Source organism: Paenibacillus sp. T2-29, assembly GCF_052921365.1.
Window position 1 is genome coordinate 288,358 of sequence record NZ_JBREVE010000003.1, and the last position, 115,343, is coordinate 403,700.

Below are 115,343 nucleotides of genomic sequence, written 5' to 3' on the forward strand. Positions count from 1 at the left end.
CTTGTTCTACTTATCCGACATACTGGAAAGTCGCTACAACCTCCATGGCGTCTGGAAGGGCTTTGTGCTGGCTATCCCGCTTATTTCCCTCTGTCTGTGCTCTTATTTAGGTGGCAAAGTTATTGGCAAGCACAAAAAACGTATGAAATGGATCGGTTTCGGAGGTTTGGCCATATTGACGATTAGCTTTGCCATTCTCGGATTTTTTCAACATATTTATGCGGTGATTGGCCTGTTTACGCTAGGCGGCGGCGGTATTGGGCTCGCACTCCCTTGTTTGGATGCACTGATTACCAAGGGAATTGAAAAAGAGGAGCGCGGAACCATCACTTCCTTGTACAGCAGTATGCGCTTTGTCGGAGTATCTTTAGGTCCGCCGGTTGTATCTTTGCTGATAGGCCGCAGTGGACATGGTCTGCTTTTTGGCGTCATGGCCGCAGTGGGTGGAATTGCGGCTCTGCTGATGTTATTTGCGGTCAAGCCAGAACAGGATGAACCAGCAGGGGACAAATCCAGTGATAGCAGCAATAAGAGTGAGGGAATGACATACATTTCTCGAGAAAAGCCTCCTTCTTCTAAGCTTAAACACAAAACCCCTGCGAAATATAAATAAATTGCAAATGAAAAAGCACCCGTTTTCCATGGAATTAAGCCATGGTAACGGGTGCTTTTGATATTTGAGCGAGTATAGATGGATACACTCATTCTAAAGAATAGTCTTATCCCTCTAGAGGGACATTTCTTTTAGGCTTGCGGCTTGCGATGATCTGAATGACATAAATCAGCAAGAACAACACAACAAACAGCGACGAAAGACGATACATCCATGCATAATCACTGGCTTTGGCGATAACGCCAAGTATAAGCGCTCCGGCTGCGACCCCGAAATCGAGGGAATTGAGAAACATACCGTTTGCCATGCCTCTCTGTTTAGGTGACACAACCTGAATCATCCAGGTTTGCAACGTTGGCTGCATAACACCAAACCCGATACCGTAGCAAAGAGCAGACAGATACATAAAGGCGTCACTGTGTGCGTAGGAAAGCAGGATCAGACCGCCAATGAGAAACAGGGAACCGGGGATGAGCAGCGCCTTTGCCCCTTTTTTATCATATATACGACCCGAGAAGGGGCGCACGATCAGTACAGATACCGCATTAAACAGGAAAAAGTAAGCCGGGTGCGCAAGATTAGCTTCATCTCCATAAAGCGCCATAAAACCGAGCAACCCGCCATATGTGATAGACATCAACATGTTCAATAAGGCGGGGATCCACAATTTACGGTTAAATGCTGGTTTGCGCCCTTCTTCCAAAGGAACCATAGGTGGTTCGACGTGCCCCTTAGGCAGTGTGCGAATGAGCCAGTAAGCTAGAGGGAAAATGACAACAATGACAGCAGATGTCGAATAGGCAAGCAGGTTAAAACTGCCGTATTGCAGCATCGAAATACCGATAGTTGGCCCAATAGACATCGCTAAACTAGTGGACAGACTAAAAAATCCCATTCCTTCACCGAGGCGTTTGGGAGGGATGACGTCAGTGACCATTGTTGGAAAGGCGGTGCTGCTCATACCAAAGCCGATCCCAAACAGCATACGCATGAGCAGGAGCACCGCAATTGTCGGTGAAACACTGTATCCCAGCGTTCCTGCTAATGCAAACAGCAGTCCAACGAAGATCAGGGCGCTGCGATGTCCTTTTTCCAGCATACGGGCAGAAAAAAGCCTTGCGACAATTGCACTTAATGCGAACAAAGTCGTAACAAGACTGACCTGCACGGAGGTGGCGTGGAACGCATTTTTCACATAGGAAGGAATGGAAGATACAATCATCTGTAGTTCGAGAAACAAAAATAAATTGGAAACCGTAAGAACGATAAATTCCTTGGTCCAAAGAGGTTGCTTGCCTTGTTGCATATTAATCGTTCTCTCCTTGTTTTTCTGATTCAGTCATGTTGGTATGAATTTGTAAAAGAATGTGGCGGAATTGCTTTAGATCGGCAGAGGAAATTCCTTTTACAAAATCGTGGTTGGCATCCCGTTCGACAGGGAGGGTCTCCTCCACAAGCTGACGACCAGCTTCAGTCAAATGAAGCAGATAGGCCCGGCGGTCCTGCGGGCTATTCACACGCCTTACCCAGCCCTTCTTGTCCAACAAATCAATAATACGGGTCGTAGTGGGCTGATCCTTTACGGCCTTAGCTGCAATTTCTTTCTGATTTAAACCCTCGGCTTGATAGATTTGGTATAGAACCGACCATTGCTCTGGGGAAATATCATAAGGTTTAAGACGATGCAAGAGCTGTTGACTCATTTTGCGATGAGTAATCCCAAGCAACATCCCAATAGAACAATCGGGAGGCAAATTGTTCATAGGGCACTCCTTTCTATTTTTCCGTACAGGGATACTTTGAAATTAATTAGTTGTTATAACAATTATATGGACAACAAGTTGTTTTGTCAAAAGAAGTGCAAAAAACAGCCCGTAAAAACGGGCTGTTGGGGTATTAGTAAAATATAGTTTACCATGACTGGCGAATTAAGCTTTAGGTACAGTTTCCCAATCCTTAAGGAAGCGTTCGATACCGCTGTCTGTCAGCGGATGTTTCCACAGGGAAGGAAGCAAGGAACCTGGAATGGTGGCGATATGTGCACCAGACAGAGCAGCATCTTCTACATGCTTAATGTTACGGATGGAAGCCGCGATGATTTCGGATTTCAGACCATGAATGTCCAAAATTTGTCTCAGATCACGAATCAGCTTCATGCCGTCAACGGCGATATCATCCAGACGTCCTACGAACGGGCTGATAAAAGTAGCGCCAGCTTTGGCTGCCATCAAACCTTGAGCTGCGGAGAAAATCAGTGTTACATTCGTTTTGATTCCGTTCTTGGTCAGCTCGTTACAAGCGTACAAGCCGTCTTCGGTCATAGGAAGCTTGATTACCACGTTAGGTGCCCACTTTGCGATGTCATAAGCTTCTGCGAGCATATCTTCAGCCTTGAGGCCAATGACCTCAGCACTTACGGGACCTTCAACGATACTGCAAATCTCCTGAATGACTTCCTTGAACACTCGACCTTCCTTAGCGATCAGGGAAGGGTTCGTTGTTACACCATCAACCAGACCCAAACGTTCAATACGTTTGATTTCTTCAATGTTACCAGTATCCAAGAAAAATTTCATTTGATTTTCCTCCTCAGGTTTATATAGTACATAATACATATCATATGGCGCACATTAGCACATTTAAATGTAGCATATTGCACACGTTAAACTTATAATTAGTATGTATTACATTCTTAATTGTGACACATTTTAAATTTGAAAACAAGCGGTCTATGATTAAAATTTGATGAATTGTCGAAACATGCTGAAATTTACTGATCTGTGCTCATTTATAATGTATACTACCCCATTCCATAAGGAGGTAATCATTATTCAACTGTCAGAAAGACAGCGGGAAATTGTAGATATTGTCCAGCGCCTGGCGCCTGTTACAGGGGATAAAATCGCTGAAGAGCTGGGACTATCGCGGCCGACTTTGCGTTCTGACCTTGCTTTGCTCGTTATGCTCGGGCTAGTAGATGCCAAACCAAAGGTGGGCTACTTGCCAGGGCGTTATCCAAAATATGATAGCCATATCGGCAGTATGCTCAAAAAGCTGACTGTGGCAGATATACTCAGTGATCCGATTTTGATATCAGGTGATGCTACCGCCTATGATGCGGTATTGATGCTGTTTCAGCAAAATACAGGCACGCTGATGGTTACAGGGGAGGAGCAGGAGCTCATTGGTATTGTTACCCGCAAAGATTTGCTGAAGGTCATGCTGGGACATACTGATCTTCACACTGTCCCGGTGACCATGGCTATGACTCGCCGGGCCCAAATGACGACGCTTGCTCCAGGAGATTCTTTATTGGAAGCAATATCGAGATTGATTCGGCATCAGATTAATTGTCTTCCTGTTTTGGACGAGCCATGTACCTCCTCGGCTCCAATTCAGGGGTTGGTAGGGCGGGTTACGAAAACGGATATTATGAACGCCATTTTGAATTTGACGGAAGAAAAGACGTAAAACATGAATAAGGGGGCCTTATATGTACTGGTTGGCCATGCTGACGATGCTGATTGACCATGTCGGACTTGTGTTTTTTCCGACAGATTCGGCTTGGAGAATTGCCGGCAGGCTTGCTTTTCCAATCTATGCGTACGCCCTCTATATGGGTTATACCCGTACTCAAAATATGCGGAGCTACATGCTTCGCCTGCTCGGACTAGCCTTGATCTCCCAGGTACCCTATATGCTGGCATTTGATGTGCATAGACCCAATGTGATCTGGACGCTGCTGGCGTCGTTGCTCGCGCTGTCTGCTGCATCTCGCATGAAGTATTGGGTGGCTGTAACGGGTCTGTACGTCCTCATAGCTCTGTTCATGGAGCTCAGCCAGATGGATTACGGAGCTTATGGTCTGCTGCTTGTTCTCATTTATCGATACACCTGTTCATATATGATGATTGCTGCCCATTTTGTTTTGAATGTTGTGTATGATATGGTACACCATGCGAATATTCAGCACTTTAGTCTGCTGTCCAGCATTCTGATTGTATGTTTTGCCACTGGGGAGAGCGGATTTTATCGTCGGGTACCGCGTTGGTTGTGGCGCAGCTTTTATCCGGCACATCTAGCTGTGATTGCGCTAATTCGCATCTGGCCCTAAACTCGAAATCATACAACAAAAGAACCTTTACAATCCTGACATAAAATGATTGTAAAGGTTCTTTTTATTCTTAAATAAACTATGGTGTTCAAGATGCCTCATTCGGACCTTGGGCAAAAGGAAGTGGGCGAAGGGGAGCCCCTTCTTTCATATATTGTACCAATACTTCGGGAATATTGTGTATTCCACCTGCATTGACGCGATAGCCATTCGTTTGTCCTGGCGAGTTAATTCCTCGTTTCACCGTGAACGTAACGTCAATTCCCAAGGAGCGGCAAATTTCCAATGTCTCCTTGGTATACCCACCATAAGGGAAGGCCAGTACATTCTGATCATTGTGTAGATGTTTGAATAGCTTTTTGTTAGCCATGTCCAAATCGCTATAAATCCGCTGTTTGAACTCATCCTCAGTTTCCATTCGCCCCAGCTTTTTCGAATACACCGGACCCATCAGAAGCGGTTTTTGTTTGGTGCGCGTGGTGTTGGAGTATCCGTACGAATGCTCGTCATTGGTATGACTGTAAAAATCAATGCCCTCTGCATGCATCTGATAAATTTGATCCCATGTCAGCTTGGGTATACCGATATGTTTAGGATTGCTGATTGTGGATGTAATGAGAAAATTGGTGGCCGGAACATGATATTTCTTCAACACGGGAAAAGTGTCCGTATAAAAGGATTCATATCCGTCGTCAAATGTCATAAGGACCGCATTATCGGGAACTTTGCCTTTATGTAAAATAAAATCTGTATACTCTTTCATGGTGATCCAATGAAAGCCATTTGCTTTCATTTCGTCCAACTGTTTCGTTAAATTACTAAGCTTGAGAGCACCGGGATCAGGTGGAGTCTTGGTCACTTCATGATACATCAGGACAATGACTTTGTTTTGGTAATATACCCTATCTGGTGTAGGCGTCAGTGAAAATAAATGGCGTACCAGTCGATCTGCATTAGCAGTGCGTGTACGATGAGTTCCTTTGACTACAGGCGTGTGATAAATAGTACGTGCTTCATACACCAAAATCCCTAGAATAGCTACCAAGCTTATGATTAGCAATGTTCTTTTTAAAAAAGTGTGTTTCATTGAATGACATCCCCCGCATGCAAAAAATTCTGAAAGTATAGAGGTTTATACTAAATATGAAACTAGCAAAATCTAGTCTATCATACCGAAAACACGCGGGGGAAATATCACAACTTTGTTACCTCTGTGTTGCTTGTGCAGATACCGAAGATGAGGCCGGGAAGTAACCGATCTCGACAGCATGCCCGATCATATTGCGAATAAACTCCAGGTCGGTTACCGGACAATGGACGCCAGCTTGTTCCAGCAGAGCTGTGGTTACAGAGCAGCCGTAACGGTAGGCCGAATCCTTGGCGCCATCACCTTCGAGTTGCCCCATAGCAAGGTGAAGTGCATCTTCCTGAATGCCAGAAGACGGATTCAGCAGCCAAGCGCTGTAATCGTCAAAAGGCAGGGTTTCTACCGCGTAACCGAGCTGGTTTACCATAGCGATCAGTTCATCATATGGCAGTGGGTTCGGATTACAGATGTGGAAAATGCGGTTCGCACTTTTTTGCTTGACGGACAGTTCTACAATAGCACGGCTGGCGTAATCAATCGGTGTAAAGTCTGTATGCCAATCGGCTTGTGGAGCTTTGCCCAGCAGCAGCATCGCTTTCATCATACGATAATAAGCATTGCTGTCGATATTACGCTGGAAGCGTCCGTTGGCCGAATGGGCGGTCAAATTACCGGCACGGTAGATCGAGACAGGCGTACCTGCTTGAGCTGCTTGGAATAATAGCTTTTCTGCCGCAAGTTTACTGTTCGTGTATAGGTTGTCCACGTGCAGTTCATCTGGGAAGGCAGAGAGTTCTAATGTCGATTCCCATTTTCCTTCGTTTGCAAGATCCTCTGGTATTCCCATAGTGGAAACGTGATGGAAGGAGACTCCTGGTTTAGCTTGGGCGATTTTAAGCAGTTCCAATGTTCCGGTCACATTCGTGCGATCGAAGGTTGCCGAATCACCAAAATGGCGAACGTCAGCGGCGCTGTGAATGATACCGTCGATGTGGTGCTCTAGCATATGGCGGTCGACAGAAGAGAGACCAAGATCAGCCTGCTCTAGATCCCCATAGACAGCCTTCACCCGTCCTTCCATCAAGCTGGAGATATCTTGACCAAAATATCCTGTCAATACGGATTGAATACGCTCAAAGCCAGATGGACCGTCCTGAGAAGGGCGTACCATTGCGTATACTTTGGCTTCTGTCCGGTGGAGCAGATCATACAGAATGTGTGAACCCAGATATCCCGTGGCTCCGGTCAACAAAATCACGCGCAAGTCGCGGATTTCAGCTAAATCTGAAGTGCCAGGCAACTCAATAGGATGTTCATTCAAATCTGTTTTTTCCTGAGAAATCGCGAGTGACTTGCGCTGAGGCGCTTGTTCTGTACCTAATTGCTCTACATATTCAGCAAGCTCACGAACAGTTTTGTAGCGGAAGAAGTCACCAATACGCAGCGAGCCATAACGCGGCTTCAGAATAGCCAGCACATGAATGACACGAAGCGAATCGCCTCCGATCAGGAAGAAATCGTCGGTCGCGCCAATGTTATTTTTACCAAGCACTTGTGTCCAAGCTTCGGCAATCAGTGTTTCAGTTCCTTCGCGGAGAGGTTCCCCGCTGGACGTAACATCAGACACTTCAGGAAGTGGCCGCAGGGCCAACTTTTTACGATCGATCTTGCCAGTTGGTGAAATAGGCATGGCTTCCAGATGAACAACATGGGTCGGTACAAAATAGGAAGGCAGCTTGCCTCCAATATAAGACTGAATAACGTCCTGTGGAATGGTCTGTCCGTCCGAAGTGGTGAAATAGCCAACTAACATATTCTGATCTGTGTGATCCTTGACAGCAACGACAGCTACGTCCTGAACACCTGGATGTTTGGAGAAATGGTCTTCAATTTCTCCTATTTCAATCCGGTTCCCCCGAATTTTGAGCTGCGAATCCTTCCGGCTTACGTATTCAATCGTACCGTCTGGCAGTAGCTTGGCGATATCCCCCGAACGGTACATTTTCTCACCCGGGACAAATGGATTGTCCACGAACGATTGGGCTGTACGCTCCGGCTGGTGGAGATAGCCATGGGCCAACGCAGGCGTAGCAATGCATACTTCGCCCGGAATATTGACAGGACAGAGCTTATTATCGTCGTTAACGATGTACACTTTGTAATTGTAAATCGGCTTGCCGATCGGGATATTAACGACATGCTCAGGTACGGCACCACGAACCCGATGGGTCGTCGTCGCTACGGTGCATTCGGTAGGTCCGTATACGTTTACGATGTCGGTATCTGTACCGAATTTGCTTTGGAAGGCCCGAACTTGTGAGCCATACAGCGCTTCGCCTGCTACAGTAACAATTCGAACATTTGCGAGTTTACGATAACCTTCGTCTGACAGGTACGTAGATAGCTGATTAAAGAATACGGTTGGCAAAATAGTAATAATCGTTGTGCCCGTACGTTCGATGGCTTCAGCGAATTCTTCAACAGATACGCGCTCTTCGGAAGACAGCAAGTACAATTTTGCACCGTAAAACAAGGCTCCAATCGTATCCCACACAGAAGCATCGAAGCTATAGGTGGCGAATTGGGTCAATACATCCTGAGGCGTAATGTCACAATCGCGTTGTACGACAGCTCCCAGGTTAACGACACCGCGGTGAGCGATCAGGGCACCTTTTGGTTTGCCTGTAGAACCGGAGGTATAGATGACATAAGCTAGATCATCTGGACTTACATCAACGTTTGGATTGCTTGCTGCATAACCTGCCAGTGGTCCGTCAATAGCTAATATTTCTTTTACGGTTTCAATTGACCCGCATAGTTCAGCCGCTTGTTGGGTGAGTGCGGAAGTTGTTAAAACAAATGGGGAACGCGTGTCCTCGACAATGTAGCTACTCCGTTCAGCGGGGTGAGCGGGATCAACAGGAACGTAGACCCCTCCGGCTTTCAGTATGCCGAGCAGGGAAATAACGGTCTCCAAGCTTCGTTCCATGAAGATGGTCACGAATTCACCTTTGGTGAGACCTTTGGATAACAAAACACGTGCAACTTGGTTAGCACGCTCGTTCAATTCACGGTACGTATACTCACCAGTATGGGAAGCAATAGCTGGACGATTAGGGTATTGGGAAGCCGCTTCTTCAAACATTCCGTGAATCGTCTGATGCTCAGGATATTTTACGACTGTATTATTTAAAGCTTCGTGAGCAGCTCGATCTGCGTCCGATAATATGTCAATGGAATTCACAAGTGCATGGCTGTTGTTGAGTGCACCACGCAGAAGGGTTACAAAGTATTCAGCGTAGCGGACCACCGTTGTTTCCAGCAAGAGTGATTGATCATATCGAATCTGTATTTGATAAGTGCCATTGCTCTCACTGACAGCCCAGTCCATAATACGGGATTCTACACCGCTGTCTGTAGGTAGTGTTGTTGAAAATGAAGTATCGGCTTGCGGTTCTGCCAGGAAGGCATGAGGCTCACGGAGCATCTCCTGAAATAAGCTTGCCAGTTCATGAAAAGTCGTTTCCTTTTCAACTGTCAACGATGCTGTAAGCAGACCGGATTGAGGCATAAAAGTAGAGAAAGAAACTTCTTCCTCTGCGGATAGACGATATAACCATGCAGTATACGCTGATAAGAGCACCGCCTGTTTGTCTTCCGCAACTTTTTGTTGATTCAGTTGGTCCGAGATGGATGTTCCTAACTCTACTTGATAAGTAGAGGATGTATACTTGCGCTGTATACGTGCAAAATCCAAGGGAACTAGGAATGGGGATGGAGCTGTCTGTGTGCTGTTTTGTAGTAATGAAGCCATTACGCTAACCTCCTGAATGTTTGGTGTTTCACTATAAGTTGTAAATTTAGTAAATGCCTCCGATCCCTTCAAATGGATGAACAGGAGGGAGGCATTACCGAACGACTTACTTATGAAATATACATTGAAATCGATGAATGGATATTATGATTTGGTACGGTTTGTGTCTGCAATTTTGAAATAAGATGTAATTTCTTGAAGCTCTTCAGACATGGAAGTCAGCTTATGGGATGACTCGATGATAGAATCCAAAGAAGCTTTTTGTTCCTCTACCGTTTGCATAATGTGAACACTGTTATTGGCTGTTTTGGTTACGGTGGAGGAAAGATCGTCTGCTGTCGCGGTCATTTCCTGTGTCCCCGCAGATATTTGCTCCGTAGCACTGGATACTTCTTGGATTTGCCATGCTAGATTTTTAGTTGCTTGAAGAATATCATTGAACAATTCGCCTGCTTGTCCAGCAACGACAATACCGTTTTGAACTTCAACGTTCCCTTGCTCCATCGAATTCACAGCTTGTCCGATTTCACTTTGAATTTCTTCAATCAGAGACGTAATTTGTTTAGTTGCTTCCGCAGATTGTTCTGCCAGCTTGCGTACTTCATTGGCCACAACGGCAAAGCCTTTACCTTCTTCACCGACACGCGCAGCTTCTATAGAAGCGTTCAGGGCGAGCAGGTTCGTTTGGCTAGAAATACCTGAAATGGTGCTAATGATATTGCCAATTTCCTGTGAACGGCTGTCCAGCAACTTGATGATACGGGAAGTATTCGTTACTGAATCGGTAATCAAATGCATTTGGGATGATACCTTATCTACAATCTCGTTACCTTCATTGGAACGCTTCTCTACCGAATTGGCTTCTTCGGCCACATTGGAAGAACTAGTAGCAATATTTTGGATAACTGATGCCATTTCAGCCATAGCTCGTGCACTATCGCCTGTCGCTTTTTCCTGTGAACGGATATTATCCGTAATTTCATTGATATTTTGGTTGATGATGTTGGAATTGATTCCGTTTTGCTCGCAGATTGCGAGTAATTCTTTCGCAGATTCATTGACTTCATCAGTAGTCTGCTTCACTTTGGTCATTATGCTGTTAATATGGCTTACCATATCGTTAAAGTTCTGATTCACGAGTCCCAAATCATCCTGGCCAGTATGAATTTGAACATCCAGGTTTCCTCTGCTTACTTCACTGATACCGTACATCAGTTGCTTAATCGGAGACAGTGTGCGTTTTACTACCCAATATTGAAGCGCCAGGCAGATCAGTAGGAATATCACCAAAATGGTAGCGCCGCTAATGAGCAGCTTAGTCAATCCAGCCGGTACAGCCCCAGCATCAGCATCGACCGCAAAATAAGCAAAGATTTTGCCACTAGGATCTTTAATCGGCGTCATCAAAGTCGTCCAAGTACCAAAAGAGTCATCGTAGAAACTGGTGAATGTAGGTTTGCCGGAGTCCAGCATGCTAGTTACCCCTACAGCCACAACATTGGGTTGCTCGTACATAGCGCCGACACCCATCTTTTCTTTTTCAAATGATTCTCTCAGATCTTTTGGCATGGCAATAATGGATGTCTGATTACCATTTTCCAGCTCTGTTCCGAAAATATAGGCGTGAGAGATATTCGGGTTCGTCGCCATGATGTTATCAAGATAGGTACGGAGCTTGGTTTGAATGGGTCCATCATAATTTTTTTCTTGAACTGCTTGGGATACTTCATCGGAATTAATGCCTTGTGCCCACTTCAATGTGATTTTTTCCACTTGCCCATGCAACTGGTCAATCAAAATCGTACGTTGGATCAAATAGCTAGATACAATAAGGACTAGCCCGATCAGTACGATATTGAAGAAGGATAATAATAAGTTTTTGGTGAAGAATGATAAGCTACTCCACTTTTTCAAAATGTTCCACTCCCTGGTAGTATTTTTGTATATGGTGTTGAACCGCTTATCGAATGAGATAATCAAGTCCCCCTTACAAACACAATAAATAGAGATAATTGACCCTTGATTTTTTTATAATAGGTCTTAAGTCTTTTTAGGACAAGTGAGATATCCCTATATATATGTCGTACGAAAAGCTCTTGAAATGAATACCTAACACAATAAAAAATTAATTTTTAATAGGTAAACGTTGTGTGTATTTCAGTATTTTCCAATTTATACTCACGCTTGAAATTCAAGTTCATTTCAGTCCATAAGCAACTATTCAACAGAAACCATCATACTTTATAATAGAGTCAAATGCACTTATCAATTTGGGACATTTTTCATATTTGAAGCCGCAAATGCTTGATTTATCGCGGTTTACGTGAATTGTTTGCAAATGAGTCCATGTATCTATGCATAGAGAAGAGGGAAGAGAAGAGTGTCCAAGCTTACGATTTTAAAGGTTGAGAGCAATCACGCGGATCTGCATCATTTGATTCATAGGCTGGATGAAGACTTGCTGGAAAGGTATCCTGCTGATCAAATTTACTTGGTCGATTTTTCCAATCCAAAAGTTAAAAGTATGTTTTTCGCTGTTGTGTATGTGGATGAAAAACCGGTTGCTTGCGGAGGGCTTAGGCCTATAGATGCGGAAGAGATGGAACTTAAGAGATTTTATGTCGATTCCTCTTATCGCAGACAAGGAATTGCGGTCAGCCTATTATCTTTTCTGGAAGAGGAAGCCAGAAAGCGGGGAGTTGTAAGGATTAAACTAGAGACCGGAGCGGCTCAACCTGAGGCAATTGCCTTCTATACCAAGCAAGGGTACGAACCTATTGAACGATTTGGGGAGTATGAATACGATGAAAATAGTCTTTGTTATGGTAAAAAGCTGTCTCTGTCTTTATAAAGCGTTCTCATATAAAATAGATGTTGATCAACACTAGCCTATATAGCGGGAGAGATGATAATGAATTTGAAGCAAAAAGCGGCCGAAAAAGCAGTTGAGGCGATTCAGGATGGCATGAAAGTAGGACTTGGTACAGGCTCGACAGCCTATTGGGCTATTCAAAAAATCGGAGAGCGTGTGGCACAAGGTTTACATATACAGGCTGTAGCTACATCCCAAGCCTCGGAGGATCAGGCTAGGGAGCTGGGAATTCCCATCATTCCGTTTGATCAAATTGGAAGGCTTGACGTTACCATTGATGGTGCAGATGAGGTGAATGAGCAACTGGTATTGGTGAAAGGTGGAGGCGGTGCTCTGCTGAGAGAGAAAATTGTGGAAAGCAATACCGACCGATTAATCATTATTGTGGATGAGTCCAAGGATGTGAAGGTACTGGGAGCATTCCCTTTGCCGGTCGAGGTAGTACCTTTTGCCAGTGAATGGACGTTGGAGGCTCTGCGGCAGACGGGTTGTAAAGCGGAATGGCGTATGAAAGACGGCGAGCGCTTCCTTACGGATAACGGTAATTATATTGCCGATTGTCGCTATGGTACGATCGAGAACCCGCAGGAGCTGGAATTTCGCTTAAATCAAATTCCGGGTGTAGTCGATAATGGACTGTTCATTAACATGGCGGACCAAGTCATTATCGCACGAGCTAATGGACAAATTGACGTACGGAATAAATAATGTCTGGTAACCGTCTGTTTTATAATTTGGCATTCGTGTTATTGATATTATATACAGGGCTTCTATTATATTGGATGTTTCTCGGTTTTGGTCGTACATTACGGCCAGGACCTCCGTATTCATATAATATTGTTCCATTGGATACGATTGGGCGATACTGGCGGGCGATGCATTCGTCCCCTTTTCGGGTATGGGGTGTTAATTTGCTTGGGAATATTGCTGTGTTCATTCCCTTCGGTGTTCTTTTGCCGATCATTTGGGTGTCTATGCGCAAGGTAGGCAGGCTGCTGTTAGTGATGGTGGCCGCATTGGTCATACTCGAAGTAAACCAAATGCTGCTGGGAGCAGGTACGATGGATGTGGATGACATCATACTGAATGTACTTGGAGTATTATGCGGACGTGTTGCCTACGTATTTTTACGCAAGAAATTAAGAATTGAATCATAATCGCCCTGCTCTCGATATCAGTGTTTAATGACTGGTCGAGGGCAGGCTTTTTTACATAATGAACGGCAATTTTCGCATAATAGATGGTAATTCCTACAATAACAGAGCGTAAGAGCGGGAAGGGAAGCGCTTAAACTTGACAAAAGTACGCAATTAAGATATCTTGGAATAAAGATATGAGTAACGGAGGCTGTTAATATGTCTGTAAAACCAGATGATCAGGACTTAGCGCTTAATTTGTTCGTTGTTCTGGCACGTGCCTATAATTCGGTCACATCTCGCACGAATCGGGACATTCATAGTCATGGATTAAATACAACTGAATTTGGTGTGCTTGACCTGCTGTATTATCGCGGACCGCAGCCTTTGCAGAAAATTGGAGAAAAGGTACTGATCTCCAGTGGGAATATTACGTATGTGGTGGATAAACTTCAGAAAAAAAACCTGCTTACTCGCCGTGCGTCACAAGATGATCGGCGTGTAATTTATGCAGAATTGACTGACGATGGACGTCATTTTTTTGAGCAAATATTTCCACAGCATCATCGTGTTATTATGGAGACTGTGGATGGCTTATCCGTGGAAGAGAAGGAGCAGGCTATTCATCTGCTAAAAAAGCTTGGACTAACAGCTGAGGGACAGAAGAGTAACGGATCATAAGTGTTGCATATTCTGGTTAATTCAGCTTTGAGATAAAATACCGACTTTTCGGTATTTTATTTTTTTGTCTAATTTTGGAGCAGTAGGTACGCAAATCAGGTATAATTGTCTAATAGTCTCGATCTGAGGTCATCCCTAGAACCTGTTTCATATACAAATACCTTGTCGGGGAAGGAGCTGTACATGAGTATACAGCAATATACCGCAGGTGAGTCGCTATTAATGCAAGCAGGAGGCTTGGCTGAACTAGTTACCCATAAACAATACGAATTACAGCCGGATCTTTTGGAGCGCTTTGGGGACAACGGTAAAATAAAGACAAAACAGGACTCCATATATAGTTTGAACTATTTAGCAGAAAGTGTAATCGTGAACAGTCCTATTTTATTTACGTATTATGTTTCCTGGTTAAAGAGACTTCTAGAAGGTTTCGGCATAACCCAAGAAGATTTGATCATCAATTTTCAATTAATTCGGGAGACGTTGGTAGAGCACTTTCATCACACGGATAAAACGACGGTGCTGATGCATCTGGAATTGGGGATACAGCAAATTGGGAAGAAGGAGGAGTACGCCTCTTTTATTACAGATGATAATCCCTATGCTGCAGATGTGGCTCAATATTTGGAATATTTACTTTTAGGTAATCGCAGACAGGCTTTGGATTGGATCGTTCATTTGCTTGATGAAGGTACGTCTATTCAACATACTTATAAATATATTTTTCAAATTTCGCAATATGAAATAGGTCGACTGTGGCATGAAGGCAAAATTACGGTTGGCCAAGAACATTTTTGTACTGCTGCGACTCAGTTTATTATTTCCAGCCTGTATCCCAGATGGATAGGTACTGGAAATAAGGGACGCAGCCTTGTAGCAGCATGCGTAGGCAGCGAGCAGCATGAAATAGGTCTGCGTATGCTGGCTGATATATTCGAGATGGATGGTTGGGATACGTACTATTTAGGTGCTAATGTACCTGATCGGAGCCTGCTTCAGGCCATTGTGAGTTACAACGCAGATGTGGTAGCTATCTCAGCTACCATGGCTTACCATGTCCATCTGGTGAAAAAGTTGATTACTGTTATCCGTCAAAATACAACTACTAGTCATGTGAAAATTATGGTCGGTGGCTTGCCCTTTAATCTTGATTCACACTTATGGCAGGAAGTTGGGGCGGATGGATATGCACCAGGTGCGGAGGAAGCGCTGGAGGTAGCAGAGGGCATACTTTCGCTCAAGAGATAATGTTAGTGTTGGCAACCCGTAAGTCATTTTGTAAAGGGGGCCTTTTAATATGAAGGAACCGACAGCAGAAATGGCTGTCCTGCGGAGAACGGTCGAACAATTAACGGATGAGGTTCTGAAAAGCAAAGCTGAGGAAGAAAAGCTGCTGAATGAATTTTCAGCAATGAACAACGAGCTGGTCAATCTGCAACGTCAGCTTGCCAAAAGCAATGCGGAATTAAAGCGGACAAAGGAAGAAGCGATACGGGCTAATGACCTGAAGAGCACTTTTCTCGCCGTGGTTAGTCATGAATTTAGAACGCCAATGAACGGAATTCTGGGGATGATCGAAATGTTAGCTTCATCCAAACTGTCTCCAGATCAGCGGCAGGCCATCGGTGTGATACGTGAGTCGGCCTCTCTGCTGCTAAACATGATTAATAATCTGCTCGATATATCCAAAGTAGAAGCAGGACAGATGGAATTGGAGATCGGAAATGTCAGAGTTCAAGCGATTATGAGCCATGTTGCCCAGTTGTTGGAGCCGCAAATTTATCAGATGGGCAATCAGTTGAGTATAGAGACTGATCCTGGCGTAGCAGAGCATCTCGAAGGAGATTCGGCAAGGATCATGCAGATCTTGCTTAATCTGTTGAACAATGCGAATAAATTTACAAGCGAAGGGAACCTTGTTGTTCGGACAAAATTGGTTGAGGAAACAAAAGATTCCCAACGTGTTCGTTTTGAAGTACAGGATTCGGGCATCGGGATTTCACCGGAGGATCAGGACAAGCTATTTCAGCCTTATGTGCAAGCCGGTGAGGGTAGCGCATCCCAATATGGAGGAACGGGACTGGGACTGTGGATATGCAGCTCGTTTGTGAAACTTATGCAGGGAGAGATTGGGGTCGTCAGCGAAGAAGGCCAAGGCTCCACATTTTGGTTTGAAATTCCCTTCAGGAAGGCATCAGGACAGGTAGATAAAATAGAGAAACATGAAAATGGTGAATTGACGGCACGTAGCGAATTGCTTCGTGAGCATAGTCTTTCTCAAGCTATTTTGGTGGCTGAGGATAATCGGGTGAATCGTCAAGTGGTACAATTACAGCTTAACCACCTGGGATTCCAGCATATTGACTTTGCCGAGGATGGGAAAGCCGCAGTAAGAGCGGCCTCCGAACGATCCTACGCCTGCATTCTAATGGATCACCATATGCCTCTGCTAAATGGTCACGATGCGGCGAAAGCGATCCGCCAGTGGGAAGTAGAAAACCAACAGCCGCCCGTAACGATCATTTCTTTGACCGGAAATGTGTCCGAGGAAGACCAGGCTCGTGGGCGGGAGGTTGGAGTGAACGATTACTTGACGAAACCGGTGACGATTGAAAATCTCTCAGAAAAGCTCGTCAAATGGCTACCCGTTCCGGAATCCGAGCCTATTTTGGATGAGGATGTTATTCGGGAAATTATGTTGCTGGATGAGGATGGTAGCACGGGATTACTCGAGTCATTGGTTGAAATGTATACTAGTGATACACCTGCCAAAATCAACAAGTTAAAAGAATTGGTTGCTGCGGGCGAAGCCACAAAAGTAGTAGAGGCTGCTCATGAGTTGAAATCAGGCAGCGTGAGTCTAGGGGTCGGGCGTTTGTCCAAGTTGCTGTCTGATATTGAACAGCTTGCACGGGAGAACCGACTTGAGAATACGCAAGTGAAGTTGTCTGCGCTCCAGTCTGTCTATCAGGCAACGTGCTTAGAGCTGGAACGTTATATTCACCAGTCTAGACTGATTCCCCCTTGTTAGACTTGTACCTAGAAGGAGGACCTAAGATATATATATGAAAGAACAGCTGCGTTCCATTCACCCGCTGGCCTGGACAATTATAGCGGGTACGATTTTTGGTCGGATGGCGACCTCGATGAGCATCCCATTTTTGTCTATTTATCTGACCACCCGTCTGGGGGTCTCCCCCTTTCATACGGGGGTGATCGTATCGGTCAGCTCGCTGGTCGGCATTTTTGCCAGCTTTTACGGTGGATATATTTCAGATCGGATCGGACGGCGTAAGGTGATGCTGGTATCCATCGCGAGCTGGGCGCTTGTATTCGTCGCTTTTGCGTTGGCAGAAGCGGCTTGGGCTTTTTTTGTCATTAATGCTCTGAACGGACTATGCAGATCCTTGTTCGAGCCAACTTCGCGGGCGCTATTATCAGATGTAACCCCCAAGGAGAAAAGATTGCTCGTCTATAACATGAGATATGCGGCGATTAATGTTGGTGTGGTGGCAGGACCGCTGCTTGGTTTGATGTTGGGATCGGCATCTACAGGTTCGCCGTTTATGGTAGCCGCTGGTGTGTATGCTCTGTACGGTGTGCTGCTGTTGATCCAATTTACTCGGTATGCAGCAGATCTACATGTAGGCACAACCGCAGGAGAGGCTCCGCTGCGGATGGGCGAGGCGTTCCGAACAGCCAGCAGAGATCCCGTATTTATGCCGATTTTGTTGGGAACCGTATTCTGCGTAATGGGCTATGCTCATTCCAATTCGACAATGCCTCAATTTTTATCGTTGTCCTTCGAGGAAGGTACCCGGTGGTTTACATACATGCTAACGGTCAACGCGGTTTGCGTATTGGCTTTTCAGTATCCACTGGTACGACTGGCAAGCCGCTTTTCTCCAGTGAATTCTTTAATAGCAGGGAATATATGTATTGCGGTCAGCGTGCTGCTGTGCGGTATGCTAAACTCAGGCTGGATGTTTATACTGGATATGGTGCTGTTTACAGTAGGCGAAGTATTATTGTTCACGATGCTGGACGTACTGATTGATCAAATTGCTGATGTCCAATATAAAGGGACCTACTTCGGTACGATCGGCTTTAATAATTTGGGTAGTGTACTGGCTCCTTTATTTGGTGGCTGGTTGCTGGATATCTATGGTCAAACAGCACCGCTTGCCGTGTTTGTTCCGGTTGCACTGTCGGTTGTGATCGGTATTCCGTTCCTGCTGGTCGCACGCCGCCGTTTGGCGCAGCGTACAGCCCGGTTCGCGGCTAAAGGTGGAGAGTCTGTGCAGCAACTATCATCATAAAAAAGGGAGCTGAGTACAGGATGAAGTCGGAAGAAGATGTGCTACGAATTATACAATATATGAATGATCCACAGGTCTTGGAAGACTTGCGCTATGTGCGAGAGCTGAAGCTTCCGCAAGGCTGTATAGCCGCGGGCTATGTACGAAACCGGGTTTGGGACAAGCTTCATGGCTATACAACGGCTACACCTCTAAACGATATCGATGTTATTTATTTTGACCCCAAAAATACGCTAGAGGAACGAGATGAGTTTCTGGAGCAGTCCTTGAATCGTAAACAGGCAGGACGCAACTGGTCTGTCAAAAATCAAGCTCGGATGCATATTCGCAACGGGGAGGCTCCGTATTCCTCGATAGAGGATGCGATGAGCCGCTGGCCAGAGACGGCAACAGCTGTAGCCATTCGATTGAATGCCAAGGATCAAATGGAGGTTATTTGTCCGCATGGGTTGGAAGATCTGCTGGATATGCGGGTACGCCAAAGCCCCCTGTTCCGTCACACTACGGCTTTTCGCCAGCGTGTATTTGAAAAACAGTGGCTAGATAATTGGCCGTTGCTTATTGTGGAAAACTAAAGTATAACCTCATTTCAGATTATAAGGAGAGACGACTAACGATGTTTAAAAATATAAAACCAGATTCAGATCGTGAGGAGGTGCTGGAGCTTCTTACCTATGCTGTGCTTGATCATCCTGAACGCGGAGAGGCGGCTTTGCGTGCTTATCAAGCCTCGGATGAATGGAAGTTGTTCGGTGTGGAAGATGAAGGACTTATTGTAGGTGTTGTCGGTTTTGAGGAGCGGGAGGATGGAACGATCGTGCTCCATCATCTGGCTGTATTACCTGAAAATCGTCATAGAGGCTACGGCAGAGGGATGTTGCTTACGCTTATTAAGGAGCGTAGCCCGAAGCGACTTACGGTGGACACAGATGCGGAGGGGGCAGATTTCTTCCGCAACGTGGGTTTTGCCGTATATGGATCGGAGGATTTGCCAGATGGTGGGCAATTCCATTGTATATATGAAATAGACGAAGAATAAGCGAATCTCCGTGTCCCACTTCCTTTTTTCTACATAATATATGTTATGTCGGAGGGAGGTGGGTTTCATTGGCGTATCACTACACAGCGATTGGAGATTCTTTAACGACAGGTGCAGGGACGTTGCTGAGTGGCGGCTTTGTACCTGTCTATCGGCGAATGGCGGAAAGACATCTCCGTACGCCAGTCAGTTACGAGAATCTGGGAATCAACGGATTGACATCGCAGGAGCTGCTGTCCATGGTCCGCAACAATCCGCTTTTTCGGTCGGCAATCAGCCGGGCTGAACTCATAACGGTGACGATCGGCGGGAATGATCTGCGTCCATATATCAGTACACTTGCTGGAAGCCCAGGCGCGTCGGGTTCTTCCATTTCGCAAGCGCTGAATCATACCAAAGAACATGTACGCCAAATTGTACATGCCCTGTATCAAATAAAGTCCGGTCAGCGTGAGCCATTTATCATCCGAATGGTGGGGTTATATAATCCTTTTCCAGGAGTAAGGGAGGCGGGAGTATATGTGCGCCAATACAACTCGTTTCTCTATACATTGGGCGGGCCGAATTATCGGGTAGCGAACATTTATCCCATATTCGAAGGCAATGAACGGGCACTGCTTTCGCTGGACCGGATACATCCGAACAGCCGTGGTTATCGCGTGATTGCGGAAGAGCTGAATCGACTTGGTTATGCGCCGTTACGATGACCGTGAGAGGATGCTTTGGATCGGAAAAAGTATAATAAAGAAAGAGGTTCATCATGGCAGATTAACTGTTCATCTTGAACCTCTTTTTTGCGTTTTAGCGTGTGATTTAGCTGATTATTTTACGGAATAGACTGCGTGCAGCCCACTTGCGCTCACTTCGTTTGCGGTATTTGGGCAGAGAACGATAGACAGCAATAGACTGGTTAAATGCAGTGATGGCTTCATCCTTGCGTCCCAGCATACGGTACATCAGGCCTGTCAGATAATAGCCCTCGCTGGAAGAAGACTGAATCTCCTGAAAATGCTGTAGATAGTGTAGTGACTTATTTACGTCTCTTTCCTTGAAAGCTGCGGCTAAATGTAAATAGGGTTCACCGTATTGCACCCGCGGGTTAATGTCCAGTGCCTTGAGTAAATGCTGTTCTCCATCCTCCAGGTGGGTTATGTGTACCTCAGCCGTACCCCGCGCGTTCCAATAATCTGCTGAATCTTCATATCGGGATTGAATTTCCAATAGTAGCTCCAAAGCCTGCGAGTATTTCTTGCTTTCGATCCAAATCCGTGCCAAATCAAACTTGGCAGCCACATCGTTGGTGTTTAACACAATTTGCTGACGCAATCGTGCTGCATTGCGTCTTCTTTTCCACGGTTTGCTGATGCTGGGCAATACACCGACAAAGCTGCGATCCAATATATAGATCACAATTAGGAGTACGAGCAATGCCAAAAATGGATTACCGAGCAAACTCCATAGTAGAGAGAAAATTAAAAATTTCCCAATCATTCTGCTCCAATCCTCCTGTATATGTAACTATCCATACTTTCCACATTATAGCATAGGTTACTTTAAGGGGCATTAGCATGATGAGATTTCGAAGGATGATAGCTTTCAGAATTGGTGGGGAACTTGTACATGCTTTTGATATATCGATGGGGAAAAAGAGGAGCATGAGAAGTCTCAGCATTCCCGCCAAAAGGTTGAACAGTCGGCCTTATCCAAAATATTAAACTCGATTATTTTCTCAAGTAATGAGAAATCAACTGGACTATCCCACTGGATACGTACCAACTGCTTGGTGTGATTATAGCCAGCCTGTACAATTAACTCAGAAAAATGATTAATCCCTGCCTTTTCAGGGGCAACGGCTAAATGATGTTTGGCTACGCTAAAGCCAATAATAAATGTGCCGTGATCCGTAAACATAGGCTGATTCCACGCAATTTTTGGCAATAAATTTGGGAAATTCTTGGTTACCCAAGCCAAAACCTCTTCCGTTCGGACCCGATGTTGTGGGTTATCAATATGCGCTAAATATTCTGCAAAAACTTCCATGTTGTTCCCTCCTAAAATAAAAATTATGTCCTGTAATATTCCTCAGCAAGAATAGAGTACAAATATGAATCATGAAACTCGCCTTTGTAGTACCAATGTTCTCGCATTATACCTTCACGTTGCATAACCCTTACCTTGATAATCTGGGTTTAAAATATAACCCATTTCTGCATTAGTATCTTTGACATGAATACCAACACCGCCGATCAGAATTCCAGTGTCTTTCAGACATACGGCTAGTTCGTAGTCTTGTCGTGGCTTTTCCAGCTGTGAGACTAGAACTTGTTCTATATACGCCTTTGTATCTTCTTCTGTATTGGGTCCCCATGCTGTGTGCCTAGTAACTTGAGGCAATGACGTGTAGGTATGTATACTTCCCCAATCGGATCTGCAAATATCACGAATGATGAGCCGATCTGTCTCAAATTGCATAACGATTCCTCCTGTCTATAATTAGCGTACATATTCGTGTTTTCTGAAAAATCTATTAAACCTATTTAAGCAGATCTGATGGGAAAGATTCAAGATTTTGAAAGAAAACGTTAAAGAAGAGTATCGAATTACGTGTTGAACAATGGGAACGAATGAATCCTTTTGCCGCCTGAACGCAAACCGCAAGGGAGGCGTCCGGCAAAAGGCAATCAGAAGATAATGAATGTGGTAATGGAGCAGCCTACGGTTATGGGGTATCTGCTTGTCCTAAAACACCCTGCGAGCTGTTACGAAACGTTTCTTCCATTTACCGTCAAACGTGTCAAAATGAACGCTGCGTTCTTTGGAGAAAGTATGCAGCAATTTGTTGTTCCCTGCATAGATCGCCACATGGCCGATCTCCAGCCCCCGCGCACTGAAGAACAGCAGGTCACCTTTGCGCAGCTCGTTCAGCCCGATCTCTTGGCCTTCTTTGGCCTGATCGTAAGAGACACGGGGGAGGTCGACAGAGAGCGTATGCCGGAACACTTCCCCGACAAAAGAGGAACAATCAAAGGTCGATGTCTGTCCGGTTGCAGCGCCGAATTCATAAGGGGCACCAAGGAATTTCTGCCCGTAGGCGATCAGTTCATCTCCCTGCCGTTCTGCTAGGGAAGTGCTGGTATAGTCACTGTATTTTGGTTTTGCCGATATGTACCCGGTCAGGTTGTTTTTAGTGCGTACTTCCAGCCAGAGGGCATTGAACTCGCGGATGACATGAACCTTTTCACCGGTTGGAATAAGCCGCAGGGAAGGGGAAGTTTCTGATGAATCCGGTTTGCTACGCAGGTTGACTCCGGAAAGAACCGTTGTGAAAAAATCATCAGCGGAGGCAATCCGAATCGTACGGGTTAGGTCGTCCCACTTCACTGTGCTCCCAAGTGCTTCACTCACAAAACGCAGTGGAATCATTGTGTTGCCCTCAACAATCTGTCCGGGAACGTTCAGGGATAGCGTTTTACCGTTGAGGGTGGAAGTGACTTCTCCAATGCGATAGGTCAGCGTCGTGTCGTTTTTGGTTGCTGTTACGGTTTTGCTGGATCCGTTCCAGGAAAGCACAGCTCCTTGCGCTTCAAACAACTGCCGCATGGGAACGAGCGTTGTCCCGTTTAGCAGTAGCGGTTGAGCAGTAAGCTCAAGCGGGCGGTCATCCACATAAACGGTTGTTACTGGAGTTAGCGGTGCCGGCTTGGCGTAAGATGGGGTTGCTTGAAGCAGTGGTACTGCCAGCAGAGCCAGCCATACTTTCTTGTTGATTCTCATGCTGTCATCACCTCGTTGTTAATGTGTTCCTCTAAGTTGTACGATACTGCCTCCGATTAGTTGTGTACCAATTATTGGACTGATTCAAAAAACAAAATAAACAAAAATAAACCAAAGCAATATCTTTGTTTTTATATTGACATCAAAATCAAATAAAGATAGAATTACAATTGTGAAATGTTTCACTTTAGAGTAGTTCTGTATTCAGCGAGGGATCAAAAGTGAATCCTTAGGAGGCAGATTTTTATGAGCGCACATGTATTTTTTGTACCATCTATCAATCTGATGGGAAAAGGCTGTTTGCATGAAGTTGGACCCTATATAAAAGAACTACATTTAAACAAAGCACTGGTTGTGACGGATAAGTTTCTGATGAAGAGTGGAATTGCCGGCAAGGTCACATCCTTGCTGGATGATATAGGCTTGGACTATGCGGTATATGATGAGGTCAAGCCCAACCCGACCTGTAAAAATGTACATGATGGCGTCCAATTTCTACAAGAAAACGGCTGTGACTTTTTAATTTCCATTGGCGGAGGATCCCCACAGGATACGGCCAAGGGAATCGGCATTATTGCTACCAATGGGGGACATATAACTGAGTATGAGGGCGTTCATCAATCCAAGCATAAATCGCTGCCGATTGTTGCTATTAATACAACGGCAGGAACATCCGCAGAAATTACAATCAATTATGTCATTACGGACGAAGAGCGCAAAGTCAAAATGGTTATGGTTGACAAGAATAGCGTAGCTACGATTTCAGTCAACGATCCTGAACTGATGGTAGACAAACCCGCCGCATTAACGGCAGCTACCGGACTAGATGCTTTGACCCATGCCATTGAAGCTTTGGTTACTCGGGGTTCATACCCTGTTACAAATGCGACCGCGTTGGCAGCAGTAGAACTTATTTTTAACAATTTGGCCCGCACGGTGAGCGATGGTCATGATATAGAAGCACGTGAACAAATGGTTTTCGCTATTTTCTTGGGAGGACTTGCATTTAATAATGCCGGATTGGGTTATGTCCATGCTATGGCCCATCAGCTAGGCGGGGTATACGATTTGCCTCATGGGGTTTGCAATGCCATGCTGCTGCCGATTGTGGAAGAGGAGAATGCCAAGCATGTACCAGAGAAGTTTCGTGCCATTGCTAAGGTGATCGGATTTGAAGATAAGGGAAAAACGGATAAAGAATGCGCAGACTATGTAATTCAAAGAATCAAGGACCTGTCGAAGGAAGTAGGGATTCCTGCCAAACTTTCTGAACTAGGTGTAAACGAGGTGGATTTAGATTTGCTTGCCGAAAACTCCATGAAGGATGCTTGCGCTCCGGGCAATCCGTTCATACCTAGCAAAGAACAAGTTATCGAAATGTTTAAGAAAATTCTATAAATCATACTGCTATTATTTTGTTATATACTTTAAGGGCTGTCCCAGGAACTGATCAAGAATACCGGGAACGGCCCTTCTAAAGACAACCCTATAGAACGTAGCGCGGTTAATGGTGGCCTTCCTTTTGGCCTAAGTCATTACAGATTCCCATTTGTCCACTTTTTTACTTAAGAACTCCTGAAGCTCCCCCTCGTTGTTGCTTAGCTTATAAAATAAAGAAAGGGCGACCAGAATCACGTCTGCACATTCCTCTTTGACATCGGAAATATTCAATTGCTTATATTCGCTTCCGTTTGCATTCATATAAGACAGCATGGCTTGAGAGGTTTCTCCTACTTCTTCGGATAGTTTAAGAACCATCTGCTCTAATGTCTTCTTTTCTTGGGTACTCAAGTATTGGATTTTCTTCAATATTTGTTCCATTTAACAAGCTCCTAACTATTTTTAACTTTATTATAACAGACTAAAATCTAGTTCTTTGAAGCATTTCATACGTTAAAATCAGATCAGACTGACTAAATACTTGATATATATAGATGTCTATGTAATAATACTTGTATGTTAAAAAATAATGCAGCTGCACTTGTAGGAACTATTAGGGACTCGATCAATAAATTAATTGTATCTGAGCTCGAATCCTATGGAGTTGAAGGAATCGTACCTACCCATGGTGGAATACTGATGTTCCTGTATCAAACGGATGGACTTTCGATTAAGGAATTGACGCAAAAAATTGCTCGTCAGCAGCCCACAGTCACTGTTTTAATCGACAAGCTAGTAAAATTGGGGTATGTGGAAAGGAAAAAAGAAAGGGAGGATAGCCGAGTTACTCTGATCTATCTTACAGAAAAGGGAAAAGAGCTGGAACCTATATTTGAGGCGATCTCTAATAAATTAAAAGAAACTATTTATGGTGGTCTCAAAGACGAGGAAAAAAAACAACTGGAATATCTGTTGGAGCATATAAAAAACAGGTTTTAAATTTTTTTGAGTAAATGTATAGATATCTATGCAAATGCCAAAATAACAATAAAATATCTGGAGGTCATGAAAATGAAACATCTTATCATCTATGCTCACTCTAACGCTGAAAGCTTTAACCACGCGATACTGGAAACGGTTGTAACTACCTTGAAGGAAAAAGGTGACGAAGTCGTTGTACGCGATCTGTACGCTCTTGATTTTCAACCGGTATTAAAACCTGAGGATACGGCTGCGATGAGAGCTGGACAAACGCCGGCTGATATCAAAGTAGAGCAGGAATATATCTCGCAGTCTGATACGATTACGTTTATTTCACCCATTTGGTGGACAGGTCTTCCTGCGATCCTGAAAGGTTATGTTGATCGTGTATTTGCCTACGGCTTTGCATATACGGCTGGTGCAGAAGGGATTAATAAGCTGCTTACAGGTAAAAAAGGGTTTATCGTGAATACACATGGTACGCCCAACGCGATCTACGATGAAATTGGTATGACCGCAGGATTGAAGCTCACATCAGATACGGGTATTTTTGATTTTGTTGGAATTGAATCGGTCGGTCACTTGCTGCTTGGAAGTATCGGCTACCTTGATGAAGATGGTTACAAAGGATTGTTGAAACAAGTACAAGACACGGTTAAAACGGTGCTGTAAAGTTAGTTCATATTCGTTCAGAAGCGTAGGACATTCTTTAAACGATAAGGTCAACCAGCATTTACGGGTTGGCCTTATCTTACAAATGCTAATACTTTTCCAATATAGTCCAGACAACGATCTGTTCCTGCTTGTTATTATGGGGATATACAAAACTAGACTTCGTACGATTTATTTTGTCATAATATACTATGGCGTTTAGGCTTTGGGCAGAGTCGTAGCTTTGATCCACGAAATGGTTGCCCAATTTATTTTTCACATCCTCAAGTTTCTGAAGTTTGTGGCCACTGATGCTGGAAAATTCGCTCTCGGACAAGGTTTGCAGTTTCATAATCTCTCCACTAGAACTATAGACAATCAAGAAATTTTCAAAATACCTGTGATCGGCATCTTTTGTGTGTTTATCGTTAAAATCGGGGTTCTTTTTATAAGCAGTCAAATCAATCTCCGTAATATTCTTGCTTAGTGGAATATTGTTTATTGACAATTCCGATAGATCCGTTGATTTTACCGACATCTCCGTCCTTAGATCTTTTGTGAAATATGCCATTAAAGCGATCAGGATAACAATACATATAATGAAGCTTTTTTTGGGGATTAGCTTAAGCATAGTTTGAAGACTCCTTCACTATCACAGAGATTAGCATGGTTTATTTTATCGCAAATACTGGAATATACTATTTATTGTATCGAGTCAATGAATGAGATTAAAGTATTTTTTGTTCTCGGCCTGAGAGATCTCTGGAGGTGAAGGGGGAGGATAATAATTCACAAATATTTCATTGTTATTATTGTTGGCAATTCTTTATAGTACATAGTATCCATATTTAGTTTAACGTCAAGATAATGGAATTAATTTCCCCTTACTCCGAGATCATCTGCATGTATCCAGAACAAGAATTACGGCAGCGCTTACGGGAATAAGGAAAAAGGCGATGTGGCAATAGAAATAGAAATGCCTGATGTGGTTAATTGAGCTTTCTTTGAATATGATGAATGCGGATTCTAGTGAAAAATAACATAATGTGAGGGTGTACTGGGTGAGATATAAAATCATAGCAGATAGTTGCTGCGACTTAACGACAGAGCTTAAAGAAAAGATGCAAGTAACTACGATTCCATTAAACATGACATTGGGTGAAAAATGCTTCATAGATGATGATACATTGGACTTGCCTCAGTTTATGGAAGAAATGAAAGCCTGTACAACCAAGATTGGTTCCGCTTCACCGTCACCTATGCTATATAAGGAAGCCTTTCAAGGCGCGCATACTTCTTTTGCCATTACATTATCCAGCAACCTGTCCAGCTCGTATTCCAGTGCATTGGTCGCAAAGGATATGGCGGAAGAAGAAGGGGCAGATGTTCATGTATTCGATTCGAAAAGCGCATCGGCTGGACAACTCTTGTTAGCTCTAAAATTACGCAAGCTGATTGACGAAGGATATCATAAAAGCGAGATTATCTCTTCTTTGGAGAGCTTTATCAGCAAGATGAAAACCTATTTTGTGTTAGAGAATTTGGATAATTTGGTCAAGAACGGACGAATGAATAAAATTACTGGAAAGATACTTTCATTCTTGCATATCAGGCCTATTTTAGGTTCAGACGGTGACGGAAACATCGCATTATTTACTCAAGCCCGTGGTCAGAATCAAATCATTGAAAAGTTGGCAGATACCATTGAAAAAAGTGGTCGGAGTACCGAAGGAGAAAGCATCGTTATTACTCATTGCAATAATCCCGGACTGGCACAAAAGTTAATGAATACCTTGAAGAACCGCTATCAATTTAAAGATATTCATATTGTGCCCACCAGGGGAATTAGTTCAATGTATGCCAATGACAAAGGGATCATTATCGCCTTTTAAAAAGTATTCAGGGTTTATCCTCATGTGATGGATAAACCCTTTTTTAGTATACTGGGGCTTTGCAGGAGCTTAAGCCTATCCCAATTTTCTAATGAGGACAGAGGCATTTATGCTGGCTTGGGTTCCTCCTGCCTGTGTTTGCAGGGTAACAGCAGCAGTAGAGCTATGGTTACGCAGAGTAAGGACATCACCGCATGCCAAAGCAAGGATGGCTTGCCCGGTGTTCTGCTGTGTCCCGGCTCCTGAGCCGTACACGGTTCCCTCAGCCGGTGCGCCATTAATAAAAATGGCGAATTGGTTGGGCTCTACTCCCGACACCGAAAAGCGGACTTCATACTTCCCTGCATCGGCTACAGCAATTTGTGTAGTCCCTGGAAGGTGAGCAATCCCAGGTGTAAGTATGCCGTTCGTATCGAAAATAACCTCCCCTTCAATCGAAACGAGTTGGGGCCTCACATTATAAATGTAACCGAACTGCGCTAAATCACCTGTGAATCTGGAATCCCCTTCAGCATCATGATTAATATTCACACGTACAACTTGCTTTTTGACAATGATGTCTTTACCAAACGATTTCCGTTTTGAGCGGCCTCTTTTTTTGGGGGGCATTTCCTCAAACTTTTTTTCTAGCTTATCAAACCAGGCACGGACAAAAACGTCTTTTTTACGGCCTTTTTTTCGGTTCAATTCAGGACGACCCAATACAAACACCTCCATATGGTTTGTTGTATAGTACTCCATTCATCTAGAGGAGGCATGGATATCTGTCCTGTGTTTCATAGGAAACAATCTATTTTGACTAAAAACAGGCTTCTGTACAAGGTACATTCGTCTAGTATGTAAAAAGTACCTCCAAATGTATCCTTGGTTGTCATCTAAGGATACATTTGGGGTGCCAGTAGTAGGCTAATATCATGATGAAGCGGTTTGAAGCCGCTTTTTGCGTACATATAGGGCGTACAGGATACCGTCAAGCAGGCAAAGGATACAAGCAAATCCCGCCAGTAACCAAGCTGAAGCAACTGCCCCTCCACGATCCATACTGTTTCCAAGCCATAAGGGCAGCAGGGCCCCTCCGACTCCGCCTGCACCGATAAGCAGGCTCGTGGTTGATTCTTCTGTACCTGGCATCATTTTGCTGGCAAAAACAAGAGCGATGGAAAAGATGCCGGACATGCCGAGTCCCAGCAGTACGATAAGGACAAAGGCACCAGCAGTGCCTTGGATCAACGGGAACACACACAGCAGCAGGGTCGCTGCCAGTGAGCTCAGAGCGACAAAGACACCGTAGCCGTATCGATCGGCAATGTAGCCTGTAAATAACCGTCCGAAGGCCATTGCCAACCAAAAGCAGGTGACACTAAGTGCTGCTTCGGCTTGTGTGAGACCGAGTCGCTCGATAAACATGGAGGGCAGGAAATTGGCCAGGCTCATCTCAGTTCCTACGTAGATAAAGAAAAAAACGATAAATAATGCAAGTAGCTTCCAATTGCCTATAGGGCTGCTATTAGAAGCCTTTACGGTAGGTGACTCCAGTGAATTAGTGGAACGCTTATGGTTGTCACCTCGGTGTTCCTGTTCGTCCAATAGAGCGTCCAGTGTGCCGAAGGACCCACGCAGCCAAGCTATAGTGGCTACGGCTGCAAACAAGGAGATGATGGGAAATGCCAGTCGCCACCAACCTAGAGCAATGAATTGGCTAGCGATAGCGGGCATAGCCAAGGCGCCGATCCCGAAAAAGACTTCCAGACGGCTCATAGCCGCGCCCGTTCCTTGAGTAATACCTCCAATAACAATAGTACCAATGAGTGCTTCTACCATCCCAAAGCCAAATCCGGCTACTGCCCCGACGGCATATAGCCAGCCCCAGGGCGGCAGAAGTGAATACAGCACTTCAGCCGCACACAGCAGGAGTAGGGCAAATACCAGACTTCGGCGTTTGCCGAACGTCCGGGCAAGCCACGGTGACAGTAGAACTCCAGCCAGAAAGCCGGAAAATTGAGCGAAAATCAGGCTTCCGCCATCCGTATAGGTTCTACCGTAATGCTCTAGCAACACAGGCAGTAGGGAGCCTACAACCACATGTGCTAGACCAATTAAAAAATAAGACAAGCTGCCGATCCATAGCAGTCGTTTCATGATTAACTCCTTTAGTACTAAATTACCTTATGCAGTAAAGTGAATGGTGTAAGTCAGATTGGATTGATTAGGATAGCTCCAGCACTTGAAAGCCATAGCCTTCAATAGAAATATCTCCTTCCAGGAATTTTCCGCTGATCAGCTCTTTTCCTTTTTGGTCATCCAGATGATATTGCTGTGTCTGGGCATTATGGTTGAGAACAAATAGATACGACTTTCCATCTTTGGACCGCATAGTGGCTTCTATGCCCGCAGGAGCACGCAGCAGGGATGAAATCCCTTTTTGCTCACAAATGTAGCCCAGCAGACCATCAAGGAAAGGTTCCTCAGGGTCAGTAGCGACATACCACGCTTCACCTTGACCAAAGCGATTGCGTGTCAGTACTGGCATGCCCTGATAGAAATCATCGCCGTATTCCGCCAGCACCTCGGCTCCTTCGCTATGCAGCAAGTCGCAGAGCAACCCACACTTATATTCACCTTCTAATACGCCCACTTTTTCTTTCAATATAATGCGGTTGTGTGATTCAGGCAGAAGCGCATCAATTTCCTCCACCCAGATCCCGAGTAAATTACGCAGTTTACCAGGATATCCTCCGGTTGTGACCAGATCATTTTCATTTACAATGCCACTGAAAAAGGTCGTTAAGAAGGTGCCGCCACGCTCTGTGAATTGTTCCAGCTTCTCGGCAGTACCCGGCTTGACCATGTAGAGTACAGGCGCGATAATGAGATCATATTTTTGGAAATCTGTATCCACAGAAATCAGGTCTACCTGTACGTTACGCCGGAAGAGGGTAGCATAATACTTATGCACCTGATCCAAGTATTTCAAGGCGACAGAAGGGCCGCTTGACTTTTCCAAAGCCCACCAATTGTCCCAATCAAACAAAATAGCTACTTTGGCATGAACAGTCGCGTCAAGCAGCGTGTTGCCTAAAGCGCCGAGCTCATTGCCAAGCTGTGCCACCTCGCGAAATACACGTGTGTTCTCATGCCCGGCATGCTCAATTACGGCCCCGTGGAATTTCTCGCAAGCACCGATCGAGCGGCGAAGCTGGAAAAACATGACCGTATCCGCGCCATGTGCTACAGCCTGATAACTCCATAAACGCATAACGCCAGGCCGTTTAAGTGAATTATACGCCTGCCAATTCTGTTGGCTCGGTGTTTGCTCCATCAGCATAAAGGGCTGCCCATCCTTCAAGCCGCGCATCAGGTCGTGCGCCATCGCCGTATAGCTTATCGGGGTATTAGCCCCGGGATAGCTGTCCCAAGATACTATATCCATGTGCTTAGCCCACTTAAAATAATCCAGTTGCTTAAAAAAGCCCATCAGATTGGTTGTTACCACGGCATCGGGAATATGTTTTTTAATCGCGTTATATTCCAGCAGGTAGCAATCCAGCATACTGTCTGAATTGAAGCGCGCATAATCAAGGGATATGCCCTGAAATGTGGAGTGATTTTCTCCCCAATGCTCACTCAGATTATTTGGAGGTACAATTTCATCCCAATCATAGAAGGTGTGACCCCAGAAGGAAGTATTCCACACCCGGTTTAGCTCTTCTAGTGATCCGTATTTTTGTTTGAGCCATACCCGGAACGCTGCGGCACAATTGTCACAATAGCAATCCCCGCCATACTCATTGGATACGTGCCACACGAGGATTGCGGGATGGTCTTTGTATCGCTCTGCAAGTCGGTCAGCCATCTGCTCTGCGTATTTTCGATAGGTTGGACTGTTCGGACAAGAGTTATGTCGTCCTCCGAATTTTCGCTTACGCCCGTCAGCATCGACCCGAAGAATGTCGGGATAACGGGTAGCCATCCAAGCAGGATGCGCTGCCGTACTAGTAGCTAGACAAACGAAGATATCGCTTTCATAAAGATTATCAATCAACTGATCCAGCCACTCAAAATGATATGTGATTTCGTCAGACTGAATTTTAGCCCATGAGAAAACGTTGAGTGTGGCGATATCAATTCCTGCCTGTCTGAACATCCGTAAATCCTCCTGATGCGTGGCCTCATCCCATTGCTCAGGATTGTAATCCCCACCGTAAAATACTTTAGGAAGTTTGCTGCTTATCATGCCAATCACCTCTGTATATAAGAATAATCCTATCTTATAATACAAATAAATGCTTTTAAATATAATAAAATGAACATGTATATAACAATATGGATCTACATGAGAAATAGATACCGCATACGCCGGAGGTGCTTATTATGATTTTGACTCCCCATCATTTGCGATTTTTCCTGACTACTCGTGAGCACTCTTTACCCCTTTTTATTGAAAGTATCGGATTTAATAGCAGACAGGAGGATGTTTCCCGTCCAGAGGGCTATCCTTGCTTTCACTGGATTCAGACGGTGTCAGGTGAGGGGATGTTTACATATAAAGGGGGAACCTTCCGTTTGGGTGAGCAGTCCGGGGTTCTGCTACTGCCTGGTGAAGCCCATGCATACAGACGGGCGACCAAGGTATGGCGAACGTTATACATCACATTTGACGGACCCATCGCCGCGGCTGTATTGACTGCACTCGGATTCAAGCATACGCGAGGGTACCATTGGGACCCGGATAGCGAGCTGCACAGCTTTGGGGAAAACATGCTACACTCCATGGTTAGTGAACGTGATTTGTCTGGATTAGATGCTTCGGCCAATATGTACCGTTTTCTGACTCTGCTGCGTAAACATGGACAACATAGCTCGATGCCTTCCTTATCTCATAATGTGGAACGTTTAACCCCTGTACTGACCTTTATGGAGCAAAATTATGCCAGCCCAGATGTGGGTTTAAGGGATATGGCTGTTATGGTGAATGTCAGCGCTCGTCATTTAAATACATTGTTTAAGCAAGCGTTCGGTGTGACTTCGTATGCTTATCTGATTGTAATTCGGTTGCGGAAGGCTAAGGAAATGATGACAGAGTATCCGCAATTAACGGTAAAGCAGATTTCGGAGCGCGTAGGCTTCCGAGATGTCAGTCATTTTGTGGCAACTTTCCGCCGGGCGGAAGGAATTACGCCGGAAAGGTTCAAAATACTGTATAAATAAGGGTATTTTATCGAAATACTCTTTCTTACTCGGGAATGCTCTTTTTAGGGAGCATTCCTTATTGTTTTTTTCTGGATGAGGGAGTATAAAATAATAGTTCATTTGTTTCATCAATCTGATGTGCAGGTGACATAATAAATATACGATTCATAGTTCTTTTGCAAAACCCTCATCCAAAGAAGGAGTCAACGAAATGCTAAGTAAAGTCAAAAGGTTATTAATCGGTCGTCCGCGAAAATCGACGGCCCTTGAAGATGAGAAACTGAATAAGCTCAAGGCACTGGCCATTCTGTCCTCAGATGCATTGTCCTCTGTAGCTTACGGAACGGAGCAGATTCTGCTGGTTTTAATTACAGCGGGCTTCGCTGCCCTATGGTATTCCATCCCTATATCCATTGCGGTATTGGGTTTGCTTATCATTCTGATCCTGTCGTATAGACAGACCATTTTTTCCTATCCTGGTGGTGGGGGAGCCTACATTGTTGCACAGGACAATTTAGGAAAGAGTCCGAGTCTGATTGCAGGCGGCTCTCTGCTGGTCGATTATATTCTAACGGTAGCTGTTAGCTCATCGGCAGGTACAGATGCCATTACATCGGCGTTCCCATCGTTACATGATCATCGAATCGCAATTGCTTTAGTGATGATTATCTTTTTGACTATTATGAACTTGCGCGGGGTGACGGAATCTGCCTCGGTGCTGGCTATACCGATTTACTTATTTGTTGTTGCCATTTTTGTTCTGATTATTAGTGGTATCATTCACTATCTGGCAGGAGGAGCCCATGCGGCGGCGCCGCAATTTGGAGCTACGGTATCTAACGTCAGTCTGTTTCTCTTACTAAAAGCATTTAGCTCGGGCTGTTCGGCGCTAACCGGTGTAGAAGCTGTCTCAAATGCCATTCCGAACTTCCGCAAGCCTGCTGCCAAAAATGCGGCAACTACATTGATGATGATGGGCTTGATTCTCGGCTGTATGTTTATCGGAATTAGTTTGCTGGCTTATTGGTACGGTGTTCGTCCTAATCCGCAAGAAACAGTGATTTCGCAAATTGCGAATGCTACTTTTGGGCGCGGTGTGATGTATTACATCATTCAAGGCGTGACGGCGCTTATCTTGTTTTTGGCGGCCAACACAGCTTATTCGGCCTTTCCGTTGCTGGCTTTTATGCTCGCGAAAGACAAATACATGCCGCATATGTTCATGGTTCGTGGAGATCGACTCGGCTATTCTAACGGCATCCTGTTTCTGAGTATCTTCTCGGCATTGCTGGTCATCGTTTTTGGTGGCAACACAGAAAACCTCATCCCGCTTTATGCCGTAGGGGTATTTATTCCGTTTACCCTGTCACAGCTTGGTATGATGATTCGGTGGATTCGGCTCAAACCAGCTGGCTGGGTCGTCAAATTGGCTATTAATACGGTTGGGATGCTAACCACGCTGTCAATTACGCTTATCTTTATCTTTACTAAGTTTAGCCAGGTATGGGTAGTCTTTATCTTCCTGCCTTTGGTATTATATTTCTTTATGAAGATTAATAAGCATTACAAAAATACGGCTGAACAGCTGCGCATTGATATCACACAGGACAAACCTATGGTCAAAGGCAACACGATTATTATTCCGGTGGCAGGCATTACACGAGTCGTCATGAATACCATCAGCTATGCCAAAACCCTGTCGGACAATGTGGTTGCCGTATATGTAGGTGTGGACGATGAAGCGATTCAAAAAATGGAACAGAAGTGGGAAGAGTGGGATGTAGGTATACGTTTAGTAGTGCTGAGATCCCGTTATCGCAGTATCATTAATCCGCTCCGCAAGTTCATTGATACAGTAGAGTGGAAAAAAGCAGACGAGGATCATATTACAGTTCTCATTCCACAATTTATCACTAAACACTGGTGGGAAAATATACTGCATAATCAGACCAGTTTGCTGATGAGAGCCTATTTGATTAACTACAAAGATGTCATCGTAACGACCGTACCTTTTCATTTAAACAAATAGGGAACAGCTGCTTATAGCATGATAAAATCAACACTTTTTGACCGCATCTTGGTGTGGTCAGAGGGTGTTTTTTTACATAATGGGGATATTTACTTGAGTGATACATTTTGTGTATTATAGATACAAAATGTATCATTTGAATTTGTTATGGAGGGATACGATGCCCGAAGACAAGGGGAAGATGGAACAAGATAAGTTGCAATTTGTAGATACGCTAAGGGCGCTGGCGATTATGGGAGTGTTACTTGTGCATGTCAGTCAGCATGTGGACGGATTAAACGGTTGGTTGCAAAAAGGCTTGAGCATAGGAGCCAAAGGAGTCGCTTTATTTTATATGGCCAGCGCTTTTACGCTGTTTTTATCCCTAAGCAGGCGTTCGAGTGACAAGAGAGAAGGAATGGCGGCCTACCTGTTGCGTCGTTTTTTTCGGATTGCACCCTTGTATTACGTGATGCTAGGAATCTATTTAGCTGTGAATGGGACGGGTCCACGATTTTGGCTTGGGGATCAGGAGGGGGTTACTGCCACTAATATTGCAGCCCATGTTCTGTTTTTGAACGGTCTCAATCCGTATTGGATCAACAGCATTATCGGTGTGGAATGGTCCATTGCGGTGGAATGCATGTTTTATCTGTTTATCCCTCTCTTATTTAAGTTGACTCGATCGGTTCGCCATGCGACTTGGTTTGTCATGATGGTGCTTGTGGCAAGCTTTGGGCTAAATACGGTGTTTGCTCAATATCCACTAATTAGTGATCACTCTTTATGGGGGCACTATTTGTATTTATGGTTTCCGAATCAGTTGCCTGTCTTTGGACTGGGTATATTGTTGTTTTTCATTTGGAAAGACGAGCGTCATTGGAAAAGTGTAGACGCGCTCAGTGGCGGCTTGCTGCTTGGTACTGTGCTGTTTGCGTTTTTTGGAGGTATGGCGGATTATCTCTTAGGTGTCGGGTTGCTGCTGGGAGCGTATGCTTTGTATCATTGGCAGCCGATGTGGCTGCTTAATCAGGTGTGGTCATGGATCGGCCGCCTCAGCTATAGCATGTATTTGACGCATATGCTGGTCCTGGGGCTAATCATACAGATTAAATTACCGTTTGCTCCTTTGGTCAGCCTCACACTTATGTTCATCATGACGTTGCTAATCACCGCTGGACTTTCCTGGTTTACCTACATATGGATAGAACAGCCCGGCATCCGATTGGGGAAAAAGCTTATATCACGTATAAAATCTGTACGCAAGCAGGAAGATTCGGTCAAAGAAAGTGTTGCCTAGTTGCAACTTGAAGCAGCATCAGATAACATTTGGTTGAAGTGCTTGAATAAATCTACGAAATTATTGAAAAGACCCCTTGAAAAGTAGCTCCCAGCCCTTTATATTCGATGTACATCCAAGTTTTTGAATACACCGATGAGGTTTGTTGGAATTGTAAAGGAGATGCACGTATGCTTTTGGAGCCACTCGGCTTTTTATTTTTCTCTACACTGGAAGGAGTAGCTGTTTTTGCGCTAATTTTAAGTATCTTTAAAGTTAGAATGACTCCCTATCTATGGCAGGCTATTTTTGTAAACCTGATTATGAACCTGCAAAGTTATTTGCTCCGAGAGGAATTTTCACTTTCATATTTGGTACCTGTCATTAATATGCTGCTTTTTATTTTTTTACTTGCTACGGTGGTGAAGATCCCGATTGTTTGGTCAGGTATTATGACAGTTACCGGTTATTTTGCATATGCCGTTATTCAATCGGTACTCCTGAAGGCTATGTTCGGTAACCTGCCGATTTCTGAGCTGCAGAACGGGTCCTTGAAGGGCTATCTGTTACAAGTGGTTAGCGCAGCAACAGGACTACTTATTTCATTTATATTGTATCGAAAAGAGATCGGCTTTTCCCCAAATTTCAAAAAGCTTAAGTTCAAAGAGGAATATGGCATTGTTATTACCTTGATCATTCTGTCTCTCATTTCAACCTCTATTGTGCTTTACTATAGCGAAGTATGGTTGAGTATGATATTTTTTGCACTGGTATCGGGATTTTTTATCTACTACGCAGTCGGAAAGGAATACCGAGATGATTGAAATGATGGCCTTTAAACTTGCTAACCAGATTAAACGTATTGTGCCTGATCATCCGGCCTCCGTCCCAGTGCTTAAATACGCACTTGCTCTCATTCTGAATGCGTCTATGATCATCTTGTTGACACTATTCGCCTCATTCTTCACGGGGCGGATGGTAGAAGCTGCAACGATTCTCGTTGCTTTTGCTTTGCTGCGCCAAGTATCTGGTGGTATTCACTTGAAAACGGGTATGGCATGTGTGTTGGTGACCTCTGTAGCTTTTACATACATATCTTGCATTTCCTTAAATAATGGGTTGACAAACCTGTTTAACGGAATCGCGCTCATTCTTGTTTTATGCTTTGCCCCGTCCAGAATTGAAAAGCAGTCGCGCATTCCAGTCCGGTTTTATCCCCTCTTGCGATTGTTATCCTCCTTGCTTGTATGTACAAATTTTGTTATTGGTTCTTCTGTAGTGGCTGTTGCTTTTTTGCTTCAAAGCCTAACATTGATTCGGGGAAGGAGGTGAGTGGAATGATGAAAAAAGTAGTATACGGGTTAGCCACATCGTTGTCTATGTTTGCGACATTTGCTGTATCGGTGGCAAGTTATGTGTATGTTTATCAAGGGGATACACCCGAAGAACTGCTGAAATAAGCAAAATGCAGATTAGAAAAAATAATACATAAAGCTGCTTTAAAGCAGCTTCTTTTTATGTAAAAAAACAGGCGCTCTACGAAAGAGCGCCCGAATGGGAGAGGAGAAACCGGACGAAGAGCTTATGGGGAAACGTAAGTCTTCTCCGCGGTTGTCTACGACATTGGTTGAATGCCGATATCCTAAGGATGCCCAGGAGATGGTTTTTTATACCTGCTTCATCACTAAGTTTTTCAAACGGCGGTGCATGTGGTACGATAACGTCATAATCTTTATATGGTTATGAACACATATAGAAAATAGGTGAGTTTCAGCGTGAGAGTGGTATCGGGTAGTGCCAAAGGAAGGCCGTTAAAGGCAGTTCCCGGCACCGGGACGCGACCGACCACGGATAAGGTCAAGGAAGCGCTATTTAGCATGATAGGTCCTTATTTTGATGGAGGAGTCGCGCTTGATTTGTTTGCTGGCAGTGGCGGCCTGGGGATAGAGGCGCTTAGTCGGGGAATGGACAAGGCAGTTTTTATTGATATGGAATCCAAAAGCATTGATGTCATTAAAGAAAATTTGCGAAAAACTGGATTGGAAGGAAAGGCAGAAGTGTTCCGCAATGATGCCGGACGAGCGCTCAAGGCGCTGGCAAAACGTGGAGCTCTTTTTGATGCTGTTTTTCTGGACCCGCCTTATCGTCTCAAGCACGGGGATGAATTGATGAGCCGCATGGCAGAGTTGGACTTGCTTCGTTCAGGTGCAATCATCGTACTGGAGTATGAATCGGGACATGAGTATCCGATAAGTTTCGGACCGTTTGAACAGGTTAGAAAAGCGGTCTATGGTGAAACGGCGTTATCCATTTATCACTTTGCAGATGATGCTTTGTCAGACGCCGAAGAACATACAGAAGCCGAAGGGGGCAAATTCGGCATCACCGAATCAGACGGGGAGGACCATCATGATTGAGCACAAACCACGTGTTGCCGTATATCCGGGAACCTTTGATCCCGTGACGATGGGGCATCAGGATATTATTCAAAGAGCGGCCCGACAGTTTGATTTACTGATTGTCGCGGTTCTTAACAATATTAGTAAAAATCCGCTGTTTTCACTTGAGGAGCGAATGGAGCTGCTGCGGACGGTAACTCGCGATATTCCGAACGTTGAAGTGGACAGCTTTCGTGATTTGACAGCTAATTATGTACGTCAAAAAGGGGCTCAGGTTATTGTCAGAGGAATCCGGTCAGTGACCGATTTTGAATATGAGCTGCAATTGGCCTCTACAAATCATAAGCTGAACCCGGATGCGGAAACGATCTTTATGATGACCAATCCGGCTTATTCATATCTGAGTTCCAGTATGGTGAAGGAAATTGCGCATTTTGATGGCAAGGTCGTAGATCTGGTGTCACCAGAGGTGGAAGACGCACTGCGTGCAAAGGTTAGCGCGAATCGCGGTGGCTCCACCATGAAGTCATAAAGGAAACGGCGAGCAGAGCAAGTATAATCGTACTTAGAAATACGACGGACAGTACGGTCAGTTGCCAGGGGTACATGGATGTTCCTTCTATTTGTGTTAATAAACTGCTGGCTCCGACCATGACAGATTGTACACCAGAGTCATTTACACTTTCCGAAAAAGAAGATACAGAACTGCGACTGATGTAAGCAGGAATTGTATTACTGACAATGTGGCTAAGCGGAGTCCATGCCGCCAAGGTCAGTCCAAAAGCAATGATCCCATGGAGCACTCGTGATAAGGTGAAGGTGATGCCCTTGTCGGAAGGTCTGGTGACGGCGGTAATTTGAAGCCAGCCGCACAAGCCGCCCCAGCCTAACACAGCGCTGATCAGCGCTGCTTGTGTACGGAGATCGTTGGGCAGACGGCTGATTTCATAGGAACCCAGATGGATTTCCATCCAGGCAGGCCACACCATAGAAAGCGTCACTTGACCTGAGTATAGGGTTAGCAGCCGAATCAGTACGGAAAAGAAAATAATGAATCCACCTGTCACCATCAGCGTCTGTACAGCATGGGATACGGTTTCGCCTAACAGTTTTCCAAAACTGCGACCGTCCCGTTCTTTGGCAGAGCGGGTAGCTTCCCATGCGGATCGGATCAGAGAGGTGGTAGTGCGGGAAACAGAAGCGCGCCGGATGGCAGCTGGCGTTTCCCGTTTTTTCGATTTTCTGGACGATTCAGGTAATCTGGCTGTGATCCAGCCTGCCAGCAGCCCAGAAATCCAGTGAACGGCAAGTAACAGCCCGCCTACAGCAGCATTGTGCAGCAGTCCTGTGCCAATGACGAGCAGGATCGTAATCGGATTGCAGAAATGAGCGATAGCGGTCAGACGTCGAAGCTGAAGCGGGGTCATATCCTCCTGCTGTGCCCATTGGCGTACCGCTTCCGCAGCAGCCGGGAATCCCGCAGTTAGGCCGAGGGCCAACACCCAGCCGCTTCGTCCCGGCAGCCGAAACCAAAATCGCATGAACGGCTCCAGCAGAACACCTAGACCATGTACCAGACCAAAGGCGATGAGCATTTCAGATAGCATCAAAAAGGGCAGCATGGCCGGGAAAATAATGCTCCACCATAACTTAAGCCCCTGGGTAGAGGCTTGAAATACTTCTTCTGGTGAGGCGACAATAGCCACTACAAGCAAAATGGCTCCGAGGCCAAGCAGCAAGGTTGTCCAATAAGGAGCAGGGCGGGCTTCCTTTTGCATCAAAGAGTTCACCTCTCATAAATATACTAAGGAGAGTCGGATGCTGTCTCCAGCGTTTATTCACGTTCATTGTCTGGGTAGAGGTTGCTCGTACACGTTGTCGTAAACAATGTATGCTTTTTTGGAAGGCTTGAGAACAGGTGGTGCAAAGGCACTTGGGTAAGATAGGAGAAGTTAGGCTGCAAGGGGGAGAAGCAATGATGCAAATTAACCGGAAAAGAGCCTTTTTTACAACCGGTTATGTCTTAATACTGGCTGCAATGGTCTATGTGCTGGTTTATATGCCAACCCCTTATCTGATCTATGGACCAGGTGGGGCAAACGAGATCAAGCCGATGGTTAAAGTACAGGAAGGGGATAGCAGCGAACGGGGGAGTTTTATGATGACGACGGTATCGGCGAGATATGCCAATGTCATCATGCTAGCTATGTCCAAGCTGGACAGCAACTCGGAGATTCAGCGCAAAGAGGATCGTCTGCATGGCAGAAGTGAAGATGAATATGCAGCAGAGCAGGTATGGTATATGGGGGATTCCCAATCTTCCGCGATGGAGGCTGCCTATACCCGTGCTCATGTTCCCTATCGCATTGTGCCGGATTATGTGTATGTATTTAAGGTTCCGGGACCAAACAGCGTGTTTGAGCCCGGAGATGAAATATTAGAGTTGAACGGTACGAGGGTAACTGATAATCATTCCATTCGGAAGGCCTTGGAGGATGAGAAACCGGGGACGCTGGCTAAAGTGAAGCTAAAGCGCGATGGAAAGTTGCTGGCAGTGCAAGCTCCATTAACAACCATCACGGACAGTGAGACGGGAAAAGAACGTTCCGGGTTTGGTGTCAGTATTGCCACGGTACAGAAGGTAGAGCCGAAGGATGGACGTAAAACGATTCATTTTACATCCACGGATGTCGGTGGTCCTTCAGCAGGTTTGATGTTTACTATGGAAATCTATAACCAGCTGACACCAGGTGACTTAAGTAAGGGATATCGTGTAGCCGGTACGGGTACTATTGATAAGGACGGTCAGGTTGGAGCGATTGGTGGTGCCAAGTATAAAATTGTCGCTGCTGACCGTCAGGGCGCGGAATTGTTTTTCGTCCCGGCGGATAATTATAAAGAGGCTAAAGCCAAAGCAGAGCAAATCGGAACCCAGATGAAGCTTGTCCCGGTTCGCAAGCTTGGCGATGCGCTGAATTATATGGAAAAGCTGCCTATTAAACCATAACGGGGGGCCGCAAGTAATCAGCATACATGTGACGGATGGCGGGACGCGGCATCCCGGCTGCATGTATGGCGGCGGCGGCAGTATCCCAGTCCAGATGGGCATGTGACCCGGCAGACGGCTTGACCCATACTGGCAGGGCGGCTGTGTCTTTCATTTGCGCCAGCAGCTTGCGTCCAGCCCTGTTAAAGCCGAGCACGCGGATATAGCCGGGACCTTTCGCCAGCTCAGCGGGAGTCATATCGGCTTTGGCATGATTCAGCAAAATATGTGTACACATTCGCTGAAGCTTCGTACGAGTATAGCGTTTTGTCTTGACAGCGGCAAACAGAGCCTCCACAGAGGGCTGGGGCAGCGTGTACAGCGATTGCTGCAGACGGTGCTCCAGTCCTTCGGTGACCTCGTGCAGCTCCGCCAGCTGCTGCGGGCTCCGCGTGATCAGGGCGTTCAGCAGTGGCTGGCAGAACGCTTCCCAATGCAGCGGCGCGCGTTCTTCTTGCCACTCGCGCTGTAAAATCTCCAGGGTCGCCGCAGGTACGTACGGCGATGCGGCCTCCGGCCCGCCGTCCAGCAATAGACGGCGGATGGCCGTGGCGCTGGCGATGACTCCGTCCGCAGGAGCCACGGCTTCGTGGTAGCCCGATCCCGTGCGGGTTACCGTGAAGGGCTTGATCGTGCTGCCCAGTCGTTCCAGCGCAATCAAGTAATGCAGCCCCAGCGTATTGTTGGGCTGCTGCATGAGAGCGGCGAGAGCAGCGCCGTCCGCTCCTTCGGCCGCCAGCGCGGCTGCGGCTCCCGCGTAGGCGGCGGGATAGCTCGCGCCCTTGCTCAGGCGCTGGGCGATGCCGGCCTTGAGTTCGGCCGGCTCTGCCGCCAGCACGCGAGCCAGCGTGTGCAGCGGGGCGATGTCTCCGCTCTCGCTGCCGAAGCAGAGCGCGTCGACGATGCCCGTCGCGCACAGCAAGGTCACCGCGCCGCGGGCAAACCATTCTGCGGGCTGGACAGCATAGGCTACAGGCAGCTCCAGAACCAGGTCTACGCCCATGGCGAGTGCCATTTCGGTGCGCGACCATTTGTCTGTAATCGCGGGTTCGCCCCGTTGAAGGAAGGGACCACTCATCACAGCCACCGTGCGCTGTGCACCAGTGATACGAAGAGACTCCTTCCAGTGATGGACATGTCCGTTATGCAGGGGATTATACTCTACAATGATACCGAGTGTTTTCAAAACTGTATGTCGGCTCCTTTCTTTAGTAGCTTATTTGATAACTATTTTGAGTGGTTTACTACCAGTGAATGCATGTTTTCAGGGCAGCTATCTGGTATTTCATCATGCACTTCAACAAGACCATTGAGACCTAGAGCAAAAAGCTTTATACTCGCATTATTGTACACGAAGAGTGGCGGGGGTACGAATACTCACAGGTACATGATGAATACAGCACATTTTTTCATTCGCATAGATCTTACCGAACCATTGGAAAACCAATGGATTTGTAAGTGGTGTAAAGTGAAAGGTGTTGACAAACGACTCGATCAGTCGTTATAATAATTTTTGTTTGTTTGGAGTGATAGTGATGCAACTATTTTTTCGCAAAGTAGCAACAAGTGACGGTCCCTTTCCTATCCGTGAATCTCTTAATGTGAGTGAATTGGTGGATGATCGTGCTGATGTTACAGCCGTTTCCCCGCTGGAGACCGACTTGGTCGCCGTTAGTCTGGGCCAAGGCTCGATGAGTGTGGAAGGCACGCTGACCGCAGGTCTGGACATGCTTTGCTCACGCTGTTTGAGCCCGATGCACGAGGATTTGAAAATTGAATTTCGTGAACGGTTTAAGCAAACCTCATCTTCAAGTGTTGAAGAGGAGGATGAAGATGGCGATTTTATCGCAGTGCCGGAGGATTCCTTCGACATTGCACCGTATTGTGAAGAACTGTTTGTACTGCATGTGCCGTTTGCGCCTGTATGCAGTGAGGATTGTCAGGGCATCGCGCCAGCGGCCGGACAAGACTGGAGCCTTGGCTCCGATGACAGTAACGATGGTGATACGGAAAAGATTGATCCGCGTCTGGCAGGGCTTAAGGATTTTTTTAAATGAGAATTGAGTTCAATTCTGAAAAAAATCATCATCCGCTTGTGCCGGGAAGTTATTGAACCGATACGTGGATGTTGCATGCTTGATTCACCGGCTGTAAGATCATTGTCTTCTGGCATTTTCTTTCGGTCTTGAATGAGATAAGAAGTCATACCCGTTATGCGGGGTTGATCTGTTTAAGGAGGTGGGAATAATGGCAGTACCTCAACGGAGAACATCCAAAACTCGTCGCGACAAACGTCGTACTCACTTTAAACTGGAAGTACCAGGTATGGTGAAATGCTCCGAATGTGGCGAATTGAAACTTGCTCACCATGTGTGCAAAGTTTGCGGAACGTACAAAGCTAGAGAGATCATCTCTCAATAATGTCCGATAAGCGGATTCTTTGGAATATTCGCAGAGAAAGTAGCGCTTCACTACAGTGAGGCGCTACTTTTTTTATCAGCAAGCTTTCTTTTTGCGTCAGCATGCTATATACTGTTTTAGTACCAGGTTCTAAGAAAGAAGGGCCTAAGAGGTTCCTTTATACATACAAGAAGACAAACCGGCTTGAAGTTTAGCCGTTAGAACGTAAAGTAACCTGAACTGTCGGCTGAACGGCAGTTTACTGTAGGGAAAGGAGGCGTCACTGATATCGAACGTTTGCCGAAGAGACAGAGACAGCAACGGCTGACTCAATTAATTGATGATAATCCGTTCGTGACGGATCAGGAATTGACAAGACAGCTGAAGGTAAGCATTCAGACCATTCGGTTGGACCGGATGGAACTGGGGATCCCGGAATTGCGGGAGCGGCTAAAGCTGATGGCTGAGCGCTCCTACGATCAGGTTCGTTCCTTGCCTTTACATGAAGTAATTGGGGACATCGTTGATCTCCAGTTGGATCGAAGTGGTATTTCGATTTTTGAAATTAAAGAGGAACATACTTTTTCACGCACAGGCATTGCACGAGGACATTATGTGTTTGCGCAGGCCAATTCATTGGCCGTTGCCGTAATTAACGATGAGATAGCATTGACCGCTTCAGCGGATATTCGCTTTGTTCGTCCGGTTCATTTGGGTGAAAAATGTATTGCTAAGGCATATGTACGCTCAAATCCAGAACAAAAAGGAAAGGCCAAAGTGGAAGTGTTTGCCTACGTAGGAGAAGAAATGGTGTTCCAAGGCAACTTTGTCATTTATCGCTCCACGGAGGAAGAGTATAGCGAAGGAGGAAGTCAGCATGCGGATCGCCATTGATGCCATGGGGGGAGATAATGCTCCTGAGGCGACAGTAGAGGGCGCGTTATCTGCGGCGGCGGAATGGAAGGATACAGACATTACGCTGGTTGGTGACCGGGAACGGATTGAATCGGTTTTGAACGGCAGGGCGCTGCCGACGAACCTCACCATTCGCCATGCGTCCGAAACGATAGATGCGCAGGACGAGCCTGTAAAGGCAGTGCGGCGTAAAAAGGATGCCTCAATGGTCGTAGCGGGTCGAATGGTTAGAGAAGGTGAAGCGGATGCCATGATATCCGCAGGTAATACAGGCGCTCTGATGACTACAGGATTGCTAGTGGTTGGAAGAATGGAGGGCATTGAACGTCCGGCTCTCGCGCCGATGATACCAACGATTGATGATCAAGGTATACTGGCGCTGGACTTGGGGGCCAATATGGATGCCAAGCCTGAACATCTTGCCCAATATGCACTGATGGGGAGCTTGTACCGTCAGAAGGTTCACGGATTGGCTTCTCCAAGAGTGGGTCTGCTGAATGTTGGGACTGAAGCAGGAAAAGGCAATGAACTAACAAAGTTGGCGTATCCTCTTATCGAGCAGTTACCTGTCAATTTTGTGGGGAATGTTGAATCCCGAGATGTGTTAACCGGAAATTGTGATGTATTGGTGTGTGACGGATTCGCCGGAAACATTATGCTAAAATCGCTAGAGGGAACAGCCGGAGCGATATTTTCTCTCCTTAAAGAGCAGTTCACCAAATCTTTAAAGACCAAGCTTGCAGCGGCCTTGATTATGCCTGAACTTCGGGGGCTGAAGGGGAAACTAGATTATAAAGAGCACGGCGGGGCTCCTTTGTTGGGGTTGAGCGGACTCGTCTTAAAAAGTCACGGTTCGTCTGATGGCATTGCCGTCAAAAATGCGGTAAGGCAGGCTCGCACGGCCTTGCAAAACCGGTTGGTGGAAAGTATATCCAAGGAAATCAGCAGGAAGTGAGTGACGATATGAATAAATTACGGCCGGTTGGTGTTATCGGAACAGGGAAATACGTACCTGAGAAAATTCTGACCAATAAAGATTTGGAAGAAATCGTTGAAACAAGTGATGAGTGGATTGTTAGCCGTACAGGGATTCAGGAGCGCCATATTGCTGCTCCAGAGCAGGCTACATCTGATTTGGCTTATGAAGCAGCAGTTAAGGCGTTGGAGTCTGCGGGTATGACGGCACAAGATCTGGACCTGATTATAGTAGCTACGGTTACACCAGATATGGCATTTCCGTCAACTGCTTGCATTCTTCAGGACAAGTTGGGGGCCAAAGGCGCAGCGGCTTTCGATTTGTCTGCTGCATGCTCGGGTTTTGTGTACGGGCTGGCTACGGCAACGAGTTTCATTAAGACAGGTATTTATAACAATGCGTTAATTATTGGTGCAGACTGCCTTTCCCGGATTACAGATTATACTGACCGCAACACCTGCGTTCTTTTCGGAGATGGAGCAGGAGCTGTAGTGATTGGTGAAGTACCTGAAGGTAGAGGATTCCAATCCTTTGATCTGGGGGCTGAAGGCGCTGGAGGCACCTTGCTCAAGTTGGAAGCTGGGGGCTCACGTTTGCCTGCGAGTGCGGATACACTGGAAAATAAACAGCACTATATTTACATGAACGGACGCGAAGTGTTCAAGTTCGCGGTTCGCGTTATGGGAACAGCAACGGTTGATGTGTTGGAGAAAGCTGGGATGTCCAAAGACGACATCGATCTGTTCGTTCCGCATCAAGCCAATATCCGAATCATCCAATCCGCAATGCAACGTTTGGATTTACCAGAGGAAAAGGTAGTTATTAATGTTAATAAATATGCGAATACATCCGCAGCATCTATTCCTCTCGCTCTTGTGGAAGCAGCTGAGGAAGGCCGCATGAAGGAAGGCGACCGTATACTAATGGTGGGCTTTGGCGGCGGTTTGACCTGGGGTGCGTCGGTTCTTATCTGGTAATTAAGTGGAAGTTTTGATATAATATTGAATTTGTCTGGTGTTTTACAGAAGAAGCATTGGATACAGAGAGGTGCATGCACGATGGGCAAAACGGCATTTATATTTCCCGGTCAGGGTTCACAAGCTTTAGGTATGGCTAAAGATGCTTATGAAGCAGTTCCAGCTGCAACAGAAGTATTCCGTAAAGCGGACGAACGTTTGGGTTTCGCGCTAAGCACACTGATATTTGAAGGGCCTGACACAGCCTTGAAGCAAACATCCAATACGCAGCCTGCACTGTTAACGGCGAGCATTGCGTTGTATGAAGCGTTCAAGGAAAAGGGCATCCGCCCTGATTATGTGGCTGGGCACAGTCTAGGAGAATACAGTGCGCTAGTGGCTTCCGGTGTTCTCACATTTGAGGATGCAGTTGAGACTGTTCGTGCACGTGGTCAGTTTATGGAGCAGGCCATTCCTGATGGACAAGGCGGGATGGCTGCTGTGCTGGGAGCTGATCGTGAAGCATTGGCAGCATTGTGCCGTGATATTACGGAGTCTGGCCAACTGGTTGAATTGGCCAACATCAACTGTCCTGGACAGATTGTTGTATCCGGTACAAAGGCGGGCGTAGCTGCCGTCGCTGAACGTGTGAAGGAAGCAGGCGGTAAGCGTGCTATTACTTTGGAGGTCAGCGGACCTTTTCATTCGTCATTGATGAAGGAAGCGGCGGACAAGCTCTCCGGTAAATTGGAGACTGTGAAATTTGCTGAAGCCCAGATTCCGGTTGTGACCAATGTGACAGCAAAACCTGTACGTGAGGGAAGTGAAATTCGCCAACTGTTGGTGGAACAGGTCTATTCTCCGGTACTATGGGAAGACAGCGTAGCATGGTTACTGGAACAAGGTGTGGACACCTTTGTTGAGTTTGGACCGGGAAGTGTTTTGACCGGACTGGTTAAAAAGATTGACAAAACGGTTAAGCTGTATAACATGAGTAGCCTGGAGTCGTTTGCTTCTATAACAGAAGCCCTGGAAGCCCGCTAAAAGTATTAATGATTGCCTTTACGGGTTAAATACTTGCAAGGGAGGACTATGATGTCTAAGCCATTGAGTGGAAAAACAGCGCTGGTTACGGGAGCGTCGCGCGGAATTGGCCGTAGTATCGCACTGGCGCTGGCTGAAGCAGGGGCTAATGTCGCAGTAAATTATGCTGGTAGCGAAGCGGCTGCGACTGAGGTAGCAGAGCTGATTCGTGCCAAAGGTGTAGAAGCTATTACAGTTCAGGCTAATGTGGGACGTGCTGAAGAAGCTGATCAGTTGATCAAGGATGTAATTGGCGCTTGGGGCAAGATTGATATCCTGGTGAATAATGCTGGCATAACAAGAGATAATTTAATCATGCGGATGAAAGAAGAGGAATTCGATCAGGTGATCGAAACGAATCTTAAGGGTGTGTTTAATTGTCTCAAGGCGGCCACACGCCCAATGATGAAGCAGCGTTCTGGACGAATTATCAATATCTCTTCCGTTGTTGGTGTACTTGGTAACGCAGGACAAGCCAACTATGTCGCTGCTAAAGCGGGAGTGATTGGTCTTACTAAATCCTCTGCTAGAGAGCTTGCCTCAAGAGGAATTACAGTGAACTGTGTGGCTCCTGGATTCATTGATACTGAAATGACACAGGTGCTGGCTGATGATTTGCGTGACAATATGCTTAGCGGTATTCCGCTGGCCCGTCTTGGACGGCCTGAGGAAATTGCAGATGTGGTGCTATTCTTGGCCTCGGATGCTTCCTCATATATGACGGGCCAGACTTTGCATGTGGATGGCGGCATGTATATGTAGTTCTTGTTGCCAATCCGCATGCCCCGATGGAGAGTAGTTAATGAAAACTCTCTTCTATGGCATTTTAATTGTAATTTTCGTATAATACCATAAGGAGGAGGTGAGCCGGATGTCCGATGTATTGGAGCGCGTAAAACGCATTGTCGTTGACCGTTTGGGAGCCGACGAAGCCGAAGTTACACTTGAAGCATCTTTTAAAGATGATTTAGGCGCTGATTCTCTCGATGTAGTTGAATTGGTTATGGAATTGGAAGATGAGTTTGATATGGAAATCTCTGATGAAGATGCAGAGAAAATTACAACTGTAGGTGAAGTTGTGAAGTACATACAATCTCATACCTAATTCATGTCATCAAAAGTCCCGTTCTGTTACAGGCGGGACTTTCTCCTAATTATACAGATTGAACTAAAGACGGAATTGTCGCGTGTTTTTGACTTCATCTCAGCTTCACTTCGTCAAGGGCTGAGTATAATGCGGCATTACTAACTTTAGTTGATTCTATATTATTTTTGTACACAAGCGTGTGCGAACTAAAAATACAATTTGCAGTAGACATAGAGGTGATTATCTTTGAAACAACGTGTTGTCATAACAGGAATGGGTGTAATCACTTCGCTGGGACAGGATTTGAACACACTATGGGATAATCTGATGGCTGGAAAATCTGGTATCAGTAAAATCGAAGCTTTTGATACAAGTGAATACACTACGAAAATAGCCGCTTCCATTAAAGATTTTAATCCAGAGGATTATATCGATCGTAAGGATGCGCGTAAAATGGACCGCTTTGTGCAGTTCGCGGTTGCTGCTAGTAAATTGGCGCTTGAGGACAGCAAACTCGTAATCGGAGAGAATGTGGATGCTGAGCGTGTTGGTGTATCTGTTGGTTCTGGTATTGGCGGATTGGGCACTTGGGAAGATCAGCATAATGCACTGATCGAAAAGGGACCTAAACGCGTAAGCCCTTTCTTCATTCCGATGATGATTGCTAATATGGGTTCCGGTCAAGTTTCGATCTCACTCGGTGCTAAGGGTCCCAATACATCGCCAGTTACGGCTTGTGCCACAGGTAGTCATGCTATCGGTGATTCCTTCCGCATGATTCAGCGCGGTGACGCTGACGCTATGATTTGCGGCGGTGCCGAAGCAACGATTCGTCCGATTGGTATTGCTGGATTTTGCTCCATGCGAGCGATGTCCACACGTAACGATGAGCCGGAAAAGGCAAGTCGTCCATTTGATACCGAACGGGACGGATTTGTTATGGGCGAAGGCTCTGGTGTACTGATTCTGGAATCGTTGGATCATGCTTTGAAGCGTGGTGCACATATTTACGGCGAAGTGATTGGCTATGGTCTTTCAGGCGATGCCCATCATATGACGGAGCCTGATCCAGAGGGAGCAGCACGCTGCATTAGAATGGCGATCCGTGATGCTGGATTGAATCCTGAAGATATCGATTATATCAATGCACATGGTACATCTACGCCGGTTGGTGACAAATCGGAGACGGAAGCAGTTAAGAAAACGCTTGGAGAGCATGCCTATAAGGTAGCGATCAGTTCAACCAAGTCGATGACAGGGCATCTTCTGGGTGCAGCGGGAGGCGTTGAAGCCGTAATTTGTGGTCTTGCGCTCCAACATCAGACAATTCCGCCAACAATTAATTTGGACAATCAAGACCCAGCTTGTGATCTTGATTATGTACCTAATAAGCCGAGAAAAGCGGAACTGAATGTGGTTATGTCCAATTCCTTTGGTTTTGGAGGTCACAATGCTACGGTTATTCTAAAAAAATATGAAGCGTAAGGGGTCAGTTCGTTGAGTGGAGACTTGAAGCAATTACAGCAGAAACTTCATATTCAATTCAACAATCGGCAGCTTCTGAAGCAGGCTTTTACGCACGCTTCCTACGTAAACGAACATCGGTTCAGTCAGCATGCAGATAATGAGCGTCTGGAATTTCTGGGTGACGCTGTTCTGGAACTGACGGTGTCTGAGCAATTGTACAATCAGTACCCTAACCGGCCCGAAGGCGAACTAACCAAGTTGCGTGCAGCTATTGTCTGTGAGCCTTCTTTGGTGAAGTTTGCTGTCGGGCTTGAGTTTGGGCAGTATGTATTGCTTGGAAAAGGTGAAGAGCTGACAGGCGGACGTACTCGTCCTGCTCTGTTGGCTGATGTGTTCGAGGCGTTCGTAGGCGCGCTTTATTTGGATCAGGGTCTGGAAGCCGTCCGGTCGTTTCTAGAACGTTATATTTTTCCTCAAATTGTATTAAACGGTAAGCTTCAGATGAGTGATTTCAAAACAGAGCTTCAGGAACTGACGCAGCATCATAACATGGGGATGCTTGAATACAAGATTGTCGAGGAACGCGGACCTGCCCATGAACGCGAGTTTGTAGCCGAGGTATATATGGACAGCGAACGGCTGGGGGCAGGTACAGGACGCTCCAAAAAGGAAGCTGAGCAGCAAGCGGCGGCAGTTGCTTTAAACCGTTTGAAGCTGGCGGAATCGTAATCGGTACCTGAGCGACCCGAACGGGTGACGCAAGCAGAGGACACAAAGTAAGAGCAAAGGGCAGTCCGCGGGGAGTCCCGGCCCATAATGGCGAATGGACTGCGTTTTGCTCTTTTTTCGTGGCTTTACTGCTGTAAAGTGAACGTCGATACTGTGCTTTTTTCAAATTAGTCTTATGCTACAATAAGGATAATTCAATCAATCAGGTCAATGAAGTTGTACAAGCATATTTGAATGTTAGAGGTGAGATTGAGCATGTTTTTAAAGCGCATTGAGCTGGCGGGCTTCAAATCGTTTGCAGATAAAACGGAAATGGAATTTGTCCGCGGCATTACGGCAGTCGTCGGACCCAATGGGAGTGGAAAAAGTAATATTTCCGACGGAATTCGTTGGGTGTTGGGCGAACAGAGTGCCAAATCACTGCGTGGCGGCAAGATGGAGGACATTATTTTTGCAGGTAGTGATGCTCGTAAGGCTGTTAATTACGGTGAAGTATCACTTACGCTAGATAATGAAGATCAGGCATTGCCTCTGGATTTTGGTGAAGTGACGGTAACGCGACGTGTGCATCGGAGTGGGGATAGTGAATATTTCATTAATCGTCAATCATGCAGACTTCGGGATATTACTGAGCTGTTTATGGATACAGGGATTGGTAAAGAAGCTTATTCGATTATTGGGCAAGGACGTATTGAAGAAATTTTGAGTACCCGATCTGAGGATCGACGGGGTATTTTTGAGGAAGCCTCGGGTATCGTAAAATATAAATCACGTAAAAAAGATGCAGTTCGCAAGCTGGATGAAACAGAGCAAAATTTGCTGCGCATTCACGATTTGGTCAGTGAACTAGAGGATCAGATTGGACCTCTTAAGGAGCAGTCTGAAAAGGCGATTCATTTTAAAGAGCTGCGCAGTGAATTAAAATCAAAAGAAATTTCGATGTACGTCCATCAAATTGAACAAATTCATACTTCGTGGAGCGATGCGACTTCCAAACTAGCTTTGTTGCAGCAAGAGCAGCTTCAGTTGTCTACAGTAGTGTCCCGCCATGATGCGATGCTGGAAAACGATCGTAATGAATTACGGCAGCTGGAAGAGCAAGTAGAACGTCTGCAAAAGGATCTGCTGCAATACAGTGAAGCTACGGAAAAAAGTGAAGGATACGGTGAATTGCTCAAAGAGCGCACACGCAATTTGGAGGCCAATCGGGAACAATTGATCTTATCCCTCAGCACAAGTGAATCACGGCATTCCGAACGCAAAAGCGAACTGGATCAGCTGAACGAAAAGCTGTCAGCGCTGAATGTAGAGCTGGACGAGTTGCGTGCGCGTCTGTCTGATGAAGAGGCCAAACTGATTGGCGTCACAGGTGGAATCAGCCAGGAGCAGGAAGAAAGCCTAAAGGGTGGTCTGCTGGAGCTGATGAATCAGATGGCGCAGGCGCGTAACGAAATTCGTTATACCGACCAACAGAAGGAAGCGTTGGAACGCCGAGTGAATCGCGTCAGTGATGAATCCGGCAAATGGGAAGCCCAAAAAGTCGAACTTGAACAGCGCAAAAAAGGGTTGGAAGCGACGATTCAGAAGCTGGGACAGGAAATTAGCAGTTTGCGCAGTGGCTATATTCAGGGAAGTGAACAGTACCAGGCCCTGCAAAAACTACTGGAAGAAAACCAGGGCACGGTTCGTAAATGGGAACAAAAACGTGAGGCTCAAATTTCACGGCGAGATACGATGAAAGAAATGCAGGATGACTTTGACGGCTTCATGCTCGGAGTTAAAGAGGTGTTAAAGGCTTCACGCAAAGGAACTTTGCACGGTGTGCATGGAGCAGTAGCGGAGCTGATTCGGGTACCTGAGCATTTAGAGCAGGCGATGGAAACCGCTTTGGGCGCTTCAGTTCAGCATATTGTGATGGAAAATGAATCGGTATCCAGACAGGCGATCAGTTTTCTAAAGCAACGTCAATTGGGCAGAGCGACATTCTTGCCTATGGACGTTATCCGCCCGCGTCAGATTGGTGCTGGAGAACGTCAAATTGTGGAAAGCGCAGAAGGCTTTGTCGGGATCGGTGCAGATCTTGTTCAGTACGATGATCGATATGCCGGAATCGTAGGCAGTCTCTTGGGGAATGTGGTCATTGCCCGTACGCTGGAAGATGCCAATCGTATTGCGGCCCGTTGTCAATATAGATATCGTGTTGTCACGCTGGAAGGCGATGTTGTCAATGCAGGTGGTTCCATGACTGGGGGGAGCCAGTTCAAGAAAAATGCTAATCTGCTGGGCCGTAAACGTCAGCTGGATCAGTTGGATCAAGACATTCTAGACACGGAACAGCAAATTGCCAGGTTGCGCCAGAGTGCAATAGATACCAAACGACAGTTGGAGGAGACTCAGACCCGTCTGGATGAATTGCGCCAGGGCGGCGATGTGAAGCGGACCGAAGAGCAGCAGATGGCAATGGAGCTCAAACAACTTGAGCATGAACTTCGTCATGTTCTGGAGCAGGTAGCTGCGTCTGGCCAGGAGAAAAAAGGCTTTGACCAGGAAATCAAGGAGTTGGAAGCTTCCCGTGCAGAAGCACTGGTAAAGTTGGCTGCGCTGGAGGAAGAAGAGAAGAAAACGCATCAAGCCATTCACGCTGCCGAATTTGCTCGTAAAGCGAATGAATCAGCCAAAGAGCAGCTGCAAGGAGAGCTCACCAATCTCAAGGTAAGAGAAGGCAAGTTGGACCAAGAGCGCTTTTCATTGGAAGAGCAGATTCGCAGACTGCGTGGGGATTATGATACCCTTGGTAAGGATTCAAGACAAAACAAGACCTTGCTTGCTTCCATCGAAGCGGATTTGCTCACCAATGAGCAGGAGACCGTGAAACAAATTGAGAATCTTAATCAATACCGTTTGAAAAAGGAAGAAGCTGCAGAGCAATTGGAATTCAAACGGGCTGCACGCAGCAGCTTGTCCAAAAAACTGGAAGTTGCTGAGAATGACACAAAAGAACAGCGAATTCAGCTTAAGTCGGTGGAGGAACTGCTTCGCCAAACAGAAATTGGAGTAAACCGACTTGATGTGGAACTGGAAAATGTTTTGAAAAAATTAAGTGATGATTATGAACTCAGCTATGAGCTGGCCAAGCAACGTTACCCTATACCGGAAGATATTGAAGGTACGCAGAGTGAGGTGGAAAGGCTCAAACGCGGGATATCTGCGCTGGGTGAGGTCAATCTGGGTGCTATTGAGGAATACCAGCGTGTACATGAGCGCTATACGTTTCTTGATGAGCAAAAGTCTGATTTGGTAGAGGCCAAGACAACGCTTTATCAGGTTATTCGTGAAATGGATGATGAAATGTCCAAGCGCTTCAAGACCACGTTCGATGCGATTCGTCGCGAATTTGGAACGGTTTTCTCCAAGCTGTTCGGAGGCGGACGTGCAGACCTTGTGTTGCTTGATCCGGAACGTTTGCTGGAGACAGGCATTGACATTGTAGCTCAGCCTCCAGGCAAAAAACTTCAAAACTTACAGTTGTTGTCAGGCGGTGAACGGGCTCTAACAGCAATGGCTTTATTATTTGCCATTTTACACGTTAAACCTGTTCCATTCTGTGTACTCGATGAAGTAGAGGCAGCATTAGACGAAGCAAATGTGGTGCGTTTTGCTCAGTATTTACGGGAATTCTCAGAGCAGACACAGTTTATCGTAGTTACACACCGTAAAGGCACCATGGAAGAATCCGATGTGCTGTACGGGGTTACGATGGAAGAAGGCGGGGTTTCTAAACTCGTATCTGTCAAGCTGGACAACGATGAAGCTGAGATTGCCTGACATCAAATAACATACTTTCAGATCAACGGAGGGAATCCATGAGTTTCTTTAGAAAATTGAAGGAAAGCATCGCAAGTAAAACGGAATCGGTCACAAAGCAGTTCAAAGACGGTTTAGAAAAAACACGTAAAGGTTTCGTCGAAAAAGTAACGGACCTGATGATTCGCCGTAAAAAAATTGATGAGGAATTTTACGAGGAACTGGAAGAAATTCTGATCGGAGCGGACGTAGGCGTCAATACCGTTATGAACCTCATTGAAGACTTGCGGGGAGAAGTGAAAAAACGCAAAATCGAGGATGCGTCCGAGTTACAGCCTGTACTGTCGGAAAAGCTGTCTGAGTTGCTGCGGGGGAATGACAATAGTCAGCTCAAAATGAATCCAGACGGGATTACGGTCATTCTATTCGTAGGCGTCAATGGAGTCGGAAAAACAACGACCATTGGCAAGTTGGCTCATCGTTTTAAACAAGAGGGCAAAAAAGTATTGTTGGCTGCTGGAGATACATTCCGGGCGGGCGCGATTGAACAGTTGGAGGTTTGGGGCCAACGGGCAGGTGTAGAGGTCATCAAACAGCAATCTGGTTCTGATCCAGCTGCGGTTATGTTTGATGCCGTACAGGCTGCCAAGCAGCGTCAAGTAGATGTTTTGTTATGCGATACAGCAGGACGTCTTCAAAATAAAAGCAATCTAATGGAAGAATTGAACAAGATTTTCCGCGTTATCCAGCGTGAAATTCCAGACGCTCCTCATGAAGTGTTGTTGGTACTTGATGCGACGACTGGACAAAATGCACTTAACCAAGCCAAGCTGTTTGGTGAGAAGAGCGGCGTAACCGGTCTGGTACTGACAAAATTGGATGGAACAGCAAAGGGCGGGATTGTTGTTGCTATCCGTCAGGAATTGAATTTGCCTGTTAAGCTGGTGGGCTTAGGTGAAAAAGTGAATGATCTTCAACCGTTTGATTCAGAACAATTTGTTCATGCATTGTTCGCCGGTTTGATCCAAGAAGAGGCTGTCGAAGCTGGCGAGGAAGAGCAGAACTAATCCGTTTGATTAGACTTGCTTATAAGTCTGGGACTAAGCAGTGCTCCTGTTGCCGCGTAAGTCCGCCCAATTGTATAATGAAAGCAAAAGGTTTGACGATGCCGGATAAATTTCTTGTATAAAAATATTACTCAGGAAGCCGGGTGAAAAACGATGGCAAACACCTATACTTATTCCCGCCGGGAAGAAGTAGCTAACGCGATTACACATGGTATTGGAGCCGTTTTAAGTGTAGCAGCGCTTGTGCTACTCATTGTTTTTGCTAGCATGAAAGGAACTGCTTGGCATGTCGTAAGCTTTACAATTTACGGGATTACAATGCTGTTGCTGTATACCAATTCCACGTTGCTTCATAGCCTGCGTGAAGGAAAATTGAAGGATTTGTTCGAAATATTCGATCATTCTTGTATTTACCTGTTCATTGCAGGTAGCTACACCCCTTTTATGCTCGTTGCCTTGCGAGGTACTCTGGGATGGACGCTATTTGGAGTGATTTGGGGGATCGCTTTGTTTGGTGTACTGTTCAAGGCGTTCTTCACCAAACGCTTCCTATTTATGTCTACTGTGTTTTACATTATAATGGGCTGGCTCATTACAATTGCCTGGAATCCCCTGATGGCCATTGTTCCCGCCGGAGGGATGACGCTATTGTTCGTGGGTGGTCTTATGTATACGCTGGGCACGATTTTTTATGTGTGGCGGGCATTTCCATATCACCATGCGATCTGGCATCTGTTTGTTTTGGCAGGCAGCATACTTCATTTTCTGGCTGTTCTGCTGTATCTTACTCCAGTAAGGGTTTGAGTGAGAGGGGCAAAAAAGTCGATCTATTCTCCCGTTTAAGGGCAGTGGATCGGCTTTTTTTTGTATGACAAGGGATAACGCTTGACATCTTCTTTTCTTTTATGTATGATAAGGAACGTTGAAAAGAACTGTAAAGTGTTTTTCCTTGACGATGGAGGTATACACGATGAGTCAGGAGAATCGGCTGGAAAAGACAAACCGGATTAACCGACTGTTTGACTTCTATGAACCTCTACTTACAGAGAAGCAACAGATGTTTTTAAAATATTACTTCCATGATGATTTTTCTTTAGGGGAAATTGCATCGGAATTTCAAATTAGCCGTCAGGCAGTCTATGAACATATTAAACGTGCTGAACAGGTATTAGAAATGTATGAGGAAAAGCTTGGATTGCTAAGTAAGCATGAACGTAGAATCCAAGATTTAGAGGAACTGAATGCGACATTATATGATGCATTCGGAAAAGTTGGTAAGCCCGATAAGGATACATTGCAACATGTCCAACAAATTGTAAATCGCCTGCAGGAATTGTAGGATATATAAATGAAGAACTAACAACCCTGGTAGACAAGGAGGTGCGAAAGTATGGCATTTGAAGGATTATCGACTCGCTTGCAAAATGTATTCAGTAAATTGCGCGGCAAAGGAAAAGTGTCTGAGGATGATGTAGCTCAGGCGATGCGTGAAGTGCGATTGGCTTTGCTTGAAGCGGACGTTAACTTCAAGGTTGTAAAGGACTTTATTGCCAAGGTAAAGGAGAAATCCGTTGGTAAGGAAGTGATGGACAGCTTTACGCCAGGCATGGTCATCATCGACATTGTAAACAAGGAATTGACCGAGTTGATGGGTGGCAGTCAGGCCAAGCTTGCCAAAGCAAACAAACCGCCTACAGTCATTATGATGGTGGGTCTCCAGGGCGCAGGTAAGACGACGACGTCAGGTAAACTAGCGAAGTTGTTGCAAAAGCAAAACCATCGTCCATTGCTTGTAGCTGGTGATATTTACAGACCTGCCGCGATCAAGCAGCTTCAGATTCTCGGTGAGCAGATTAACGCACCTGTATTTACATTGGGAGATCAGACAAGCCCGGTGGAAATCGCAAAACAGGGTTTGCAGCATGCTAAGGATAATGGTAATGACTACGTTATTATAGATACTGCCGGTCGTCTTCATGTTGATGAAGAACTGATGGAAGAGTTGCGCCAGATTCATACTAATGTCAAGCCGGATGAAGTTCTGCTGGTTGTAGATAGCATGACAGGACAGGATGCAGTTAACGTTGCGGAGCACTTTAACAATAGCCTTGAGTTAACGGGAGTTGTACTGACAAAGCTGGACGGCGACACTCGTGGGGGCGCGGCCTTGTCGGTTAAAGCTGTGACAGGATGCCCGATCAAGTTTGCTACATTGGGTGAAAAGCTGGATGCAATGGAGCCATTTCACCCTGAGCGGATGGCTTCACGGATTTTAGGCATGGGTGACATGCTGTCCCTGATTGAAAAAGCGCAGTCCAATATCGACGCGGATAAGGCGAAGGAAATGGAACGGAAAATGCGCAATGCCGAGTTTACTTTCGAGGATTTTCTGGAGCAAATGGATCAGGTTAAGAAGCTTGGCCCAATCGACCAGATTCTCGATATGATTCCTGGTATGGGCAACATGAAGCAAATGAAAGACATCAAAGTGGATGACAAACAGATGGGCCGGATTGAGGCTATCGTTCATTCGATGACTAAACAGGAAAAGCAAAACCCAGACATGATTAATCATAGTCGTCGCAAGCGGATTGCTGTAGGCAGTGGAACATCGCTGGCTGAGGTAAATCGTCTCATTAAGCAATTTGACGAAATGCGCCGTATGATGAAGCAGTTCTCAGATATGATGGGTCCTAAGGGTGGCAAAAACAAGGCTCTGAAACAGCTGAAGAGTATGGGCAAAGGTATGAAGTTTCCTTTCCGCTAAAAGGTCGATAGGCCTTTGGAGTTATAGGATAGCAATATACAGTCTACTTTTTGAAGGAGGTGAATTTTCGTGGCAGTTCGTATTCGTCTGAAACGTATGGGTGCACATAAAGCTCCTTTCTATCGCGTCGTGGTATCTGATTCCCGTTCCCCGCGTGACGGTCGTTTTATCGAAGAAATCGGTTACTACAACCCTATTACAGTACCAGCGGTTGTAAAAATTGATGAAGATAAAGCGCTGAAATGGTTGCAAGATGGTGCACAAGCATCCGACACTGTTCGCAACTTGCTTAGCAAAGCGGGCGTGTTGAAAAAGTTTCATGAGCTTAAAACACAGAAATAAGGTGCTGATACGGAGGGTCAACCATGGAAGAATTAGTGATAATCATTGCTAAGGCTTTAGTCGATCATCCGGATGATGTGACCGTGAAGACCTTGGAGAAGGATCGACTTGTAGTGTATGAACTTAGTGTACATCCTGAGGATGTGGGCAAGATCATTGGCAAGCAGGGACGTATCGCCAAGGCGCTTCGCACTGTGGTTGCATCAGCAGCCGTTAAGATGGATAAACGGGTTACCGTAGACATCATATCTTAAAGATATACGAAAGTGGGTTAGGATGTATGTCCTAACCCTTTTTCGTACATGATGAAGATGATATGGAGCGGAGCCGATTATATGCAGGAGGAACACGATGCAGCAAATGTTTAATGTCGGGAAAATTGTGAATACACATGGAATTCGCGGTGAGCTAAAAATATTAACGACAACTGATTTTCTTGAGGATCGTTTTGCCAAAGGCAGCGAGCTATTGATTGTTCCAGCAGATGGCAAAGCACCGATTCCCGTAACTGTAGAAACAGCTCGTTTTCAAAAAAATATGGTTGTCGTAAAATTTAAGGAATATCACAACATCAATGATGTTGAGAAATATAAAGGTACTTTGTTAAAGGTCTCTGCTGAACGGTTAGGAGAATTGGAAGAAAACGAGTTTTACTTTCATGAAGTAGTCGGTATGGAAGTAGTAACGGAAGACGGAACTAAGCTCGGTGAGGTAAAAGAAATTTTGACACCGGGAGCGAATGATGTATGGGTAGTCCAAATGCCTAAAGGTAAGGAACTGCTATTGCCGTATATAGAGGATGTTATTTTGGATGTAAACGTGCGCGAAAAACGGGTTACAGTACGATTAATGGAAGGTCTGCTGTAATGCGGGTGGATGTACTGACCCTGTTTCCAGAGATGTTTGATGGCGTTTTTAATGCAAGCATTCTGGGAAAAGCAAGGGATAAGGGGATTGTATCACTGCAAGCGGTTAATTTTCGCCAGTATGCCGGCAACAAGCATGGGCAAGTGGATGATACGCCCTATGGTGGTGGAGGCGGCATGGTTTTGAAGCCAGACCCTATTTTTGCTGCCGTGGAAGCGCTGTTGGATAAATCAGAGCAATCAACATTTGAAGCTGCCGTTGAAGGTATTGGAGATGAAGATGCCGAACATAACGCAGACATAAAAACTCCGCGTATTATTTTGATGTGTCCACAAGGAGAGACTTTTACGCAAAAAAAAGCGGAAGAGCTTGCCAAAGAGGACCATCTTATTTTTATATGTGGACATTATGAGGGTTATGATGAGCGTATTCGAGAGCATCTGGTGACGGATGAGCTTTCGATCGGAGATTATGTATTGACTGGTGGCGAGCTACCAGCCATGGTCGTCATTGATAGTGTGACACGGTTGTTACCAGGAGTGTTGGGTAATGAAACGAGTGCGGTAACAGATTCGTTTAGTACAGGACTGTTGGAATACCCACATTATACTCGGCCTGCTGAGTTTCGGGGCTGGAAAGTGCCGGATGTACTCTTATCAGGGCATCATGTCAATATTGACTCTTGGAGACGACAAGAGGCGTTACGTCGTACGATGGAACGTCGACCGGACTTGCTGGAACAGGCTGAACTGACAAGCAGGGAGCGCGCGTGGATTGAGGAGCAGCACCAATCCGACAGTTCGAGGGACAAGCGATAAAGCACTATTAACATGAGTGGATTTGAAAGCAGGCAGGGACCTGTTTTATAATGAAGTCAATTAAATAATGTTTGGTCAAATCCCTTTTTGTTGTTGCAATGCGGTAACCTCCATGATACAATACATCTGTTGTGTGTAATACGGTGGTCCTCTGTGGATGATGAAGGAAACGGAAGAGTTTCCAGAAGAAACATGAACACCTGTACGGAAGGAGGGAGTCATAGATGAATATCGTCCAAGCGATTACTGAAGAACAACTGCGTAAAGATCTGCCTAACTTTCGTCCTGGTGACACTTTGAAAGTGCACGTGAAGGTTATCGAGGGAACTCGTGAGCGTATCCAGTTGTTTGAAGGTGTAGTAATTAAACGCCGTGGTGGTGGAATCAGTGAGACTTTTACAGTTCGTAAAATTTCTTACGGTGTAGGTGTGGAAAGAACTTTCCCGCTTCATTCCCCAAAAATCGATAAAATCGAAGTGGCTCGCCGTGGTAAAGTGCGTCGTGCGAAGCTTTATTATCTTCGTGAACTGCGCGGTAAAGCAGCGAGAATTAAAGAAATTCGTCGTTAATACAACGAATAACGAAAGGGGCTTGGTTACAAGCTCCTTTCGTTTTTTCTACGTACATAGGGAACTGTGGATTATTGACCGTAAAGAGAGGACAGTGAGCTATGGAGCAAGAAGTAGGACAAGGAGCTGTGCAGCAGCCAACTGATCAGGATGGTACGCCCAAGCGTAAACCAAAAAATGAGATTTTTGAGTGGCTCAAGGCCATCATTATTGCGTTAGTGCTTGTCTTTTTAATCCGCTGGCTTCTCTTTAAGCCTTTTATTGTGGATGGTCCGTCAATGCAGCCTAACTTTCATACCGGAGAACGCGTCATTGTAAATGAGATTTTGTATGATTTTCGTGCTCCTAAACCGGGTGAAGTGATCGTGTTCCATGTCCCGGAAGAAAAAAGAGACTTCATCAAGCGCGTCATTGCCGTTGCGGGTGATACGGTCAAGGTAGAAGGTGACACGATTACAGTAAATGGTAAGCCGATCCAAGAACCTTATCTCAAGGCTCCTTTGGAAGAAGCACATCAAAATGGCGAACTTTACAACAAGTTTACCAATTTTCCAAATGAAAAGTTTAAGAATGGAAAAGTGCCAGAAGGGCATATTTTTGTTATGGGCGATAACCGTTCCAATAGTACAGACAGTCGGATGATTGGATATATTGATTTGAAGGAAGTCGTGGGCCGGGCTGATGTCATTTTTTGGCCTGTGAAGGATATGCAGTGGATTAACCACTAGAAATAACTAATAAGCAGCATAGCTGCCGTAATCCTAACTATGACCCTAAGGGTGAAAGTAGGAGTTACGCTCAATGGGGTGATGACGGTGACGATTCAATGGTTTCCTGGTCACATGACCAGAGCGCGCCGCCAAATTGAAGCAAAATTAAAGCTGATTGATTTGGTTATTGAGCTGATTGATGCTCGGTTGCCGCTTTCCAGCCGAAATCCAATGATTGATGATATTTTGCAAGGCAAGCCGCGAATGATTATTTTGAACAAGGCAGATTTGGCGGACCCTGTAGTATCACAGCAATGGATTGCCTACTTTAAGGAACAGGGGCATGTAGCCTTTCCAGTAGATGCCACGACAGGGACGGGGCTCAAAGAAATTCCGGTTCAGGCCAAGCTGTTGCTTAAGGAAAAAATAGACCGGCAGATTTCGAAGGGAATGAATCCGCGTCCTATACGTGCTTTGATTGTCGGTATTCCGAATGTCGGCAAATCGACATTGATCAACCGAATGGCAGGACGTAATATTGCAGCTACGGGTGATCGCCCCGGAGTAACGAAGGCACAACAGTGGATCAAGACCGGAGAAATTGAATTGCTGGATACACCAGGTATTTTGTGGCCTAAATTTGAGGATCAGAACGTGGGCTATCGTCTAGCAGTTACAGGCGCGATCAAGGAAGAAATTTTAAATGTAGAGGACATTGCCTTTTTCGCGACAAAATATCTTGTTCAATATTATTGGGATGCCATGGCAGAACGTTTTGAGCTTACCGAACGCCCTGAGGATACAGAAAATCCAGATGATGTTGTGAACGTTATGGAGGCAATCGGACGTAAGCGTGGCTGTATTGTTAGTGGTGGACGTGTAGATCTCGAAAAGGCGTCAAAAATTATTTTGCGTGAGCTACGTGCAGGGAAGCTGGGACGATTCAGTTTAGAAGCACCATATTGATAGAGCTGGTACATCTGATACAGAACATTGCATTTTGTGGCAAGGAAGAACCTTCCCCATCTCTCCGGAGAGGAGGAAGGTTTTTTGGTATGTAAAGGTAGATAGAAAAGGGTTTTGAACAGTAGAGGTCTGTGGTAAGCTGAATTCAATTGTTAGAGCTACGGCATGATGAAGCTTAAACTACGTAAAGATGGGCAGGTATTGAATATGGAAGCTAAAGAGAACGCAGTAAAGGACATGCTGCACTATGAAAAAAAATGCTGGGAACAATCTTGTGAGCGGATTGCAGGTATTGACGAGGTAGGGCGTGGATGTCTGTTTGGAGATGTTGTGGCGGCAGCAGTCATTTTACCAGTTGGTGAGTTATTGGAGGGGGTAGACGATTCCAAAAAATTGACGGACAAGAAAAGAGAAGCCTACTACGAACTGATTATGGAGAAGGCGATTGCTGTAGGAGTTGGTCATGTAGACGCGCGGATGATTGATGAAATCAATATTAAACAAGCGGCTCGTTTAGCTATGAAAAAGGCTGTTGAGGCTTTACATGTGTCTCCTGATTATTTACTTGTGGATGCAGAAAAGGTAGATGTACCTATTCCTCAGCTATCCATCATTAAGGGAGATGCGAACAGTCAGTCTATTGCGGCAGCTTCTATCATTGCCAAGGTGACTCGTGATCGGCTATGCAAAGGTGAATGGGATGCGAAATATCCGGAATATGGGATTGGTATACATAAAGGTTATGCTACCAAGTTGCATAGAGAACAAATTTTGGCGCTAGGGCCTACAGAAATGCATAGACGCAGCTTTTTAGGCAATTTGTTGACCGAGCAACCAACGTTGTTTGATCTGTAGATACTTATTATGAATCAGGACAATACCGATATAAAGTATATCTAATATTACAGACCCTTTTGAGTAGGGGGAGAGTGAGAGGAGGGGCGATATGAACATCGGATCTGTATTCCGGGGATTACTTGGAGATGTGAAGGCGGGAGAGGCGAAAAAACTTGATATGCAGCCAGGCCAGGTCGTAAGAGGAGTCGTATTAAAGGTGTCTGAGGACGGCGACGAGGCTGTATTGCAAATACAGGGTTCTCAAGTCAGGGCAAAGCTGGAGACCCCTCTTCAACCTGGACAGACTGCAACGTTTCAGGTACAACCGGCTTCTTCCAGCGGAATGACTGTGCTTAAGCCTCTGAATGATGCTGCCAATATGCCACAGCAAACCGTAGCGCTGACAGACGTATTGGAATCGGTGGGACTGCCGGATACAGCTCAAAACAGGGAGCTTATACAGGCAATGCAAAAGAATGGTGTGCCGTTGACATCGGAAAATGCGGCTTCTTTGCAAGAAGCCTTGTCGAAGCAAAGCGGCAATGTACAATTGGGAACGTTTGTGCAGGCAGCGGCAGTTGCCTTTCAGCGGGGACTTCCATTAACGGCCGAAAGCATAAATGGATTGCGTCAAACAATGTTTGGGCCTCCTTTAAATGATTTGTTGTCATCGTTGGAGCAAGAACTTGAAGCGGTGTTAAAGCAGCAAGGACAGGGAACGCCTACTGACCGTTCAGTAGGGGAAGCAACCACAATAAAAAGCACTGACCGAACGTCAGTTAGTCCAACAGGCACTTCTTCTGTGGTGATTGCAGAGGGACAGGAAGGCCAAGCTTTAACATTGTCCAAGTATGCTTCTGCCTCTGCTGCTACAAAACAGGCAGAAACAGGACAACAAGTCACAGGCGGCAAGGAATTGTTAAAAGGGACTCAGGCAGCCAATCTCGCTGCTACAGTAAGCGAAGCGAGTGTTTTGGCTACAGATTCGGATACTTCGGCGGGATCTACTGCATTTGCATCCAACGGGACTGCTTCAGAAAAACCGCAAGCAGTTAGCGGGCGAGGAGCGACAGTGGTATTGGATGCTGGTGCCAATGCGCCTGAATCGGGCGCTGCTGATGCATTAAACGGCTCCCGCGTCAAAGCGGAGCAACAACAGCAAGCCACTGCGGCAGGTACGCAGCTTAAGGATGCCGATGGTGCTCCAACTCCGGCCACGGCAGAGTCTACGGGGACGAAGTCTGCCTTAAACGCAGTCACGGCAGACCGTCCTTCCGCACAGCAAGCCGCTGGCTCTACGCTACCATCCGCGACGAACAACGCTACTGTGCCAGAGGCGCCGCTCCAGCGGCTGCGCCTCCTGCTGCAAGAGCTACGTGCAGCAGTGCCACCCGAACTGAGCACGGCTGCGCCAGATCAGTCCTCAGCAGAGGTAGCGCAGCCAGCGGCTGGCGCTTCGCGGACTGCGGATGCCGCTGCTTCACAGTCTGCGGCGCCCAGCATGCAGCTCAGCCCCACGGAGGATCCGTGGGTAGGCCGTGTGCTGAAGCTGCTCGGTGCAGAGCACGAGCAGCAGGTACACCGCTCGACTGCGCAGCTCGCGCAAGGGGCAGCGGCACGTACGGAGCCGCCTGAGGGAGTGTTGCAGACGCTGCCGGGTTTAGCGGCTACGACAGACAACTCCGTGACAGCGGCCGCAGACACCGTTAAAGGGGCGCTACTACAGCTAATGAGCAGCGACGACCTGCCGCCCGCTTTGAAAGAGGCGGCTCAGCAGGTTGTACAGCACCTGACAGGCCAGCAGCTGCTGCTAAATACAGACCGAACGGCGCCTTTTGCACAAGTGCACATGTTTATACCGTTTATTGGACCGGACGGTCGCGAAACAGCTACAATCCAGATTCAGTCCCGCCGTGGCAAGCGCGGAGAGCTGGATGCCTCCAACTGTCGACTTTGGTTTGATTTGGACATGAAGGGACTTGGTCCGACGCTGGTGGATGTGCAGGTTGTAGATCGGATTGTAAGTCTCAAGCTTCATAATGATCAGGAATGGGCGGCTTCGCTATTAACGAGTGGGCGTGAGTCCATTCGTACCGCGCTGGAGTCGCTAGGCTACCAACTTCTAACACTGCGTACCGAGCCTATGCCCACAAGGGCTGAACAGAGCAGCCCCGCCTCTTCAGAGGTACAAAGCTATGTGCCTCAGCCGTACAAAGGAGTCGATCTTAAAATATGAAAGAGCCCTTGGAATCTCCTTCTCCTTCCATGAAGAAGGCGGTCGCCCTTAAATATACACCTGGTGAGAGCGAAGCGCCGATCGTCGTTGCCAAGGGGAGCGGCCGCATTGCGGATAGCATCTTGGAAAAAGCCAAAGAACATGGTGTTCCTATTCAGGAGGATGCTGCGCTGGTTGAAGTGCTGTCCAAACTTGATTTGGACGAGCAAATCCCTGCTGAACTCTATCAGTTGGTAGCAGAAGTGCTAACCTATATATATCAAATGGATCGGCTTGCTCCAAGGGATGACTGGTGATGGGAAATGAAATGAAGACTAGAGGCAAGGACCAGCGGAAAGCCAAAGGAGCGATGGGCGAAGAAGCCGCGGCTTTGTTTTTAGAAAACTTGGGTTATCGTATCTTGGAGCGCAATTGGCGATGCCGCAGCGGGGAAATAGATCTGATTGCCAAGCAGGAGCACATACTCGTATTTATTGAAGTACGTAGCCGAAGCAGCTCTAAATATGGAACACCAGCCGAATCAGTTACTGCACGTAAAATAACCCAGGTTCGCCAAACAGCCGCAGTATACTTGCATATGAACGGAATGGGAGAATCTCCAATCCGTTTTGATATGATTTCTGTACGATTATCTGCTGAAACGGCTGTTGTTACGGACCATTTTATAGATGCCTTTTAAAAAAGTAAGAACTTCTTTGGATGTTGGAGCACAGGACTGAATTCATATGTACAGGTTGACAGAAAGGAAAGCTGCAGGTATATTTTATTGAGAATAGTTATCATTTTCATTCTATAATGAATATCTAGTCGTTGTACCTGTGAAGGAGGATTTACGTGACAAAGCATACCTTTAGTGAACATGTCATAGATGTAATTCAGGAACGCCGGACGATTAAACGATTTAAACCTGACTCTATCCCGGTAGATACGATTAAAGAACTACTGAACGTCGCTGTATGGGCTCCTAATCATAAAATGCGTGAGCCGTGGCGTTTTCTGTTGTTTGCTGGTGAGGGACGGAAAAAGCTTGCAAAAGCCATTGCAGCCGATATTGGTAAAGACAACAAGTTTGAGAGTGGAATTCTGCACAACCCGATTCAGCTTTTAGTGGTGATGGAAGAAGATCCGCGTCAAGCGGTTTGGGATGAGGATTTTGCAGCAGTCAGTGCGCTTGTTCAAAACTTTATGCTTGCTGCATGGAGCAAAGGGATCGGAACGTTTTGGGTGACAAAACCATTTCTGTATTCGCCTAAATTCCGTGATTGCTTGGGAATTCAACCAGGTGAGAAGGTAATTGGAATGATATATGCAGGCTATCCTGAAGTTATCCCGGAATCAAGACCACGTACTCCAGTAGCCGATAAGCTAACCTTAATTGACAAATAATCTGTCGGCAGATAAGCTTAGTTGAGGATTTGAAATTAGGGTTGAGAGCTAATTTAGAACATTATATTTGCAATAAATGAAGATTTGGAAGCACCTTTTTTCATATAGGCAATGATTCCCGAGAGGGACATTTCAATATGAGGAGAGGTGCTTTTTTGATATGTATGGAAAATTACATGAAGCTTGTCTATATGGATAGATGGCGTTCTGACCGGACGGCCAAGCGACCAATCAAAATTGTACTGCCAATGAACAAGTCATAATCCATTCCTATGACCATTATCCCAAGCAGAGCATATACCGTTGCGTGAGCAAGAAGCGCTGATCAGTAATGTGGAGGATTACAGCGATGTATTGGTCAGCTGCACGCCAAACGTGTGTTAGTTATCGCTGCAGCAGGAATGCATAATATTCTGCTGATCCATAAAAGCGTCAAATTTACGGTCAGCAGATCTTCTCCAATCGTGCAGCTCTCGGTAATTCTATTCGTTCTCACGGAGTTCCTTGATCTTCATTTGTAGCGTGGCAATCCGCTTGAGCAGCTCTCCGTCGTTTTTCGTTCGCTCACTTCAATCAAGTTTTAGACCATAGCCCTGACATCGCGGGGCTTTTTTTATTGCCTAGTGATAAAGATAGTCACTTTTTCCAATCCGTTTGTCTGTTTCGATTCTATAAAAACTAGCATATTCTATATTATCAAAAAAGAAGGGAAGTTGATTCGAATGGGAAAAGTAAATTCTTCTAGAAAAATTCTGAAACCTACGCGTCGCCTAAGAACTAAAGCAGGTACCGCGTTCATTTTTAGTCTCAACAATGTAGGTCCGAATTTGTTCCAAAGTCGCTTGAACCTGGCTGGGTTTGTTAATTCCTCAAGTAGGGTACTTGTCTCGATCACGGAAATTGGTATTTTTGGCGGTCAAGTTAAGCCGTTTCAAGGAGCTGCTACCATGACGATCCATAACGTCGTTCCGCATGACGACGGTATAGTAATTGTGCGTGGGAATACTGGCTGGGGTAGTCCCCTCAATATACGACTTTCAGTCGTGGTTTTCTAATCGTTCAGACCTGCTGAACGCACTTCTCACGGGTGAAAACTGAAAACTCCCGCCACTACGCGGAAATAAAATGTCGAATTCGGGCAGCGTACAGAGCAAAAAAAGTCCTGACATCTCAGGATTTTTTTTGTTCCTTCAATTTCTCATCAGACTTACCTAGCCTTCGGCTTCTTCTCTTCGCGCCGACCCAAAGGGAGACGGCTTACTTGTCTTCTTTTTAGAGTTACATCATCGTGGAAAGTAAACTCGACAATACATCGTTCCTGATAAATTTTAAATTGATAGTATTTATGAAATTATAAGAAAATCACAAATGTGTTTAATAGAGCCTACAAGAAAAAAACGATCTCCCGCCGAAAGGAAAACTGCTTAGTATCGCCAAATCCTTGATATTACTTAGTTTTTCAATGCGTGACAATGTATAATGATATCCTTCTTATGGGACCGCCGGGTGTTGGAAAAACGATGCTCATCCGCAGGAGAGCCCTTGGAACCTTCTTCTCCTTCCATGAAGAAGGCGGTCGCCCTTAAATATACGCCTGATGAGAGCGAAGCGCCGATCGTCGTTGCCAAGGGGAGCGGCCCATTGCGGATAGCATTTTAGAAAAAGCCAAAGAACATGGTGTTCCTGTTCAGGAGGATGCTGCGCTAGTTGAAGTGCTGTCCAAGCTTGATTTGGGCGAGCCCCGGAATCAAGACCACGTACTCCAGCAGTCGATAAGCTATACCTTAATTGACAAATAATCTGTCGTCAGATAAGATTAGTTGAGGATTTGAAATTAGGGTTGAGAGCTAAATTTAGAATATTATATATGCAATAAATGAAAATTTGGAAGCACCTTTTTTCATATAGGCAATGATTCCCGAGAGGGACATTTCAATATGAGGAGAGGTGCTTTTTTGATATGTATGGAAAATTACATGGAGCTTGTCTATATGGGATAGATGGCGTTCTGATCGAAGTTGAGACTGATTTGTCCAATGGCTTGCCTCAGACCGCGATTATCGGATTGCCGGATTCAGCGATTCGAGAGGCAGTAGAGCGTGTGAGAGCAGCAATCAAAAACTGCGGTTTCAAATATCCGTCCCAGCGTGTCACGATTAACTTAGCTCCTGCAGATTTGCGTAAGGAAGGCTCATCTTTCGATCTTGCTATCGCTTTAGGCTTGCTGACAACCAGTGGACAGGTTGTCTTACCAGTAGGGGAACGAACGCTGTTTATTGGCGAGCTGGCACTGGATGGCAGCATTCGTCCTGTAAATGGGGTGTTGTCTATGATTGATCTGGCCAAGCGAGAAGGATTCGATTCCGTGCTGCTTCCTCAAGAAAACGCAAGCGAGGCTCGTCTAATTGCGGATATACGTATTTACGCTATACGCCATCTGGTGGATCTTATCCCGGTTAATGATCATGCACAAGGCACCCCGGACGGCCAAGTGACCAATCAAAATTGTACTGCCAGTGAACAAGTCATAATCCATTCCTATGACCATTTACCCCGAGCAGAGCATATACCGTTGTGTAAGCAAGAAGCGCTAATCAGTAATATGGAGGATTATAGCGATGTATTGGGTCAGCTACACGCCAAACGTGCGTTAGTTATCGCTGCAGCAGGAATGCATAATATTCTTCTTATGGGACCGCCGGGTGCTGGAAAAACGATGCTCATCCGCAGGTTGCCCTCTATCCTGCCGCCTTTGACTGAAAAGGAGTCGCTAGAAGTGACCAAGGTATACAGCGCAGCAGGAAAATGGAAGGATTCATCGCCCCATCTCATGCATGTTCGTCCCTTCCGTGCGCCTCATCATACGATCTCTGCTACTGGATTGGTGGGCGGAGGAGGCATACCCAAACCAGGAGAAATCAGTCTTGCACACCGAGGGATTTTATTTCTCGATGAGCTGCCTGAGTTTAGCCGTCATGTACTAGAAGTGCTGCGGCAGCCTCTGGAAGACCACCATGTTACAATCAGTCGTTCACGTGCAGTGTTTAAGTATCCGGCGCATTTTTTACTTGCAGCTTCTTTGAATCCGTGTCACTGTGGCTTTTTCGGTAATAACACGGAACATCAGCGCTGTACCTGTTCACCTGCAGCAGTAGCTCGATACCGCTCACGTATTTCCGGTCCATTGCTGGATCGAATTGATCTTCAGCTTGAGGTATCACAACCGAAGGATTGGCGGGAGGAAAAAGAATCACTGTCGTCTGCTGATATGAGAAAGCAGGTGTTGGCTGCTCGAGCAATACAAATCCGCAGATACAGCAAGCTTCCTTTTTCATGGAATAGTGAGCTGTCCGGTCAGATGCTGCGTAAATATGCGGTTTTAGAACAAAATGCAGCGGAGTTGCTTGACCAGACGATGGATGCACTTGGTTTAAGCATGCGTGCGTATGATCGAATTCTCAAGCTGTCCCGCACCATTGCAGACTTACAGGAGTCAGAGAAAATTACGACTTCACATGTGGCTGAAGCTATTCAATACCGCCAGATGGATAGAGCAAATTCCAATTTTCCCGAAATGTAAAAAGGCAATAAAATAGCAGATACAGTACATCATTTTTATGAAAAAGTTTTTCCAAAGGGTATGTATACGAGAGAAAACGGAAATAAGGACAAAAAAAAGCTCCAGGCAAAAAGACCTGGAGAAGCAAAAAAGATTATGACAATAGTGATTATACTATGAGTATATCAATTTCGTATATACGATTATGCATCATCTCCCATGTTACTTGATGGAAAAACAACAAGCCCCTCGACCAATATGGTTGAGGGGCTTGTTGTGAAATTCATTCTAACTCTATGTTACAAAACGTTCAGCTTCACTTCAATATTACCGCGGGTAGCGCGGGAGTATGGACATTGTTCATGTGCGCCTTCCACCAGTTTTACCGCAGTTTCATGATCAACGCCTTTGACCAGAACGTCGAGGTTTACTCCGATTCCGAAGCCGCCGTCTTCGACTTTGCCAAAATGAACCGTAGCTGTGACTTCGGTACCTTCATGTTTAACACGTTGCATGCGAGCGACCATATTTAAAGCACTGTCAAAGCAAGCAGAATAGCCTGCTGCGAATAGCTGCTCTGGATTCGTACCTGTACCGCCGGCGCCACCCATCTCCTTTGGAGTATCAATATCTAAACGAAGTTCAGGGGAAGAAGACTCGATATAACCGTTACGTCCACCAACTGCTTTTACTGTTGTTTCATACATTTTTTGTTGAATGGTCATCATAATCCAATCACTGCCTCTCGCTCAATTTGTATTTTACACAATTTAATTTATCAAAATAATTATTTTTTGTAAAGTATTTTATGCAATTAGAATGTACTTTGCTATATAATGTGCTAAAATAATGACGAAAGTAGGTGACTAGACAGCATGGAAAACAATTCCAATGAACACGCGGCTTTGAAACTTGATAATCAGTTATGCTTTGCCATATATGCATGCTCCAGAGAGATTACAAAGCTGTACCAGCCTTATCTAGAAAAGCTTGGTGTAACGTACTCGCAATATTTGGTACTTATCGTGCTCTGGGAGCGTGAAGAGTGTACAGTGAAGGAATTGGGTGAGGCGTTATATTTGGATTCCGGCACACTAACTCCACTATTAAAGAGGTTGCAGAATGCCGGGCTGATCGATCGGAAGCGTTCCACTCAAGATGAGCGTAAGGTGCTGATTTCTTTAACGACAGAGGGAAGAGCGTTGCGGGATAAAGCCCTGTCTGTACCAGGATGCATACAGGAAAAAACAAGTATGACTCATGATCAATTTGGGTCACTTCTGCTTCAGTTTAATGATCTGCTCGATCGTGTTCATCAAGCGAATGTACAAATTGAAAAATCATAACAGGTACTTTCGGTTGCTCTTGTGAATTTACGGAATGAGTTGTTCTTAACTGAAAGAAAAAATGCTATTTAAAGTCTAATGAAATAAAGTGCCTCTCATGCGGATTAGGTAATCCCATTTTGTGGAGGTGCTTTTTTGTGTGAATTTGTATTAAAAAGCAAAATCCAATAATATCCAAACATTCGATTTTGGGAATGATAATGATATCAAAATACTGTAATTCATGAGGTTGAATTATAAGGAAAGCGTTTTAAAAACATGTTACAATGATGTAGGTTTAGTATAGATTTCCTTGTGAACCGCCCTTGTTGCAGTCATGTTGATAGGAGGATTCCAGAATGAATATCCATGAATATCAGGGTAAAGAAGTATTAAAGCAGTACGGAGTGGCTGTACCGAACGGCAAGGTTGCCTACACGGTGGAAGAAGCCGTTGCTGCGGCAGAATCGCTTGGAAGCGCTGTTACGGTCGTAAAAGCACAAATTCATGCTGGTGGACGCGGTAAAGCGGGTGGCGTAAAAGTTGCCAAAGGCTTGGATGAGGTGCGGACTATTGCTTCTGAAATTTTGGGTAAGGTGCTAGTGACACATCAGACCGGACCTGAAGGTAAAGAGGTCAAACGTCTTTTGATTGAGGAAGGCTGTGATATTCGCAAAGAATATTACGTAGGCGTTGTCGTGGATCGCGCGACTGGACGCATCGTATTGATGGCCTCCGAAGAAGGCGGTACGGAAATCGAGGAGGTGGCTGCGGCTACTCCGGAGAAGATTTTTAAAGCAGTTGTTGATCCAGCAATTGGGCTTCAGGTGCATCAAGCTCGTAAGCTGGCGTATGAGATTAATATTCCCAATGAGCTGGTGAATAAAGCGGTCAAGTTTATGCTGGCGCTTTACGAAGCTTTTGTGGACAAGGACTGTTCGATTGCAGAAATTAATCCCCTAGTCGTTACGGGTGATGGGAATGTACTGGCGCTGGATGCCAAATTGAATTTCGATTCTAATGCGTTGTTCCGTCACAAGGATATTTTGGAATTACGTGATTTGGATGAAGAAGATGAGAAGGAAATTGAGGCATCTAAATATGATCTAAGCTATATCGCTCTGGACGGAAATATTGGCTGTATGGTCAATGGTGCGGGGTTGGCAATGGCCACGATGGATATTATCAAATATTACGGTGGTGATCCGGCCAATTTCCTGGACGTTGGTGGCGGTGCAACGACGGAAAAAGTAACCGAAGCGTTCAAAATCATTTTGTCCGATCCGAAGGTAGAAGGTATTTTCGTCAACATTTTCGGCGGGATTATGCAGTGCGACATCATTGCGAACGGCGTCGTGGAGGCTGCCAAACAGTTGGGGCTGACACGTCCGCTTGTTGTCCGTCTTGAAGGGACAAATGTTGAGCTCGGCAAACAGATTTTAGCGGAATCCGGTTTGAATATTGTGGCAGCCGATTCTATGGCCGATGGTGCCCAAAAAATCGTTGAACTTGTTCAATAGCCTGTTTGCATTCCGATATGCCGAATAAACGATAGGGGATGTGAAGATCGTGAGTATTTTGGTCGATAAGCATACAAAGGTGATTACACAGGGGATTACGGGAAAAACGGCGTTGTTCCATGCCAAAGGTGCACTTGATTACGGTACACAGATGGTAGGTGGCACCTCTCCAGGTAAGGGAGGCACCGAGGTAGAAATTACACTGGAAAACGGACAACAGGTCAAACTGCCAGTGTTTAACACAGTAAGCGAAGCCAAGGAAGCTACGGGGGCAACTGCTAGCGTCATTTACGTGCCGCCGGCTTTCGCAGCGGATTCCATTTTGGAGGCTGTGGATGCGGAACTGGACCTCGTGATTTGTATCACAGAGGGGATTCCGGTACTTGATATGATCAAGGTCAAACGTTTTATGGAAGGTAAAAAGACCGTTCTGATTGGCCCTAACTGTCCGGGCGTTATTACGCCAGGAGAGTGTAAGATTGGTATCATGCCAGGTTACATTCATCTGCCTGGTCATGTAGGCGTTGTGTCACGTAGTGGTACTTTGACCTATGAGGCAGTGCATCAGTTAACCACTCGAGGTATAGGTCAATCTTCAGCGGTTGGTATTGGCGGTGACCCGGTTAAAGGTTCGGAATTCATCGATATTTTACATCGCTTCAATGAGGACCCCAACACTCACGCTGTCATTATGATCGGAGAAATCGGTGGTACAGCTGAGGAAGAGGCTGCCGAGTGGATCAGGGATAATATGACGAAGCCAGTCGTTGGTTTTATCGGTGGTGTGACTGCGCCTCCAGGCAAACGGATGGGGCATGCAGGCGCCATTATTTCTGGCGGAAAAGGAACGGCAAAAGAGAAGATTGCAACGCTTGAAGCCTGCGGGATCAAGGTGGCACCGACTCCTTCCGAAATGGGCTCGACACTGGTAAGTGTGTTGGAAGCACGTGGTATTTTGAACTTGTGTACAACACATTAAATCGTGTTTCTTCATTAATATACAGGCTGTAAATCAACATCGAAATTTGCTGCTGGCTAGTGTATAATGAAAGAAAGGTAAGCAACCTTTTTATCTTCTGAAACAGGGGATGAAAAGGTTGCTTTTTTTTTGCGTTGATACAGGCTTATCAGGGAAACGCTTGCAAAATGATCCGTTGTGCCACAAAATAAGGAAGGGTTCACTCTTCCATGAATGGGGGAACCACAGTTTGGAAGAAAGATGGCTTTTATTAGGTCTACATGAGTTAGAGGGAATCGGAAGAAGAACTATTCAGCGTATTTGGTCGAGTGATTATCGATTGCATGAGCTACTGCATTTTAGCGAACAAAAGTGGATTGAGATAGGCTTAAGTCCCACACAGGCACGCATTGCGGCACAGTGTTACGATGAAGAATGGGTGCATGAACGATATCAGCGAATTCAATCCAGTGATATTGGTACGGTAACTTATGTGGACAAAGATTACCCCTTATTAATGAAGGAAACAGTTGACCCTCCTTGGGTGATGTATACAAAAGGGGATAAATCACTTTTGCACACATGTTCTGTAGCCATGGTAGGAACTCGCGTTCCTACTGCGTATGGTCGTAGAGCAGCGGAGATACTAACAGAGGAATTATGTAATGCAGGGATTACAGTGGTTAGTGGATTGGCGAGAGGGATTGACAGTATTTGTCACGAAACAGCCCTGCGCCAGGGAGGCAACACGATTGGTGTACTTGGAACAGCAATTGACCAAATTTATCCTCCCCAAAATGCCTCTTTGTTTGCAGAGATGGCTAGTAAAGGTCTAATCGTATCGGAGTATCCTCCAGGTACGAGGTCTCATCCGGGGATGTTTCCACAACGTAATCGCATTATTGCCGGTTTAACGAAGGGGACGCTCGTTGTAGAAGCAGACGCTAGAAGCGGTTCCTTGATTACAGCGGATGCTGCGCTGGAGGCAAATCGAGATGTGTTTGCTGTTCCTGGACCCATTACGTCACCGAAGAGTAAAGGCACGCTGAACTTGATTAAGCAAGGAGCCAAAACGGTCACTGAAGCTTCGGATATTATTGAGGAGTATGAAGCAGATTTGCGTACAAGGCAGGTTTCTTCATACAATAGAGAACAGAGTCTTAATCTTAAGAAAGTCTCCAAAGCATCAGAAAGTGAGACTTCTGAGGAAAAGCGCGTAGTGCTGCTGCTGGAACAAGGAACCATGACACTGGATGAACTGCTTGATGCTACGGCATGGGATTTTGGACTTTTACACGCAGTTCTGTTATCGTTAATCATAAAAAAAAGGATCGCTCAGCTAGCGGGCACAAAATACAAGCTTATTTAGTCATTGTTTTTGTCAAATCCTTAGTTAGTAAATGCGTAAAATTCAATTTTAAACATAGGTGGAGGGAAATTAGCGTTTATTCGCATCGCGGATTCCTACTCCTTCCCCACTTCCTGAAATGTGTTGAATTTATAGCTCGTATTAACGAACTATAGCTCACCACATTTCAGGAAGTTTATCATATTCATGTGTGTAATTGAGAGGAGGAAGAGCCTATGGCGGATTCACTCGTCATCGTGGAATCGCCTTCCAAGGCGAAGACGATCGGCAAATACTTAGGCAGCAAATATATCGTCAAGGCTTCCATGGGTCATATCAGGGATTTACCTAAGAGCCAGATCGGTGTAGAGGTTGAAAATGATTTTAATCCCAAATATATTACCATTCGAGGTAAAGGCTCAATACTAAAAGAGTTAAAGGATGCCCGAAAAAAAGTAAAAAAAGTATATCTGGCGGCTGACCCGGATCGCGAAGGCGAGGCTATTGCTTGGCATCTGGCGCATGCGCTGGAACTGGACGATACGGCGGATTGTCGTGTGGTGTTTAATGAAATAACGAAGCAGGCTGTCAAAGATGCTTTTAAAACCCCCCGCAAGATCAACATGGATTTGGTCAATGCGCAGCAGGCACGACGGATATTGGATCGGCTTGTCGGTTATAAAATAAGTCCATTGCTCTGGAAAAAGGTAAAGAAGGGTCTGTCTGCTGGGCGTGTACAGTCGGTTGCAGTGAAAATTATTCTGGACCGGGAAAACGAGATCAATGAGTTTGTACCGGAAGAATACTGGACGATCACAGCTAAATTAGCTATTAAAGACAGCACTTTTGAAGCGAAATTCCATAAGCTACACGGCGAAAAGAAAGAGCTCTCTAGCGAAGCGGATGTACAAGAAGTGTTAGAAGCTATCGGAAAATCGTCTTACAAGGTGCGCGATGTGAAAGAGAAGGAGCGTTTACGCAATCCGTCTCCTCCATTCACAACAAGTTCCTTGCAGCAAGAGGCGGCTCGAAAGCTCAACTTCCGGGCATCTAAAACGATGTCTGTAGCGCAGCAGCTGTATGAGGGTGTGGATTTAGGAAAAGAAGGGACTGTGGGTCTGATTACGTATATGCGTACGGATTCCACACGGATCGCCACTTCGGCTCAAGAGGAAGCGAAAGAGGTCATCGTTCAAAAATATGGCGAAGATTTTGTGCCTGAAAGTCCTCGTCAGTATTCAAAAAAGTCGGCTAATGCTCAGGATGCGCATGAAGCGATTCGTCCAACCTCCGCCTTGCGTGATCCGGAAACTGTTAAGCCTTTTATGAGTAGAGATCAGTTCCGATTGTACAAACTGATATGGGAACGTTTTATGGCGAGTCAGATGGCTTCCGCTATTATGGATACTTTGTCCGTTGATATTGAAGCAGGCGAGGCGATATTCCGAGCAGCCGGTTCAAAGGTTCGCTTTCCAGGCTTCATGAAAGTGTATGTGGAGGGGAATGACGACGGTAAAACCGAAGAAGATAAGCTGTTGCCGCCACTCCAACCCGGCGATAAGCTGAAAAAGGAATCGGTTGAACCAAAGCAGCATTTTACACAACCGCCTCCTCGCTATACGGAAGCACGACTGGTGAAGACGCTGGAGGAATTGGGTATAGGACGCCCGAGTACGTATGCACCGACGCTGGAAACCATTCAGAAGCGCGGTTACGTCGCTATTGAGGAGAAGAAATTCTTCCCTACCGAGCTGGGAGAGTTGGTCATCGAGCAGATGGAAGAATTTTTTCCAGAGATTCTGAATGTAGAATTTACAGCCAATATGGAAGGTGATCTTGACCACGTCGAAGAAGGCGAAGGTGATTGGGTCAAGGTGTTGAGTGACTTTTACGAGTCATTCGAGAAGCGTCTCGAAGTGGCTGAAGAAGAAATGAAAGAAATTGAAATTAAGGATGAAGTATCCGACGTCATCTGTGACAAGTGTGGCAGCCCCATGGTGTATAAGCTGGGCCGCTTTGGTAAATTTCTGGCCTGCTCTGCTTTCCCGGATTGCCGTAACACCAAGCCAATTGTCAAGGATATCGGGATGAATTGTCCTACATGCGGTGAGGGACATGTCGTCGAACGACGAAGTAAAAAAGGACGTGTCTTTTACGGATGTGACCGTTACCCAGAATGTGATTTTGTATCCTGGGATAAACCGTCCATTAAGCCTTGTCCAAGTTGCAGTGGCCTAATGGTCGAAAAACGTACTAAACAGGGAACGAAGCTCAACTGTACCGTCTGCGATCACAGCGAAATGCTGGAGGAGAGCGATGAGAGTGTAGAGACTTCTTAAGAACAAAGATAGCAGGGGGATTTAAAAGTGAGTGAACTACAAAAGGTAACGGTCATCGGAGCAGGTTTGGCGGGCAGCGAAGCTGCCTGGCAAATTGCAAGCCGTGGAGTGCCAGTTAAGTTATATGAAATGAGACCGGTTGTAAAAACACCCGCGCATCATACGGATAAATTTGCCGAATTAGTATGTAGTAATTCCTTGCGCGCGAACGGTCTGACGAATGCAGTAGGCGTACTGAAGGAAGAGATGAGAATACTAAACTCTTTGGTTCTGAGTGCGGCAGATCGCCATACTGTTCCGGCTGGTGGGGCATTGGCAGTGGATCGTGATGGATTTTCCGGTCATATTACAGATACGCTTCATCAACATCCTTTGATCGAGGTCGTTAATGAAGAACTCCAGGAACTCCCGCAGGACGGTATCGTGGTCGTTGCAACGGGACCATTAACTTCTCCAGCTTTGTCAGAACAGATCAAAACACTGATGGGAGAGGAGTATTTTTATTTCTACGATGCGGCAGCTCCGATTGTAGAGAAGGACTCCATCGATATGAGCAAGGTCTATCTGGCTTCCCGTTATGATAAAGGAGAAGCAGCTTACTTAAATTGTCCGATGAACGAAGCGGAATTTGATGCTTTCTATGAGGCTTTGATTACTGCTGAGGTGGCACAAGTCAAGGAGTTCGAAAAAGAAATCTACTTCGAAGGATGTATGCCTATCGAAGTAATGATGCAACGTGGGAAACAAACGGCATTGTTTGGACCGATGAAACCTGTAGGCCTCGTAAATCCACATACAGGAGAACTACCCTATGCAGTTGTTCAGCTTCGACAAGACAACGCTGCAGGTACGCTATATAATCTGGTTGGTTTCCAGACTCACCTCAAATGGGGGGAGCAAAAGCGTGTATTTTCAATGATTCCGGGACTTGAAGAGGCAGAGTTTGTACGTTATGGCGTGATGCATCGCAATACCTTCATTAATTCTCCACAGCAGCTTCACCCAACTTATCAGTTCAAGGGAAGAAGTAATCTGTTCTTTGCCGGACAAATGACTGGTGTAGAGGGTTATGTAGAGTCGGCGGCCTCAGGTCTGCTGGCTGGTATAAATGCGGCACGAGCAGCACGTGGGCAGGAAATGTTCGTATTTCCTGCGGAAACGACACTAGGCAGCATGGCACGATATATTACAACTGCTGATTTCAAACATTTCCAACCGATGAATGCAAACTTTGGTCTGCTTCCAAAGCTGGAGACACGCATTCGTAACAAAAAGGAAAAAAATGAAGCTCTCGCTAATCGCGCGTTGGAAAGTTTGCGCGGTTATATCAACCAAACGGGAGTTATGTCAACAGAAGTACAGGCATAAGGATGAAGGAAAAGGAGGAGCGCGTTATGGATATGTCCTTTCATGCTACCACCATCTGTGCTGTACGCCATAATGGCAAAGGAGCTATTGCGGGTGATGGGCAGGTAACGTTCGGCAACAGTGTTGTGATGAAGCAAACGGCTAAAAAAGTGCGCAGATTGTATCGTGGGCAGGTCGTTGCGGGATTTGCGGGTTCGGTGGCCGATGCTATCACATTGTTTGAAAAGTTTGAAAATAAGCTGGAGGAACATCACGGCAATCTTCAAAGGGCTGCTGTAGAACTGGCCAAAGACTGGCGGCAGGATCGTGTACTACGCAAGCTGGAAGCGCTGATGATTGTGATGGACTCATCCGGGATGCTGCTCATTTCTGGAGGCGGAGAAATTATTGAACCTGACGATGATGTGTTGGCCATTGGCTCAGGTGGTAATTTTGCATTGGCAGCTGCCCGTGCTTTCAAACGTCATGGCTCTGGTATGGAAGCAAAGGACATGGCACGGGAAGCGTTAGAGGTTGCTTCGGAAATATGTGTGTATACGAACAGTCAGATTATCGTGGAAGAATTGTAAGTCGGCTCTGAGTATTCAAGGGTGGAGGAGTGCAAAATGAATAATCAATCGTTGACGCCCAGACAAGTGGTATCCGAGCTGGATAAGTATATTGTCGGACAAAAGGAAGCTAAAAAATCAGTTGCTGTTGCCTTGCGTAATCGTTATCGGCGTAGTAAACTGCCGGATGATATTCGGGATGAAATTGTGCCTAAAAATATTTTGATGATCGGACCGACAGGTGTGGGTAAAACTGAAATTGCACGTAGACTTGCACGGCTCGTGGGAGCTCCTTTTGTCAAGGTAGAGGCCACCAAATTTACAGAAGTGGGTTACGTCGGTCGTGATGTAGAATCCATGGTGCGGGATCTAATGGAAACCTCTATCCGTATCGTCAAGTCGGAACGAACAGAGAATGTGAAAGACAAAGCGGAGGACATGGCAAATGAACGGATTGTCAATATCCTTGTACCTGCAGAAAAGTCAAATAAATCGCAACGTAATCCTTTTGAAATGCTGTTTGGCAATAACACAGGGACTTCGGTAGAAGAAGAACCACCACAACAGGACGGAACCTTAGCAGAGAAGCGACGCAAGGTTAAATTTGATCTGTTGTCCGGTAAGCTTGAGGATGATGTCATAGAGATTGATGTGGAGGATACCGCACCCAATATGCTCGATATGTTTGCTGGGCAAGGGAATGAACAAATGGGTATGAATATGCAGGAGATGTTCGGAAGTTTCCTTCCTAAGCGGACGAAGAAGCGCAAGCTACCAATCAAGGAAGCTCGCAAGGTACTGATTCAAGATGAAGCAGCCAAGTTGATCGATATGGATGATGTGATTCAGGAGTCTGTGAAGCGTGCTGAGCAATCCGGTATTATTTTTATTGATGAAATAGATAAGATTGCCAGCCAAGGCAAGGGAAGTGGCCCTGATGTGTCGAGAGAAGGAGTCCAGCGCGATATTTTACCTATTGTCGAGGGCTCTACCATTATGACCAAATACGGCCCGGTAAGAACAGACTACATTCTGTTTATTGCCGCTGGGGCTTTTCATGTGGCTAAACCGTCAGACCTGATCCCAGAGCTTCAAGGTCGTTTTCCAATCCGTGTGGAGCTAAGTAGTTTGACCTTGGATGAGTTTGTGTCGATATTGACGGAGCCTAAAAATGCGCTGACCAAGCAATACACCGAGTTGCTCCGCACCGAGGAAATAGAAGTCGAATTTTCTGCGGAAGCGATTCGTGAGATCGCTAGTATTGCCGAGTCCGTTAATCGCAACACCGAAAATATTGGCGCACGGCGTTTGCATACCATCTTAGAGAAGCTGCTGGAGGATCTGTCATTTGAAGCCCCGGAGCTTACATTGGATCGTATGATCATTACCCCGGAATATGTGCGTGAGAAGCTGGGAGATATTGCCCAAAACAGGGACCTTAGTCAGTATATTTTATGAACAGGGTGTCTAAAAATAGGGTGTGTGGTCCAGAATAACACTATCTTGCACCGTCGTTTAGTCCTAGACACAGGTTAAGTTGATGATTTTTCTGTCTATTCCAAAAGTAGGACGTATAATCTTTTACAGGTGTAAAGTGCTAAGAAAACATTCATTTTCTTGAAAAAAACCTGAAAAATTTAACATTTTATGCATCTAAAGCCCTCTTTTTTAAAAAAGATAGGGCTTTTTTCTTATTGTAATTAGGTCCCAACTCTACGAAACTTAGAATATATGACAGAAAGTTAAGATTTTCTACTTAAGACCTAAAAGAAATGTATAATTATGAAATTTTATTGTCGAAAAAAAGTGAAAAATCTTGTTTTATTGAATCTTACTTTGGAGTAGACGCTGGAGGGAGGAGCTAAATGAATCTGCTGGGTGATGTAAGCTTTCAAAAGCTTCAGGCAGGTGTACAGGCGGCCAATACGAGACAACGTGTGATGGCCGATAATATTTCCAATGCGGATACCCCGTATTTCAAGCGTTCGGAGGTTTCATTTGAAGAACTGCTTCAGCAGCAAATGGACGGTGATGTCACGCCATTGCGTGGAAAAGTAACCAATTCAAGACATTTTCAAATAGGACCTGTGAACTCCATTCCTGATGCCACGGTCACCAAAGATGGGTACTCAGTCATGAATAACAACATGAACAACGTAGATATAGACAGAGAAATGAGTCTTATGGCTGAAAATCAACTAAGATATAATACCTACATCCAAGAAATTAATGAGCGCATCAAAATGATGAGAACAGCGGTAGAAGGGAGATAGGACGAGGTGAAGATTAACAACGGCTTTGATATTAGTGCATCTGCTCTTACGGCCCAACGGTTGCGGATGGACGTTATATCGAGCAACATTGCCAACGCAGAGACAACTCGGGCGAAGGTGGAGAATGGACAAGCAATTCCATATCGAAGAAAAACGGTTGTTTTGGAGCCGAACCAATCTGGCTTTGCCGATGTTTTGAAGGCTCAAATGGAAGGAAGTAGTACAAGCGCCGCTGGCGTTAAAGTTTCGCAAATTCAGGAAGATCAGTCACCTTTGAAGCCAGTGTACAATCCGGGTCATCCGGACGCTGATAAAGATGGCTATGTATATATGCCTAATGTAGACATAATGAAAGAAATGGTCGACATGATTTCCGCAACACGCTCATACGAAGCCAATGTAACAGCTCTGAATGCTTCAAAGGCGATGGTTTCCAAAGCGCTTGAAATCGGTCGCTAAGTTCCAGGACTACTAACTACTTAATAGGGAGAGTAAAACATGATTCAGAACGCCATGTTTAACGTACAGACACCGGTAATACAGCAGATTCAATCGCCTAACAATGAGTTGACGAAAGCGACGCCTTCCGAATCCTTGAAGGATTTTGGCTCCTTCCTAAAGGATGCTCTTAATGAAGTAGGGCAGCAGGAAGCCGCTACACACCAGATGTCCGACCAATTCATGGCAGGCAAAGTTGATGTAGATCAGGTCATGATCACTTCACAACAAGCGCTGCTTTCCCTGCAGCTTACTACACAGGTCCGAAACAAAGCGATCGAAGCCTATCAGGAGATCATGCGTACACAGATGTAAAGTGAGGGTTTAGCAAAGTTTCGGATGGGGTGACGGAGTGAACGAGAGAATCGCCCAATACCGGGATAAGATTTCCGGATATTGGAATAATTTCAGCAAAAAACAGAAGATATTACTTGTTTCGACATTAGCATTCATCATTATCGCCATTGTAGTGCTAACGATGCAGTTTACCAAAACTGAGTATGAAGTGGCCTTCCAGGATCTAAATGCAAATGATGCCGCTGGGGTCATTAAATATCTCGATTCTGCGGGTATACCGTATCAGCTTAATGCTGGTGGGACACAAATTTCAGTCCCAACCGCAAATGCAGATAAGGCGAAGGTAGATGTTGGGTCTCAAGGCCTGATACAGAAAGGGTCAATCGGCATGAGCGCCTTTGACCAGTCCTCCTCGGCCATAGGTATGACGGAGAACGAGTTCAATGTGAAGTACAATAACGCATTGAACGGCGAAGTACAGCAACTGTTGGAACGGATGGATGGTGTCCAAAGCTCCAAAGCCGTCATTAATATGCCAAAGGAAAACATCTTTGCCGGACTTGAAGAAAAGGACAAAGCATCTGCTTCGGTTCAGATGGAATTCGAACCTGGCTTTACTCCCAATCAACAAGCGATCGACGGATATTTTAACCTGGTAAAAACGGCTGTACCGAATTTGCCAGTAGAAAATATTACGATCACGAATAAGGAATATGAGTTGATTCCAACGGCCAAGGGCGGCCAAGGTGGACTCACAAGTGGTGTTCAGGAAAACATGGCTCTACAGAAGAAGTTTGAGAGCGATGTAAGGAATAATGTTCAACAATTTTTGTCGAAAATTGTTGGAGACGACAAGGTAAACGTGCTGGTTATGTCCCAGCTAAATTTCGACAAAGTAACATCAAAGGAACAAATGGTCACACCTGTTGACCAAACGAAAATGAAGGGTATTGAAATTAGTGCCCAACAAATCCAGGAAAGTTATACGGGCAGTAGTGGACAAACCGGAGGAGTTGCAGGGACAGGAACGCAGGATGTCCCGGGTTACCCTGGAGGAGCCAATTCCGGCAATACCAGCTCGGATAAGAGCTCAAGTACGATTAACTACGAAGTTAACCGAATTGCAAGGGATATTATCCAAAGTCCATACACTGTAAAAGATTTAACCATTAATGTAGCAGTTGAACCACCAACAGGTCAGCAAACGTTGGATACTGCAACTCAGACAGCAATTCAAAATATCTTGGTTAATATTGTAAGAGCATCACTGGCGAATTCCGGTACTACTTTTACAGACGCTGATTTGGCTAAAAAGGTTTCAGTGTTCTCGCAAGCTGCTCCGGCGCCTACGAGTACCAATACATTCTTCTCAGCTTCCAACCCGTGGATGTGGGGCATCGGAGCTGCAGTTCTGGCACTGTTGGCGGGTGTAATCTTCTTCATCGTACGCAGTCGTCGTAATCAGGAAGAAGAGTTGGATGAAGAATTGCAACTCATGCCAACGCCGACGGAATTCCCGTCCATTACCATGGAAAGTGTGACAAATGAAAGTCAAGTGCGTAAACAGCTTGAAAGTCTGGCGAAAAAGAAACCCGACGAATTCGTCAATCTGCTTCGTACATGGCTGGCTGACGAATAGAGGTGAGTTCATTGGCAAAGGCAAGCAGTCAAGGTTTAACGGGAAGACAGAAAGCAGCTATTCTTTTGATCACAATGGGGCCAGAAGTATCTGCTCAAATATTCAAGCATTTGCGTGATGAAGAGATCGAGCAACTTACATTGGAAATTGCCAATGTACGGAAGGTCGATGCCATTGAAAAGGACTCCATTATGGCCGAGTTTCATCAAATTTGTCTGGCTCAGGAGTACATTTCCCAAGGCGGTATTAATTACGCCAAAGAAATATTGGAAAAAGCGCTTGGATCGCAAAAAGCAGTTGAGGTCATTAACCGTTTGACAGCGACATTACAGGTGAGACCTTTCGATTTTGCTCGTAAGGCTGATCCGAACCAAATATTGAATTTTATACAAAATGAGAATCCGCAAACCATTGCTCTCGTGCTTTCATACTTGCAGTTTGAGCAAGCGGCGGCAATTCTATCGTCCTTACCACAGGAAAAGCAGGCAGATGTGGCCCGGCGTGTTGCTGTCATGGACAGTACATCTCCGGAGGTCATCTCTCAAGTGGAGAGAGTATTGGAGCAAAAGCTCTCGGCAACTGCAACGCAGGATTACACGAATGCAGGTGGTATCGAGTCTATCGTTCAGATTTTGAATGGCGTAGACCGCGGAACCGAGCGTACAATTCTCGACTCGCTTGAAATTCAAGACCCTGAACTGGCTGAGGAAATCAAGAAAAGAATGTTCGTATTCGAGGATATTGTCAATGTGGACAACCGGTCCATTCAACGCATTATCCGCGATATCGACAATGCAGACTTGCAATTGGCACTTAAAGTGTCCAGTGAAGAAGTACGCGATGTGATTTTCCGAAATATGTCGAAACGTATGGCAGAAACCTTCAAAGAGGAAATGGAGTACATGGGACCGGTGCGGCTGCGTGATGTGGAAGAAGCACAAACACGTATCGTTTCAACGATCCGCAGATTGGAAGAGGCCGGTGAGATTATAATCGCACGCGGCGGAGGAGATGACATCATTGTCTAACTTGATTAAATCTTTCCAATATGTGCCTGTAGAGGCTTTGAAAACGATTGATGTGGCACATACGTACGTGCCAGAAACGACGGATGAAGAAATCACAACTGAATATACGGAGCCAGAGCCTCAGCGAGATTATGAGGCAGAACGGCTCCGAGATGAAATGTTGAATGATGCTAAGGACTTTGCCGAACGTCAGGTACGCGAGGCGGCTGAAGAAGCGGAACGAATACTTCAGGAAGCACAGCAGCAGATTGAAGATTGGTGGCAGGAACGACGCGAGCATGACGATCAGTTGATTCAGTCGATAAAAGCAGATGGATTTCAACAAGGGTATGAAGAAGGCCAGAAGCTGGCTGAGGCTGAGCTTCAGACGAAATCGGAGCAGATGATGGAAGAAGCACAAGATATTCTGCGTCAGGCCTATGAGATTAAGGAACAACTGATTCAGGAAGCAGAGCCTTTTCTGGTTGAACTGAGTAGTGCGATTGCCGAGAAGGTCATTGAAAAACAGCTTAGTCTTGAACCGGAATATACAATCGAGTTAATTCGCAAAAATTTGGCTCGTAAGCGAGAAAAAGGAATCATTACATTGTGTGTGTCGCCTCAGCATTTCGCATTTGTGCAAGGTGCGCGGGAAGAATTGTCATTAACTGTCGATTCGCAGGCAGAACTGCAAATTATTCCTGATGGTACCGTAAAGGATCGCGGTTGCGTCATCCGTTCTTCCTTTGGAAGCGTGGACGCCCGGATCGATACGCAATTAGCTGAGATTAAAAAGGAACTACTGCGTCTGGCACATGAAAATGAGGAGCGAAGACATGAAGGGGCTTAATGCGCAGCGCTACATGGATCATTTGCGACAGCTGGACCCCGTTCGGGTGAATGGCAAGGTTACACAGGTTATCGGCTTGATGGTTGAATCGGAAGGTCCGGACGCGAGTATCGGGGATGTTTGTTATATTTATCCAGGCAAAGCGGCAAAGCCATTGCAGGCAGAGGTTGTTGGCTTCAGAGACAATAAAGTGCTTCTGATGCCACTTGGAGAACTACAATCCATTGGTCCTGGTTGTGATGTCGTAGGAACAGGGAAGCCGCTGAATGTGCAGGTTGGTTCGGAGCTGTTAGGCAAAGTGCTGGATGGTTTGGGTCAGCCTTTGGACGGATCACTGATTCCCTCGCGAATGGCGAGATATTCAACCTTCAATATACCGTCCAATCCGCTGAATCGTCCGCGTGTGCAGGAACCCATTAGTATCGGAGTACGTGCAATTGACGGGTTGCTTACGATTGGCAAAGGACAACGGGTTGGTATTTTTGCGGGTTCGGGTGTAGGTAAGAGTACTTTGATGGGTATGATTGCCCGAAATACGGAAGCAGATGTGAACGTAATTGCCTTGATCGGAGAACGTGGACGCGAGGTGCTGGACTTTATTGAACGGGATTTGGGTCCTGAGGGACTAGAACGCTCTGTAGTCATTGTGGCCACTTCCGACCAACCTGCATTGATCCGCATTAAGGGTGCACTTATTGCAACGACGATAGCGGAATATTTTCGGGATCGCGGGTTGAATGTCATGTTAATGATGGATTCAGTTACCCGATATGCAATGGCCCAGCGTGAAGTCGGTCTAGCGGTGGGTGAGCCACCAGCAATGAGAGGATACACTCCATCTGTGTTTGCTAGTCTGCCTAAGCTTCTGGAACGCGCAGGGACAGGTCCTACTGGCTCCATAACCGCTTTTTATACAGTGCTGGTTGATGGTGACGACATGAACGAACCCATCGCGGATGCGGTGCGCGGGATATTGGATGGACACATTGTCTTGAACCGCGGGATTGCGAACAAAGGACATTTTCCCGCAATTGATGTTTTAGCAAGTATTAGCCGGGTCATGAAGGACATTGCACCACGAGATCAGATAGACGCTGCCGAAAACATTAAGCGCTTGATGGCCATTTACAAAGATTCAGAGGACCTGATTAACATTGGGGCTTATCAACAGGGTTCGAATGCAGAAATTGACGAATCTATGGAGCGCATACGGGATATATGGGATTTTACAAGACAAAGAACCGATGAAAAGGCTGAGCTGGACGAAGTACGAGAACGTTTGATTTCTGAATTTACGAGGAGATGAAGGTTGAACGATGAGATTTCAGTATTCCTTTCAAAAAGTTGTAGACTTGAAAACGAACGAAAAGTCACAGGCCGAATGGCTGCTTTCCAGTGCTGTTGGACAATTGCAGGTTGAGGAGCAGACATTAACACAGCTTATAGGCGAAAGGAATCGGGTCATATCAGCCATTCAAAAGGCTGCCGAAGATTGCGCGCCACTCTCTAGCATTCAGGAATTACAAGCTTATGTCAATCATCTGGACCAATGTATTACACGCAAGCATAGGGATGTTCAATATGCGCAGCAAAATGTGCAAAGCAAACAAACCGTTTTGACCGATAAAATGCTGGATGAACAAGTTTGGCTGAAAGCAAGAGAGAAGGCCAACGTGAAATTCCAACAGGAAATGCTCCTGCGCGAGCAGAATGAGCTGGATGAAATGGCTTCCGTGCGATTTGCCATGAAAGCCCGGTAAGCGGAACGTCATAGGATACGCATATCAGCTGCCTGAGGAGGAAGACGATGGCACAGAAGTTAGCAGAAAATGAACTGGATATGGATTTAGGAAAAGAATCAGGCGGGGGATTTGAACGGTTTATGTTTTTCCTGATTCCGATTGTTTTCACAATCGTTCTGGTCGGGGTCTTGCTTACACTGTTCAATATGGACTTCAGAAGCGAAATGATCTCATTAGGGAACAAAATACCAATTGTTAAAAACTGGATCCCTGAACCGAAGGATAAGGCAACCCAGACAAAAGAGGCAGATCAGAAGGCACAGTCTGAAAGTTCTGAAGCAACCATTCAACAGTTAAAAGCGGATTTAGCTAAGCAGACGGAAGAACTCAAAAAGGCTACCGCTGCTAAGACGACACAAGATAAAAAGGTTACTGAACTTCAGAATCAGGTCAATACACTGCAAACGCAACAGGAACAACAGTCGCAGACGGGTCAACAGGGACAGGTCGGGCAGCAGGGACAAGCAGGTACGCAAACTACAGACGGAACAACAAATGAAGATCCTTATGTAAAACAGACCAGAGAACTTGCCAGCATGTATGAAGGAATGACGGCAAGTAAAGCTGCACCGATCATGGAGAATCTGACCACGGAAGAGACCGTACAGCTCTTAAGCTATATGGACCCTGCCAACAGTGCGAAGATTTTGCAAAAGATGGACGCTAAAAAAGCAGCAGATATTACGATGGCTCTGAAAAACGTAACGCCATCTACGGATTTATCGGTAGCTGCGCTGCAGTCCCGTCTGAAAAAGGATCAAGGTACTACAGCCGGAACGACGAGTAAAAGTCTGCAAAGCACTCAAATCAGTAGCACATTTGCTTCCATGGACAAGAAAAGCGGTGCCGAACTTATTTTACAAACTTACAAAATCAGTCCGGATAAGGCATTAAACATTTTAAATACAGTAGATGATTCGACACGTGCTTCTTTACTGCAAAATATGTCTGCCAAGGATGCAGGTCAGACCGCGAAAATTTTGAATAAATTGATGGGTAGTAAGTAATTTGAATTGAAGGGAGGTGAAAAATATATGACCCTTATTTCTCAAAGTGTATCTCTTAGCTCTAGTCAAACAGCTAACAGTACGACAGCATCAACAACAAGTACAGCCACGGCTGCTGGAGCAACCACGGGTGCCTTTAATCAAACACTGACGCAAATGATGACAGGCGGGCAAACGGGCTCAGCAGGAACAGATGCAAATGGTTCTCCATTAGTTATGGTACTACCACTTATTGCAAACGGAGAATCTGCGGAAACTCCAACCGAGCCGCTGGTTGAAACATTAGCTCCTTTGCTGCAAAATCTCGAGAAGTTGGATGATCAGGTAGTTGCCGATCCTGCGCTGCTTGCAACTCTGCAATCGTGGATTCAGCAAGTACAACAGTTTTTGCAAGGCAATGGAACAAATCAACAGGCAGATGGTGGGGAAACGGCAGAGGCTACAGGCTTGACAGCTTTGGCAGCTAATCCGGCAACTCTTCGGTTTGCATTGCAGGACGCTTTGTCACAACTTGCCAATGTAGCAGAACAGGCTTCGGGAGACCAAAAGACTAAGGTGACACAGTTACTACAATCGCTGCAAAGCGCAACGGCTGGGACGGGAGCTATTTCCGATGAGCAGTGGCATGGAGTATTGAAAGCTGTGGAACTTGCTGATAGTGGAGATTCACAAGCGGCCCAGCCTTCTGCACAACGAGCAAATGGTGCTCAGACGTTAACTGCAGCATCTACAAACAAACAGGTTACTCCTCAGCAGCAAGCAAGTCAGGGTGAAACTAGCCAGCAAGGCTCAGAAGGACAGCGTTCATCAACGAATCTTCTCGTTCAGTCCGCAGTTAAACCTACTGTAACGGATGAAGCAGGTACATTCGTAGATGTAGCTGAGCAAGCGGATCCGGCATCAACTGATAATCAGACTCCAGTGATCACGACTGCGGGGCAGCTTTCAGTACAAGCGCAGGGAACAACACCTTCGGCTCCAGCTCAACCCGTCGTACATGTACGGCAATTTGCCAAGGAGATGACTGAGTTTGTAGTACAGAAACTTGATATTGTAAAGCACACTGGTTTGACAGAAGCGACCATCATGCTTCGTCCAGATCATCTGGGCCAGCTGGAGGTTAAGCTAACGATGCAAAATGGTCATCTGGTTGCCCAGTTCATGACTGAGCACAGTGGGGCGAAGGATTTGCTGGAACAGCAAATGTCGCAGTTACGTACGAGTCTTCAGAGCCAAGGTATTCAAGTGGATAAAGTAGAAGTAACGCACAATGAGTCGCTATCCTCCCATATGTATCAGGATGGACGCGGATCTGGAGCTAATCAGCAGCAGCAATCTAACCAACGTTCTAAAGCTCGAGGTAGAGAAGAGAGCGAGGATGCTGTGAAGGTAGCTGAAATGACAGAAGAGCTTCGTAACTGGACAGCAGAACAACGCGCAGATGACATGAATCGGACAGGCTCCTTTACAGCACAAGCGTAATGATGGAGGTGAGAACACAATGACGACTACAGACAACAATGTATCCACCAGTAACGTCTGGCCGAATTACAATGTGAATAATGTCAAAACAGCAAGTGCCAAGGATACTAAAACGATGGGTAAAGATCAATTTTTAAAAATCTTGATCACTCAACTACAAAATCAGGATCCAATGCAGCCTTTGGAGGATAAAGAATTTATCGCCCAAATGGCACAGTTTTCCTCGGTGGAACAACTGATGAACATTTCTACGCAGTTGAATGCATTGGGACAGTCTTTGGGTACAGCTTCTGGTTTGATAGGAAAAGAAGTCAGTTGGATTGAGCCGGGGAAAAAAGATTCCATTACAGGTGAGACAGGCGCAGGTACGGTGAAAAGTGGAATCGTAGATTCCATCGTTATTCGCGACGGTGTGCAGTATGCCAAAATGGGAGCGGCTGAGGTGGCATTAAAAGATGTAACATCAGTAAGCCAGGCTAATACAACGGCTCCTGTTACAGAGACGTCAGATACTTCATCTTCTTCCTCTACTGGAAGCGGTGAGAACTCATGAATGACAGGATAACGGTCGGACGCCTTTTTCCTACCAACGTTCCCCCGGCAGCGATTTCTCAAAACCGATTAAATTCGGTAACAAAGGACACCAAACCATTTGGTCAGGTGTTGCAGGAACAGGTGCTCAAGCTCAGCAACCATGCAGCCAAGCGACTGGAGCAGCGAGGAATAGAGTTGAAAAGTGACCAAATGGCGAAAATTAACTCTGCTGTGGATAAGGCTGCTGCCAAAGGCGCTAAAGAATCTTTGATTTTAATGCAGGATATGGCTTTGATTGTTAGTGTGCCTAATCGAACGGTTGTTACTGCGATGGACAAGCAGTCCATGGAGGATAACGTATTTACGCAGATAGATAGTGCTGTAATTATTTCATAAAAAAATATACGAAGTGGCTGGCCCGAATAGGAAAGCCATGAAAAAGCCGCGGATCGACTGATGCGGTCAACTAAGCAACCAATCAGAGGAGGATTTATACTCAATGTTGAGATCAATGTATTCAGGTGTATCGGGCATGAAGGGCTTTCAAACAAAGCTGGACGTTATCGGTAACAACATTGCAAACGTAAATACTACAGGCTTCAAGTCCAGCCGAGTAATGTTCAAGGATATTTTGAGCCAAACGAGCTCGGGCGCAAGTGCACCAGACGGAACAACAACCGCCGGGCAGAATGCCAAGCAGGTAGGTTTGGGGGTCTCGGTTAGCTCAATTGATACACTGCATCTTCCAGGTAGTGCAATGACCACGAATAACCCAACGGATTTGCGGATTAATGGTGACGGATTTTTCCTGGTCAAAATGAATGATGCACAGGAAGTTCCCTATCTGACTCGTGCGGGTGATTTCCACATAGATGCAAACCGGAATCTGGTGACTTCCGATGGATTTTTTGTGGGAAATTTGGATGGAGATCCAATCACACTTGAAGACAATGTTACGGCAGTCTCTATCTCACAGGATGGCACGATTGTACAGCAATTAGATGATGGTACAGTGAATAATGGCACGCAAATTGGTATAGCCAGAGTTACTAACCCGGAAGGTTTGGAGAAAATTGGAGGCAGCCTGTATCGTACAACGGTCAACTCCAACATTGATGAACTTGAGCCTGGACCAGCCAACTCAGAGGGGCGTGGAGCTATCATCGCGGGTCAGCTGGAAATGTCCAACGTTGACTTGACAGGCGAATTTACCGAAATGATCGTAGCTCAGCGTGGATTCCAAGCGAACTCGCGTATCATTACGACTTCGGATGAAGTGCTTCAGGAAGTTGTAAACTTGAAACGATAATCTCATTTAAACGCGGAGGAGTAGAGGCTCCTCCGCACCTATCAGGAGGTTGGTGTTACGATGATCCCGTTAACGCGGCTGAACGGCTCGCCTATGTGGCTTAATGCGCTGCTCATTGAGACTGTGGAGGAAACACCGGATACATACGTCACTTTGGTGACGGGGAAACGGTTGATTGTATTGGAAAAAGCGGCAGATGTCGTCTCCTTGATCAAGGGTTACAGCCGTGAAATCGGCATGCATGCCGCCACGATAAAAGTGCAACAAATGGAGGAAGACGAATGAAGAAGATGCTGCCATGGCTCATTACAATTTTACTCGCGATTACTTTGATTGCAGGCGCGGCCTTTGTACTTATACCAGCGCTTAGCGGGAAGAAGTCGGAAGTCATACCGAATGCGCAAGCCGCTCAAGCAGAACAACTTCCAAGATTGTCAGCAGATGAATTGGTGGAAGTAAGCTCTGAAATTACCGGTATCAAAACAAATTTGGCAGACGCAGATTACATTGTGCAGATGAATCTTGCTTTTCAATTGAACGATGCCAAAGCCAAAGAAGCTTTTGAAAAAATCAAGGACATTAGTATTAAGCCTATCGTTATTCAATTACTTGCAGACACCAAACCTGATGAGCTCAGAACGGCTAAAGGCCGGGATCAGTTCAGTGACAAGCTGACGGATCTCATCAATAAGTCGCTCCCTGAAGGTCACCTGGGGAACGCCAAAATTACAGACTTTTTGCTGGCAGCCATTTGATTCCAGGTGATCTTGTCAGGAACACGTAAGGGGGTGAATAACATTGGTGGATGTACTGTCACAAGGGGAAATTGATGCCCTTTTAGCAGCTCTCTCGTCCGGTGAAATGGATGCGGAAGAACTCAAAAAGGAAGAAACCCAAAAGAAAGTTCGCGCTTATGATTTCAAGAGAGCGCTTAGGTTTTCCAAGGACCATATACGAAGTCTGACGCGGATACACGAGAACTTTGCACGGTATCTGACCACTTATTTTTCAGCACAGCTTCGTACTTTTGTCCAGATTAATGTCGTTCAGGTGGAGCAGCTTCCATATGATGAATTCATTCGCTCCATTCCGAAAATGACCATTCTAAACATTTTTGAAGCTGAACCACTGGAAGGCCGAATGGTGCTTGAGGTTCACCCGAACGTAGCTTATGCCATGCTGGACAGGCTTCTCGGAGGAACAGGTTCGGCACCAACCAAGGTTACCGCGTTGACCGAAATCGAGACGACGATCATGGAGCGAATTTTCAGCCGTACCTTTGATAGCCTGCAAGAGGCTTGGAAAACGGTACTGGACATTGAACCACGTCTAGAGGCTATGGAAACAAATCCGCAGTTCATGCAGATTGTTTCGCCGAATGAGACGATTGCTCTGATTTCGCTTAGCACCAAAATTGGTGATACCACAGGGATGATTAACCTCTGTATCCCGCACGTGGTATTGGAACCTATTATGGCCAGACTGTCCACGCACCAGTGGTTTACATCCGAAAAGAAATCAAGGGCGCCTGAAGAGATAGACGCCTTGAGATTACGGGTCACCAAAGCAGAGCTTCCTATTATTGCGGAGTTGGGTGAATCCCGGATAAATGTAGCTGAGTTTTTGGGCCTTTCGGTAGGGGATGTCATTTCATTGAACAAGCCAGTCAAAGAAGGACTATCCATCCGGGTGGGCGAGAAGTTGAAGTTTATGGGAAGTCCCGGCATGGTAAGAGATCGTGTTGCCGTACAAATTGATGAAATTGTCAACGAAGGAGTTGAAGAAATTGACGAGTAAAGACTATTTGTCCCAGGAGGAAATTGATGCCTTGCTGAAACAGTCTGAAGCGGGGACGGATTCTACTCCCGCAGGCAAGACCGTTGACGATTTTCTGACTTCTCTAGAGCAGGATGCTCTCGGGGAAATCGGTAATATAACGTTCGGCAGCGCAGCTACGGCTCTTTCCACACTGCTCGGTCAAAAGGTGGATATTACGACACCTAAAGTTTCAATTATTACACGTTCTGAATTTGAAACTGCATTTCCAAAGCCGCACGTAGCCGTACATGTAAATTATGTCGATGGATTTGAAGGCATTAACTCGCTTGTAATTAAAAAGCGTGATGCGCAGGTTATAGCGGATTTAATGCTTGGTGGTGAAGGAAATCCGGCAGATGAAGAATTGAATGAAATTCACATCAGTGCCGTGCAGGAAGCGATGAACCAGATGATGGGATCGTCTGCGACCTCTATGTCTACCATGTTTAATCGTTTTGTTAATATCTCTCCACCAGGGATTGATATTTTGGATCCTCTGCACGGTGATGGAGTATCCAGCCTGCCAGATGAAGAGACGCTGATTACAGTATCCTTCAGGTTATTGATTGGAGATCTAATTGACTCTACACTGATGCAACTGTTACCTGTTAATTTCGCCAAAAAGATGGTGAGCATCTTAATGAATGGCGGAGAGGATGACGAGCAACCGCAAGCGTCCGCACAGCAGGCAGCTGCAACAGCTGCTCCCGAAGCGCCGACACAAGCTAGTACTCCGCAGCCACCGTCTGCACCAGCCTACCAACAGCCGCCTGCAGCCGCGCAGGCGCCGCAAGATGCAGGCTATGGGCAACAACCGCCAATGTATCCTCAAGATCCGGGATATGGGCAGCAGGGCGCTCCAGGGTATGGAACGCCGGGATATGGAATGCCAGCAGGTGTGCCGCCGCAAGTGCCTTATGGAACACCTCATCATTATGGGGCTGTACCGCCGGGACGTAATGTAAATGTGCAGCCTGTACAATTTTCTAACTTGCAGTCCGGTGGATTTCCGCAAGTGGATGAAAACAATTTAAATTTATTGATGGACATTCCCCTTAGAGTCACCGTAGAATTAGGAAGGACCCAAAAGCAAATTAAAGATATTCTGGAGCTCTCACAAGGTTCAATTATTGAACTGGACAAGCTTGCCGGGGAGCCGGTGGACATTATGGTTAACAACAAACTGATTGCCAAGGGCGAGGTTGTCGTAATCGACGAGAACTTTGGCGTGCGTGTAACGGATATTGTAAGCCAATGGGACCGAATTCAAAAATTACAATAAAAGCATAATTTAGGGAGGATTTATTTCAGATGGCAAACCGTATTTTGATCGTGGACGATGCTGCATTTATGAGAATGATGATTCGGGACATCCTGTCCAAAAATGGATTTGAAGTAGTAGGAGAGGCCCAGGATGGATCACAGGCCATTGAAAAATTCAAGGAGCTTCGTCCTGACCTGATTACGATGGATATCACGATGCCTGAGATGGACGGCATTGCCGCTCTGAAGGAAATCAAACAAATTGACCCGAACGCAAAGGTTATCATGTGTTCCGCGATGGGTCAGCAAGCTATGGTAATTGATGCCATTCAAGCTGGCGCAAAAGATTTTATCGTTAAGCCATTCCAATCGGATCGGGTTATCGAAGCCATCAACAAGACACTGGGTGTGTAAGGCGCATCCAGTATGGATACACAACAGGGTGCCTCTGACGCTTTGAGTACATCCAGCAATATAGGAAACATTGCTTGGGTCCTTTTCGTGCTAATCTTTATCATCGTACTGATCGTGTACTTGATACGGTTTTTGAGTAAAAGAAATCAGAGCTGGTTTAGCAACCGCTCCGTTCGCATACTGGGAGGCGTGGGGCTTGGCCCCAATAAATCCCTTCAGCTTGTTGAAGTTGGTAGCAGTGTGTACCTCATTGGTGTGGGAGAAGATATCCGGCTTGTTGACAAAGTATCCGATCCTGAAGAAGTGGAGCAAATTTTGGCCGCACTGGAGCAGGAAGCTTCTCTGCAGCGCGGCCCAATTGCCCCGCTATTCGCTAAAATTGCGGATAAGCTTCGCCGGAACAACGCGGCACAGCAGCAGCAACCTGAAGAGGAAACATCTTTTCATGAGATGTTTGAATCCAAGCTTCGGCAGATGCCGAATCGCAAGGATAAACTTGAAAAGTTGCGCAATGAGGAGAATACTACAGATCGGTCGGGAGATTCATGAGAAAAAAGATTATACTAGCATGTTTGCTGCTTGTCTTGTTCAGCTTCATTTCGGTGACGGCGGCCTCTGCGGAACCGATTCCGAACATTGATATTCAAGTCGGCAATTCGGACAAAGGACAGCCCGGTGCCACCTCGCTGTCTATTATTTTACTTATTACTGTCATTAGTGTAGCGCCCGCGTTGCTTGTACTTATGACGAGTTTTACGCGTATCGTGATTGTACTTGGCTTTGTGCGAACTTCACTGGGAACTCAGCAGATGCCGCCCAATCAGGTGCTTGTTGGACTGGCTTTGTTTCTCACCTTATTTATTATGGCGCCGACCTTCTCAGCTATGAACGAAACTGCGCTTCAGCCGTATCTCAAGGGGGATATAACACAGTCTCAGGCACTAGATAAGGCATCAGTACCGATTAAGACTTTTATGTTCTCTCATACACGTGAGAAGGATCTACTACTCTTTATGAAATACACCAAGATGGAAAAACCAAAAAACTATCAAGATATTCCACTAACGGTGATGGTTCCGGCATATGCAATCAGTGAGTTGAAAACAGCATTTCAGATGGGCTTTATGATTTTTATACCCTTTTTAGTTATAGACATTGTAGTGGCGAGTACACTCATGGCTATGGGGATGATGATGCTACCACCGGTAATGATCTCGCTTCCTTTTAAAATACTGCTCTTTGTACTTGTAGATGGTTGGTATTTGGTAGTCAAATCATTACTTCTGAGTTTTAATACATGAATACTTTCTGCAAGGACAGCAATCAAGGAGGACGGCAATGACTTCGGAGTTTATTATTTCCCTGGCTGGGCAAGCGGTGTACATTGTACTCAAGGTGAGTGCTCCGATGCTGATATTGGGGCTAGTCGTGGGTTTGATCATCAGTATTTTTCAAGCAACAACCCAAATTCAGGAGCAGACACTGGCCTTTGTTCCGAAGATTGTCGCCGTATTGCTGGCATTGCTTTTGTTCGGACCCTGGATATTGACCTCATTAGTGGACTTTACGTATAACATTCTGGACAATTTGTACAAATATATAGGTTAGGCTGAAAGTTATGAACATATTGTTGCAGAGTTTTCCTGTTTTTTTGCTGATTTTTTGTCGGATTACCTCGTTTTTTGTAGTAGCCCCCATTTTTTCAACCCGAGGGGTACCTAATATCTTTAAGGTGGGAATTTCAGGATTTCTAGCTTTGGTCGTGTATCTTACTTATGGTACACATCAACAGGTGCCGACCGATGTAGCGTATGTGCTGTTAGTAGGGCGTGAGGTGCTGATTGGGTTGTTGCTGGGGTTTACTGCATATTTCTTTATGACAGCGATCCAAACTGCAGGTTCTTTTATTGATCTTCAGGTGGGTTTCGGGATGGCCAATGTGCTTGATCCTATGACAGGAGCTTCATCGCCTTTGACAGGAAATTTTAAGTTTGCTATAGCTGTATTGTTTTTTTTGAGCATAAACGGGCACCATCATCTGCTAAATGCTATTTTATACAGTTATGACTGGGTACCGCTGACCAATGATTTTTTTATAAAGTTGTATGGTGGCAGTGTAACCGAATTTCTGGTGCGTTCTTTTGCGGAATCATTTATGTTAGCCTTTCAAATTGCTGCTCCTATAGTAGTAGCTACCTTTTTAACGGATGTGGGACTTGGCTTTTTAGCTAAAACAGCACCGCAGTTTAACATTTTTGTCATTGGTGTGCCGCTCAAAATTTTTGTTGGATTGTTCATGTTACTGCTTCTCATGCCAAGTTTTGCTTTTATATTCGAAAGATTGTTTTCTGTGATGTTCGAATCCATGCGCAACTTGTTGGATATTATGGGTAATCGTCCTTAATGTCTGGTCTGGAGGAACGTAGTTTGTCATTTAAATATGCTATGAACCTGCAGTTGTTCTCAGGGGAAAAAACGGAAAAAGCTACACCCAAGAAGAAACAGGATGCAAGACAAAAAGGGCAGGTTGCCAAGAGCATGGAGTTGCCCGCTGCTGGTGTCCTGCTGGTTACGTTTTTTTGCCTCATGATTTTCGGCGGGTATTTTAAGGATCATGCGGTCCGCTTGTTTCGGGATATTTTTGTGAATCGGCTGTCTATGGAAGTAACACCGAATACAACGCTGCTGATGATGGGTGAGTATGGTGTGCAAATCTTAATTATGCTGGCTCCTATTTTTATTGGTGCCATTGTTATCGGGGTAGTGGCAAACTACATGCAGGTTGGTTTTTTATTGGTTGGAGAGGGTATTACACCCAAATTTAGCAAAATTGACCCGATTAAAGGCTTCAAAAATATTTTTGCCATGAGGTCATTGGTTGAATTCCTGAAATCCGTTTTAAAAATGACTGTAATTGGTTATCTGGTGTACAGCGTACTCTGGAAAACAAAGGCTGACCTACCCAAACTAGCTGAAATGTCCGGCGACCAGATGTTGAGTTTTACAGCTTCCTTAACAATGGAACTAGGACTCAAAATTGGTGTGGTGCTGTTCATTTTAGCGATATTGGATTATATGTATCAACGTTATGAGCATGAGAAAAATCTGAAAATGTCCAAACAGGACATCAAGGATGAGTACAAGAAAATGGAGGGTGACCCGCTAATCAAAGGGAAAATTCGTGAGCGGCAGCGCCGTATGGCTATGCAGCGTATGATGCAGGAGGTTCCTAATGCAGATGTCATCATCACCAACCCTACGCACTTTGCTGTGGCTTTGAAATATGACGGTTCGGAGATGGAAGCGCCGCAGATTATTGCGAAAGGACAAGATTATGTCGCGCTCCGAATTAAGGAAATTGCCAAGCAAAACGGCGTTATAACGATGGAAAACAAGCCGCTGGCGCGGGCGCTGTTTCAAAGAGCCGAAATCGGGGATGCGATACCAGCTGATCTTTTTCAGGCCGTTGCCGAAGTGCTGGCGTATGTATATAAATTAAAAGGTAAAGTGAAATAAAGGGATCGGAGGCCAAGAGACCCGTGAAAATAAAAGAAATAACCGTCCTTGCAGGCGTCATCGGTATCGTTCTTATGATGATTCTCCCGATCCCTTCATGGCTGCTGGATGTTCTACTCGTCATTAATATTTCTATTGCATTGATGATTTTACTTGTTTCAATGAATACGAAGGAAGCTTTACAGTTCTCTATCTTTCCTTCATTGCTGCTCATTACAACGCTGTTTCGTTTGGCGCTCAACATTTCTACGACCAAACTTATTTTAGGTGAGGGTCATGCTGGCGAAGTAGTTGCTACGTTTGGTAGCTGGATTGCAGGCGGCCAAATTGCCGTCGGCTTTGTTGTCTTTCTCATTCTTGTGGTCGTACAGTTCATTGTTATCACCAAAGGATCGGAGCGGGTAGCAGAGGTGGGCGCCCGCTTTACATTGGATGCGATGCCAGGTAAACAAATGAGTATTGATGCTGATTTGAATGCAGGTCTGATTAATGAGCAGCAAGCCCGTGAACGACGCAGTAAAATCGAACGGGAAGCGGATTTTTACGGAGCAATGGATGGTGCGAGTAAATTCGTTAAAGGCGATGCGATCGCCAGTATTATCATTTTGATCATTAACCTGGTGGGCGGCTTTATTATCGGTATGGCCGTTCAGGGAAAAGGATTTCAAGAAGCGCTGTCAACGTATTCTGTTCTCACGATCGGTGATGGATTGGTCAGCCAGATTCCCGCGCTGCTCATATCCACGGCATCAGGCTTGATTGTTACGCGGGCTACGTCGGATGGCAACTTAGCAGAAGATTTAACCGGACAGCTCTTTTCATATCCAAAATTGATCTACATAGTGGCTGCCACCATTGCATTATTGGGCCTTTTCACGCCTATTCATATCATTACAACTCTTCCACTTGCGATTCTATTGTTTTTTGCAGCCCGAAGAATGCAGGGCAATATGGAACGCAAGCAAATTGCTGATGAACAGCTGGAGGAGGAGCAACAAATCGAAGAGGTGCGTAGTCCGGAAAGTGTCATTAACTTGCTTCAAGTAGATCCGATTGAATTTGAATTTGGGTACGGGTTGATTCCTTTGGCGGATACACAGCAAGGCGGTGATTTACTGGATCGTATTATTATGATTCGCCGTCAATGCGCCTTGGAGCTGGGGTTGGTTGTGCCGGTCATTCGTATTCGGGACAACATTCAGCTCAAGCCTAACGAATATGTAATTAAAATTAAAGGCAATACGGTAGGCGGTGGAGAACTGTTGTTGAATCATTATCTGGCTATGAGTCCGGGATACGACGACGACTCTATTACAGGGATTGAAACGACAGAACCGGCTTTCGGATTGCCTGCACTCTGGATTGACGAGAACACCAAGGATGTTGCTGAGCTGTCAGGTTATACGGTAGTTGATCCTCCTTCAGTTGTAGCTACTCATCTAACAGAGACGATCAAGAAACATGCCCATGAGTTGCTTGGCAGACAGGAAACACGTTCGCTGGTTGACAATCTCAAGGAGAATTACCCAGTGCTGGTGGACGACCTTATTCCTTCTGTGCTTGCGATTGGGGACGTACAAAAAGTGTTGGCCAAGCTGTTGAAAGAAAAAATCTCTATACGCGATATGGTGACTATATTCGAGACACTGGCTGACTATGGTACTTATACAAAAGATCCAGACGTGCTGACTGAATATGTTCGTCAAGCGTTATCACGTCAGATTACGCAGCAATTTGCACAGCAGGGAGAAACGTTGCGCGTTATTACTGTGGGACCAGGATTGGAGAAGAAAATTGCTGAGAGCGTGCAGCAGTCGGAGCAAGGTAGCTATTTGGCTCTTGATCCGGTGTCAACGCAAACGGTGTATCAAAGGATGATGGAGCAAATCAACCGCCTCATTCAATCTGGACAGCAGCCTATTGTGTTAACGTCACCGACAATACGTATGTATTTGCGGCAAGTGATGGAGCGGACGATGCAGGATGTCCCGGTGCTGTCGTACAGTGAGCTGGAGCCGAACGTTGAAATTCAAAGTGTCGGGGTGGTGAACTTATGAGGGTGAAACGATATGTAGTGGATACCATGCCAGAAGCCATGCTGCAAATCAGGGGTGACTTAGGAACAGATGCCGTCATTTTAAGTACAAAGGAAGTGAAGGTCGGCGGTTTTATGGGGATGTTCAGTAAAAAGAAAATTGAAGTGGTTGCTGCAGTTGAGGAGCAGCAACCTCCAAAGCCTCGGCGGGCTGAACGCTCGTCACACCAGCTTGCCCAGGCTTCTTCGCCTCTAATGAACACCCCTGAGAAGCCGGAAAAACCATTAGTCCCTGTGGTCCCCAGACAAGCAGCTCCAGAAGCTTATCGACGGGTTACACAACAGATAGCCGGTAGTTCCAAAGAAGGACAAGCTGAATTAACGGTTAATACAGAACAAGCTGCATCAGCAACTGAGCATTTGTCGCCTAGGTCTGCTAATAACCTGGAGACTATATCTCAGGCATTTGATCAAGAAGTATTGCTTTCGAACCTGAAATCATCCAGTGAGCTGCATAAACGGCCAATCGAAGCAAGTGTTCCAGACAAGAGTGGAGCTGAGGAAAATCAGGCTTTGCTTAATGAATTACGGGAAATGAAAGCGATGATGACTCGGTTTTCCAGAAACTCTTCGATGGAAAGTACTTGGCCGGAGGCGCTGCAAGAGATTTGTGAGCATGTGTTGGAACAGGAAGTGGAACGTGATTTACTGGAATATTGGATCGAACAGGTATATGTCCGTCGAAGTGAGCACCCTTTTGCACCTGAAACTTTTGATTGGGAACAAGCCTTTCGTGAGGAAGTGACCAGTTTTATACAGACAAGACTGGATAAAGGAATTTCCCAAGATACCAAAATTGTGTATGTTGCAGGCCCTACCGGAGTAGGAAAAACGACAACCATTGCGAAGTTGGCTGCGGAACAGTTGTTCAAGCATCATCGCAAAGTTGGATTTATTACTTCTGACACGTACCGAATTTCAGCCGTCGAGCAACTGCGTACATATGCAACGATTTTAAATGTACCGCTTGAAGTTGTGCAATCTCCCGGTGACGTCCAAAGAGCTATTCAACGTCTGGAGCATTGTGACTTGATCCTCATGGATACTGCAGGGCGAAATTATCGTAATGAACTGCTTGTATCAGAACTGCAAAGTCTGCTTTCACCTATTAATGAAAGTGAGACGTATCTGGTACTCAGCCTGACATCCAAAAGCAGGGATATGCTTAATATAACTGGACATTTCAGTAAGTTTGGTCTTGGTAAGGTTGTATTTACCAAGATGGATGAGACAGGCAGTTGTGGCGGAATGTTTAATCTTTTGCACCAGTTTCCGATGCAGTTGGCCTATATTACTAATGGACAAAATGTTCCTGACGACCTGCTTCATCCCGATGCAGAAATGGTGACAAATATGCTGCTTGGAGCCAAAGGATCATCAGGAGTTAACGGAGATTCCATATGAGTGATCAAGCCCAATCACTTAGACAAATGGCTTCATCCTTGGATAAGTATCGATTACCCCCACGTAATCGTCACGCAAAAATTATAACGATTACCAGTGGTAAAGGCGGGGTGGGCAAATCCAATTTTACGCTGAACTTTGCTTTGGCCCTACAATCTCTTGGTCGAAAGGTACTTGTGTTTGATGCTGACATCGGTATGGCTAATATTGATGTGTTGATGGGGGCCCACTCACAATACAATCTTCTTCATCTGTTAAAACGTGAAAAATCAATTGATGAAATTATTCAAACGGGTATCGGTGGTTTGCCTTATATTGCCGGAGGTTCAGGCTTAAGCGAACTGTTTGCCTTATCAGATGAGAATCTGAATTATTTTGCCGAAGAAGTAGAAAAAATGGCAGCAGACATGGATTATATCCTTTTTGATACAGGTGCAGGTTTATCCAAGGAAAATCTTAAATTTATCACTTCAGCTGACGAATGTATGGTAGTAACCACCCCAGAGCCGACGTCCTTAACAGATGCGTATGCACTAATTAAAGTCGTAAACGGGTTGCAGAAAGATACGGTATTCAAAATTATAGTCAATCGTGCCGATAACGATAATGAGGCCCGTCAAGTTGCTGATAAGATCGCACTTGTTGCGAAACGCTTTTTGGAGATCGAAATCCCGCTGCTTGGACATATCAGTGACGATACTCATGTCATGCAGGCAGTCAAAAGACAAATACCTTTTATGGTTGCTTTTCCGGGATGTACGGCTTCAAGAGATGTACTGAATCTGGCACACCGTTTTGCAGCAATGCCACAGGTTCCACAATCAGGTGCATTGAGTGGAATTAAAGGATTTATGCAAAAATGGTTGCGGCGTTCTATGCATTGATTTTTGATGAGAGGAAACAGGGGTGTTTAACATGTGTGCTTACCGGGTGCTGGTTGTAGATGATTCGGCCTTTATGCGCAAAATTATTACAGATCTAATTGTAAGGGATGAGTCGTTCAACATCGTAGGTACAGCCGCCAATGGCAGAGAGGCTGTAGAGAAAGTGAAAGAATTGCAGCCTGATTTGGTCACCATGGATGTCGAAATGCCTGAAATGAATGGTCTTGAAGCGTTGCCACTGATTATGGCAGCCCATCCGCTACCTGTCATTATGCTGTCAGGCATCAATGAACAAGGCATGAAGGAGACCATCATGGCTTTGGAGGCAGGGGCTTTTGATTTTATAAGAAAGCCTTCCATCGCTCATGCGCAAGATATTGAGCAGGTGAGCAAGGCATTGCTCGAACAGATGCATACTGCTATGCAAGCAGTACGCAGCCGCTTGGAGCGCAAGGAAGCTAATGAACGCAAAGCTGCATTGGAACAAGCGAAAAAAACGCCAATGGAAAAGCCACCTGGACAGGCTGTGACTGAGAAACGAGCTGGAAGTCAAGCTTCGGCAGACAAGCCTCCTGTTGTTCCGCTTGCTTCTCCACCTGCTGCATCGGCTCAGCCAAAGAAAGATGCTGGGAAGTCCGTCCCAACAGCTGCCAAGCAGGAAACTAAAAAACAGCTGTCTGGAACAGCTGCTACAGCTGATCGCATAGACAAGCCAGCTGTTCAGCCAAGGAAACCAGTGCAAGTGCCTCATGTGCAGAAGAAAGAAGACTTGTCCATGGGTACGGGAATAACGTCGGGACAACTGAAGAGCTCTGAGCCGACCGCTGGCAAATCGATGCAGGGTAAGGATAAAGCAGGGTTGGTCAAGCCGGAATCACGGAAGACGGTAACTTCATCAGCTTCTTCCACTCCTGCGGCTACAACGCCTCCAGTAACAGCACCTACAGTTCCAGCCGCACCAAAGGGATTGTCACTTAAAAAAGGTGTACACACGTCCAGCTTTCGAAAACTGGTGGCGGTCGGATGTTCTACGGGCGGACCACGGGCGCTGAAGACGCTGTTGGAGCGCATCCCTGGGGATTTTCCAGCTCCAATCGTTATCGTTCAGCATATGCCGCCAAACTTCACTCGTTCGCTAGCCCAACGGTTGAATACGTTGAGTCCACTACGAGTGGTGGAGGCTGAGCAGGGGATGACGCTGGAGACGGGAACAGCCTACATCGCTCCAGGGGGATATCAGCTAAGAATTGTGCCTGGAGCCGGTGGTAAATACACTGTGTCACTGAAGATGGAGGAGGCTCGCAATGGTCACCGTCCTTCCGTAGATACGATGTTCGAATCACTGCTCTCGTTAACCTCGCTGGAAAGACATCTAGTATTGCTTACTGGAATGGGGAGCGACGGGGCTAAAATGATGAAAAAGCTTTATGACGCTGGGGTTCAATCCACATTTGCTGAAAATGAGGAGACTTGTGTAGTGTACGGAATGCCCCGCTCAGCAGTTGAATTAAAATGTGTGCGCCACCTTCTGCCAATGCAGGAGATCGCCCCCAAGCTTGTACAAGTTGTGAAATAATCGGAGTGTAACTCATGGAGGAGGTGTCTCACAATGGACATGAACCAATATTTAAACATGTTTATTGATGAGTCGAATGATCATCTGCAATCTCTTAACGAAAATATGCTTCAACTGGAAAGCAACCCAACCGATCTAGGCATCGTTCAGGTGATTTTCCGTTCTGCCCATACCCTCAAAGGAATGGCTGCTACGATGGGGTTTGAAGACCTGGCATCGCTCACTCACCAAATGGAAAACGTTCTTGATCTGGTACGTAACAACAAGCTGGCGATGCATGAATTTATATTCGATACCTTATTTAAAGGTTTGGATGCCCTGGAATCCATGGTGCAGCACATTACAGAGGGAGGCGATGGAAAAGCGGATGTCTCCTCTATTGTATCTTCATTACAATCCATCGTGAGCGGGGATTTCCTAAAGTCCGGCTCAAATGCCGCCACTGAGGAGTCTCCTTCTACAAAAGCGGGCACTAACGATAGTGCTGGATTGGTTTTGGACCAATTCCAGTATTCTGTACTGGAGCAATCGATTTCAGAAGGGCATCGTGTTCACTATATACAGGTAACAATCAGTTCAGAGAGCCAGCTGAAGGCAGCACGTGCCTTTATGGTATTTAACACATTGGAAAACTCTGGTGAAATTGTCAAGGCCTATCCATCCGTACAGGATATCGAGCAGGAAAAATTCGAACAAAGCTTCTCGTTATATTACATAACGCAGAAAGAAGTTGGGGAGCTGGAAAAGGAAATCGCGGGTATCTCTGAAATTGACACTGTCTCAGTGGTACAACTGGATCAGGAATCCCTTAAACAAATGAGCGAAGTTACTGCTGGACTCGCTGAGACAGCGGCGGTACAGGAAGCACCAGTTGCCGTGCAGCCAACCGCTCCATCCCAGCCGCAGTCTTCAGCTGCGGCCTCTGTCGCCAAGCCAGCTGCAGGTAAAGCGCCAGCAGCCAAGGCGGCTGCTCCTACGCACAACCGTACGATTCGCGTAGATATTGAACGTCTGGATGTACTTATGAATTTATTCAGCGAGTTGCTCATTGACCGTGTGCGTTTAGAACAGTTAGCCAGTGAGGCTTCCAATCCAGCACTGACAGAAACGGTTGAGCATATGAGTCGTGTGAGCAGTGATTTGCAAAATGTTGTTCTTAAATTGCGGATGGTACCTGTAGATACTGTTTTCAACCGTTTCCCGCGTATGGTTCGCGATCTGGCCAAGTCGCTGGATAAAAAACTGGAATTGGTTATTACTGGAGCAGAGACTGAAATGGATCGGACTGTTATCGACGAAATTGGCGATCCTCTGGTGCATTTGCTTCGTAACTCCGTGGATCATGGCATCGAGTCAGTGGCCGACCGGATTGCAGCTGGCAAACCAGAAACTGGAACGGTTCAACTGCGTGCTTTTCATAGCGGTAATAACGTATTTATCGAGATTGAGGATGATGGGAACGGGATTAACCGTGAAAAGGTACTAAACAGTGCTATTTCCAAAGGGATTTTGACAGCAGAACAAGCAGCTTCAATGACCGACGAGGAAGCTTATCAAGTATTGTTTGCTCCAGGCTTTAGTACAGCTGCAGTCATTTCAGACGTATCAGGACGCGGTGTCGGTCTGGATGTTGTTAAATCCAAAATCACTGCTTTGGGTGGTAATGTTACTGTTCACTCCACATTGGGCCAGGGCACTAATTTCTCTGTACAATTGCCGCTGACTCTATCCATTATTGCAGCCATGATGATACAGATCGGTTCAGAAAAATATGCGATTCCTTTGTCTTCCATTGTGGAAACTGCGATCGTCAAACGTAAGCAAATCCGTTCTGTGCATGGCAATAAGATGATTGCTTTCCGCGATTCTCATATCCCGCTTATCTCCTTGAGTCAGCTGTTTGAGGTACCGGACTTCAACGAAGATGAAGAAGAAGAGACAGAGGTCGTGGTCATCCGTAAGGGAGACCGTCTGGCAGCTCTTTCCGTACAGGACTTTTTGGGACAAAGTGAAATCGTCCTTAAAAATCTGGGCAAGTATCTTCCAAACATCCAAGGAATTTCAGGTGCTACGATTCTGGGTGACGGTCAGGTTGCTTTGATCATTGACCCGAATGTTTTCATTAAATAATGTCTTCAATAAAAATGAAAGAAATGTGAGATTGCTGACATCAATAAGGAGGGTTTTTAGACATGGGAGAAGAAATTAAAGTTATCGTATTTAAGCTTGGTGAAGAAGAATACGGTGTTGAAGTAGAAAAAGTCCAATCTATTGAACGCATGGTGCCGATTACACGAGTTCCGAGAACTTACGATTTTGTTAAAGGCGTATTCAACATGAGAGGCGTGGTTATTCCGGTTATTGATCTTCGTGGCCGTTTTGGATTACCTGAAGCTGAATATACCGATCAAACCCGTATTATTATCGTTGCTGTGGGCGAAATGCAAGTCGGCTTTATTGTGGATTCAGCGAATGATGTAATTGACCTGAATACTGACAACATTGAGACACCACCGGAAGTGGTTGGCGGAGTTAAGGCGAAATACCTTCGCGGAGTTGCTAAAATTGGTGAAGAACGCCTGTTGATTATGCTGAACTTGTCCGAAGTTTTGAACCGTAGCGAAATGAACCAACTGGAAGGTTTAGAGGATTAATATATGGAAAATCTAGGAAATCTTGAAGACTTCAAGTTGGATGTATTGAAAGAAGTCGGCAATATTGGCTCGGGGAACGCTGCTACAGCGCTCTCCCGGCTTCTCAATAAACCAGTCGATATGGGTGTACCCAAAGTGCAAATGCTGCCCTTTGAGGAAATTGCGGACAAAGTCGGCGGAAATGAACAACTTGTTGTTGCAATATTTTTTAGAGTCGAAGGGGAAGCCCCTGGTAATCTATTCTTCATATTGCAACCTCAGGCGGCGAAAAGCTTACTTTCCCGTTTGGCGAATATTCCTTCGGATGACGAGGATAGCTTTAACGAAATGGAGCATTCAGCTCTGTCGGAGATCGGTAACATTTTAGCAGGCTCCTACCTTTCTTCGTTGGCGGATTTCACACGTTTATCCATGTATCCAACAGTCCCTGCGCTGGCACTGGATATGGCAGGAGCCATTCTCAGCTACGGACTGCTGCAGTTTGGGCAGATGGGGGATGCTGCTTTATTGATTGACACATCGTTTCTGGAAGGGCAGAATCAGATTGAGGGTCAATTTTTCCTGATTCCTGATCCAGAATCGTTCGGGAAAATCTTTAGGTCGTTAGGAGTCCCGATGAACGATGATTGAGGATAAAAGCATCATTAAAGTCGGCATGGCAGATTTAAATGTTACCAGCAACCCGAACTCGATTCGCACGACAGGACTTGGCTCCTGCGTCGGATTGACCCTCTATGATCCTCATTTGAAACTGGCAGGCATGGCACATGTGATGTTACCGTCCTCGGATATTGCGCGTGAAGGGCAGTTGAATATTGCCAAATATGCAGATACAGCACTGCCAGAGTTGTTGGAGCGAATGTTGAAACTGGGTGCTGAACGGCGCAGACTGATTGCCAAAATGGCAGGAGGAGCGCAAATGTTTGCCTTTGCGGGTAGCGGAGACACCATGCGGATTGGCCCGCGCAATGTAGAATCGTGCAAGGAAATGCTTGTAGATCTGGGCATTCCTTTAATTGCGGAAGATACGGGTGGCAATTATGGACGAACGATTGAGTTAAACTCTGAAACTGGCGTTTTGAATATTCGAAGCGTACAAAAAGGTGTAAAGGAATTATAAACATGTTATTTGGTAGCTTACGCATTAATCTTTGGTCTGGAGTAGTCGGATTTATTCTGACTTTTGTGTTGTCCGTTGGCAGCAATCTGCTGACCACGAGCTTAATTCGTGGCTTAATCGCCTTCGTTTTTTGGTTCCTACTTGCATTTGTGCTGCGCTGGACACTGGGTGTGGTAGCGCGGCCAGATCTGAGTAATGCCCAAGACCGGGCAAGCTCTCAGGTAGATGGCGTAGGGGGAAATCTGGACCTGACGACACCAGACGAAAATGAAAACCTGAATGAATTGCTGAAACCGAAACCAGAGCAGACGGACGAGGGGAATAATGGTTTTGCACCTTTAAACCCACCCAAGCTGGTTTCCAACAAGGACCCTGAAGAATTGGCCAAGGCCGTTCGTCACCTGACAGACAAATAAGGAGGGTGAAGCCGATGAACGAGCGAAAAGCCGCTCATTTGAACCATTCCGACCTGTGGGAGCAATGGAAAGAACACGGTGACAAGGAAGCGAAGAAACAGTTAATTGAAAAGTATCTTCATATTGTGGAGTATGTGTCGGGCCGTCTTGCAGTAGGCTTACCTAAAAATGTATCCAAGGATGATCTGGCGAGCAACGGTGTTATGGGTTTGATTGATGCTTTAGAGAAATTTGATTATGAGCGTGGTTTGCAGTTTGAGACTTATGCTTCTTGGCGTGTTCGTGGAGCAATTTTGGATGGCCTTCGTCAAGGAGATTGGGTTCCTCGTTCAGTTAGGGAAAAAGCGAAAAAAATCGAAGACGCCTATCAGCATCTAGAACAAAGATATTTACGCACAGTAAGCGACGAAGAGATGAGTCATTATTTGGACGTCTCCGAGAAAGAGTTTCAAAGTATGATCCAGGAGGTCGCCGTGATGTCGATTGTTTCACTGGAGGACCCGATCCGCGAAGAAGAGTCGGAAACACGGCTTTCCCTGTTGGTGGACGAAAAGGCGAAAAATCCGGACCATAAGGTCAATGAATTCACACTTCGTGATGCCTTGGCACAAGGCATTGATAAATTAACTGAAAAAGAGCGTATCGTTGTTTCTTTATTGTATTACGAGGATCTGTCACTCAGTGAAATTGCTGAGGTCATGTCACTTTCTCCTTCGCGAATTTCTCAGTTGCATTCCAAAGCAATATTACGTCTGAGAGCGACACTGGACAAACAACGGGATTTGCTAATGCGTAAAGATTAACGTACGGGAGGTTACAGTAACAGTTAGACGGAAGGAGCACCCATGTGGAGAAGCAGTATGCTTTGGATCAGTTTTTAAAAGTGGTTGTCTCACCTGACAAACAATCCGCCTACTTGGAGTTTGCCAAACGTGAAGAAGGCTTTGCCTGTTCTGTGCAAGAATTAGAACGTTTTCTAAGCAACCAAAAAATATCCTACGGTGTAATTACCGATGCAATTCGCACATTTGCGGCAAATCCGGAAGATCATTTCTTCGGGAAATTACTGATTGCTCAAGGAAAGCAGCCGATTCATGGTACAGATGGGAAAATAAATCTGGCCGATATTGTGACCGGTGAAGATGCACATAAGCCACTTGAAACTGTGGATGGACGGGTGGATTATAAAGAATTAACTCGTTTAAGAAATGTAAAACGTGGACAACTGATTGCCGAACGGGTGGATCCTCTGCCGGGTGTACCAGGGATTGCTGTAACCGGAGAGGAAATTCCTTTTCTTCCAGGTAAAGAGGCGCGTTTTAAAGTTGGCAAAAATGTAGTGATCCATCCGGAAGGCGTTGCGATGTATGCGGCTATTGATGGTTTAGTGACTACAACTGAAAAGGGCAAGCTTAATGTGTTCCCTGTGTATGAAGTGAACGGGGATGTCGATTATAGCGTCGGTAACATTGATTTTGTTGGAACCGTCGTCATTCGCGGGAATGTCTTGACAGGTTTTCGCGTTCGGGCGGCTGGTGACATTCGTGTCATTGGCGGTGTGGAAGGCGCTGAAATTGAGGCGGATGGCTCAGTGGAAATCAGCGGGGGTATTATCGGATACCATAAAGGATTCGTGAAAGCTGCACAAAATGTGAAATGCTCGTTTATACAAGATGGTAACGTGATCGCGGGAGCCGATGTACTTGTATCCCAGAGTATCATGCATTCCCAGATCAAAGCGAGTAATAATGTAATCTGCGAAGGGACAAAAGGGCTTATCGTAGGTGGCAGTGTACAAGCTGGTAAAAAGGTAGTGGCTCGTACCGTCGGTAATACGATGTCCACAGCTACCAATATCGAAGTGGGTGTGCTTCCCGAACTGCGTGATGAGCTGACAGAACTCCGCGCACGATTGAAGCAGCAGACAGACAGCCAGGATAAAACGAACAAGGCTCTCACAATATTGGATCAGCTAGCGGCTGCCGGTCAGCTCGCATCTGATAGAATGGCTATGCGAATCAAGCTGACATCTACTAAAAAATCCAATGAACAGGAACTTTTGGAAACCAAGTCCAGAATGCTTGAAATAGAACGAACTTTAGAAGATACGAGCCGCGCCCGGGTAGAAGTGAAAAATGTGATTTATGGTGGCTCTAAGATAGTTATCGGCAGATATACAAAATTTATTAAAGATTCTTTGGAAAGAATGGCGTTTTATTACCATGAGGGAGATATCAGCATGTCCTCCTACATGTAATTCATTACACTGATAATAATTCAATTTATTATATTTCTTGGTAGTCTGATACGGATGCCTAATCGGAAAGGGTGTGGTCCAATGAGCTTGAAGGCTGTTGAATTGCAAATTGCTGTACCTCGCACTAGTGAAGCAGGGAAATACCATAGTGAGTCTCAGCAGCGACCGATGAATGACCAGGCATTACTTGGACAAAAGACTGCGCTGGAGACGGAGAACATGCGTCAGCGAAGCGGTGCCATAGACCAGTCTGCAGAAACATTCGTCGGTGAGAGGCAAACAGGTGAGCAGAGCAGAGATTCTTCCCAGCAGAGTCGCTCCCGCTCAGATGAGACTGAGCTGCCTAAGGAGCATCCGGCAGAGCATCCGTATAAGGGACATCATATTGATTTTTCGCTCTGATCCGATGGGTGGAGAAGCGTTATAAAAGGAGACGATGGGCAGTGGATCAACCATGGATTTATATTGTTCTGCTGGGAGCCGCAGCTGTTGTCTACGCCTGGCTTATGCCAAAGCGCCAGCCAAGCCAGGGAACAGAAGAGGCCGTCGTTCAAAAGGTTGAGGCTACATTGGAGCAATATATGGCCGATATTGAAAACGACAATGACGAGTTGATTGAACTCGTATCTGGTATGAAGCAGGAGCACGCGGTTAAGCAGGCAGCATTACAAGAGCAAGTAGCTGAGCTTCGGAATCGTATTGTGGAGCTTGAGCGTCAGGCAATGCTTGCGACCATCTCTATGCCAAACTCAGATTCAGAAGCTTCTATTGTAACTTTGGAGGAGCAAACGGCATTGCAAGAGCCTCAAACTGAGCAGGAACAAGAGTCCATCCGAGATCGTTATCAAGAGTTGTTCGCGATGCATGAGCAAGGCAAGTCGGTGGATTATATAGCCAAGCAATCAGGCATCCAGCGGGGCGAAGTACAGCTCATATTACAACTCGCGGAACGGGAGGATGTGACATGATCAAAAACCGCTCATTTATGTTAGGCATGGGTACGGGGCTTATAATGGGGGCATTGTTGTTGCAACTGGCAATAATTGGTCAGGGGCAGTCACAGCAATCTTCGACAGACCCGAAAAACATGACGCGAGAACAACTAGAGAAGGCAGCAGCCGAGTTAAATCTTCAGATCAGTGACAGTTCTGATCCGAAAATGACAGAAGAGGAATGGCGTAATAAGCTGATCAAGGAAGGCAACAAGACTCCCGTTGCACCTCAAAAGGCTAAACCAGCTCAAACGCCTTCAACACCAAAGGTACCTGCAAACAGCACATCCTCGGCTGCTTCTAAGCCTTCGACTAGCACGTCGGTACCACAAAGTCCAAACAAGCCACAAACTCAAAGAGCTGGCACTACAACCACTCCCGATATTCCCAAGCAGCCTGCCACCCCACAAGTGCAATATAGCATTGCATCGGGGAGTAATTTAAGAAGTGTGGCATCTGGATTGGAACGGGCTGGAGTCGTATCGGATGCTAGTGCATTTGAGGCAGCAGCTAAGGCTAAAAAAATCAATACCAAAATTCGTACAGGCACCTATCAGTTTGCTAAAGGTGAGGATTTCAGTTCTATTATTACTAAAATAACGAAGAAGCCGTCCAACTGACCTAATCGGGAAGAGGACGGCTTTTTATTTTTTTCGATGCGAATAAAGAATTTTCTTAGTGTTTAGTTCAAAAGCGGGAATGACCCCCCCATAATGGCTTACAACATAGTCTATTGCAATTCAGAGCTAGTGGACATAAAAAAAGACCCCTGAAGAATTCAAAGGTCATCTCATGGCGGCTTACACCAAGATGTATTGTTAAAACTGCCCTCAATCCAGATCAATGTAGCTCTAGCGAGGAGGGGGCATTATCGCCTTAATTCTCGGGTATAAATATTTGCCGAAATCCGGCCGTCATGAGGCGTCGAATCTGGACGTCATCGGCATGTGCCTCGCGCCGATCGCCTTCTCAATGCTGGCGTATGGTGTAAGCGAAGGCGGCACCAACTGGTCC

The 115,343-nt window shown here is 45.8% G+C and carries 117 protein-coding genes and 3 pseudogenes (2 of these 120 only partly in view); 102 read left to right on the forward strand and 18 right to left on the reverse strand.

What is annotated here, in order from left to right:
• Nucleotides 1-613, forward strand: the 3' portion of a protein-coding gene (locus ACU1JV_RS10915) for an MFS transporter (protein WP_413985941.1). The gene continues 704 nt to the left of window position 1, outside the view; 613 of the gene's 1,317 nt are visible here — the last part of the coding sequence; the start codon falls outside the window, past its left edge; its stop codon occupies nt 611-613.
• A 106-nt stretch (nt 614-719) separates the two neighbouring features.
• On the opposite strand, the gene ACU1JV_RS10920 is transcribed toward ACU1JV_RS10915, so the two are convergent.
• The 3 genes from ACU1JV_RS10920 to fsa all read right to left on the reverse strand — a co-directional run bounded on the left by ACU1JV_RS10920 (nt 720) and on the right by fsa (nt 3,189).
• Complete coding sequence (locus ACU1JV_RS10920; protein ID WP_013370590.1) at nt 720-1,919, reverse strand: MFS transporter; 1,200 nt, start codon at nt 1,917-1,919, stop codon at nt 720-722.
• 1 nt (nt 1,920) lies between these two features.
• On the reverse strand, nt 1,921-2,376 hold the full coding sequence (locus ACU1JV_RS10925; protein WP_013370591.1) for a MarR family winged helix-turn-helix transcriptional regulator: 456 nt from the start codon (nt 2,374-2,376) through the stop codon (nt 1,921-1,923).
• Between the two features lie 165 nt (nt 2,377-2,541).
• The gene (gene fsa, locus ACU1JV_RS10930) at nt 2,542-3,189 is read right to left on the reverse strand and encodes a fructose-6-phosphate aldolase (protein WP_013370592.1); all 648 of its coding nucleotides are present in this window, start codon (nt 3,187-3,189) and stop codon (nt 2,542-2,544) included.
• A 184-nt stretch (nt 3,190-3,373) separates the two neighbouring features.
• On the opposite strand from fsa, the gene ACU1JV_RS10935 reads away from it, so the two are divergent.
• Entirely contained in the window at nt 3,374-4,084 is a 711-nt protein-coding gene (locus ACU1JV_RS10935; RefSeq protein ID WP_025677935.1) for a CBS domain-containing protein, read from the forward strand.
• Nucleotides 4,085-4,106: 22 nt separating this feature from the next.
• Entirely contained in the window at nt 4,107-4,727 is a 621-nt protein-coding gene (locus ACU1JV_RS10940; protein ID WP_413985942.1) for a TraX family protein, read from the forward strand.
• Nucleotides 4,728-4,815: 88 nt separating this feature from the next.
• Here the strand turns inward: ACU1JV_RS10940 and ACU1JV_RS10945 are convergent, their stop codons facing one another.
• From ACU1JV_RS10945 to ACU1JV_RS10955, 3 genes are all read right to left on the reverse strand, one after another.
• Nucleotides 4,816-5,814: a polysaccharide deacetylase family protein gene (locus ACU1JV_RS10945; protein WP_413985943.1), complete on the reverse strand. Its 999-nt coding sequence runs from the start codon at nt 5,812-5,814 to the stop codon at nt 4,816-4,818.
• 118 nt (nt 5,815-5,932) lie between these two features.
• Entirely contained in the window at nt 5,933-9,628 is a 3,696-nt protein-coding gene (locus ACU1JV_RS10950; RefSeq protein ID WP_413985944.1) for a non-ribosomal peptide synthetase family protein, read from the reverse strand.
• Nucleotides 9,629-9,772: 144 nt separating this feature from the next.
• On the reverse strand, nt 9,773-11,542 hold the full coding sequence (locus tag ACU1JV_RS10955; protein ID WP_058829450.1) for a methyl-accepting chemotaxis protein: 1,770 nt from the start codon (nt 11,540-11,542) through the stop codon (nt 9,773-9,775).
• 466 nt (nt 11,543-12,008) lie between these two features.
• Between ACU1JV_RS10955 and ACU1JV_RS10960 the strand changes: the two genes are divergently transcribed.
• The 10 genes from ACU1JV_RS10960 to ACU1JV_RS11005 all read left to right on the forward strand — a co-directional run bounded on the left by ACU1JV_RS10960 (nt 12,009) and on the right by ACU1JV_RS11005 (nt 20,382).
• On the forward strand, nt 12,009-12,479 hold the full coding sequence (locus ACU1JV_RS10960; protein WP_129549089.1) for a GNAT family N-acetyltransferase: 471 nt from the start codon (nt 12,009-12,011) through the stop codon (nt 12,477-12,479).
• A gap of 60 nt (nt 12,480-12,539) precedes the next feature.
• Nucleotides 12,540-13,208, forward strand: coding sequence for a ribose-5-phosphate isomerase RpiA (gene rpiA / locus ACU1JV_RS10965; protein ID WP_413985945.1), 669 nt, complete (start codon nt 12,540-12,542; stop codon nt 13,206-13,208).
• Nucleotides 13,208-13,657 carry a VanZ family protein gene (locus ACU1JV_RS10970; RefSeq protein ID WP_413985946.1) on the forward strand — a complete coding sequence of 150 codons (450 nt, stop codon included), beginning with the start codon at nt 13,208-13,210 and terminating at the stop codon, nt 13,655-13,657. Before rpiA ends, ACU1JV_RS10970 begins: the two co-directional genes overlap by 1 nt.
• A gap of 198 nt (nt 13,658-13,855) precedes the next feature.
• Nucleotides 13,856-14,317 (forward strand): MarR family winged helix-turn-helix transcriptional regulator, encoded by a 462-nt coding sequence (locus ACU1JV_RS10975; RefSeq protein ID WP_013309820.1) that lies wholly within the window; start codon nt 13,856-13,858, stop codon nt 14,315-14,317.
• Between the two features lie 183 nt (nt 14,318-14,500).
• Complete coding sequence (locus ACU1JV_RS10980; protein ID WP_064963135.1) at nt 14,501-15,565, forward strand: cobalamin B12-binding domain-containing protein; 1,065 nt, start codon at nt 14,501-14,503, stop codon at nt 15,563-15,565.
• A gap of 49 nt (nt 15,566-15,614) precedes the next feature.
• Nucleotides 15,615-17,348, forward strand: coding sequence for an ATP-binding protein (locus tag ACU1JV_RS10985; protein ID WP_413985947.1), 1,734 nt, complete (start codon nt 15,615-15,617; stop codon nt 17,346-17,348).
• Between the two features lie 34 nt (nt 17,349-17,382).
• Nucleotides 17,383-18,636, forward strand: a complete 1,254-nt coding sequence (locus ACU1JV_RS10990) for an MDR family MFS transporter (RefSeq protein WP_413985948.1) — start codon at nt 17,383-17,385, stop codon at nt 18,634-18,636.
• A gap of 20 nt (nt 18,637-18,656) precedes the next feature.
• Entirely contained in the window at nt 18,657-19,211 is a 555-nt protein-coding gene (locus tag ACU1JV_RS10995; RefSeq protein WP_016819242.1) for a nucleotidyltransferase family protein, read from the forward strand.
• A 41-nt stretch (nt 19,212-19,252) separates the two neighbouring features.
• Nucleotides 19,253-19,675, forward strand: a complete 423-nt coding sequence (locus ACU1JV_RS11000) for a GNAT family N-acetyltransferase (protein ID WP_013370606.1) — start codon at nt 19,253-19,255, stop codon at nt 19,673-19,675.
• 68 nt (nt 19,676-19,743) lie between these two features.
• Nucleotides 19,744-20,382, forward strand: coding sequence for a GDSL-type esterase/lipase family protein (locus ACU1JV_RS11005; RefSeq protein WP_013370607.1), 639 nt, complete (start codon nt 19,744-19,746; stop codon nt 20,380-20,382).
• Between the two features lie 106 nt (nt 20,383-20,488).
• Here ACU1JV_RS11005 and ACU1JV_RS11010 read toward each other — a convergent pair whose 3' ends face one another.
• From ACU1JV_RS11010 to ACU1JV_RS11025, 4 genes and pseudogenes are all read right to left on the reverse strand, one after another.
• Nucleotides 20,489-21,166 (reverse strand): tetratricopeptide repeat protein, encoded by a 678-nt coding sequence (locus tag ACU1JV_RS11010; RefSeq protein WP_413985949.1) that lies wholly within the window; start codon nt 21,164-21,166, stop codon nt 20,489-20,491.
• Nucleotides 21,167-21,340: 174 nt separating this feature from the next.
• The gene (locus tag ACU1JV_RS11015) at nt 21,341-21,715 is read right to left on the reverse strand and encodes an iron chaperone (RefSeq protein ID WP_264217277.1); all 375 of its coding nucleotides are present in this window, start codon (nt 21,713-21,715) and stop codon (nt 21,341-21,343) included.
• Between the two features lie 23 nt (nt 21,716-21,738).
• A pseudogene (locus ACU1JV_RS11020) lies at nt 21,739-22,147 on the reverse strand (GNAT family N-acetyltransferase).
• 267 nt (nt 22,148-22,414) lie between these two features.
• Nucleotides 22,415-23,449, reverse strand: coding sequence for a stalk domain-containing protein (locus ACU1JV_RS11025; protein WP_413985950.1), 1,035 nt, complete (start codon nt 23,447-23,449; stop codon nt 22,415-22,417).
• A gap of 246 nt (nt 23,450-23,695) precedes the next feature.
• Here ACU1JV_RS11025 and ACU1JV_RS11030 point away from each other — a divergent pair, with 246 nt between their 5' ends.
• Complete coding sequence (locus ACU1JV_RS11030; protein WP_413985951.1) at nt 23,696-24,847, forward strand: iron-containing alcohol dehydrogenase; 1,152 nt, start codon at nt 23,696-23,698, stop codon at nt 24,845-24,847.
• A gap of 129 nt (nt 24,848-24,976) precedes the next feature.
• Here ACU1JV_RS11030 and ACU1JV_RS11035 read toward each other — a convergent pair whose 3' ends face one another.
• On the reverse strand, nt 24,977-25,270 hold the full coding sequence (locus tag ACU1JV_RS11035) for a MazG-like family protein (protein ID WP_264217273.1): 294 nt from the start codon (nt 25,268-25,270) through the stop codon (nt 24,977-24,979).
• 135 nt (nt 25,271-25,405) lie between these two features.
• Here ACU1JV_RS11035 and ACU1JV_RS11040 point away from each other — a divergent pair, with 135 nt between their 5' ends.
• Nucleotides 25,406-25,828, forward strand: a complete 423-nt coding sequence (locus ACU1JV_RS11040) for a MarR family winged helix-turn-helix transcriptional regulator (protein ID WP_014599652.1) — start codon at nt 25,406-25,408, stop codon at nt 25,826-25,828.
• 72 nt (nt 25,829-25,900) lie between these two features.
• Nucleotides 25,901-26,482 carry an NAD(P)H-dependent oxidoreductase gene (locus ACU1JV_RS11045; protein WP_013370615.1) on the forward strand — a complete coding sequence of 194 codons (582 nt, stop codon included), beginning with the start codon at nt 25,901-25,903 and terminating at the stop codon, nt 26,480-26,482.
• Nucleotides 26,483-26,570: 88 nt separating this feature from the next.
• Here ACU1JV_RS11045 and ACU1JV_RS11050 read toward each other — a convergent pair whose 3' ends face one another.
• A complete protein-coding gene (locus ACU1JV_RS11050; RefSeq protein WP_413985952.1) occupies nt 26,571-27,092 on the reverse strand; it encodes a peptidase M56 in 522 nt (173 codons plus the stop codon).
• Nucleotides 27,093-27,522: 430 nt separating this feature from the next.
• Between ACU1JV_RS11050 and ACU1JV_RS11055 the strand changes: the two genes are divergently transcribed.
• Nucleotides 27,523-28,353, forward strand: a complete 831-nt coding sequence (locus tag ACU1JV_RS11055) for a DegV family protein (RefSeq protein ID WP_013370617.1) — start codon at nt 27,523-27,525, stop codon at nt 28,351-28,353.
• 75 nt (nt 28,354-28,428) lie between these two features.
• Here the strand turns inward: ACU1JV_RS11055 and ACU1JV_RS11060 are convergent, their stop codons facing one another.
• The 3 genes from ACU1JV_RS11060 to ACU1JV_RS11070 form a co-directional block, all read right to left on the reverse strand.
• Complete coding sequence (locus ACU1JV_RS11060) at nt 28,429-29,055, reverse strand: BclA C-terminal domain-containing protein (protein WP_413985953.1); 627 nt, start codon at nt 29,053-29,055, stop codon at nt 28,429-28,431.
• Nucleotides 29,056-29,265: 210 nt separating this feature from the next.
• Entirely contained in the window at nt 29,266-30,492 is a 1,227-nt protein-coding gene (locus tag ACU1JV_RS11065) for an MFS transporter (protein WP_413985954.1), read from the reverse strand.
• 67 nt (nt 30,493-30,559) lie between these two features.
• Complete coding sequence (locus tag ACU1JV_RS11070) at nt 30,560-32,587, reverse strand: beta-galactosidase (protein ID WP_413985955.1); 2,028 nt, start codon at nt 32,585-32,587, stop codon at nt 30,560-30,562.
• Between the two features lie 137 nt (nt 32,588-32,724).
• Between ACU1JV_RS11070 and ACU1JV_RS11075 the strand changes: the two genes are divergently transcribed.
• From ACU1JV_RS11075 to coaD, 8 genes are all read left to right on the forward strand, one after another.
• Nucleotides 32,725-33,561: an AraC family transcriptional regulator gene (locus ACU1JV_RS11075; protein ID WP_413985956.1), complete on the forward strand. Its 837-nt coding sequence runs from the start codon at nt 32,725-32,727 to the stop codon at nt 33,559-33,561.
• A gap of 193 nt (nt 33,562-33,754) precedes the next feature.
• A complete protein-coding gene (locus ACU1JV_RS11080) occupies nt 33,755-35,572 on the forward strand; it encodes an APC family permease (protein ID WP_413985957.1) in 1,818 nt (605 codons plus the stop codon).
• Between the two features lie 160 nt (nt 35,573-35,732).
• A complete protein-coding gene (locus ACU1JV_RS11085; RefSeq protein WP_058710938.1) occupies nt 35,733-36,851 on the forward strand; it encodes an acyltransferase family protein in 1,119 nt (372 codons plus the stop codon).
• Nucleotides 36,852-37,021: 170 nt separating this feature from the next.
• Nucleotides 37,022-37,654: a hypothetical protein gene (locus tag ACU1JV_RS11090; RefSeq protein WP_058710937.1), complete on the forward strand. Its 633-nt coding sequence runs from the start codon at nt 37,022-37,024 to the stop codon at nt 37,652-37,654.
• Nucleotides 37,647-38,162, forward strand: a complete 516-nt coding sequence (locus ACU1JV_RS11095) for an accessory gene regulator ArgB-like protein (RefSeq protein WP_413985958.1) — start codon at nt 37,647-37,649, stop codon at nt 38,160-38,162. Before ACU1JV_RS11090 ends, ACU1JV_RS11095 begins: the two co-directional genes overlap by 8 nt.
• A gap of 5 nt (nt 38,163-38,167) precedes the next feature.
• Nucleotides 38,168-38,290, forward strand: a complete 123-nt coding sequence (locus ACU1JV_RS11100; RefSeq protein ID WP_013370626.1) for a cyclic lactone autoinducer peptide — start codon at nt 38,168-38,170, stop codon at nt 38,288-38,290.
• 315 nt (nt 38,291-38,605) lie between these two features.
• Complete coding sequence (gene rsmD, locus ACU1JV_RS11105) at nt 38,606-39,247, forward strand: 16S rRNA (guanine(966)-N(2))-methyltransferase RsmD (protein ID WP_025679487.1); 642 nt, start codon at nt 38,606-38,608, stop codon at nt 39,245-39,247.
• Nucleotides 39,240-39,761, forward strand: coding sequence for a pantetheine-phosphate adenylyltransferase (gene coaD / locus ACU1JV_RS11110; RefSeq protein ID WP_013370628.1), 522 nt, complete (start codon nt 39,240-39,242; stop codon nt 39,759-39,761). Before rsmD ends, coaD begins: the two co-directional genes overlap by 8 nt.
• On the opposite strand, the gene ACU1JV_RS11115 is transcribed toward coaD, so the two are convergent.
• Nucleotides 39,724-41,007 (reverse strand): nucleoside recognition protein, encoded by a 1,284-nt coding sequence (locus tag ACU1JV_RS11115; protein ID WP_413985959.1) that lies wholly within the window; start codon nt 41,005-41,007, stop codon nt 39,724-39,726. The genes coaD and ACU1JV_RS11115 overlap by 38 nt on opposite strands.
• 197 nt (nt 41,008-41,204) lie before the next feature.
• On the opposite strand from ACU1JV_RS11115, the gene ACU1JV_RS11120 reads away from it, so the two are divergent.
• Entirely contained in the window at nt 41,205-42,236 is a 1,032-nt protein-coding gene (locus ACU1JV_RS11120) for a SepM family pheromone-processing serine protease (RefSeq protein ID WP_040101586.1), read from the forward strand.
• Here ACU1JV_RS11120 and ACU1JV_RS11125 read toward each other — a convergent pair.
• Nucleotides 42,226-43,461, reverse strand: a complete 1,236-nt coding sequence (locus tag ACU1JV_RS11125) for a nucleotidyltransferase (protein ID WP_413985960.1) — start codon at nt 43,459-43,461, stop codon at nt 42,226-42,228. The genes ACU1JV_RS11120 and ACU1JV_RS11125 overlap by 11 nt on opposite strands.
• A gap of 349 nt (nt 43,462-43,810) precedes the next feature.
• Here ACU1JV_RS11125 and ACU1JV_RS11130 point away from each other — a divergent pair, with 349 nt between their 5' ends.
• The 30 genes and pseudogenes from ACU1JV_RS11130 (at nt 43,811) to ACU1JV_RS11275 (ending at nt 71,837) form a co-directional block, all read left to right on the forward strand.
• Nucleotides 43,811-44,332 carry a YceD family protein gene (locus ACU1JV_RS11130; RefSeq protein WP_413985961.1) on the forward strand — a complete coding sequence of 174 codons (522 nt, stop codon included), beginning with the start codon at nt 43,811-43,813 and terminating at the stop codon, nt 44,330-44,332.
• Between the two features lie 190 nt (nt 44,333-44,522).
• A complete protein-coding gene (rpmF, locus tag ACU1JV_RS11135) occupies nt 44,523-44,696 on the forward strand; it encodes a 50S ribosomal protein L32 (protein ID WP_013370634.1) in 174 nt (57 codons plus the stop codon).
• Nucleotides 44,697-44,972: 276 nt separating this feature from the next.
• Nucleotides 44,973-45,569 (forward strand): transcription factor FapR, encoded by a 597-nt coding sequence (fapR, locus tag ACU1JV_RS11140; protein ID WP_014599659.1) that lies wholly within the window; start codon nt 44,973-44,975, stop codon nt 45,567-45,569.
• Nucleotides 45,553-46,545 (forward strand): phosphate acyltransferase PlsX, encoded by a 993-nt coding sequence (gene plsX / locus ACU1JV_RS11145; protein ID WP_413985962.1) that lies wholly within the window; start codon nt 45,553-45,555, stop codon nt 46,543-46,545. Before fapR ends, plsX begins: the two co-directional genes overlap by 17 nt.
• Before the next feature lie 8 nt (nt 46,546-46,553).
• Nucleotides 46,554-47,543, forward strand: a complete 990-nt coding sequence (locus ACU1JV_RS11150) for a beta-ketoacyl-ACP synthase III (RefSeq protein WP_013370638.1) — start codon at nt 46,554-46,556, stop codon at nt 47,541-47,543.
• Nucleotides 47,544-47,624: 81 nt separating this feature from the next.
• Nucleotides 47,625-48,566: an ACP S-malonyltransferase gene (gene fabD, locus ACU1JV_RS11155; RefSeq protein ID WP_413985963.1), complete on the forward strand. Its 942-nt coding sequence runs from the start codon at nt 47,625-47,627 to the stop codon at nt 48,564-48,566.
• A gap of 51 nt (nt 48,567-48,617) precedes the next feature.
• A complete protein-coding gene (gene fabG, locus ACU1JV_RS11160; protein WP_013370640.1) occupies nt 48,618-49,367 on the forward strand; it encodes a 3-oxoacyl-[acyl-carrier-protein] reductase in 750 nt (249 codons plus the stop codon).
• A 109-nt stretch (nt 49,368-49,476) separates the two neighbouring features.
• Nucleotides 49,477-49,710, forward strand: coding sequence for an acyl carrier protein (locus tag ACU1JV_RS11165; protein ID WP_007429985.1), 234 nt, complete (start codon nt 49,477-49,479; stop codon nt 49,708-49,710).
• A 228-nt stretch (nt 49,711-49,938) separates the two neighbouring features.
• Entirely contained in the window at nt 49,939-51,177 is a 1,239-nt protein-coding gene (gene fabF, locus ACU1JV_RS11170; protein ID WP_013370641.1) for a beta-ketoacyl-ACP synthase II, read from the forward strand.
• A 12-nt stretch (nt 51,178-51,189) separates the two neighbouring features.
• Nucleotides 51,190-51,888 (forward strand): ribonuclease III, encoded by a 699-nt coding sequence (rnc, locus tag ACU1JV_RS11175; RefSeq protein ID WP_013309856.1) that lies wholly within the window; start codon nt 51,190-51,192, stop codon nt 51,886-51,888.
• A 255-nt stretch (nt 51,889-52,143) separates the two neighbouring features.
• Nucleotides 52,144-55,713 (forward strand): chromosome segregation protein SMC, encoded by a 3,570-nt coding sequence (gene smc, locus ACU1JV_RS11180; protein ID WP_013370642.1) that lies wholly within the window; start codon nt 52,144-52,146, stop codon nt 55,711-55,713.
• 38 nt (nt 55,714-55,751) lie between these two features.
• On the forward strand, nt 55,752-56,759 hold the full coding sequence (ftsY, locus tag ACU1JV_RS11185) for a signal recognition particle-docking protein FtsY (protein ID WP_013370643.1): 1,008 nt from the start codon (nt 55,752-55,754) through the stop codon (nt 56,757-56,759).
• Between the two features lie 153 nt (nt 56,760-56,912).
• Nucleotides 56,913-57,563, forward strand: coding sequence for a PAQR family membrane homeostasis protein TrhA (gene trhA, locus ACU1JV_RS11190; RefSeq protein ID WP_013370644.1), 651 nt, complete (start codon nt 56,913-56,915; stop codon nt 57,561-57,563).
• Nucleotides 57,564-57,729: 166 nt separating this feature from the next.
• The gene (gene ylxM, locus ACU1JV_RS11195) at nt 57,730-58,098 is read left to right on the forward strand and encodes a YlxM family DNA-binding protein (RefSeq protein WP_013370645.1); all 369 of its coding nucleotides are present in this window, start codon (nt 57,730-57,732) and stop codon (nt 58,096-58,098) included.
• A 51-nt stretch (nt 58,099-58,149) separates the two neighbouring features.
• The gene (gene ffh, locus ACU1JV_RS11200) at nt 58,150-59,526 is read left to right on the forward strand and encodes a signal recognition particle protein (RefSeq protein ID WP_013370646.1); all 1,377 of its coding nucleotides are present in this window, start codon (nt 58,150-58,152) and stop codon (nt 59,524-59,526) included.
• A 69-nt stretch (nt 59,527-59,595) separates the two neighbouring features.
• Nucleotides 59,596-59,868 carry a 30S ribosomal protein S16 gene (gene rpsP, locus ACU1JV_RS11205; protein WP_013370647.1) on the forward strand — a complete coding sequence of 91 codons (273 nt, stop codon included), beginning with the start codon at nt 59,596-59,598 and terminating at the stop codon, nt 59,866-59,868.
• A 23-nt stretch (nt 59,869-59,891) separates the two neighbouring features.
• Nucleotides 59,892-60,122 (forward strand): KH domain-containing protein, encoded by a 231-nt coding sequence (locus ACU1JV_RS11210; protein WP_013370648.1) that lies wholly within the window; start codon nt 59,892-59,894, stop codon nt 60,120-60,122.
• 97 nt (nt 60,123-60,219) lie between these two features.
• Nucleotides 60,220-60,735, forward strand: a complete 516-nt coding sequence (gene rimM, locus ACU1JV_RS11215; protein ID WP_013370649.1) for a ribosome maturation factor RimM — start codon at nt 60,220-60,222, stop codon at nt 60,733-60,735.
• A complete protein-coding gene (trmD, locus tag ACU1JV_RS11220) occupies nt 60,735-61,553 on the forward strand; it encodes a tRNA (guanosine(37)-N1)-methyltransferase TrmD (RefSeq protein ID WP_413985964.1) in 819 nt (272 codons plus the stop codon). Before rimM ends, trmD begins: the two co-directional genes overlap by 1 nt.
• Before the next feature lie 224 nt (nt 61,554-61,777).
• Complete coding sequence (rplS, locus tag ACU1JV_RS11225) at nt 61,778-62,122, forward strand: 50S ribosomal protein L19 (RefSeq protein ID WP_007429998.1); 345 nt, start codon at nt 61,778-61,780, stop codon at nt 62,120-62,122.
• Nucleotides 62,123-62,223: 101 nt separating this feature from the next.
• Nucleotides 62,224-62,850 carry a signal peptidase I gene (lepB, locus tag ACU1JV_RS11230; RefSeq protein WP_025676859.1) on the forward strand — a complete coding sequence of 209 codons (627 nt, stop codon included), beginning with the start codon at nt 62,224-62,226 and terminating at the stop codon, nt 62,848-62,850.
• 87 nt (nt 62,851-62,937) lie between these two features.
• The gene (ylqF, locus tag ACU1JV_RS11235) at nt 62,938-63,798 is read left to right on the forward strand and encodes a ribosome biogenesis GTPase YlqF (RefSeq protein WP_014599660.1); all 861 of its coding nucleotides are present in this window, start codon (nt 62,938-62,940) and stop codon (nt 63,796-63,798) included.
• 168 nt (nt 63,799-63,966) lie between these two features.
• Nucleotides 63,967-64,653: a ribonuclease HII gene (locus ACU1JV_RS11240; protein ID WP_025676862.1), complete on the forward strand. Its 687-nt coding sequence runs from the start codon at nt 63,967-63,969 to the stop codon at nt 64,651-64,653.
• Nucleotides 64,654-64,744: 91 nt separating this feature from the next.
• Nucleotides 64,745-66,871, forward strand: a complete 2,127-nt coding sequence (locus ACU1JV_RS11245) for a DNA ligase (RefSeq protein WP_434954083.1) — start codon at nt 64,745-64,747, stop codon at nt 66,869-66,871.
• Nucleotides 66,868-67,167 carry an EscU/YscU/HrcU family type III secretion system export apparatus switch protein gene (locus tag ACU1JV_RS11250; RefSeq protein ID WP_137078331.1) on the forward strand — a complete coding sequence of 100 codons (300 nt, stop codon included), beginning with the start codon at nt 66,868-66,870 and terminating at the stop codon, nt 67,165-67,167. The genes ACU1JV_RS11245 and ACU1JV_RS11250 overlap by 4 nt, the downstream gene beginning before the upstream one ends.
• Nucleotides 67,167-67,550: a YraN family protein gene (locus ACU1JV_RS11255; RefSeq protein ID WP_013370656.1), complete on the forward strand. Its 384-nt coding sequence runs from the start codon at nt 67,167-67,169 to the stop codon at nt 67,548-67,550. Before ACU1JV_RS11250 ends, ACU1JV_RS11255 begins: the two co-directional genes overlap by 1 nt.
• A gap of 155 nt (nt 67,551-67,705) precedes the next feature.
• Entirely contained in the window at nt 67,706-68,257 is a 552-nt protein-coding gene (locus tag ACU1JV_RS11260; RefSeq protein ID WP_040101582.1) for a nitroreductase family protein, read from the forward strand.
• A 211-nt stretch (nt 68,258-68,468) separates the two neighbouring features.
• A pseudogene (locus ACU1JV_RS11265) lies at nt 68,469-68,679 on the forward strand (ATP-binding protein); the annotation flags it as partial.
• A 1,141-nt stretch (nt 68,680-69,820) separates the two neighbouring features.
• Nucleotides 69,821-70,056, forward strand: a pseudogene (locus ACU1JV_RS11270) (EscU/YscU/HrcU family type III secretion system export apparatus switch protein).
• 161 nt (nt 70,057-70,217) lie between these two features.
• Nucleotides 70,218-71,837 carry a YifB family Mg chelatase-like AAA ATPase gene (locus ACU1JV_RS11275; RefSeq protein ID WP_413985966.1) on the forward strand — a complete coding sequence of 540 codons (1,620 nt, stop codon included), beginning with the start codon at nt 70,218-70,220 and terminating at the stop codon, nt 71,835-71,837.
• A 278-nt stretch (nt 71,838-72,115) separates the two neighbouring features.
• Here ACU1JV_RS11275 and ACU1JV_RS11280 read toward each other — a convergent pair whose 3' ends face one another.
• Nucleotides 72,116-72,544: an organic hydroperoxide resistance protein gene (locus ACU1JV_RS11280; RefSeq protein WP_013370662.1), complete on the reverse strand. Its 429-nt coding sequence runs from the start codon at nt 72,542-72,544 to the stop codon at nt 72,116-72,118.
• Between the two features lie 147 nt (nt 72,545-72,691).
• On the opposite strand from ACU1JV_RS11280, the gene ACU1JV_RS11285 reads away from it, so the two are divergent.
• From ACU1JV_RS11285 to ACU1JV_RS11510, 46 genes are all read left to right on the forward strand, one after another.
• Nucleotides 72,692-73,162 (forward strand): MarR family winged helix-turn-helix transcriptional regulator, encoded by a 471-nt coding sequence (locus tag ACU1JV_RS11285; RefSeq protein ID WP_013370663.1) that lies wholly within the window; start codon nt 72,692-72,694, stop codon nt 73,160-73,162.
• Between the two features lie 338 nt (nt 73,163-73,500).
• Nucleotides 73,501-74,661: an ADP-forming succinate--CoA ligase subunit beta gene (gene sucC, locus ACU1JV_RS11290; RefSeq protein WP_137078333.1), complete on the forward strand. Its 1,161-nt coding sequence runs from the start codon at nt 73,501-73,503 to the stop codon at nt 74,659-74,661.
• A 49-nt stretch (nt 74,662-74,710) separates the two neighbouring features.
• Complete coding sequence (gene sucD / locus ACU1JV_RS11295) at nt 74,711-75,640, forward strand: succinate--CoA ligase subunit alpha (RefSeq protein ID WP_013370665.1); 930 nt, start codon at nt 74,711-74,713, stop codon at nt 75,638-75,640.
• Between the two features lie 229 nt (nt 75,641-75,869).
• On the forward strand, nt 75,870-76,988 hold the full coding sequence (gene dprA, locus ACU1JV_RS11300) for a DNA-processing protein DprA (protein ID WP_043885927.1): 1,119 nt from the start codon (nt 75,870-75,872) through the stop codon (nt 76,986-76,988).
• A gap of 215 nt (nt 76,989-77,203) precedes the next feature.
• On the forward strand, nt 77,204-79,306 hold the full coding sequence (gene topA / locus ACU1JV_RS11305; RefSeq protein WP_013370667.1) for a type I DNA topoisomerase: 2,103 nt from the start codon (nt 77,204-77,206) through the stop codon (nt 79,304-79,306).
• 27 nt (nt 79,307-79,333) lie between these two features.
• Complete coding sequence (gene trmFO, locus ACU1JV_RS11310; RefSeq protein WP_446724547.1) at nt 79,334-80,674, forward strand: FADH(2)-oxidizing methylenetetrahydrofolate--tRNA-(uracil(54)-C(5))-methyltransferase TrmFO; 1,341 nt, start codon at nt 79,334-79,336, stop codon at nt 80,672-80,674.
• A 26-nt stretch (nt 80,675-80,700) separates the two neighbouring features.
• Nucleotides 80,701-81,243: an ATP-dependent protease subunit HslV gene (gene hslV / locus ACU1JV_RS11315; protein WP_013370669.1), complete on the forward strand. Its 543-nt coding sequence runs from the start codon at nt 80,701-80,703 to the stop codon at nt 81,241-81,243.
• A 36-nt stretch (nt 81,244-81,279) separates the two neighbouring features.
• On the forward strand, nt 81,280-82,680 hold the full coding sequence (gene hslU / locus ACU1JV_RS11320) for an ATP-dependent protease ATPase subunit HslU (protein WP_017427922.1): 1,401 nt from the start codon (nt 81,280-81,282) through the stop codon (nt 82,678-82,680).
• 407 nt (nt 82,681-83,087) lie between these two features.
• Nucleotides 83,088-83,495, forward strand: a complete 408-nt coding sequence (gene flgB / locus ACU1JV_RS11325) for a flagellar basal body rod protein FlgB (RefSeq protein ID WP_019686986.1) — start codon at nt 83,088-83,090, stop codon at nt 83,493-83,495.
• A 6-nt stretch (nt 83,496-83,501) separates the two neighbouring features.
• Complete coding sequence (gene flgC, locus ACU1JV_RS11330) at nt 83,502-83,954, forward strand: flagellar basal body rod protein FlgC (RefSeq protein ID WP_013370672.1); 453 nt, start codon at nt 83,502-83,504, stop codon at nt 83,952-83,954.
• Nucleotides 83,955-83,993: 39 nt separating this feature from the next.
• Nucleotides 83,994-84,308: a flagellar hook-basal body complex protein FliE gene (gene fliE, locus ACU1JV_RS11335; RefSeq protein ID WP_007430020.1), complete on the forward strand. Its 315-nt coding sequence runs from the start codon at nt 83,994-83,996 to the stop codon at nt 84,306-84,308.
• 37 nt (nt 84,309-84,345) lie between these two features.
• Nucleotides 84,346-85,929 (forward strand): flagellar basal-body MS-ring/collar protein FliF, encoded by a 1,584-nt coding sequence (gene fliF, locus ACU1JV_RS11340; RefSeq protein ID WP_013370673.1) that lies wholly within the window; start codon nt 84,346-84,348, stop codon nt 85,927-85,929.
• An 11-nt stretch (nt 85,930-85,940) separates the two neighbouring features.
• Nucleotides 85,941-86,957 carry a flagellar motor switch protein FliG gene (gene fliG, locus ACU1JV_RS11345; RefSeq protein ID WP_013370674.1) on the forward strand — a complete coding sequence of 339 codons (1,017 nt, stop codon included), beginning with the start codon at nt 85,941-85,943 and terminating at the stop codon, nt 86,955-86,957.
• Nucleotides 86,950-87,786: a FliH/SctL family protein gene (locus tag ACU1JV_RS11350; RefSeq protein ID WP_058710535.1), complete on the forward strand. Its 837-nt coding sequence runs from the start codon at nt 86,950-86,952 to the stop codon at nt 87,784-87,786. Before fliG ends, ACU1JV_RS11350 begins: the two co-directional genes overlap by 8 nt.
• Complete coding sequence (gene fliI, locus ACU1JV_RS11355; RefSeq protein ID WP_016820950.1) at nt 87,773-89,092, forward strand: flagellar protein export ATPase FliI; 1,320 nt, start codon at nt 87,773-87,775, stop codon at nt 89,090-89,092. Before ACU1JV_RS11350 ends, fliI begins: the two co-directional genes overlap by 14 nt.
• 10 nt (nt 89,093-89,102) lie before the next feature.
• Complete coding sequence (fliJ, locus tag ACU1JV_RS11360; RefSeq protein ID WP_013370677.1) at nt 89,103-89,546, forward strand: flagellar export protein FliJ; 444 nt, start codon at nt 89,103-89,105, stop codon at nt 89,544-89,546.
• A gap of 47 nt (nt 89,547-89,593) precedes the next feature.
• Entirely contained in the window at nt 89,594-90,595 is a 1,002-nt protein-coding gene (locus ACU1JV_RS11365; RefSeq protein ID WP_165080018.1) for a magnesium transporter MgtE N-terminal domain-containing protein, read from the forward strand.
• Nucleotides 90,596-90,622: 27 nt separating this feature from the next.
• The gene (locus ACU1JV_RS11370) at nt 90,623-92,077 is read left to right on the forward strand and encodes a flagellar hook-length control protein FliK (protein ID WP_058829478.1); all 1,455 of its coding nucleotides are present in this window, start codon (nt 90,623-90,625) and stop codon (nt 92,075-92,077) included.
• A gap of 19 nt (nt 92,078-92,096) precedes the next feature.
• Nucleotides 92,097-92,630 (forward strand): flagellar hook capping FlgD N-terminal domain-containing protein, encoded by a 534-nt coding sequence (locus tag ACU1JV_RS11375; protein WP_013370680.1) that lies wholly within the window; start codon nt 92,097-92,099, stop codon nt 92,628-92,630.
• Nucleotides 92,627-93,007 (forward strand): TIGR02530 family flagellar biosynthesis protein, encoded by a 381-nt coding sequence (locus ACU1JV_RS11380; protein WP_058829479.1) that lies wholly within the window; start codon nt 92,627-92,629, stop codon nt 93,005-93,007. Before ACU1JV_RS11375 ends, ACU1JV_RS11380 begins: the two co-directional genes overlap by 4 nt.
• Before the next feature lie 103 nt (nt 93,008-93,110).
• Nucleotides 93,111-93,920, forward strand: coding sequence for a flagellar basal-body rod protein FlgF (flgF, locus tag ACU1JV_RS11385; protein WP_058829480.1), 810 nt, complete (start codon nt 93,111-93,113; stop codon nt 93,918-93,920).
• Between the two features lie 60 nt (nt 93,921-93,980).
• Entirely contained in the window at nt 93,981-94,205 is a 225-nt protein-coding gene (locus tag ACU1JV_RS11390) for a flagellar FlbD family protein (protein ID WP_013309896.1), read from the forward strand.
• The gene (locus ACU1JV_RS11395) at nt 94,202-94,675 is read left to right on the forward strand and encodes a flagellar basal body-associated FliL family protein (RefSeq protein ID WP_013370684.1); all 474 of its coding nucleotides are present in this window, start codon (nt 94,202-94,204) and stop codon (nt 94,673-94,675) included. The genes ACU1JV_RS11390 and ACU1JV_RS11395 overlap by 4 nt, the downstream gene beginning before the upstream one ends.
• Nucleotides 94,676-94,718: 43 nt before the next feature.
• Complete coding sequence (gene fliM, locus ACU1JV_RS11400; RefSeq protein WP_013370685.1) at nt 94,719-95,717, forward strand: flagellar motor switch protein FliM; 999 nt, start codon at nt 94,719-94,721, stop codon at nt 95,715-95,717.
• The gene (gene fliY, locus ACU1JV_RS11405; protein ID WP_013370686.1) at nt 95,707-97,020 is read left to right on the forward strand and encodes a flagellar motor switch phosphatase FliY; all 1,314 of its coding nucleotides are present in this window, start codon (nt 95,707-95,709) and stop codon (nt 97,018-97,020) included. Before fliM ends, fliY begins: the two co-directional genes overlap by 11 nt.
• A gap of 29 nt (nt 97,021-97,049) precedes the next feature.
• Entirely contained in the window at nt 97,050-97,415 is a 366-nt protein-coding gene (locus ACU1JV_RS11410; RefSeq protein ID WP_013370687.1) for a response regulator, read from the forward strand.
• 12 nt (nt 97,416-97,427) lie between these two features.
• Nucleotides 97,428-97,964, forward strand: a complete 537-nt coding sequence (locus ACU1JV_RS11415) for a flagellar biosynthetic protein FliO (protein WP_013370688.1) — start codon at nt 97,428-97,430, stop codon at nt 97,962-97,964.
• Nucleotides 97,961-98,716, forward strand: a complete 756-nt coding sequence (gene fliP / locus ACU1JV_RS11420) for a flagellar type III secretion system pore protein FliP (RefSeq protein ID WP_016820959.1) — start codon at nt 97,961-97,963, stop codon at nt 98,714-98,716. The genes ACU1JV_RS11415 and fliP overlap by 4 nt, the downstream gene beginning before the upstream one ends.
• A gap of 37 nt (nt 98,717-98,753) precedes the next feature.
• Nucleotides 98,754-99,023, forward strand: a complete 270-nt coding sequence (fliQ, locus tag ACU1JV_RS11425) for a flagellar biosynthesis protein FliQ (protein ID WP_016820960.1) — start codon at nt 98,754-98,756, stop codon at nt 99,021-99,023.
• 10 nt (nt 99,024-99,033) lie between these two features.
• Nucleotides 99,034-99,819 carry a flagellar biosynthetic protein FliR gene (gene fliR / locus ACU1JV_RS11430; protein WP_025677630.1) on the forward strand — a complete coding sequence of 262 codons (786 nt, stop codon included), beginning with the start codon at nt 99,034-99,036 and terminating at the stop codon, nt 99,817-99,819.
• Nucleotides 99,819-100,931 carry a flagellar biosynthesis protein FlhB gene (gene flhB, locus ACU1JV_RS11435; protein WP_049825469.1) on the forward strand — a complete coding sequence of 371 codons (1,113 nt, stop codon included), beginning with the start codon at nt 99,819-99,821 and terminating at the stop codon, nt 100,929-100,931. The genes fliR and flhB overlap by 1 nt, the downstream gene beginning before the upstream one ends.
• A gap of 23 nt (nt 100,932-100,954) precedes the next feature.
• Nucleotides 100,955-102,988 (forward strand): flagellar biosynthesis protein FlhA, encoded by a 2,034-nt coding sequence (gene flhA, locus ACU1JV_RS11440; protein WP_025677632.1) that lies wholly within the window; start codon nt 100,955-100,957, stop codon nt 102,986-102,988.
• Entirely contained in the window at nt 102,985-104,430 is a 1,446-nt protein-coding gene (gene flhF / locus ACU1JV_RS11445; RefSeq protein WP_058829481.1) for a flagellar biosynthesis protein FlhF, read from the forward strand. Before flhA ends, flhF begins: the two co-directional genes overlap by 4 nt.
• Complete coding sequence (locus ACU1JV_RS11450) at nt 104,427-105,314, forward strand: MinD/ParA family protein (protein WP_058710531.1); 888 nt, start codon at nt 104,427-104,429, stop codon at nt 105,312-105,314. The genes flhF and ACU1JV_RS11450 overlap by 4 nt, the downstream gene beginning before the upstream one ends.
• Before the next feature lie 31 nt (nt 105,315-105,345).
• Entirely contained in the window at nt 105,346-106,890 is a 1,545-nt protein-coding gene (locus ACU1JV_RS11455) for a chemotaxis protein CheB (RefSeq protein ID WP_058829482.1), read from the forward strand.
• Nucleotides 106,891-106,923: 33 nt separating this feature from the next.
• On the forward strand, nt 106,924-109,020 hold the full coding sequence (locus ACU1JV_RS11460; protein ID WP_040101563.1) for a chemotaxis protein CheA: 2,097 nt from the start codon (nt 106,924-106,926) through the stop codon (nt 109,018-109,020).
• 62 nt (nt 109,021-109,082) lie between these two features.
• Nucleotides 109,083-109,544, forward strand: coding sequence for a chemotaxis protein CheW (locus tag ACU1JV_RS11465; RefSeq protein WP_013370696.1), 462 nt, complete (start codon nt 109,083-109,085; stop codon nt 109,542-109,544).
• Between the two features lie 3 nt (nt 109,545-109,547).
• On the forward strand, nt 109,548-110,174 hold the full coding sequence (locus tag ACU1JV_RS11470) for a chemotaxis protein CheC (RefSeq protein WP_013309909.1): 627 nt from the start codon (nt 109,548-109,550) through the stop codon (nt 110,172-110,174).
• Nucleotides 110,167-110,664: a chemotaxis protein CheD gene (locus tag ACU1JV_RS11475; protein WP_013370698.1), complete on the forward strand. Its 498-nt coding sequence runs from the start codon at nt 110,167-110,169 to the stop codon at nt 110,662-110,664. The genes ACU1JV_RS11470 and ACU1JV_RS11475 overlap by 8 nt, the downstream gene beginning before the upstream one ends.
• A 2-nt stretch (nt 110,665-110,666) precedes the next feature.
• Nucleotides 110,667-111,080 (forward strand): hypothetical protein, encoded by a 414-nt coding sequence (locus ACU1JV_RS11480; protein ID WP_058829483.1) that lies wholly within the window; start codon nt 110,667-110,669, stop codon nt 111,078-111,080.
• Nucleotides 111,081-111,094: 14 nt separating this feature from the next.
• The gene (locus tag ACU1JV_RS11485; RefSeq protein ID WP_025677638.1) at nt 111,095-111,883 is read left to right on the forward strand and encodes a FliA/WhiG family RNA polymerase sigma factor; all 789 of its coding nucleotides are present in this window, start codon (nt 111,095-111,097) and stop codon (nt 111,881-111,883) included.
• Between the two features lie 44 nt (nt 111,884-111,927).
• Nucleotides 111,928-113,337, forward strand: a complete 1,410-nt coding sequence (locus tag ACU1JV_RS11490) for a DUF342 domain-containing protein (protein ID WP_058829484.1) — start codon at nt 111,928-111,930, stop codon at nt 113,335-113,337.
• An 81-nt stretch (nt 113,338-113,418) separates the two neighbouring features.
• Nucleotides 113,419-113,739, forward strand: a complete 321-nt coding sequence (locus ACU1JV_RS11495) for a hypothetical protein (RefSeq protein WP_040101558.1) — start codon at nt 113,419-113,421, stop codon at nt 113,737-113,739.
• A 41-nt stretch (nt 113,740-113,780) separates the two neighbouring features.
• Nucleotides 113,781-114,305, forward strand: coding sequence for a DUF6115 domain-containing protein (locus tag ACU1JV_RS11500; RefSeq protein ID WP_058829485.1), 525 nt, complete (start codon nt 113,781-113,783; stop codon nt 114,303-114,305).
• On the forward strand, nt 114,302-114,949 hold the full coding sequence (locus ACU1JV_RS11505; protein WP_040101557.1) for an endolytic transglycosylase MltG: 648 nt from the start codon (nt 114,302-114,304) through the stop codon (nt 114,947-114,949). Before ACU1JV_RS11500 ends, ACU1JV_RS11505 begins: the two co-directional genes overlap by 4 nt.
• Before the next feature lie 277 nt (nt 114,950-115,226).
• On the forward strand, nt 115,227-115,343 hold the start of the coding sequence (locus tag ACU1JV_RS11510) for an MFS transporter (RefSeq protein ID WP_058829486.1). It continues 558 nt past the right edge of the window; 117 of the gene's 675 nt are visible here — the first part of the coding sequence; its start codon is at nt 115,227-115,229; its stop codon lies off the right edge, out of view.

What these genes read in the sequence shown, in the direction of transcription:
- ACU1JV_RS11120 (WP_040101586.1), top strand. Translation starts at nt 41,205, where the DNA reads ATGATGCAAATTAACCGGAAAAGAGCCTTTTTTACAACCGGTTATGTC.
- ACU1JV_RS11025 (WP_413985950.1), bottom strand. Translation starts at nt 23,449, where the DNA reads ATGAGAATCAACAAGAAAGTATGGCTGGCTCTGCTGGCAGTACCACTG.
- ACU1JV_RS11470 (WP_013309909.1), top strand. Translation starts at nt 109,548, where the DNA reads ATGGAAAATCTAGGAAATCTTGAAGACTTCAAGTTGGATGTATTGAAA.
- fliI (WP_016820950.1), top strand. Translation starts at nt 87,773, where the DNA reads ATGAAGGGGCTTAATGCGCAGCGCTACATGGATCATTTGCGACAGCTG.
- ACU1JV_RS10950 (WP_413985944.1), bottom strand. Translation starts at nt 9,628, where the DNA reads ATGGCTTCATTACTACAAAACAGCACACAGACAGCTCCATCCCCATTC.
- hslU (WP_017427922.1), top strand. Translation starts at nt 81,280, where the DNA reads ATGAATAATCAATCGTTGACGCCCAGACAAGTGGTATCCGAGCTGGAT.
- ACU1JV_RS11070 (WP_413985955.1), bottom strand. Translation starts at nt 32,587, where the DNA reads ATGATAAGCAGCAAACTTCCTAAAGTATTTTACGGTGGGGATTACAAT.
- topA (WP_013370667.1), top strand. Translation starts at nt 77,204, where the DNA reads ATGGCGGATTCACTCGTCATCGTGGAATCGCCTTCCAAGGCGAAGACG.
- ACU1JV_RS11480 (WP_058829483.1), top strand. Translation starts at nt 110,667, where the DNA reads ATGTTATTTGGTAGCTTACGCATTAATCTTTGGTCTGGAGTAGTCGGA.
- ACU1JV_RS11085 (WP_058710938.1), top strand. Translation starts at nt 35,733, where the DNA reads ATGCCCGAAGACAAGGGGAAGATGGAACAAGATAAGTTGCAATTTGTA.
- ACU1JV_RS11035 (WP_264217273.1), bottom strand. Translation starts at nt 25,270, where the DNA reads ATGGAACAAATATTGAAGAAAATCCAATACTTGAGTACCCAAGAAAAG.
- ACU1JV_RS11415 (WP_013370688.1), top strand. Translation starts at nt 97,428, where the DNA reads ATGGATACACAACAGGGTGCCTCTGACGCTTTGAGTACATCCAGCAAT.
- ACU1JV_RS11495 (WP_040101558.1), top strand. Translation starts at nt 113,419, where the DNA reads ATGAGCTTGAAGGCTGTTGAATTGCAAATTGCTGTACCTCGCACTAGT.
- ACU1JV_RS10980 (WP_064963135.1), top strand. Translation starts at nt 14,501, where the DNA reads ATGAGTATACAGCAATATACCGCAGGTGAGTCGCTATTAATGCAAGCA.
- ACU1JV_RS11010 (WP_413985949.1), bottom strand. Translation starts at nt 21,166, where the DNA reads ATGATTGGGAAATTTTTAATTTTCTCTCTACTATGGAGTTTGCTCGGT.
- coaD (WP_013370628.1), top strand. Translation starts at nt 39,240, where the DNA reads ATGATTGAGCACAAACCACGTGTTGCCGTATATCCGGGAACCTTTGAT.
- ACU1JV_RS11065 (WP_413985954.1), bottom strand. Translation starts at nt 30,492, where the DNA reads ATGAAACGACTGCTATGGATCGGCAGCTTGTCTTATTTTTTAATTGGT.
- ACU1JV_RS11450 (WP_058710531.1), top strand. Translation starts at nt 104,427, where the DNA reads ATGAGTGATCAAGCCCAATCACTTAGACAAATGGCTTCATCCTTGGAT.
- ACU1JV_RS11285 (WP_013370663.1), top strand. Translation starts at nt 72,692, where the DNA reads ATGGAAAACAATTCCAATGAACACGCGGCTTTGAAACTTGATAATCAG.
- ACU1JV_RS11210 (WP_013370648.1), top strand. Translation starts at nt 59,892, where the DNA reads ATGGAAGAATTAGTGATAATCATTGCTAAGGCTTTAGTCGATCATCCG.
- ACU1JV_RS11455 (WP_058829482.1), top strand. Translation starts at nt 105,346, where the DNA reads ATGTGTGCTTACCGGGTGCTGGTTGTAGATGATTCGGCCTTTATGCGC.
- ACU1JV_RS11080 (WP_413985957.1), top strand. Translation starts at nt 33,755, where the DNA reads ATGCTAAGTAAAGTCAAAAGGTTATTAATCGGTCGTCCGCGAAAATCG.
- trhA (WP_013370644.1), top strand. Translation starts at nt 56,913, where the DNA reads ATGGCAAACACCTATACTTATTCCCGCCGGGAAGAAGTAGCTAACGCG.
- rplS (WP_007429998.1), top strand. Translation starts at nt 61,778, where the DNA reads ATGAATATCGTCCAAGCGATTACTGAAGAACAACTGCGTAAAGATCTG.
- smc (WP_013370642.1), top strand. Translation starts at nt 52,144, where the DNA reads ATGTTTTTAAAGCGCATTGAGCTGGCGGGCTTCAAATCGTTTGCAGAT.
- ACU1JV_RS10945 (WP_413985943.1), bottom strand. Translation starts at nt 5,814, where the DNA reads ATGAAACACACTTTTTTAAAAAGAACATTGCTAATCATAAGCTTGGTA.
- trmD (WP_413985964.1), top strand. Translation starts at nt 60,735, where the DNA reads ATGCGGGTGGATGTACTGACCCTGTTTCCAGAGATGTTTGATGGCGTT.
- fliP (WP_016820959.1), top strand. Translation starts at nt 97,961, where the DNA reads ATGAGAAAAAAGATTATACTAGCATGTTTGCTGCTTGTCTTGTTCAGC.
- flhF (WP_058829481.1), top strand. Translation starts at nt 102,985, where the DNA reads ATGAGGGTGAAACGATATGTAGTGGATACCATGCCAGAAGCCATGCTG.
- ACU1JV_RS11245 (WP_434954083.1), top strand. Translation starts at nt 64,745, where the DNA reads ATGAACATCGGATCTGTATTCCGGGGATTACTTGGAGATGTGAAGGCG.
- ACU1JV_RS11275 (WP_413985966.1), top strand. Translation starts at nt 70,218, where the DNA reads ATGTATGGAAAATTACATGGAGCTTGTCTATATGGGATAGATGGCGTT.
- ACU1JV_RS11075 (WP_413985956.1), top strand. Translation starts at nt 32,725, where the DNA reads ATGATTTTGACTCCCCATCATTTGCGATTTTTCCTGACTACTCGTGAG.
- sucC (WP_137078333.1), top strand. Translation starts at nt 73,501, where the DNA reads ATGAATATCCATGAATATCAGGGTAAAGAAGTATTAAAGCAGTACGGA.
- ACU1JV_RS11475 (WP_013370698.1), top strand. Translation starts at nt 110,167, where the DNA reads ATGATTGAGGATAAAAGCATCATTAAAGTCGGCATGGCAGATTTAAAT.
- ACU1JV_RS11040 (WP_014599652.1), top strand. Translation starts at nt 25,406, where the DNA reads ATGTTAAAAAATAATGCAGCTGCACTTGTAGGAACTATTAGGGACTCG.
- ACU1JV_RS11365 (WP_165080018.1), top strand. Translation starts at nt 89,594, where the DNA reads ATGGCACAGAAGTTAGCAGAAAATGAACTGGATATGGATTTAGGAAAA.
- ACU1JV_RS11280 (WP_013370662.1), bottom strand. Translation starts at nt 72,544, where the DNA reads ATGATGACCATTCAACAAAAAATGTATGAAACAACAGTAAAAGCAGTT.
- plsX (WP_413985962.1), top strand. Translation starts at nt 45,553, where the DNA reads ATGCGGATCGCCATTGATGCCATGGGGGGAGATAATGCTCCTGAGGCG.
- ACU1JV_RS11375 (WP_013370680.1), top strand. Translation starts at nt 92,097, where the DNA reads ATGACGACTACAGACAACAATGTATCCACCAGTAACGTCTGGCCGAAT.
- ACU1JV_RS11465 (WP_013370696.1), top strand. Translation starts at nt 109,083, where the DNA reads ATGGGAGAAGAAATTAAAGTTATCGTATTTAAGCTTGGTGAAGAAGAA.
- flgB (WP_019686986.1), top strand. Translation starts at nt 83,088, where the DNA reads ATGAATCTGCTGGGTGATGTAAGCTTTCAAAAGCTTCAGGCAGGTGTA.
- ACU1JV_RS10970 (WP_413985946.1), top strand. Translation starts at nt 13,208, where the DNA reads ATGTCTGGTAACCGTCTGTTTTATAATTTGGCATTCGTGTTATTGATA.
- ACU1JV_RS11255 (WP_013370656.1), top strand. Translation starts at nt 67,167, where the DNA reads ATGGGAAATGAAATGAAGACTAGAGGCAAGGACCAGCGGAAAGCCAAA.
- rpiA (WP_413985945.1), top strand. Translation starts at nt 12,540, where the DNA reads ATGAATTTGAAGCAAAAAGCGGCCGAAAAAGCAGTTGAGGCGATTCAG.
- ACU1JV_RS11395 (WP_013370684.1), top strand. Translation starts at nt 94,202, where the DNA reads ATGAAGAAGATGCTGCCATGGCTCATTACAATTTTACTCGCGATTACT.
- ACU1JV_RS11485 (WP_025677638.1), top strand. Translation starts at nt 111,095, where the DNA reads ATGAACGAGCGAAAAGCCGCTCATTTGAACCATTCCGACCTGTGGGAG.
- ACU1JV_RS10920 (WP_013370590.1), bottom strand. Translation starts at nt 1,919, where the DNA reads ATGCAACAAGGCAAGCAACCTCTTTGGACCAAGGAATTTATCGTTCTT.
- ACU1JV_RS11100 (WP_013370626.1), top strand. Translation starts at nt 38,168, where the DNA reads ATGATGAAAAAAGTAGTATACGGGTTAGCCACATCGTTGTCTATGTTT.
- ACU1JV_RS11130 (WP_413985961.1), top strand. Translation starts at nt 43,811, where the DNA reads ATGCAACTATTTTTTCGCAAAGTAGCAACAAGTGACGGTCCCTTTCCT.
- flhB (WP_049825469.1), top strand. Translation starts at nt 99,819, where the DNA reads ATGTCTGGTCTGGAGGAACGTAGTTTGTCATTTAAATATGCTATGAAC.
- ACU1JV_RS10935 (WP_025677935.1), top strand. Translation starts at nt 3,374, where the DNA reads ATGCTGAAATTTACTGATCTGTGCTCATTTATAATGTATACTACCCCA.
- flgF (WP_058829480.1), top strand. Translation starts at nt 93,111, where the DNA reads ATGTTGAGATCAATGTATTCAGGTGTATCGGGCATGAAGGGCTTTCAA.
- ACU1JV_RS11505 (WP_040101557.1), top strand. Translation starts at nt 114,302, where the DNA reads ATGATCAAAAACCGCTCATTTATGTTAGGCATGGGTACGGGGCTTATA.
- ACU1JV_RS11240 (WP_025676862.1), top strand. Translation starts at nt 63,967, where the DNA reads ATGAAGCTTAAACTACGTAAAGATGGGCAGGTATTGAATATGGAAGCT.
- hslV (WP_013370669.1), top strand. Translation starts at nt 80,701, where the DNA reads ATGGATATGTCCTTTCATGCTACCACCATCTGTGCTGTACGCCATAAT.
- fabD (WP_413985963.1), top strand. Translation starts at nt 47,625, where the DNA reads ATGGGCAAAACGGCATTTATATTTCCCGGTCAGGGTTCACAAGCTTTA.
- ACU1JV_RS11250 (WP_137078331.1), top strand. Translation starts at nt 66,868, where the DNA reads ATGAAAGAGCCCTTGGAATCTCCTTCTCCTTCCATGAAGAAGGCGGTC.
- ffh (WP_013370646.1), top strand. Translation starts at nt 58,150, where the DNA reads ATGGCATTTGAAGGATTATCGACTCGCTTGCAAAATGTATTCAGTAAA.
- ACU1JV_RS10990 (WP_413985948.1), top strand. Translation starts at nt 17,383, where the DNA reads ATGAAAGAACAGCTGCGTTCCATTCACCCGCTGGCCTGGACAATTATA.
- ftsY (WP_013370643.1), top strand. Translation starts at nt 55,752, where the DNA reads ATGAGTTTCTTTAGAAAATTGAAGGAAAGCATCGCAAGTAAAACGGAA.
- ACU1JV_RS11150 (WP_013370638.1), top strand. Translation starts at nt 46,554, where the DNA reads ATGAATAAATTACGGCCGGTTGGTGTTATCGGAACAGGGAAATACGTA.
- ACU1JV_RS10995 (WP_016819242.1), top strand. Translation starts at nt 18,657, where the DNA reads ATGAAGTCGGAAGAAGATGTGCTACGAATTATACAATATATGAATGAT.
- fliQ (WP_016820960.1), top strand. Translation starts at nt 98,754, where the DNA reads ATGACTTCGGAGTTTATTATTTCCCTGGCTGGGCAAGCGGTGTACATT.
- ACU1JV_RS11090 (WP_058710937.1), top strand. Translation starts at nt 37,022, where the DNA reads ATGCTTTTGGAGCCACTCGGCTTTTTATTTTTCTCTACACTGGAAGGA.
- rimM (WP_013370649.1), top strand. Translation starts at nt 60,220, where the DNA reads ATGCAGCAAATGTTTAATGTCGGGAAAATTGTGAATACACATGGAATT.
- fsa (WP_013370592.1), bottom strand. Translation starts at nt 3,189, where the DNA reads ATGAAATTTTTCTTGGATACTGGTAACATTGAAGAAATCAAACGTATT.
- ACU1JV_RS11165 (WP_007429985.1), top strand. Translation starts at nt 49,477, where the DNA reads ATGTCCGATGTATTGGAGCGCGTAAAACGCATTGTCGTTGACCGTTTG.
- fabG (WP_013370640.1), top strand. Translation starts at nt 48,618, where the DNA reads ATGTCTAAGCCATTGAGTGGAAAAACAGCGCTGGTTACGGGAGCGTCG.
- ACU1JV_RS11030 (WP_413985951.1), top strand. Translation starts at nt 23,696, where the DNA reads ATGAGCGCACATGTATTTTTTGTACCATCTATCAATCTGATGGGAAAA.
- fliJ (WP_013370677.1), top strand. Translation starts at nt 89,103, where the DNA reads ATGAGATTTCAGTATTCCTTTCAAAAAGTTGTAGACTTGAAAACGAAC.
- ACU1JV_RS11095 (WP_413985958.1), top strand. Translation starts at nt 37,647, where the DNA reads ATGATTGAAATGATGGCCTTTAAACTTGCTAACCAGATTAAACGTATT.
- ylxM (WP_013370645.1), top strand. Translation starts at nt 57,730, where the DNA reads ATGAGTCAGGAGAATCGGCTGGAAAAGACAAACCGGATTAACCGACTG.
- ACU1JV_RS11000 (WP_013370606.1), top strand. Translation starts at nt 19,253, where the DNA reads ATGTTTAAAAATATAAAACCAGATTCAGATCGTGAGGAGGTGCTGGAG.
- ACU1JV_RS11045 (WP_013370615.1), top strand. Translation starts at nt 25,901, where the DNA reads ATGAAACATCTTATCATCTATGCTCACTCTAACGCTGAAAGCTTTAAC.
- ACU1JV_RS11115 (WP_413985959.1), bottom strand. Translation starts at nt 41,007, where the DNA reads ATGCAAAAGGAAGCCCGCCCTGCTCCTTATTGGACAACCTTGCTGCTT.
- fliE (WP_007430020.1), top strand. Translation starts at nt 83,994, where the DNA reads ATGATTCAGAACGCCATGTTTAACGTACAGACACCGGTAATACAGCAG.
- ACU1JV_RS10925 (WP_013370591.1), bottom strand. Translation starts at nt 2,376, where the DNA reads ATGAACAATTTGCCTCCCGATTGTTCTATTGGGATGTTGCTTGGGATT.
- ACU1JV_RS11370 (WP_058829478.1), top strand. Translation starts at nt 90,623, where the DNA reads ATGACCCTTATTTCTCAAAGTGTATCTCTTAGCTCTAGTCAAACAGCT.
- ACU1JV_RS10940 (WP_413985942.1), top strand. Translation starts at nt 4,107, where the DNA reads ATGTACTGGTTGGCCATGCTGACGATGCTGATTGACCATGTCGGACTT.
- ACU1JV_RS11410 (WP_013370687.1), top strand. Translation starts at nt 97,050, where the DNA reads ATGGCAAACCGTATTTTGATCGTGGACGATGCTGCATTTATGAGAATG.
- ACU1JV_RS11380 (WP_058829479.1), top strand. Translation starts at nt 92,627, where the DNA reads ATGAATGACAGGATAACGGTCGGACGCCTTTTTCCTACCAACGTTCCC.
- ACU1JV_RS11390 (WP_013309896.1), top strand. Translation starts at nt 93,981, where the DNA reads ATGATCCCGTTAACGCGGCTGAACGGCTCGCCTATGTGGCTTAATGCG.
- fliR (WP_025677630.1), top strand. Translation starts at nt 99,034, where the DNA reads ATGAACATATTGTTGCAGAGTTTTCCTGTTTTTTTGCTGATTTTTTGT.
- rpmF (WP_013370634.1), top strand. Translation starts at nt 44,523, where the DNA reads ATGGCAGTACCTCAACGGAGAACATCCAAAACTCGTCGCGACAAACGT.
- ACU1JV_RS11050 (WP_413985952.1), bottom strand. Translation starts at nt 27,092, where the DNA reads ATGCTTAAGCTAATCCCCAAAAAAAGCTTCATTATATGTATTGTTATC.
- ACU1JV_RS10975 (WP_013309820.1), top strand. Translation starts at nt 13,856, where the DNA reads ATGTCTGTAAAACCAGATGATCAGGACTTAGCGCTTAATTTGTTCGTT.
- lepB (WP_025676859.1), top strand. Translation starts at nt 62,224, where the DNA reads ATGGAGCAAGAAGTAGGACAAGGAGCTGTGCAGCAGCCAACTGATCAG.
- ACU1JV_RS11015 (WP_264217277.1), bottom strand. Translation starts at nt 21,715, where the DNA reads ATGGAAGTTTTTGCAGAATATTTAGCGCATATTGATAACCCACAACAT.
- ACU1JV_RS11460 (WP_040101563.1), top strand. Translation starts at nt 106,924, where the DNA reads ATGGACATGAACCAATATTTAAACATGTTTATTGATGAGTCGAATGAT.
- ACU1JV_RS10985 (WP_413985947.1), top strand. Translation starts at nt 15,615, where the DNA reads ATGAAGGAACCGACAGCAGAAATGGCTGTCCTGCGGAGAACGGTCGAA.